We start from the raw sequence: 115,343 nt of genomic DNA, 5'->3' as shown, positions 1-115,343 counted from the left end.
CATAGATACTTTGCAGATCCTCGGCCAGGTTGATGTCTTTGACCATACCGACCTCAAGACCTTGGTAGCGAATGGTGGTCCGGCCTGCGATCAGTCCTTGAGCATCTGAGAAATAGATTTGCACTCGTTGTCCAGCATCTTGAATGGCGGTAAACACCAACCATCCTGCTAACACCATAGTCAGCACAGGTAGCAGCCAGAGCGGTGAGAGGCCCTTATTCCTCTTCACCTTTGGCGAGTAAGATCGTTGCGTCGGGGAGGCATTACTCATTAGTAGACTCTTTCTCTTTATTTGCGTCTGGGTAGTTATCCCAAATTAGCCTAGGGTCCATGCTTTCTGCTGCCAGCATGGTTAGTACCACGACAATACCAAAAGCGACGGCGCCAAAACCTGGGGTAAAGTCGAGAATTTGACCACGATCGACCAGTGTCATCATGATCGAGATAACGAATAGATCCATCATAGACCAGCGGCCAATCCATTTAATGACGAAGTACATAAACATCCGATGGCGGTGATAAATTTTGCGCTTAAACTGAATGGCTAGAAGTAAGTAAGATAGCCCTAAAATCTTAGCCACAGGCACCACAATACTGGCGACAAAAATGATGATAGCGATGCCTGTCATCCCACTATTAATCAGTGAAGCGACACCAGAAAATATCGTATCCTCGAGCCGCTTGCCGTTGGTCAGTAAGATAGAAATAGGAATCAAGTTGGCTGGAAATATGGCGATACTCGCTGCAATCAGATATGCCCAAGTTTTTTGTACCGAGAACGGCTTGCGGTGGTGAATGGGGTTGTGGCAACGCAAACACTGCTCAGCTTCTGGTTGGGAGAGGTGACATTGGTGACAATGCAGATCCTTTCGAGAAGCGGGATAACTACTCTCGGGTGAAAACACTTCCCAGTAGCGACGCACACTTATTCTTGTGAGCAGTAACACGGTACTCACTTGCAGCAACAATAGGCCTATCAGGCCCGGACCAACGAAAATATCTGAGTAGTCTTGCAGCTTGAAGCACGAAATGGCGATGCTGACCAGAAATACATCAATCATCACCCAAGGTTTTATTCGTTGAATCAGTGCCAGCGAGGGTTTTAATATCCGAAATGAGTTCACTTTGAGCGCGATATGAGCACTGACGACCGCGCTGGAGAGAATCAGTGGCGCGAGTGAACTGCAGAAAAAAATCAGTGCCGCCAAAAACAAGAACCCTTCATCGGCCAGAGTCCAAATGCCAGCAGGTAGAGTGGCAGGGATCATCACCCCAAACAGGCGAATGCTGATGAAGTCGAAAAAATGCGAAGGAATAAACAATAGCAAGCAAGTGATGGCTAAGGCGAGATTGCCAGACAGTGACGGATTGCCACCGCGATAAAGCCAAGTATTGCAACGCGGGCAAAAAGCGCTTTTGCCTTGCTCAACATCAATAAGGTCAACCGGTAACTCACAGCCATGGCATAAGCGAACCGAGTTAGTTTGAGAAGGGTGGGCATGCATGTTAGGAGAGCGGCCCATGGCTACTCTCCTGATTGATGACTGGTTTTTTCTGGCTAATGGTGTGACTGCACACTGCCATACAGGGTTTGATATAAGCCTTGTTGTTCAACCAACTCTCCATGCGTGCCTGTTTGAGTAACTTGACCATCTTCTAACACATAAATCAGATCTGCCTGCTTAACGGCCGACAATCGATGCGCAACAATCAACGTGGTGCGGCCATGCAAAAAGTCGGTCAATGCCTTGTGCAGTGCGGCCTCTGTCGCAGTATCGAGCGCTGAGGTTGCTTCATCCAAAATAACAAATTTCGGATTACTCAGAATCATTCTAGCGATCGCCAAACGTTGTCTTTGTCCACCAGACAAACGAATACCGCTGCGGCCGATTTGCGTATCGAGTCCGTCACTCAATTGCTTGATGACGTCTTGCATTTGAGCGATTTCTAGTGCGCGCCACAGTTGCAAGTCATCGTAGTCAGAGCCTAAGGTGAGATTATGCCTCAAAGTGTCATTAAAAAGTATAGGCTGTTGTAATACCACAGCAATTTGCTCTCTAATTGTCGCAAAACTGATATCTTCACAGCGTTCGCCATTAAAGCGAATCGTGCCCGAATCGGCTTGATAAACTCCAATCAGCAATTGAATCAACGTCGATTTACCCCCACCGCTAGCCCCCACCAGAGCAACCTTTTTACCGGCTGGAATGGTTAAGCTGAGGTCACGCAATACCTGCGCTTCAGCGTTGTAAGAAAAGTTAACTTTTTCAACCACGACATCCACTTCTCGGTCATCGCTAAATGGGTTCACTTTACTGACAGGTCGAGCCTCTTCCTCTAAATCAAGTAGGGCGTTGATACGCTTCAACGCGGCTTTCGCACTGTACCAAGAGAACTGAATGCCGAGCAGTTCCTGAACAGGGGACAACATAAACCACAAGTAACCGAAAACCGCGAAGATCTGGCCAATCGTCAAATCACTGAACAGCACCATCAACATCGCGACGGCGCGAAACAGTTCGAAACCGAGCAAAAACAACAGGAATGAAACACGTCCGGCGGCTTCTGATTGCCAAGCGTATTTGTCAGCATCGATGCGAATTTGGTTGGCTTGCTGTTTCAACTCAGAGAGAAATTCACGCTCGCGATTTGCCGCTCGCAGCTGATAGATGCCATCTAAGGTCTCAACCAGTCGGTTTTGAAACCGTTCAAAAGATTGGTTCTCTTTCTTCTTGAGGTGTTTGACCTTGCTACCGAGTTTACGTGAAAAGTAAATCACCACTGGATTCACTAATAAGATAAACAACCCTAAACGCCAATCTAGCCACAGCAGCACCCCTGCCGTTCCGAGAACAGTGAGTAAGCTAATGAGGAACTTACTTAATGTTGAACCGATAAATTGATCGATGGTTTCGATATCAGTGATCAAGTGCGCGTTGACTCCGCCGCTGCCCCGAGTTTCATACTGGCGAATACTGATACGGCCCAGCTTATCAATCATTTTGCTGCGCATTTTATAGGTGATGGTCTTCGAGACCAGTGTGAATTGTCGGCTTTGCAATATGTTCAGTGCTTGGCTTACACTGCGCATGATAATCACCAACACTAGCGTCAAGAAGATATAGCCAGTCGGGGTTTGCATTGATACTGGCAATAAACAATTCATCGCCGCCAACCCTTGTCCCGGTTGATTGAGGAGCACTTCGTCAACCATTAAAGGCATAAGCAGAGGAATGGGTACGCTAATCAGAGTGGCCAGCAGCGCGATAAGATTGGCAAAGATAAGCTTAGATTTGTGCTTTTTTGCTTGAGTTATCAACCAAGAACGGCTAATAGTGTTGGGATTGTCGGTCATTATAATGAGAATGCTTACTATTTGTTGTTTGTGCGCATTTTACGTAGATTCATGATAGAAGTCTCCAGTTTTCAAATGGAAGTAGTATGAAAATAGAACAGTATCAACGCTTAACCAAACAAGTCATCGCATTAATCGAATCTGAGTCTGATCTCATTGCTAACTTATCTAATATAAGTTCTTTATTGAATATGGAATTAGAGGGACTTAACTGGGTGGGTTTTTACCTAATGAAAGAAGGCGAGTTAGTATTGGGCCCGTTCCAAGGTAAACCTGCTTGTGTGCGTATTCCGGTAGGGCGAGGGGTGTGCGGGACTGCGGTGTCGACCAACAGCGTGCAGCGTATCTATGATGTCCATCAGTTTGAAGGTCACATCGCTTGTGATGCAGAAAGCAACTCAGAACTTGTGATTCCGTTCTCGATTGGTGGGGAAGTCGCTGGCGTACTCGATATCGACAGTCCTCATGTTGGGCGATTTAGTGAAATCGATGAGCAGGGGTTAACGTTTTTGATGAGTGAAGTAGAAAAGCTGCTTAATTCACACGCTATCAAGGCATAAATTGATTATTGAGTGTGGTTTTTCGCTTGCAGGTCACTATAATACCTCAAATATTTATACTTAATGCTCGCGGACAAGCCGCAACAACCAGGAATCCTCATGGAAAACACTGAAAAGTTAAAAAACAGCAAAGAAGTTATCGCATACGTTGCTGAATGTTTCCCTAAGTGCTTTACTTTAGAAGGTGAAGCAAAACCACTTAAAATTGGTATTTTTCAAGATCTTGCGGAACGTCTCGCAGATGATCCAAAAGTGAGCAAGACTCAGCTTCGTGCAGCGTTAAGACAGTACACTTCATCATGGCGCTACCTACACGGTGTTAAGCCTGGTGCAGTCCGTGTCGATTTGGATGGTAACCCAGCGGGTGAACTTGACGAAGAACACGTAGAACACGCAAAAACTGCACTTGCAGAGAGCAAAGCTAAGGTACAAGCACGTCGTAAAGAGCAAGCTCAAAAAGCACGTGAAGAAGGCAAAGCAAAAGCGAAGCCTGCGGCGAAGAAGCCTCAAGGCCGTCGCCCACAACAGAACAAAGTACAAAAAGCCAGTAAGCCAGTAGAGACACGCGCTCTGAATGCCGACGAAGTAAAAGTAGGCAATCAAGTTAACGTTAATATGGGCAAAGGAAACATGGCTGCGACTATCGTTGAAATCAATAAGGAAGATGTGCGTGTTCAACTGTCTAACGGCCTACAAATGGTTGTGAAAGCGGAGCACCTGCGCGCATAAAGGAGATACTCCTACGCATGAAATGCCGTTCAAAATTGTCGCTGATTGCTGCTAGCCTCTGGCTAGCAGCGTCTACTGCAAATGCACTAGAAGCAAACATCAGCCTAGAAGACTTACCTGTCCTCGCTCCTGAAGCTCAGCATGAGACCGCAAGCAAACGTGTCACATCTCGCTTTACTCGTTCCCACTACAAACACTTCTCGTTAAACGATCAGTTTTCTCAAGCCATTTTCGACCGCTATGTCGAGATGCTTGATTACAACAAAAACATTTTCACTCAAGCTGATATTGACTCCTTTGCTAAATGGTCGAGTTCGATCGATGAACAGTTAAAATCGGGTGATAATCAGATCGCATTTGATGTGTACAACTTGTCAATGAAACGTCGTTATGAGCGTTTCGAGTATGCATTGCGTCTGCTAGAAACAGAGATGACATTCGATAGCGATGAGTCGATTGAGCTAGATCGTAGCGAAGCCCAGTGGCCGAAAGATACCACAGAGCTCGATGAGTTGTGGCGCAAGCGCGTAAAGTATGACGCACTCAATCTTAAGCTGACGGGCAAAAAGTGGGATGAGATCAAAGAGGTGCTCGGCAAGCGCTATAACAATGCGCTTAAACGCTTGAGCCAAACGCATAGTGAAGATGCGTTTCAGCTCTATATGAACGCATTTGCTCGAGAGGTGGATCCCCACACAAGTTACTTGTCACCTCGCAGTGCTGATCAGTTTCAAACTGAAATGAACCTCTCCCTGGAAGGTATAGGGGCTGTATTGCAAATGACTGAAGACTATACGGTGATCCGTTCTTTAGTCGCTGGTGGTCCTGCATCTAAAAGCAAACAGCTCTCTGAAGGTGACCGCATTATCGGAGTTGGCCAAGATGGCGAAGAGATTGTCGACGTTATCGGCTGGCGCTTAGACGATGTCGTTCAACTGATCAAAGGCCCGAAAGGCACCAAAGTGTTCTTGCAAGTTTTACCCGAAGGTCAAGGTGCCAAATCAGAAGTTATCACTATCGTACGTGATAAGATTCGCCTTGAAGATCGCGCTGTTAAATCCGAAGTGATTGAAAAAGATGGTAAAAAAATTGGTGTACTCGAAGTACCTAGCTTCTATGTTGGCCTAGCAAAAGACACCGATAAGCTTATCACTGAGCTCAAGCAGCATCAGGTTGATGGCATCATTGTTGACCTAAGAAACAACGGTGGCGGAGCACTGACTGAGGCGACGGCTCTATCGGGTTTGTTTATTACTAGTGGGCCGGTTGTTCAAGTGCGTGATAGTTACGGTCGTATCAATGTTAACAGTGATACCGACGGAGAGATTAGCTACGACGGTCCGATGACAGTTTTGGTTAATCGCTACAGTGCTTCGGCCTCGGAGATTTTTGCCGCGGCGATGCAAGACTACGGTCGTGCGTTAGTCGTCGGTGAAAACTCGTTTGGAAAGGGTACCGTTCAGCAGCATCGTTCGTTAAATCACATCTATGATCTGTTCGATAAAGAGCTTGGGTATGTGCAATACACCATTCAAAAATTCTACCGTATTGATGGTGGCAGTACGCAAAATCGTGGAGTCGCACCGGATATTGCATTCCCAACCGCAGTGGAGCCAAGCGAAACTGGGGAAAGTGTTGAAGACAATGCGTTGCCTTGGGACAGTATTGAACCTGCGAAATATGAAGTGTTACAACGTAACTCTGAGCAGGTTAAGCGCTTGACCGAACTGCACCAAAAACGCATTGCCGATGATCTGGAGTTTGGTTTTATCGCGGAAGATATTATTAAATATCGCGCAGAAAAAGACGACAACACCTTGTCTCTCAATGAAGCAACGCGCAAAGCTGAAAGCGAAAAGGCAGATAAGCAACGTCTCGCACGAATCAATGAGCGTCAAAAGGCCAATGGTGAAGAGCCGTTTAAGTCACTTGAGGATGTGCCAAAAGATTATCAAGCACCAGACGCTTACTTAGATGAATCTGTGGCAATCATGATAGATATGTTGAAGTCCTAATCTAATCAATAAGTTAATAAGCGAGCCCAACTGGCTCGCTTTTTTTGTATGAATAATTAATGTGATTTAGATCAATTTCTTCGCGTTTTATTGGTGCTGCGCCTAAGCTTAAAGAAAAGAGTAAGGAGCGCGCTATGAAACTGATGGCCTTGTTATCACTCTTGCTAAGTTTCTCTGTGATGGCTGAATCTGCAAGAGACAATAGCGACTTAACCCAATTTGATCAGCCTTTCCTATTAGGGGATTGGTACCTGGTTAATCCTAATCCCGAGCAATCCCAAGAAAACTTTTTGGCGATAAAGCTCTCACTCGACTCAAACTATAGTTTTAAAATCGACATTCAAAAGCGTGATTATTCCGTTGACCACTGGGAAGGCCTCTATACCGCGAATGAAGATACCATCATACTCGGGCTCAATAGTGATGAGCCGCAAGTGTACCAGTATTCTGCCAACCACAATCTGCTCAATCTTAACGGGGTGACTTTTACTAAAGCCTTGTCGAACGCGTTGGCAGGTATGTGGTCAAGCGACCAAGTGGGCGGGGATGACGTGGCATCCAGCGATGTTGATCAGGTTGATCTGATACTGCAGCCTGACTTTGTGTTTATGTTTAGAGTCAGCAATGACGATGGTGATGAAGCGATACATCGAGGAGTCTATTACACCGAAGGCGAACATTTGGTGCTGCTATACGAAAACGGCGAGCATGAGACCAAATATACCCTGAATCGCGACACCTTAACCTTGGAAATGGAAGAGGGAGCACTGTACGCAGTGTTAAATCGGATTCGGTAATTAACACGAACTTTGCGGATAAATTAGACAAATTATTTGATTTTTTCGCCAACAATAGACAAAAAACGAGGTATTTCTTAGCGGAGCCTCGTTTTTTTACGTACAGAGAGGTAAGCTAACACGCAAATGATGGATGTAAACATCAAACAGCGCGGCGGTCGTCGTGCGATGCCAATCGGGATAAATAGGCGTTCAGATATTTATTCGGATTGGTCTCTTTAATCTCTTATTCGTCAGAAGGATTTAGACATGGCTCAGACTCCACAAGCCAAATATCGCAAAGACTATCAGTCTCCCTCTCATGCGATTACCGATATCGACTTGACCTTCGATCTTTACGACAACGCAACGACGGTCCGTGCGATTTCACAGGTCAAACAGTTAAAAGATTCCAATACACTTAAACTCGACGGCGAAGCGTTAACGTTAAATGCAGTGACTGTTAATGGTGAAGCATGGAGTGACTATCAGCAAGTAGAAGGCGGATTGGAGATTCATCGTCTACCCGCTGAATTTGAACTGACTATCGAGACTTTGATCGATCCAGAAGCGAATACGGCGCTGGAAGGTTTGTATAAGTCGGGCGGAGCATTCTGTACTCAGTGTGAAGCAGAAGGATTTCGTCGCATCACTTATTACTTAGACAGACCAGATGTTCTCGCTAAATACACCACCAAAGTGATTGCAGATAAAGCGCAATATCCCTATCTACTCAGTAACGGTAACCGAATTGCAGAGGGTGAACTCGAGGGCGGCCGTCATTGGGTACAGTGGCAAGATCCACATCCAAAACCTGCTTACCTATTTGCATTAGTCGCCGGTGACTTTGATGTACTGCGCGATAAGTTTGTCACTCGCTCTGGCCGCGATGTAGAGCTAGAAATTTTTGTCGATAAAGGCAACTTGGATCGAGCACCACACGCGATGACCTCTTTGATCAATTCAATGAAGTGGGATGAAGAGCGTTTTGGCCTAGAGTATGACCTCGACATCTATATGATTGTTGCTGTTGATTTCTTTAACATGGGGGCGATGGAGAACAAGGGTCTCAACATCTTTAACTCAAAATACGTACTGGCCAATGAAAAGACCGCTACGGACACTGACTACTTAGGCATTGAAGCGGTGATCGGCCATGAGTATTTCCATAACTGGACTGGCAACCGCGTCACTTGTCGTGACTGGTTTCAGTTGAGCTTAAAAGAAGGTTTGACCGTGTTCCGTGATCAAGAGTTTTCGTCTGATCTTGGCTCTCGCGCGGTAAATCGCATCAATAACGTCAGAATCATTCGTGGTCCGCAGTTTGCCGAAGACGCCAGCCCAATGTCACATCCAATTCGCCCTGATAAAGTCATTGAGATGAATAACTTCTACACTTTGACCGTCTATGAAAAAGGCAGTGAAGTGATTCGAATGATGCACACTCTATTGGGCGAAGAGGGCTTCCAAAAAGGGATGAAGTTGTACTTTGAGCGTCACGACGGTACAGCGGCGACTTGCGAAGATTTTGTCGCTGCGATGGAAGATGCCAGCGGCGTAGATCTCAAGCAGTTCCGCCTTTGGTACAGCCAGTCGGGTACGCCAACTGTGCGTGTGACCAGTGAGTATAACTCAGCAGAGCAAACCTATTCTCTCACCGTTGAGCAGTCTACTGAGCCGACTCAGGATCAGGCAGAGAAACAGCCATTACATATTCCCTTTGATGTAGAACTGTATGCTGCGAACGGTGATATTATCGAGTTACGCCGTAACGGTGAAAAGGTGGGTAATGTACTGGATGTGACTCAAGCTAAGCAGACCTTTGTGTTTGACCATGTTGCCGAGCAGCCAATCCCGTCATTGCTACGTGAATTTTCAGCGCCTGTGAAACTTGAGTATGACTACAGTGATCAAGAGCTGACCTTCCTCATGATTCACGCCCGCAACGAGTTTGCTCGTTGGGATGCGGGACAAATGTTACTGGCCAAGTACATTCGCTTCAATGTAGAGAAAGTGCAAGCTGGTGAAGAGGTGACATTGACTGAAGCGGTCATCGATGCCTTCCGTGGAGTATTACTCTCAGACCAACTTGAGCCAGCGTTTATCGCAGAAATGCTCTCGCTACCAAGCTTCAATGAGGTGTCTGGTTGGTACAAGCAAGTCGATGTAGATGCGGTGGCTAACGTATTGAAAGCACTTAAAGTGATTCTAGCGACTGAGCTTCAAGATGAACTTAGTGCCATCTACCACAGCTCTAAACAGCAAGAGTACTCAATTGAACATGCAGCCATTGGCCAACGTTCATTGCGAAACACGGCGCTCGGCTACCTTGCGTATACCGAACAAGGCAATGAGTTGGTGAGTGCGCAATACGCCGATGCCAACAACATGACCGATACCATAGCGGCGATGAGCGCAGCGAACAGTGCGCAGCTAGAATGCCGTGAAGCGCTGATGCAAGACTACAGTGACAAGTGGAAGCATGACGGTTTGGTGATGGACAAATGGTTTGCACTGCAAGGGACTAACCCTGCTGCTGATGCACTCGAGGTCATTAAACAAACAATGAATCACGAAGCGTTCAGCCTCAAGAACCCTAACCGTACTCGCAGCCTAATCGGTTCTTTCCTCAACATGAACCCGGTACGTTTCCACGCGAAAACGGGTGAAGGCTATCAGTTTGCAGGGGAGATCTTGCGCGAGCTAAATAGCAGCAACCCGCAAGTGGCTTCGCGTTTGATTGATCCACTGCTCAAGTTGCGTAAGTACGACGCTAGTCGTCAAGCTTTGATTAAGCAGGAGCTTGAATCATTAAAAGCGATGGACGACCTGGCCAAAGACTTGTTTGAGAAAGTCACCAAGGCGCTTGAATCTTAGTCCGTGCTCAAAACAGTAGCACTTTATAGTGCTACTGTTTATTTATACAGTTTTTGTTGTTGGCGCAAAATATCGACTCATGTCATCCATTATGAATCAGTACTACTTTACGCTTAATATCTCTTATCAAACTTTTCTGTCTCACTATAATGGCGCAGCTAGCAACATTTTAGTCATAACAGACAATGGCTTACGCCTCCAATTGCCTGCATCTCGTTTCAGGCCTTTTGTTAGTCAAATAGGGCTAAAAGGGCGCTTCAGATTAACAACTGACCATAAAAATAAGTTTCTAAAGTTAGAACTTCTGTGAGCAACTGATTTTATAGAAGTTTAAATAGAACCTTAGTCACATTCTCAAACATTTCACCTCTTACCACTCCTAAAAGAATTAACTATTTATCAATAAAGCTTTTACAATAAAGCGGCATTACCCGTGTTAAGCACTATGCTTACAACATCCCTCAAAAATACATACAATTCTAATTGTGGAGTGTGATTATGACCGCGCGTGAAACATTGATGCCGGTTCTTCTTGAAAAAGTGTACAAGCTTATTCAAGACAAACTCGAGCTTGCTCATCAACCCCTAGTCACTCAACTTGCTCAACATCTCTTTAGCAACATTTCTCAAGACGATCTTATCGAACGTAATGAATCTGACCTTTATGGCGCTGTGGTCTCCCTTTGGCACCATATTAACGAGAAAAATGCTGATGATATTTCTGTAAGAGTTTTTAACCCTACGGTAAGTCGCCAAGGCTGGCAGTCTACCCATACCATCGTTGAAATTGTGGTCCCCGACTGTCCGTTTTTAGTCGATTCAATCAAAATGGCACTGAGTCGTTTAGATCTTTCATCACACCTTATGCTCCACGGACCTACTCAAATTGATCGAACTGATCAGGGTGTTATCACATCTATCAACAATGGTGAAGGTGCGCTTCAATCCTTGTTCCATATCGAAGTAGATAGATTGAGTAGTAAAGACGCGATGAACTCACTTAAGCAAGAGCTGTTGAGTATCCTCAATGATGCGGGCTTAGTCGTTCAAGATTGGTTACTCATGGTCGAGAAGCTTGAGCAGGTGACTTCTCAAGTCGAAGCGCAAAGAGACAATATCGCTATTGAGGGTGATCGTTATGATGAGTCGATCCAATTCTTGCGTTGGCTTGGAGATCATAACTTCACGTTTATGGGTTACAAAGAATACGACCTAGTGAATATTGATGGCGATACTGAGCTAAGGCCAACACCCGATAAAGGTTTAGGTCTGTTTGCTAGTCGCGAGCGTGTACGCACTGTTAAACTCAGTGATTTTCCTGACTCGGCACGCCTAGAGGCCAAGAAGCCTTTCTTGTTGATTGTGACTAAAGGGAATCGTCCTTCTCGTATCCATCGCCCAGCTTATACCGACTACATTGGGATTAAGAAATTCGATGAGAACGGCAAAGTGATCGGTGAACATCGCTTTACTGGTCTTTATACGTCTGCGGTCTATAACCAGAGCGTTGGTAGCATTCCACTTATTCGAGAAAAAGTAGAACGTATTTTAGAGGCGAGCCGCTATCGTGAAGGCTCATATTCTTATAAAGCCCTGCATAATATTTTAGAAAATTATCCGCGCGATGAACTACTACAAGCGAAAGAAGAAGAGCTGCTAGAAGTCGGCATGGGCGTGGTGCAAATGCAAGACCGAGATCTATTGCGTCTGTTTGTTCGCAAAGATCCGTTTGGCCGTTTCTTCAGCTGTATGGTCTACGTCACTAAAGATCGCTACAACACAGAGCTGCGCCGTCAAACTCAGCGTATTTTGAAACAGTATTTTGGCTGCGAACAAGAAGTCGAGTTTACAACTTACTTCTCTGAGAGCCCGTTGGCCCGCACTCATTACATTGTTCGTGTTGATAACAACAATATGGACGTCGACGTTAAAACGATTGAGCAAAACTTAATGGAAGCATCTTCAACTTGGGATGATCGTTTATCAGAAGCGATCGTAGCTAACTTTGGTGAAAGCAAAGGCTTACCACTCTCTAAAGAATATTTGCGTGCCTTCCCAAGATCTTACAAAGAAGATGTGATGCCAGGCTCTGCGGTTGCAGACATTGAACGACTCGAAAAACTGGATGATGACAACAAGCTCGGCATGTTGTTTTACCGTCCGCAAGAGTTAGGCAGTGATTCTAAATCGGTGCGACTCAAACTCTATCACCGTGATGAGCCAATCCACCTGTCTGATGTTATGCCGATGCTCGAGAACTTAGGTCTGCGTGTGATAGGTGAGTCGCCCTATGAAGTGCGTAAAGCTAACGGCCAAGTGTACTGGATCCTTGATTTCTCTATGCTGCATAAGAGCGAGAAGACCGTGGATCTGCGTGAAGCGCGTGATCGTTTCCAACAGGCGTTCGCGGCAATTTGGGCTGGTGAACTTGAGAGCGATGGTTTCAACCGATTAGTGCTTGGCGCTTCTCTCACTGGACGTGAAATCTCGATACTTCGCGCGTACGCACGTTACATGCGTCAAGTTGGCTTCCCATTCAGTCAACAATATATTGAAGAGACGCTCAGCCACTATCCAGATCTAGCAAAAGGGCTGGTGGAGCTGTTTGCTAAGCGCTTTGAACCAAAATACAAAGGCAGCCAGAAAGGACAAACTGAGCTGATTGCTCGTATTACTGAGCAGTTGGATCATGTTGAAAGCTTGGACGATGATCGTATTATCCGCCGCTACATGGAAATGATCACCGCAACCTTACGCACCAACTATTACCAAGTAGACGATGACAAGAACCACAAACCTTGGTTGTCACTGAAGATGAAGCCAAGTGAGATCCCAGAGATCCCACAACCGGTGCCTGCGTTTGAGATCTTTGTCTACGCACCTGATATCGAAGGTGTTCATCTACGTGGTGGCAAAGTTGCAAGGGGTGGTTTGCGTTGGTCAGACCGTCAAGAAGATTTCCGAACTGAAATTCTGGGCCTTGTTAAAGCGCAGCAAGTGAAGAACACGGTAATCGTTCCGGTTGGTGCTAAAGGCGGTTTCGTCTGTAAACGTCAGCACACGTTGAGTGGCCGTGATGAAATCTTTGCTGAAGGCCAACGCTGTTACAAGCGTTTCATTCGCGCGCTACTTGATGTCTCAGATAACATCATCGAAGGTGAAGTCGTTCATCCAAAGAACGTTGTTCGTCATGACGAAGATGATCCGTACTTGGTTGTTGCAGCGGACAAGGGCACCGCGACATTCTCTGACTTAGCTAACTCAGTGTCAGCAGAATACAACTTCTGGCTAGGTGATGCCTTTGCATCCGGTGGCTCGAATGGTTACGACCACAAAGCGATGGGTATCACCGCCAAAGGTGGCTGGGAATCAGTGAAGCGCCACTTCCGCGAAATGGGCATCGATTGTCAAACTACCGATTTCACCGCGATTGGTGTGGGTGACATGGCAGGGGATGTATTTGGTAACGGGATGTTGTTGTCGAAACATATTCGCCTGCAAGCTGCGTTTAACCACATGCACATCTTTATTGATCCAAACCCAGACTCAGCGTCAAGCTGGGAAGAGCGCAACCGACTGTTCAACCTACCTCGTTCAAGCTGGGAGGATTACAACCCTGAGCTCATTTCTCAAGGCGGTGGCATTTTCTCTCGTCGTGCTAAATCAATTAGCTTGACGCCTGAAATTCAGAAAATGTTGCGCACCAAGAAGACCTCGGTTGCACCCAATGAACTGATCAAAATGATCCTGTCGATGAAGGTGGATTTGTTATGGAATGGCGGTATCGGTACGTACGTCAAGGCCTCGACAGAAACCCATACCGATGTTGGCGACCGTGCCAACGATGTATTGCGCATTGATGGTCGAGACTTGAAAGCGAAAGTTGTGGGCGAAGGCGGTAACTTAGGTATGACTCAGTTAGGACGTATTGAATACGCGCTTAACGGTGGTCGTGTCAATACCGACTTTGTTGACAACGTCGGTGGTGTAGATTGTTCCGATAACGAAGTGAACATTAAGATCTTCTTGAACGGATTGGTCGCCAACGGCGATCTTACCGTGAAACAGCGCAACAAGATCTTAGAGTCGATGGAAGATGAAGTGGGCGAGATCGTATTGGATGATGCGTACTGCCAGTCTGAGTCGATTTCCGTGACGGAACAACAAGGCACGTCTCTGGTTAAAGAGCAGATTCGCTTTATCCATACTATGGAAAAGGCCGGTTATCTAGACCGTGCACTCGAATACATTCCTGACGACGAGACTCTCCTTGAGCGTGAAAAGCAAGGCATGGCATTAACCCGCCCAGAACTGTCGGTACTCGTGGCATACGCTAAAATGGTGCTGAAAGAGGAGTTGGTTCATGAAGATATTGCCAATGATGCATTCCACGCACAGCAACTGGTGAATTACTTCCCAACAGAGTTACGCCGTAACTATTCGCAGCAAATGGATAATCATCCACTACGCGCTGAAATTATCGCAACGGCCTTGGCCAACCAAATGGTCAACGAAATGGGATGTAACTTTGTCACCCGTCTGCAAGAAGAGACTGGTGCTAACGTTGTCGATATTGCTAATGCGTATGCGGCATCGCGAGAAATCTTTGGTCTTGGTACTGTGCTTGAAGAGATCCGCAAGCTGGATAACCAAGCGACCACTGAAGCTCAATACGATATGATCTTTTATGTGCGTCGTACATTGCGTCGTTTGTCACGCTGGTTACTGCGCAATCGTAAGGGTAAGCAGTCAGTCCAAGCCTTGATCGAGCTTTATCAAGCGGATGTGGAAATCATTAAAACTCATCTTGATGACATGTTGGTGCCTTCGGAAGTTGAGGAGCACAACGACATGGCTCAAGCATGGATTGAACAGGGCATGAGTGAGCAATTGGCGAACTATGTTGCGCGTCTATCAAGCCTATACTCTGTACTGGATATATCCACAGTGGCCCGTGAAAAAGGCAAAACTGTCGAGCAAACGGCCAAACTGTACTACAACTTGGGCGATCGTTTGTCACTGCACTGGTTCTTGAAACAGATCAATGGTCAGGCAGTCGACAACAACTGGCAAGCTTTGGCTCGAGCAGCATTCCGTGAGGATCTCGATTGGCAACAGCGCCAGTTGACAGGTCAAGTGTTAAGCTGTTCATGCGCACCGGAAGATCTCGATGTCATGAAAGCGTTAGATGAGTGGATTGTTGCCAATGAAGTCTCGCTACATCGTTGGGAAAATATTCTCAATGAGTTCAAGGTAGGTTCGGTCCATGAGTTCGCTAAGTTCTCTGTTGCACTACGCGAGCTGATGTTGCTCAACCTAAACTGTTCAGCCATTGAGTAAACGATTGCTATAATTCGTTGAATTATTCGGTAAAACCATTAATAATACAGCCCCGTTTATACGGGGCTTTTTTCTTTCGGAGGCACAATGCTTTACCGTCTAGCCAGAACTGGCTTTTTCCAACTCGATGCCGAAAAGGCACACGATCTCGCAATCCAAAATTTCAAACGTTTTACGGGAACACCACTCGATCTTTTATATCGTCAACAGTTACCACATCGACCAGTCGAATGTATGGGGCTGACTTTCCGTAATCCAGTGGGTTTGGCTGCAGGATTAGATAAAAACGGTGAGTGCATTGAAGCATTTGACGCGATGGGCTTTGGTTTTGTCGAAGTGGGTACGGTAACACCGCGTCCGCAATCGGGTAATGATAAACCAAGACTATTTCGCCTAGTGGAAGCTGAAGGCATTATTAACCGCATGGGTTTCAATAACTTAGGTGTTGATAACCTAGTCGAAAATGTCAAGAAGGCCAAATACAACTGTGTACTTGGCATTAATATTGGTAAGAACAAAGATACTCCCATTGAAAAGGGCGCAGAAGACTATCTGATCTGTATGGATAAAGTCTATTTGTACGCTGACTACATTGCGGTCAATATTTCTTCACCTAACACGCCTGGATTGAGAAGCCTTCAATACGGGGAAGCCCTTGACGAACTGCTTGGTGAACTAAAACAAAAACAAGCGGAACTTGCTAAGCTACACGATAAATATGTTCCATTGGCATTGAAGATCGCGCCGGATCTTAGTGACGATGAAATTAGCCAAATCTGTCAGTCATTGATCAAAAATAATATTGACGGTGTCATTGCGACCAACACCACATTAGATCGTTCTATTGTTGAAGGCATGAAGCACGCAAATGAGGCGGGTGGGTTAAGCGGTCGACCTGTACAGTCAAGAAGTACAGAAGTGGTTCGACGTTTACATCAAGAGCTTCAAGGTCAAGTGCCGATCATCGGGGTAGGCGGCATCGATTGTTATGTCGCGGCCAAAGAAAAGTTGATGGCAGGTGCTGAACTGGTTCAAGTTTACTCTGGCTTTATCTACAAAGGCCCGGGGTTGGTTAGTGATATTGTCAAAAATATCTAAACTCAAACATAAAGTTTATCAAGGATTTAAGTGACATTGTCACACTATACACCTTGGTTTTAATTTGAGCATTTGAAGAGGAAATGAGAAATCATTTCCTCTTTTTTTTCGTCCAACAGTACATAAAATCGAAATATTGCTTGGCGAGGTAATTAAGCGTTTTACCTAAATTCACCAAAAAATAAGAGATGGAACGATGCTTAAACCCAGTGACAAATGGACTTGGTACTATGATGATTCAGAAGGGCACCTGATGCTCGATCTGGGTGATAACATGGTATTCAAAACCAATCTCGCACGGAAACTGGTCGTTGATTGCGCCATTGGCGTAAACGAGTTTTCAGTAGATGATGCGTCTGCCTATCAAACATACAAAGAGCAGGTCGCTCTACTGGGATTAACCGAGCCAAGACAAGCCGAACTAGCATTATATTGTGTCGCTGCTAAGCGTTTTCACAAACCTGTTCAACCGAAAAGCTGGTTTTTTGACAGCTTGAGTAGCGGCTGTGATACCCCTGAAGAAGGCGATTTGGTTCGCCTATGCAATGACTTCAGCGATGGGTACTTTATGGTGTTAGAAGTGGGAGAGTCTGCCAGCTTGTGCGCGTTTGTCGGATTGGAGGCCTTTCAGCTCAATGGCAGTAAAGCCCTAGCGTTCGGCCAAGCCATAAAAGTAATGCATGACCGTTTCGAGATATGTAACCACCATTTTTCTGTTCAACCCATTGCTCTGGTTGGATAATCCATTTATTTATCGTTCCTTCGTTTCATTTCCTGCCAGCTTATATAGCTGGCTTTTTTTTGCCTATTCTCCACGTGCACTGAGCGATTAAACCTGTGTTTTTGCCCCTCGATTCGTATCTCAATTGTGAGATGTGTTCAAAATTCACTCGTTTAACACGCTCGCAATCAGCCTAAAAACAGGGCGAAGCTCTCTTCATTGTCATCATAATTCCTCATTTCTCTCTATTTTGTAGCAAAATTACACTGTAAATCACCTTCTGGTATAGACCAAATTTGGTGTGAATAAGTATTCACTTCGCTTTTAGGGCCCAATAAATGGTAAAAATTGCGAGCGGACTTACCTAGCTGCGCCCATCAATAAAATCCGTTGAGATTTGGTGGGAAATCGAACAAATGCTGTTTGTTTGACGATGAATTTAGGCTTTGCGCTAACAGTAACTAATCGAGTCAGGTATAATGCGGGGTCATTTTTTAGAGAATCAAAACATCACTATGCATCAATATCTTGCTGTTACTTCGAACGGGCTGGAAAACCTGTTAGTCGACGAGCTCACTAAGCTTGGAATAAACGACGCAAAACCGGTCCAAGCAGGGGTTCGCTTTAAAGCGACGAATGAACAGATTTATCGCGTTTGCTTGTGGAGTCGCTTGGCTTCAAGGTTTGTACGCGTGCTATCGGAATTCACCTGTAACGATGATATGGATCTTTATCTCGCTGCTTCTGCGGTCAACTGGGTGAATCAGTTTGATAGCAGTAAAAAACTGGTGGTTGATTTCAATGGTACCAACCGCGAAATCCGCAACAGCCAGTATGGCGCGATGAAAGTTAAAGATGCGATAGTGGATAGTTTTGAGAAAAAGAACCTGCCAAGACCGTCGATCAGTAAAGATCAAGCGGATCTTCGCGTTCATGTTCGCTTGCATCGTGATAAGGCTATCTTGGGTGTCGACATGGTGGGTGGCGGTCTTCATCAGCGTGGCTATCGCTCAGAATCAGGTCGAGCTCCGTTAAGAGAAACCCTTGCTGCGGCGATTATCCTGCGTAGCGGATGGAGTGCAGAAAAGTCATTGCTTGACCCTATGTGTGGCTCAGGAACGTTATTGATTGAAGCGGCGATGATGGCGGCGAATATGGCACCGGGTGTAAATCGTCCGCAGTGGGGATTTGAGGCGCTTGACGATTTTGAGCCGGAAACTTGGGCTGAAATTAAATCTGAAGCCAGTGTGCAAGCTAGAAGAGGTGTCAAGAAAGTTGACGCTAAGTTCTACGGCTTCGATAATGATGCTCGCGTGCTCAAGACGGCCCGTGATAACGCTCGTCGAGCTGGTGTTGACGGCTTAATTGAGTTTGAACTTGGTGATGCCGCCAAGCTTAAACGCCCAGCCTCATTTGAAAATGGTGTGATAGTGTGTAACCCGCCTTATGGTGAGCGATTGGGTACACATCCAGGTCTGATTGCGCTCTATACTGCGTTTGGTGCCGAGCTCAAGGCCGAGTTTGGGGGTTGCCAAGCGTCGATTTTTTCAAGCTCAGACGAGTTGCTAAGTTGTTTGCGTATGCGTGCAGACAAACAGTTCAAACTGAACAATGGTGCGTTACCGTGTCACCAAAAGAACTACTCGATCAGTGCCCGACAGGCCAACAACTCTGGTGACAGTGTCACTGAGTCATTGGTTGCGCCTGACTTTTCGAATCGACTCAAGAAAAACTTAAGCAAGATTTCAAAATGGGCGCGTAAAGAGCAGTTGGACTGCTACCGTATTTATGATGCGGATTTACCAGAGTACAACGTAGCAATTGACGTTTACCTCGATCATTTAGTGATTCAAGAATACGCAGCACCGAAAAACATCCCAGAAGAGAAGGCGAAGCGACGTTTGACCGATATTATTCGCGCTGCCATTCAGGTTACCGATACAGACGCGAATAAAGTGGTGCTAAAAGTTCGCGAAAAGCAAAAAGGCCGCGCCCAATACCAAAAGTTAGCTCAACAGTCAGAGACGCTCACCATCAACGAATATGGTGTAAAGCTAATTGTGAATCTGCATGATTACCTTGACACCGGTTTGTTCCTCGATCACAAAATCACTCGCCGTAAACTCGGAGAGATGGCTGCAGGAAAAGATTTCCTCAACTTATTTGCTTATACCGGCTCTGCGACAGTTCATGCCGCTTGTGGCGGCGCAAAGTCAACTACGACTGTCGATATGTCTAATACGTATCTCGAGTGGGCAAAAGAAAACATGAAGTTGAATGGCCAAGTGGGCCGACAACATCGTTTCGAGCAAGCGGATTGTCTGCAATGGTTAGAAAAGTCGACCGCCCAGTTTGACTTGATCTTTATCGATCCACCCACATTTTCTAATTCGAAGCGCATGGAGCAGTCTTTCGATGTTCAGCGTGATCATATTCAGTTGATGACTCAGCTTAAACGTCTATTGAGAGCGGGCGGTACCATAGTGTTCTCGAACAATAAGCGTCACTTCAAGATGGATTTAGAGGCACTAGACGATGTTGGTTTGACAGCGAAGAACATTTCTCACCAAACGCTACCCACGGATTTTGCGCGTAACAAGCATATCCACAACTGCTGGGTGATAACACACAAGGAATAACGTTGACGTGATTACGTTATACAGTACAGAAGGGTGCCATCTTTGTGAGATGGCATTTGCCCTGACACAACAACTCCACATTTCAGACCAAGTCGAGATTGTCGATATTGCATTCGACGATGAGTTATTCTCTCGTTACGGTGTCACAATTCCGGTACTTAGATATCAGGGTAACGAGTTAAGTTGGCCGTTTGATTTGGAACAATTACAAATTTGGTTAGAAAATAATGGCATTACTGACAATTAATAGCGGGTTGCTCGCCTATGGTGATCATCCTTTACTCGACAATGCAGATTTCGCTCTTCAAGAAAATGAACGTGTGTGTCTAGTAGGGCGCAATGGCGCAGGCAAATCCACCCTAATGAAAGTACTGGCCGGTGAAGTGGTCATAGATGACGGTAAGCTTACTGTTACCCAAGACGTGGTCGTGTCGCGTCTTGAGCAAGATCCACCGCGCAACCAAGAAGGCACCGTTTTTGATTATGTCTCTGGCGGCCTAGCGGGTATTGGTGAACAGATTAAGATCTATCAAGATCAGCTTGATCTGATTGCGGTTGACCCATCAGAGCAAAATATCAACAAACTGGCGCGTATCCAAGAGCAACTGGAGCATTCTGGTGCCTGGCGTTTTGAAGATCGAATCAAAAACGTACTTGGTGCATTAAAGCTCGAAGGTCACACCAAGTTGACCGATTTGTCCGGTGGTTGGCAGCGTAAAGCGGCGCTAGCGCGCGCGTTGGTTTGCGATCCAGATGTTCTGCTTCTTGATGAGCCGACCAACCACCTTGATGTGACCACTATTGAGTGGCTCGAAACCTTTTTGAAGGATTTTCGTGGGTCTATTATCTTTATTTCTCATGACCGCGCCTTTATTAAATCGATGGCGACTCGGATTGTCGATCTCGACCGCGGTAAACTAGCTTCGTTTCCTGGCGACTACGATAACTATCTCATCGAGAAGGAAGAGATGCTGCGCGTTGAAGAGATGCAGAACGCCGAGTTCGACAAAAAGCTCGCTCAAGAAGAGGTCTGGATTCGTCAAGGTATTAAAGCGCGCCGAACGCGCAACGAAGGGCGTGTCAGAGCACTGAAGAAACTGCGTGAGGAGCGTCAAGATCGCCGCGAAGTGCAGGGTAAAGCCAATATCCAAATCGATGATGCTGCACGCTCAGGTAAGATAGTGTTCGAAGCGCAACATATCAACTACGGCATAGATGGACGCTCAATTGTTAAAGATTTCTCGTTTAACATTATGCGTGGCGACCGTATTGCGCTAATTGGTCCAAATGGCTGTGGTAAGAGTACGTTACTTAAGTTGTTGCTCGGTGAGCTTGAGCCAGAGTCAGGCCGTCTGCACTGTGGAACGAAACTTGAAGTTGCGTATTTCGATCAGTATCGCGAGGTGTTGGATCCTGACAAATCCGTGATTGATAATCTGGCAGACGGCAAACAAGAAGTGATGGTTGGCGGACGTCAACGTCATGCACTCAGTTACCTACAAGATTTTCTGTTTGCACCCAAGCGTGCACGTACACCGGTCAAGGCGCTGTCTGGTGGGGAGAAAAACCGTCTATTGTTGGCGCGTATCTTCTTAAAACCGAACAACTTGTTGGTTCTTGATGAGCCAACCAACGATCTTGATATCGAAACTTTGGAACTTTTAGAAGATTTGCTTGCCAATTATCAGGGCACACTATTGCTCGTGAGTCACGATCGCCAGTTTGTTGATAATACCGTGACAACCAGCTGGATTTTTGAAGGAAACGGTGTGATTGAAGAGTTTGTTGGTGGATATCACGACGCCCAGCAACAAAGGCAGCAAACCCGTAAAGCGCGCCAGGACGAAAAACCAGCGAAAACAGAGAAGCAGGTTGAGCAAACTCCCAAATCTGCTTCGGTAAACAACAAGCCGAAGAAGTTATCTTATAAACTGCAAAGAGAGTTAGAAGGGCTGCCGGCGAAACTTGAGCAGCTAGAAAGCCAGATCGAGCAATTGCAACAACAAGTCAACAGCGCGGAATTTTTCTCCAAACCTGTGGATCAAACACAACCCGTACTAGAGCAACTCGCTGAAACAGAGCAGCAGTTGGAAATTGCTTTTGAGCGCTGGGAAGAGCTTGAAGCGATGCAACAGGAAAGTTAACAGTTAATGAAATCTAATATGTTCAGATTGACCACTTTAGCCGCGACGGTTGCGGCTTCATTCGGCGCGCATGCCGCGCTATACAACGTTTATCTCCAAGCGCCAGAGGGTGCTTCGACTAGCCGCCAGACCTACGGTGTCGCGGTTACGCCAGAAACTAATAAATGTTGGACGAGCGCGTGTTCTGAAAACACATCAAACATGGCGGTCGAAGTTAAGAATTATCGCGAGGGCTTTAAGTATCGTGATGAATCGCCATTCTTCATACCATTTGGCTTTGACTATCTTGATGATGGCGATGATTGGACCGGCTTTCGCAATTACTGCTCGAACTTGCTAGGTTACACACGCGTGTTATGTGATGAATGGGCTACAGCTCAATACACTAACGGCTATGCAATTGAGAAATCGGGCAACTATCAAGGGTCACTGACTTACATCGATACTAATCAGGTTTACGGTGAAAACTCGGTCATCAACAGTTTAACCAAAAGTGGTGTTACCGTTGAAGCTATTGGTAGCCGTCGTACCGGTACAAGCCGCAGTGTGGCATTTAACCAAGCTATATCAGGCGTAGACTTGCCGCTAGCAAGTAACAAGGAGTCGCGCGCTTGGGATAGCGTCGAGTTCGATAACGGAAGTGGCAATGCGACTTATACTGTTGGTAGTGTGTCGACAGCTTATGCTGGTAGCTCGATCTCTAACAACTCAAATGCCGCGATTTGGAAAGACAATGTCCTTGAAGCGACCATTGGCTGGGATGGTGGTGCGGTGAATGGCAATTACCTAGCACAGGGCAGCGCGCGCGATATAACGGTCTTTAACTCTAAACTCTACGCAGTAGGATACAACTCTGCATCAGACGTACGATTTACTGCGAGTGTATTTGAGTCGAGTGACGGTTCAAGCTGGACCAAACGCTCTGTCACAGGCTTTCCGTACGCCTTAACTGAGTATGCCAGCCAAAGTCTACACACTGTCAATGAGAATGGTATTGCCGTCGGCAGCGCCAAATTGAACCAAGCTTTAAACGGTGCTTACGCCAATACTCTGTTCTATGTTGATGATTTGAACAACCCGACATACAAAGCACTTAGTGGCGGAATCTTCTTTAGTGGCGTGAATGGCCAAGTGGGGGCAATCAATAACAGCAATGACTTAGTTGGCACCATTGACTACGAAACCAGTAAGGAGATCAATGGTAGACCGAGAGCCAAAAGGGCGTTTATTGTCAACCTGGGTGCGTCAGCCCATTCTAACAATAATCCAGCGCCACTAGGCGGCCAAGCTCGTTACCTAGATGACTTGACTAGTGGAGATGGTGCGACGCAAAACAATAACCAGTTCCGCATTATTGAGGCGGCTGACATCAATGATGCGGGTGTTATCGCTGCTACGGCTTATTACTGTGCTGGTGGCTATGATAGCGAGGCTGTCAATGCGGCATGTAGCACTGACGCGACATTAGTTGGTGTGAAGTTGGTGCCGATAGCAGGGCAAACCGCAGCGGATATCACACCTCGTCCAGTTGTTCAAAGCACGATTTCTCGCCAGGGCGGTAGTTTAGGACTTATATTATTGACGGTACTGGGTTTTATTGGTTTACGTCGAAAATAGCCTAAATTGTAAACAAGAGCACAGGTTCACAGTTTTGGATCTGTGCTTTTTTATCGCTTGAATTCGGCACTCTTTTGATCGAATCTTAACGTTGAAGTCATTAAAGCTTCACACCTCTTTAGTAGACGATGCGTAGCACGTTAAACTAGTCAAAGAGGATAAGTAGTACGTTAAGCAACATTTTATGTATGAGGACGACACTATGAAGAGACAAAAGCGTGACCGCTTGGAAAGAGCTCAATCTCAAGGTTACAAAGCGGGCCTAAATGGCCGCTCAATGGAAGCATGTCCGTACCAACAGATGGATGCTCGCTCCTACTGGCTTGGTGGTTGGCGCGATGCCAGGGAAGACAAACACTCTGGTCTCTATAAATAACACTCAATCCACATACGATATAGGAACTTAGCCCCGAAAGGGGCTTTTAAATAGCACCGTAATGCACTATAACTAAATTGGCTGAACACAAAAAAGCGACTCGAGTGAGTCGCTTGATACAGATATTAAATTAAAACGCTGATGTGTCCTGGAAAAGGCCAACTTTAAGGTCTTTTGCGACGTAAATCTCTTTTCCGTCTACAAGTACACGGCCATCAGCAAGCCCCATAACCAGTTTGCGGTTAACGACGCGCTTCATGTGGATTTCGTAAGTGACTTTTTTCGCTGTTGGCAGGATTTGTCCAGTGAACTTCACTTCGCCAACACCCAGTGCGCGGCCTTTGCCTTTGCCGCCAACCCAACCAAGGAAGAAACCAACCAATTGCCACATTGCATCAAGACCAAGACAGCCAGGCATTACTGGGTCACCAGGGAAGTGGCAGTCAAAGAACCATAAGTCAGGAGTAATATCGAGCTCTGCGAGGATAAGACCTTTACCGAAATCACCTTCTGTTTCTGACATCTTAGAGATGCGATCCATCATTAGCATATTTGGCGCAGGTAACTGAGGGTATCCAGGACCAAACAGTTCGCCTTGGCTTGAGGCTAGAAGATCTTCGCGGTTATAAGAATCACGTTTGTTTTGCATTATCAATTACTCCAAATTTTGATAGCAGCATGTTAGTGAACAGGTGTACGCTAAACAACTCCGATCAGTCCTATTTTGAACGGATTTTGTTCTACGCGAACCAGTTTTTGATACGTTCCACAATTCCTTGTGGGTGTTCGTGTCTTTCAAAGTTTTCAATACGTTGCGCAATCTTGCTAATCACGCTTTCTTCATCATCGCCTCTAAAGGGTTTACCCATCAATATAGGGACGGCTTCATCGACAGTCGATACAGACCAGATATGAAACTGATTATTTTTGATGCTCTCTACGACGTCTTTGTTCAGTGCCAAGTGCTTTAAATTAGTTTTTGGCAGAATGACACCCTGATTTCCGGTCAGTCCCTGATGTTTACACACATGATAGAAGCCTTCAATTTTTTCATTGAGACCTCCAACCGCTTGTACGCGACCAAACTGGTCAACAGCACCCGTGACAGCGATTTGCTGGTTAATTGGATATTCTGACAAGGCACTAACGAAAGAACATAGCTCAGCTAGGGTAGCACTGTCGCCATCGACTTCACTGTATGATTGTTCAAATACCACCGATGCTGAATAGGGCAAGGGTTCGTCGAGCTGTAAGGCGCTACTGACAAAGGCTTGCATGATCATCATGCCTTTCGCATGTAAATTGCCGCCAAGTTCAGCTTTACGTTCAACGTCAGATATATCCCCATCACCAAAATGAATCACACAGGAAATACGTGCGGGCTCACCGTAAGACATTGGGTGGCCTGGTACATCGATGACGGTCAAACCGTTGACTTGACCAACGCATTCACCGGTGGTTTCGATAATAACTTGACCATCGGTAATATCAGCCAATGCACGTTCGGGCAGATAGGATTCACGGAAGTAACGATTCTCTAGCGCGATCTCAATATCTTGTTCTGATAACACTTTGCCATTTGAACTGAGCTTTGCCTCTTGAAATAGAGCCAGGTACCAAAGCAGTTCAATGGGCATATAGTGCTGGTCTTCAGTATAACGCGCGCCGGCAATCATGAGTCGGTGCAGCGCACCAAAAGAGAGGGTAGGGAGACGATGTGTTTTCACTATCCAAGCTACAAAGCCCAAGTAAGACTCAATATTGTTCGCAGACAACGCGACTTCATTCTCTATTTCACAGAATAGAGCAAGGCCCGAATGAGCTTCAGGTTCAATGTACTCAAAATCCGCCAGTTGATGACGATCGCCAGCAATGACGATTTTTATCGTGTAACGCTTGGTAGGAGGATTGGTTGCAATTCTTTGAGGGTTAGCGTTAATTGGATTGACTTCTTGACCGAGCAACACGGACTTTAGAACTTGCCAACTCGCAGGATTCGCAAGCAGTAGCGTCACGGGAATAACTAAGAAGCCGCCGTCTGCTTTATCAAGTAATCCCGAGCTGGAAGTGACAATGTCACCTCTTTCGTTGCATGTATAAGAGCCAACCAAGGTCGCGATATTAAGTGACTCAGTTGTATAGACTGGCTTATCGCCACTGAAACGACTTAAGCCATCGACGATTAGCTGACGATAGAATGAATTATCAATCGAATTGACAATGAGTAAACGGCTTAAACCTTCAAGGGCGCAAAATGTCGATAGTGCATGTTTGAATCGCGGTTGAATGTCGAAAAAATCGACCGGCTCGAGAGTGTCAAAGCGCTGAATTTGGGCATCGTAGTGAGAGTACTGAGGGGTAACGGCGTGCCAGCTTTCTTGGTTCATTGATATCGTTGTAAGTCCGCAAAATGGAGGTGAATTATATAGAAAAAGCCATCTAGTATATACAGATAATTTATCTAATGATCTGGATCGCTTTTCGATTACAATGGGGATTGTAACTTGACTCAGATAGGGTTACGCTGTCACCTCAAGCGTTAACGGAATGGCCTCATAATGAAATATCAGCAGCTCGAAAACTTGGAATGTGGTTGGAAATGGAACTACCTAGTCAATAAGTGGAAAGCAGGTGAGTCGATCACATGCCACATTGATACAAGTGAGGCAGAAGCTGCTGTCAATGAACTGCGTCAACTAGAGCACCAACCCACCAAGGTGCTAGAGTGGATAGAGCAGCACATGTCGCCAGAATTAGACAACAAGCTCAAACAGGCCATTCGCGCCAAACGCAAACGTCACTTCAATGCTGAGCAAATCCATACCAAGAAAAAGTCTATTGACCTCGATTATCGCGTTTGGGAGAAGCTCTCTTATCGTGCTAACGAGCTAGGTTGTACTTTATCCGATGCGATTGAATACCTGCTATCCGAAGCGTCGCGCAGTGAAAAAGCCAGCAAAGCGGTGAGTAGCCTAAAAGAAGACTTAAGCAAACTGCTTGATTAGTGGGAGAGGTGTTTATGTTGTATGTTGTTTTAATCGCGGCAGCATTGATTTTTTGGTTAGTTGCTGTCGACAGACCAGTTTTGAAAGCGGTTTTTAGCCAGGGCAAACTGACACAAGAAAAAGGGCACTTTCCACCAAGTTTTAAGCACAATGTCCTGGAAATAGCGGAGCGCACGCCTTTCAGTGGCGAGCTAAAAGTCTATCAACAGAGAGCAGGGACTAAGCTGGTATTCTCAAAACAGGTTCCCAAAAAAGTGCAACAACGCATACGCAATGTTTTCCCTCATCAAGGCTTTAAAGCCAAAGGCAAGCACAAGAAATCTTCATAATGATAAGGCCCGAGTATCCACTCGGGCTTTTTTATCACCGACACAAATCGCGCGGCCGTATCATCATTCAGCTTTTCTATTTCTGATCGCTAGCTCGAGTGGCATATCTAGCCGCGATTGCTATAGTCATAAATAGATTAATAAGCCTCATTGTCTATCTTTATATCGCAACGAGCAATGAAGCTTCGCAATGTAACCTATTGTATTTACTCGATTGTTTACTCTAACTGTGTGGGATTATGTCAACTGCGCTCATCACTAATAAGCTTTATAACCGTGAAGCGACCGAACTTGCAGACAAAATAACGCAAAAAACGCGCGCACGTCACGCTAAGTGGCTAGTCAGCCTCAAATACATCCTCGATCAATCTGATGTCGACAACGCCTTTAGTCGACAAAGCGAGTTCTGCGACAGTGTGATCTTAAAGGAAGAGGAGCGTATTACAGAAAATCAGCGATTATTGCTTGAGTGTGAGACCGCCAAAGTTCAGGAGAGACGCAAGGCCGCAGAGGAACGGCAGAAGATCCACATGAATGTAGTTCAAGATATCGCTAAGCATGCGCAGCAATCCATGTTAGGCAAATTGTCTGACATGACGACGATGCAACTGTTTGGACGCTTTCCGGACTTTTCATATTTCGTCAGTGTGGCTTATTCACCATCGCTCAATTTTAGCAAGCTATCCGTTTTAACGACTAACGATAATCAATTAAAAAACAATGTGTTGGCACTTGTTAACAATCCAAAATTTTGCAGCAGGATAGGTAAGTCAGCGCGAAACTTGCAAGATCCTATGGTAGCTATTGGAACTCTAGGTGTTGATAATTGCTCGTTACTGTTTCCGATTTTAATGGTGAAGCCGATCCTGCGTTGGCACGATCCGGTGACCAAGAGCATAGCGCCCAAACTTTGGCAACATCTGATACTCACGGCCAATGTAACTCGGCTTCGATTAGAACAAGCGGGCGTTAAAAACCCTCAGCAAGGCATTTTGCTTGGCGTGTTAAGAACCATGAGCCATTTCGCTATCGTCAATCATTTCAGCCAATTGTTTGAAGATGCGCAAGTGGAAAAGATGCAACAATATAGGGAGCAGAATAGGCGAGAGGAATACTATGCATGTGCTGAAATTACGCCTGATTTGAGTATTTTGCCCAACGTTATTCATGAGTTAGAGGTACAATTGACGCGAAAAGTGGTCGCAGAAGTTGAATGGACGCAATTTACCATACCGATGAAAAATGCATTGCTAGAAGATCTCGACCAAGTCCCAGTTCTCGAACGAAGCCCACAAGGTGCAGCGCTTGCACAGGCGCAAGCTTACGCGATATTTGACACTTTGGATCGCAGCGGTGTGTTTGTCGAAAAACATAAACCGTTTTGGTTTGCTAATGTGCAAATGCCGCCAGAAGCATTACAACAAATCCGCGACAAACATCCGGGTCGCATCGATCTAAGCAAATAGATAAGCCAGGTTGTGGCAGAGACAGACACAAAGGGCTTAGAGCTTCACGTTCATTACGATTCGATAGGATTCTGCGGGAGTCAGTCGGCGTAGACTCGCCAAGGCAAACCACAAACCAAAACACCCATTGAGATTGCATTGGCGGCCACTGTATCAATGGGTTGATTAGTTGCGATACTTACGTAAATGAATGGACTAATCAAACCGGACATTACTAAATTGCACCTACACAGTTGGTGCGCATTATGTATATTATGTTAAATAAGGTGTCGCCAGCTTTAATTTTAGTCCTGTTTGTTGTGCTACCCCAGTGATTTTTCGCGTACGATTAAACATAAGTGGATTTACCATAAAATACCTAATAATCATATTCAGTTAATCAGAGATTACTGAATATGATTATTGCTTAAAACCTCTGTCAAAGATTTTTGGATCTCTATACTGCGAATGGGTTTAGAAACAAATGCGTTCATTCCAGCTTCCATACAGGCTTGTTTATCTTGTGCCAATGCATGAGCTGTTAAAGCAATGATGGGTGTTTGCTGACAAAACTGGCGAATTTTTTGTGTGGCGGTAATGCCATCCATCACTGGCATAGAGATATCCATAAAAACTACATCGACCGCTGCGATATTCTGCTTTAAAAAGTCGACTGACTCCTTACCGTTATTCAATGTTTTCACCTGATGCCCCAAACGCTCCAGTACAAGTTTAATCACCATTTGATTCGTTTCGGTATCTTCAACCACCAGAATGGCCAATCGCTTAGGCGTGCTCATCTTTTTCTCAGTAACAGCCTCAGTTGCGGTTTGTTGTATCGACACTGGCAACTCTACGGTGAATGTTGTGCCGGCCCCCAATACGCTGTTAACAGTTATCGTCCCATCCATCAATGAAACCAATCGTTTAGTGATGGCAAGCCCTAAGCCACTGCCGCCGTATTTTCGTGTAATAGAATCGTCGGCTTGTTTAAACTGATTAAAAATAGTCTTGAGGCGCGAGGCTTCTATGCCAATACCCGTGTCAACGACGGTGATTTGCAATCTGTTTTCAATCAGCTTTGCATTAAGCGCTACTTGGCCATGTTCGGTAAATTTGATGGCATTACCGAGCAAATTAAACACTATTTGCATCACGCGCGCTCGATCAACCCAATAGCAATGGTCGTTGTCGAGCTGAATAGTTAGATCAAGTTGCAACCCTTTATTGATTGCGAGCTCTCGGAAATGTTCGAGTACTTGTGATAACTCACTATTGAGGTTAACCCATTGATATTTTATGGGAAACTCGCCGCTTTCGATTCTGGACAGGTCTAATATGTCGTCAATCAGTACCAACAAAAGCTCTGCAGAGCATTCCATTTTCTCGAGGATTTCGACCTGATCTTTTTGATATGGATACCCCAACAATACGTCGATATAGCCCAGTACGGCGTTAAGCGGCGTACGCAACTCATGGCTCATCATGGCAAGAAAACGCGACTTGGCTTCGTTGGCATTTTCAGCCCTCTGCTGCGCTTTTTTCAGTTGTTTGGTGCGAATCTCAACCAGGCGCTGTAACTGCTCTTTATGCTCAATATCGATAAGAGCACGCTCTAGTAGTGGACGAAAACGTGACAGTGTATCGCTTGATTCAAGGCTAAACTGCCCTGCTCTATTCCCGGTCAGCAGTAGTAGCGAGTCGGATGCAGCGGTCTTGACCCCAGTGATTAACGCACTATTAAGCTGCTTGGCGTGTTGTGAGTTAAGTGTTGAGAACTCTTCGACCGATGCAGGTGCAAACAGGGTAATACACTCCCCGTCGAGTGCGCGAGAGAACTTATCTCCGTTACCCCAATTGGTTTTCTTAAAACTGGCATCTGAGCTCAACACCGTTGTGTATTGCTGCTGCTCTCTGCTTTTGCTGAGTACGATGAATTCGGAAAAGTCGATGTGTAAGCTCAGGACCTTCTGCAGTTCTGTGAAGATTTGTTGTTTATTTGTCGCGCTGGTAATGCTGGAGATTGCCTCTAATATCGCTCGGTTTTCAGCGAGAAGTCTCGCTTCGCGTGCCTGGCTTTGCTTAAGTTCGATAAGCGCTTCGTTTAGTTGCTCTTTTATCTCTAAACTCATGAATGATTAATCCGAATAAAACGCCGCAGAAGAGATCATTAAGTTGCCGTGACCATTGTTACCGTTGATAAATCTGCCTTGCTCACCAAAGGTAAAGGGGCAGATAAATGGGAGTTCTCCCATCTCTTGTTTAATCATGGCATAGACTTTTTCGATGTCGTCATCTAAATAAAGCATTGCTCCGGCGCAAATCACACAAACCGCTCCAGATAATTGGCTATGCTCTATCGCCTGACGTTTTGCTTCTTTTATCACTCGCGCAGGTCTGGCGATTAGTTGCTCTTTGTCGCCAGACATCAAGGTGACCTTCTCGCCTACCTCAATATCAGTAAATAGTAAAATGCCTCGTGAATCGGTGGCTGAAACCGGGTGAGAAAGCTTGAAATAAGGTTGTTCATAGAGTTCACCAGCTACGCGACCCAATGGATAACGAGTCACGAGCTCAAATTTAAACTGCTCAGACACGCGAGTTCCACTGTGTTGAAATATCCAGTCGAGGTAGACATCTTGAGCGGGTCGATTATCTATCTCTAGCAACTCTCTTCCTGATGCCTTAGTAATAGTTCCCATGCACTCGGTTGGCGAATAACCACAACTAAATCCGGTGGAAAGCGGTTTTGAAGCAAATACCAATTGGATTGCAAGGCCTTTATTGGTCGCCCCATCTTCTGTGAATACCGACCACTGGCCTTTAATTGCGTTATCTGCAGCGGTCGCGCCGATAAGGGGTACGGGGGTTTGGAATACGCTGTCGATGGACTTGATCAACGTCTCTTCCATACCTGGTGTACTGTGAACAATGGCAAAACGGGGCACTTCGCCTTCTCGATTGGCTTTGGCCAAGGCCACCTCTATCGCTTTTTGGGTTGCCTCGACAGACTCAGACTGTGTGTCAAACGTCATTAGCGCGGAGCCATAAGCATCAGAGCCACTGTCATAAATCGCCAATACACTCAGCACTGAACCAAAGTGGACGCCTTTCTCTGTCATTACCCCTTTGCAAGTCGAACAACCAATGATCGAGACGTTGGGTAAAGCATGCTTGAACGCTTTTCTGAGCTTATCCGCACCGTAATTTTGGGTGAAGTAGCAAACCAAACTAACCAAGTTAGTGGTAGATAGCTTAGCGACCAGCTCCTCAACGGCAAGCTGTTCGTTTAACTGATGGGTTATGTGAGTTTGAAAATCCATTAACGTCTTGTATTAATAACGACTTTTTTGTTTTGGCCGGCTACGTTAACAGTGAAATGCCACTCTTTTAATGATTCTGGGTAAGAAAATGTCCAAAAGTCGCCTTTTTGAGTCACTTTTATTTGTGATGACGGGACTTCGAGCGAGACATTTGAGGTTTGTGCCTGAAGTTGTCCTTCAGTGCGATTGAACTGCCCGACAAATCGCGACTCGTTTACATAAAAGACACATTCTTGCTCGATAAAACACGAGGCAGATTGCTGTGATGAGTGATCGATAGTTCGCCAAAAAAACGCACTAACCAGTAGGGTTAACATGATGATTATTTGAACAAAACGCCCACGAGTAAGTTTTTCGGCTGCCATTTGAGGGGTTCTCCGTGTAACAAAGTTCAAAGTTTTAAAATAAAAGGCCAAAACCTGACCGACTGTAAGGTTACTACTCTGTCATTGAATTGTTAAATGCAGTATAGTTGGCGGCTGAAAATGCCACTTTTTTTTAAAATCGGCAAGAATTATTAACCGACTGATACGGTTCTGTTTTTCTTTAAGGTTTGGGTGGCATTACGACATGTGTCGTGTTGGAAGTAAAGTGTAGTTAATTAGAAATTGGAAGCATGCAAATGAGCCAAGAAAAGCAGCTTGAACAAAACTACAACTATACAGTCGTTCGTCAGTTTACCTTAGTGACTATTCTCTGGGGTATTGTTGGCATGGCTGTTGGTGTTTTGATTGCCGCTCAATTAGTTTGGCCACAGCTAAACTTTGATACGCCGTGGTTGACGTACAGTCGCTTACGTCCTCTGCATACTAATGCGGTTATTTTTGCGTTTGGTACAAGTGCTCTGTTCGCAACGTCTTATTACGTTGTGCAGCGTACCTGTCAAACACGTCTATTTGGTGGCCCTCTTGTCGCCTTTACCTTCTGGGGTTGGCAAGCCATTATTTTAGCAGCAGCTATCACTCTGCCACTCGGTTTTACATCGGGTAAAGAGTACGCTGAGCTAGAATGGCCTATCGACATTGCCATCGCAGTTGTCTGGGTTTCTTATGCGATCGTGTTCTTCGGAACCTTGATTAAGCGTAAAACCTCACACATCTACGTAGCAAACTGGTTCTTCGGTGCCTTTATCATTACTGTTGCGGTGCTTCATATCGTAAACAGCATGGCTATCCCTGTCTCAATGGGTAAATCGTATTCGATTTATTCTGGTGCAGTCGATGCGATGGTTCAGTGGTGGTACGGTCACAACGCAGTAGGTTTCCTACTGACTGCTGGTTTCCTAGGTATGATGTACTACTTCGTACCTAAGCAAGCTGAACGCCCAGTTTACTCTTACCGTTTATCTATTGTTCACTTCTGGGCTTTAGTGTCTCTTTACATCTGGGCTGGTCCTCACCACCTACACTACACTGCGCTTCCAGACTGGACGCAATCGCTAGGTATGGTAATGTCGCTTGTGCTGTTCGCGCCGTCTTGGGGTGGCATGATCAACGGTATCATGACCCTGTCTGGTGCTTGGCATAAACTTCGCTACGACCCTATCCTACGTTTCCTCATCGTGTCGCTATCGTTCTACGGTATGTCTACGTTTGAAGGTCCAATGATGTCGATTAAGACGGTCAACGCGCTGTCTCACTACACTGACTGGACTATCGGCCACGTACACTCTGGTGCTTTAGGTTGGGTTGCTATGGTGTCGATCGGTTCGGTTTACCACTTGGTGCCTCGTCTGTTCGGTCAAGAGCGTATGTACTCTGTTGGTCTAATCAATACGCACTTCTGGTTGGCAACGATTGGTACGGTTCTTTACATTGTTGCAATGTGGATCTCAGGTGTAATGCAAGGTCTGATGTGGCGTGCAGTTAACTCTGACGGTACGTTGACTTACAGCTTCGTTGAGTCTGTACAAGCGTCTTACCCGTTCTACTTTGTACGTTTCCTAGGTGGTTTCATCTTCCTAGCAGGTATGTTCCTAATGGCATACAACACGTACAAGACGGTCACTGCGCCAAAAGATAGCCTAAAAGCTATCCCTCAGCCGGCATAAGGAGATTTAAAGAATGAGTTCTAATTCTAACAATCGCCACGAAATTGTTGAACGCAATGTCGGTCTGCTAGCGATTCTTATCGTTTTTGCCATCAGCTTGGGTGCGCTCGTAGAGATCACTCCTCTGATTTTCCAAAAACAAACCACTGAGCCAGTAGAGAACTTACGTCCTTACACTGCGCTTGAAATGGAAGGCCGAGACGTCTACATCCGTGAAGGTTGTAACGTATGTCACAGTCAGATGATTCGCCCATTCCGTTCAGAAACTGAGCGTTACGGTCACTATTCTGTTGCTGGCGAAAGCGTTTACGAGCATCCATTCCTTTGGGGTTCTAAACGTACGGGGCCTGACCTTGCTCGAGTGGGTGGTCGTTACTCTGATGAGTGGCACCGTGTTCACCTAATCGATCCTCGCGAGTTGGTTCCTGAGTCAAACATGCCTGGTTTCCCTTGGCTGGCTGACAACGTTCTTGATGGTAAGGACACAGAGAAGAAGCTACGTATTTTCCGTGATCAATTTGGTGTTCCATACACAGATGAACAGATCGCAAACGCGTCAAAAGAAGTAGAAGGTAAAACAGAGATGGATGCCATCATTGCTTATCTTCAGTCTCTTGGTCACGCAATGAAGTAATTAAAGGGGTGACATTATGGATATCGGTACTATTCACAGTATTTGGACCATAGTTCTGTTTGTTAGCTTTCTAGGCGTGGTTTGGTGGGCTTACGGCAAAAGTCGTAAAGCTCGCTTTGATGAAGCCGCAAACCTTGTTTTCGCTGATGAGCAGAAAGCGCCTGAAAAAGAACAAGGAGTGACTAAGCAATGACGACGTTTTGGAGTCTTTGGATAATCATCATCACGGTCGGTACTCTCGTCGGCTGTGCTGCACTTCTGCTTTGGTGCCTTAAAGATAAGATGGGCGTTGAAGAAGGTGCAGACATGGGGCACGAGTACGATGGTATTCGTGAGCTTAATAACCCACTACCTAAGTGGTGGACTTACCTGTTTGTTGGAACCTTTGTATTTGCAGCGATTTACCTAACTCTTTACCCAGGTTTAGGTAGCTTCAAAGGTGTGTTGGGTTGGCAGAGTTCTGACCAAACCGTTCGCTCAGTTGAAGAGTCAAAAGCGTCTATCGCCGCTTCTCAACAGAACAAACATCTGGTTCAGTACGCGAAAGAGCTCGACGATGCAGAAACCTACTTTGGCGAAGCATTCAAAAAGCTTGCTTACGTAGACGGCTCTTCTGAACTGCGCCCTATCCCTGAAATTGCAGCGGACAGCGAAGCAGTGAAAGTCGGCCAACGTCTATTCTTGCAAAACTGTTCTCAGTGTCACGGCTCAGATGCTCGTGGTCAGAAAGGCTTTCCTAACCTGACTGACGATGCATGGCTATACGGCGGCGAGCCGCAAGCTATCGTGACGACAGTAATGCAAGGCCGTATCGGTCAAATGCCATCATGGAAAGACGCTTTGGGTGAGCAAGGTGTACAAGAAGTGGTAAGCTACACGCTTAGCCTTTCTGGTCGCTCTGTGAATGCGCGTGAAGCTGAAGCTGGTAAAGCACGTTTTGTAGTGTGTGCAGCTTGTCACGGCACTGACGGTAAAGGTAACCCAGCGGTGGGAGCTCCCGACCTAACAGATCAATACTGGTTGTTTGGTGGTTCACGTGCAGATGTGACAGAAACAGTCATGAATGGTCGCTCTGGCGTGATGCCTGCTTGGAAAGACATTCTAGGTGAAGACAAGGTACAACTTGTTTCAGCCTATGTTTGGAGTCTAAGTAATTCAGATAATAAGTAACATTTCAATAACGGTCCCTATCTTAGGGACCGTCTTTCCTTTATTGTTAAAGCCCTAATTTCTAAATCTTTTTATTGAGAACTTTTTTATGGTAAAGCCTTGGTATAAGCAGTTTTGGCCGTGGTTCCTAATCATTTTGCCACTGACCGTCGTTGTATGGACAATCATCACAGTAATTGTTTTCTCGCAAAACTCGGTCTCATTGGTGACTGAGGATTACTATAAAAAAGGAAAAGGGATCAACATCGACATCTCAAAACAGAATGTCGCTAAAGAGCTCGGGCTGTCTGCTCAAGCATACTCTCAAGGCAATGATGTTGTGATTCAATTCGAAAAAGGCGAACTGGAACACTTCCCTGCGATTACCGCGATGTTTGCTCACCGTACTCTACCGGATCGTGATTTCAAACAATTACTCACCTCTGACGCAAATGGTCTGTATCGCTTCACGTTGACCGAGGAGCTTCAAGGCCCGTGGTTTATTGAGCTCACACCTCATGATGAAAAATGGCTCGTGCAAGGTCGCGTGACTTTCCCAACCACTACTTCTGTTCCTCTGACAAACTAAACAATTATGTGCAAATCGTGTTATCACTGCGGTGAAGATGTACCAGCCAACACGGATTTTAAGGTTGAGATCCTCGGCGAGTCGAGAGAGATGTGTTGTCCTGGGTGTGAGACGGTCGCGCAAACCATTGTTGATAGTGGGTTAGACTCCTACTATCAATATCGAACTGCGCCGGCCGAAAAAGCCGATCTTGTTCCCGAGCAGCTACAAGCATTGATTCACTACGACAATGACGAGGTACAGTCTGAGTTTGTTCGTAATAGTGAGAATCGAGCTGAGGTGACACTGTCACTAGAGGGCGTATCTTGTGCCGCTTGTGCTTGGTTGATTGAAAAGCAAGTATCCAATAAGACTGGCGTCGCATCGATAAGAGTCAACACCACGACCAACCGTGCCCTACTTGCTTGGGATAAGACCCAAGTGAGGCTAAGTGAACTGCTTTCATTGATCCATCAACTTGGATATAAAGCCGCGCCCTTTGAAGCGGATAAGCAAGAAGCCGCTTATCATCAGCAAATGAAGCAGTATTTGTATCGGCTTGGGATCGCTGGTTTAGCCACCATGCAGGTCATGATGTTGGCCGTGGCACTCTATCTAGAAGTATTTGGCGACTTAGAGCCTGAGTTCAAAAACTATTTTCGATGGGTAAGTTTGATTTTTGCTACCCCTGTGATGCTTTACTCCGCCCTGCCGTTCTACATTAACGCATGGAGAAGCATTCGAGGGCGAACGCTAGGTATGGATGTGCCGGTGTCGATCGCGATGATTTTTGCTTATGTCGCGAGCTTAGTCGCTACGGTAACAGAGCAAGGCGAAGTTTTCTTCGAGTCGATTTCGATGTTTGCCTTCTTCCTATTAGTCGGTCGATTCTTGGAGATGCGCGCGCGGCGTAAAGCGGCGGCAGCGAGTGGCAATCTGCTCAAACTCATCCCTGCCATTGCTAACAAATTAAACGGCGAGCAAATCCCGGTTAAAACACTAAAAGTCGGCGATCAGATTCGAGTGCTTCCTGGGGAGCACATTCCAGCCGACGGCAAGATTATCTCTGGCCGCGTGCACATTGATGAATCTATGTTAACCGGTGAGTCTCTTCCTGTTGTTAAACAGGTGGACGATCACGTCTATGCTGGCACGCTCAACGGTGAAGAATCCTTTGAACTTGAAGTGACTTCATCTAAAGCCGACTCGATGATCTCAAATATCGTGCGTCTTCAGGATGAAGCTCAGCTTACTAAACCAAAGATTGCCGAAATAGCCGATATTGTTGCGCGTTACTTTGTTGCGATAATTCTTATCATTGCTGCTGGCACTTGGTTTTTCTGGCACTCCAGCCGACCGGATGACGCCTTCTGGATTATGCTGTCGGTGCTGGTCGCGACGTGTCCTTGTGCGCTGTCATTGGCCACGCCCACCGCGCTCACTTGTGCGACGTCTCGTATGGGCAATCTCGGTATCTTGCTACGTAAAAGCCATGTCTTTGAGACCTTATGTCAGGTCAATCATTTAATCGTCGATAAAACCGGGACTTTGACTCATGGCGATATCGAAATTAATCAAGTCGAGCTGTTTGGTGATCTGGATAAAGAGCTGGTGCTCGCGATTGCTGCGTCACTCGAGTCCCATGCCAACCACCCTATTGCCCGTGCTTTTAAACATCATTCAGACGTCAATGTTCGCGTTGAACAGGTAGAAAACATCATTGGCTCGGGTATTAAAGGCGTTTACAACGGCGTCGACGTTAAGATTGGCAGTGCTCAGTTTGTATTGGGTGACAGTAAAGTCGCACAAGCGAACTCAGTATACCTTTCTATTGATGACGTTCATGTCGCTACCTTTAGCTATCGAGATCCGATTCGCACTGAAGCAAAAGCATTTATTGAGAAGTTCCAGCGCTCAGGTGTGAAAGTCACGCTGCTTACTGGTGATACCGACGAAAACGCTCAACTCGTCGCGAAAAAAATTGGTATCGACAATGTGGTTTCTGGAGCGAAACCGCAAGACAAGCTTGAGTATCTCAACAATGTCGATGGTCGAGATATCACTATGATGATTGGTGATGGCATTAATGATGCGCCGACACTCGCAGGTGCGCATCTCTCTGTTGCTATGGGCGGCGGCGCCGATGTAGCGAAAGCCTCAGCCGATATGGTACTGCTTGGCGATCGATTGGATCGTATCTTAGAAGCAAGAGAACTTGCACTACAGACACGGAAAATTATTCGAGAAAACCTCGCCTGGTCACTGGGCTATAATGTGCTGATTTTACCCCTGGCTGTGATGGGTTTTGTTGCTCCCTATTTTGCTGTCCTTGGTATGTCTGCAAGCTCAATTATTGTAGTATCGAACTCTCTGCGTCTGCTGAAAGAAAAAGGTAAGTAAATGGAAAGCCTTTACATCCTAATCCCTATCGCCATCGTTTTGGTCTGTGTGGCCGTTGCCGTGTTCCTTTGGGCGGTCAAAAGCGAACAGTTCGAGGATCTCGAACGTCAAGGACACAACATCTTGTTTGACGAAGACGACCATAAGAAGCAGCCACCAAAATGACCCCAGATTGGATTGGCGCTTTTCTGATTGGATTGGTTGGAGCTGGCCACTGCATGGGCATGTGTGGTGGTATCGCCTCTATGTTGTCAATGGGCCAAGCAAAGCCTTCTACTTTGACCCCACTGTTTTACAACCTTGGTCGCTTGGCCAGTTACACTCTGTTTGGCGCGATCATTGGCGGTACCATCTCAACCATTTCTCAAGTCAGCCATGTGAACGATGTATTGATTTGGTTACGGTTAGCTGCTGCCGCTTTTATGATTATGCTCGCTTGCTACATAGGTCGATGGTGGCAAGGTTTGCTTTATGTCGAAAAACTCGGGCAATCGCTGTGGCGATTCATCTCTCCTGCGGCTAAGTCTTTGCTGCCGCTTCGATCTCCCATCTATGCTATTCCTTTTGGTTTTGTTTGGGGATGGCTGCCGTGTGGTCTGGTTTATTCTACCTTAACTTGGGCCGCCGTTTCGGGCAGTGCGGTCAATGGAGCGTTAGTCATGTTGGCATTTGGTCTGGGTACATTGCCGGCGATGTTGCTCGTCGGGCACACTGCTACATTATTAAATAAGCTGCAATCTTCTAATACATTTCGACACATAGTCGCGGTAACAATCCTGACTTATGGGCTCTATACTGGCTACGGCGCACTCAAGTTGCTATCAACAAACTTGTAGTTAACTGTTTTAGCGAGTCTTTTTGCACTACCCTTTACGCTTAATGGGTGCTAAAATATTGATGTATATCAAATAGTGAAAGGTTGTTATGATTTCTGAAAAGCCTGCAACAAAGCGAATTCAGTCCGGTGGTTGTGCTATTCACTGCCAAGACTGCAGCATCAGTCAGCTTTGTATCCCGTTTACACTCAACGAGTCTGAGCTTGATCAGCTAGACCAAATCATTGAGCGTAAAAAGCCAATCCAGAAAGGACAAGAGTTGTTTAAAGCCGGAGATGAACTCAAATCTCTGTATGCAATTCGTTCAGGCACAATCAAAAGCTACACCATTACCGAGCAAGGCGACGAACAAATCACAGCCTTTCATCTCGCCGGTGACTTGGTGGGTTTTGATGCGATTACCGGTGACCAGCATCCAAGTTTCGCTCAAGCACTTGAAACCTCGATGGTGTGTGAAATTCCTTACGAAATTCTCGATGACCTATCGGGTAAGATGCCGAAGCTTCGCCAGCAAATCATGCGTTTGATGAGTAATGAAATCAAAGGCGATCAGGAAATGATCCTATTGCTGTCAAAGAAGAATGCTGAAGAGCGTTTAGCGGCGTTCTTGTACAACCTCTCTACTCGTTTCTCTCAACGTGGCTTTAGCCCTCGTGAGTTTCGTCTAACCATGACTCGTGGTGATATTGGTAACTACTTGGGTTTGACCGTTGAGACTATCTCACGCTTGTTAGGCCGCTTCCAAAAGTCCGAAATCCTCAGTGTTAAAGGCAAGTACATCACTATTCTTGACCATGATGCACTGATGGAGCTAGCCGGCGTTTCATCAGAATCATAATACCTTTCAATGATGTAGCTCGGTTTTCAATTGAAATAGAGCTACATCATACTTCTCTGTTTATCCTGCAATTTTTACTAATACTCTCGTCTTAACTAAGCTACATTAATCATATAACCCTCCTCATCTCTAAGGAGAATATATGAGTATCTATAACAAGATTTTGGTCGTAGCTGACATCAATAAAGACGAGCAACCTGCATTAGCCCGCGCCATTCAATTGGCCGAGAAAAGCCGTTCTCCAAGTCGGGTCACCTTCTTTCTTTCTATTTATGATTTCTCCTATGATATGACCTCTATGCTCTCTGTCGATGAGCGAGACGCAATGCGTCGTGGGGTTATCCATCAGCGTGAGCAGTGGATGCGCAAGATCGCTAAAAGCTACGTCAGCGACGCGATTGAGTTTGATGTGCGTGTGGTGTGGCACAACCGCCCTTATGAAGCGATCATCGCAGAAGTCTTTTCTGGCGAGCACGATATTGTGATCAAAGGGACACGTAAGCACGATGTACTTGAATCGGTGATTTTCACCCCTACAGATTGGCATTTACTCCGCAAGTGTCCATGCCCAGTATTGTTGGTTAAAAATGAACAGTGGCCCGATGATGCGAGTATTCTTGCTTCAGTACATGTGGGTTCCGAAAATGACACTCACCTTGGCCTCAATGATTCGATGGTTGAACAGCTCAACAGCCTGACCGAACGTTTAGGTGCCAAACCCTACTTGGTCAACGCCTACCCTGTTACGCCCGCGAATATCACCATTGAACTTCCTGAGTTCGACCCAGCCACTTATACCGATGCAGTGCGAGGGCATCACCTCACCGCGATGAAAGCGCTACGTCAGAAACATGGCTATGATGAGGAGCAAACAGTGGTGGAACAAGGTTTGCCTGAAGACGTGATTCCTGACGTCGCAGATAAGCTCAATGCAGCAATGGTGATTATAGGCACTACAGGTCGTACCGGGCTGTCTGCCGTGTTTATCGGCAATACCGCTGAACACGTGATCGATAAAATCAACTGTGATGTACTGGCGTTAAAACCGCAAGGCTACATCAGCCCACTCGATCCAAAGACAGCGATTTAAAGTTTGATTAGATAAGAAAAAGGAAGATAGTCACTATCTTCCTTTTTTAGTTCAATTGGTATTAAACATTGGTGACGTCGATAAACATCGACTCATCAATGTTGGTTGACGAAACCGTCGCTTCGCTAAATTGGTATTCTTCTCTATTGCCGTCTCGATCCAGTGGTAGGTTAACGAAATCAAACAAGTTCTTATCCGCAAGCTGGCTAGGACTTACATTCTGGATAGACTTAAAGATAGCCTCAACCCGACCTGGTGTTTTCTTATCCCATTCGATTAGCATCGCTTTAATTGATTGACGCTGAAGGTTTTCTTGTGAGCCACACAAGTTGCACGGAATAATTGGAAATTGCTTGTGCTCCGCGTATTTCACCAAATCTTTTTCGCGACAGTAAGTTAATGGGCGAATAACTACATTGCGACCATCATCTGAACGCAGTTTAGGTGGCATTGCCTTCAAGCGTGAACCATGGAACATGTTCAAAAACATGGTTTCAACAATATCATCCATATGATGGCCCAGCGCCAACTTAGTCGCGCCAATCTTCTCAGCAAATGAGTAAAGTGTGCCACGACGCAAGCGTGAACAAAGGCCACAAGTGGTTTTTCCCTCAGGGATCTTCTCTTTGACCACCGAATAGGTATCTTTGTCGACGATATAGTAAGGAATGTTCAGCGTTTCGAAATAGTCTGGCAAGATGTGCTCAGGGAAGCCTGGCTGTTTCTGATCTAAGTTCACCGCGACGACATCAAACTTAATTGGAGCGGCTTTTTGTAGATTCAATAGGATATCCAACATCGCAAAGGAGTCTTTCCCCCCGCTGATACAGGCCATTACAACATCACCCTCTTCAATCATGTTGTAATCTGCGATAGCGTTGCCAACATTTCTTCTCAAACGCTTTTGAAGTTTGTTGAATTCGAGGGTTTCTTTTCTTGTATCTACTTGTGTCATTACGTGCTCTCACAATGTTGGTATCACCAACAGTAGGACATCCTAGTTAATGTGTTTCTTTGGGGCGTGGATTATACGAGCTTTTTGGCGAGGATTAAATGTTTGCACGTCGATCTCGGGGAAAAATGAGTTTACCTGTCTAGCATCGAGTGTTTTTGTCGTTCAAATAATAAAAAGGCCGCCTGATGCGACCTCTTCTCTGTGGGCTGACCCTAATTCGCTTTAGGCAAGTACGGGAGCACTCTAGCAGTTTCCGCTGGCAGAGTCATAGTTCCTCCCTCACCGATTTCTTCAAGTGCAACTTGCACTTTGCCATCGATGATGGGTTTGCGGGTACCGTTTGAGAAAACGATTTCGGAGTTAAGATCCTGAGCAAACTCCAAGGTCACCCCTTCAACATCTGGAGTAAACCAACTAGCGAACACCCCCCCTAACTGCTCTAGAATAGCTTGCATTTGCGGAAGTAAAACTTTGACTTGATCATAGCTAACCTCGCCAGACATCGGCTGTTTGGTCATCACCACCATAGAAAAGTCGCAGCGTTGGTCCATCGGCGTGCGAACAAACACCAGTGGGTTGGCTGAGCGCAGGTTATTGTCTAGTGGAACCAAGACTTCCCGATGAGGTGAAACGCTCAGCTCTTCATAATGCTCTTCTTTTTCCATCCAGGCTTTTTCTATCTCACACAGTTGTTTCGTGTCTGCGTTTAAAAAGAAGAAACCGACTTTAACATCGTCATGCCCCTCTTTCGCATTCTGCTTCATATGAGAGAATAACTTCGAGTAGGTAAACATGTATTCTTGAGCGTGCACAGGCAGGGCTGCGGCTGTAGCGAGCGCGGCGGTTAATAGGGCTAACGTTACTTTTTTCATTGATATCTTTCTTATTGATTTGCCAAGGGAGTTTCCCAGAACGACTCATTGTGCCTGATCATCGCTTGGAGATCATTGACATAGGCCTCACCACGTTCAGAGTACTTGAGTAATCCTTCGGTTAATGCCATCGCCGCATCGATATCGGTCAGGCTTTGACCAGCTAAATGGCGCTCATAGCGGATTTGACGCAAATCCTGATAGGCAGTGTTGCGGTTTACGTTCATAAAGTAGCCGTGGATGGATTGTTGTACCGAACGAAACTTAGCCACCTCATGGGTCATGCCTTCGCTTCTTTGTAGTGGAACCAGGCCACATCCGGCTGAGTAACACCACTGGCCGAAATAGTTATTGGCTTGTGTGGCAAAACGCGATGTGCCCCATGCCGACTCATTAGCGCCTTGGACTAGTACCAGCGCTTCAGGGAGCACATCAACACGATGTAACATCTCATCAAGCCATGATTCGTTGACACCTTGCGAAGGGAGTTCGAGGCTGTAAAGTTGCCCCAAACGTTTCGCATCTTGAAGCTCGCTTTTGGATAATTTTTTCTCAACAAAGTTTGCCTGGATGGCTTCCAAACGTTGGCGCTCTTTTTGGATACGTTTGTTCTCCAACGCTATGCCTGGCCTTAAGTAATCGAAGAAAGTTTGTTTTTTCTGTGTTACATCGGATATCGAAGCAAAATCCGGGGCATCCCCCACTTTTCGCGCTTGTGTCTGTGAGACCGAGAGCTCGTTGACAACCTGTTGGGTATTTTTCTCATAGCTATAAAAACTACAGCCGGCAATAATGCCAGCTGTAGCGATAGCCAAAAATTCACTTTTACGCATTGAACACTTGTGAATCGTCATCACTATTATCATCTTTATCTTGAGGTTGATCGGAAGCCACTATCTTTAGTTTGATACCAAACATGTTGCGATAAATGACGCCTTTCACGTGGAAGAAAAACGGCAGAACAATAATCAGGCCAATGCCATAGAACATCATGCCAACAACAAACATGATAGAAATCAGCAGGTAAATTCCCGCGAGAACTAAGATTTTCTTGTTGACTGCGCGCAGCGACAGTAGCAGCGATTGCATGGGTGGAACCTGCTTCTCACAGATCAGCAAAATCGAGTTACTAAACGCTAAAGACAAGTACAGCGACAAGAACGGGAAAATCATCCCTGCTACGCCTTGAAGCATAAGGCTAAATAGAGTCGCTAAAATCACCGGCACAGTATATTGCAGCCCTTTTGCGATGTGTCTTGGTTTGGTCGCTAAACCGGCAGCATGACTCATCGCCATTAAACTGATTCCCGCATAAATCGGCGCACTGATCACTTCATAGCTAAAGTTGGCGACCATGATGGCAGTAAAAATGCTGGGGTCAAAGGCTTCAGGGTTAGTAAAAGCGTCAATGATAATGCCTGGATTACCCAACTGCAGCTTCAAAGCAATGTAAAAAATAGCCAACTGCAAAACGATCAAAATTACGATCGAAGGTGAAAAAGAGAGAAAGTTTTTGGCAGTATGCTGCCATGCCTCTCGTAATACGTCTCCTGCTTTGAGCTCGTAGTCTCCAGAAAGCGCTCTGTCGATGCTCCCACCTAAATTGAAATCTTTTTCAATGTCATTATTCATTCTTGAGTCCAATACCTAATGAACCGGGCCACTAAGCTAATCTGTTGATTAAAATACGCCTTATTATACTGCAAGCGTTCAAAGTCTAAAAACGGATCTCAAACATCCACTTGCTTTCTTGTCTGATTGGTTGATACTTAACCACAATGCGCGTCGGTAAGTCTCTCTATCTCAATGAGAAATCGACAAATTGTTTCGTTAGACAAGCAGGTATCCGCTAGTAAAGTCAGTATGGTAAGAAATCTTTACTTTTACCTGCAAAATTTTTTCTATTTCAAGTTGAGAAAATGCTTTAATTTCACACTATTGGTGATTATGATGCGCGCCTCGAAATCATGTAACGATACATCGTTTATAACGAAGCCCAAATGGGAGAAATACAGACGTTGAACGCGACCAATAATGCAGGACAACCAGTGGTGCGCCTTACTGGTATTAGTAAAAGCTTCGATGGTAAGCAAATCATCGGTAATTTAAATTTGGATGTGAACCATGGCGAGTTCTTGACGATTCTTGGCCCATCGGGTTGTGGTAAAACCACAGTGCTCAGAATGATCGCAGGATTTGAAACCGCTGACACGGGCGAGATCATCCTTGATACACAAAATGTTACTCAGCTCCCTGCAGAACAGCGTCACGTTAATACGGTATTCCAGAGTTACGCCCTCTTCCCTCATATGACGGTTTTCGACAATGTCGCTTTTGGCTTACGCATGCAAAAAGTCAATTCAAGCGATATTGAACCAAGAGTGATGGAAGCATTGCGCATGGTACGCTTAGATAGTATGGCGATGCGCAAGCCGCATCAACTGTCCGGCGGTCAGCAACAGCGTATTGCCATTGCTCGCGCCGTGGTTAATAAGCCTAAAGTCTTGCTACTTGATGAGTCGCTCTCTGCGCTCGACTATAAGCTGCGCAAACAGATGCAAATCGAGCTTAAGCAGCTGCAGCGTCAGCTAGGCATTACCTTTATTTTTGTGACCCACGACCAAGAAGAGGCTTTGTCTATGTCGGATCGCATCATCGTGATGCGAGACGGTGTGATTGAGCAAGACGGCTCGCCACGAGAGATTTATGAAGAGCCTAAAAACCTGTTTGTGGCTAAGTTCATCGGTGAGATCAACGTGTTCAACGCCACCATGATCGAACGTATTGATGACAAGCGTATCCGCGCCAACATCGAAGGTGTCGACTCGATTGTGTACTGCGATAAATCGGCCAATCATGGCGACAAACTGCAAGTACTGCTTCGCCCAGAAGACTTACGCATTGAAGAAATCAAAGAGTCTGAACAAAAAGGCATCGTCGGTCACGTGACCGAACGAACCTATAAGGGAATGACGCTGGATTCAGTTATTGAACTCGAATCAGGTATGCGTGTGATGGTCAGTGAGTTTTTCAATGAAGACGATCCAGACGTCGATCACTCTTTAGGCCAAAAAGTGGCGATTACTTGGGTTGAAAGCTGGGAGGTCGTCCTCAATGAAAGCCAAGACGATTAGTCTACAAAACGCGATCATCACTCTGATTGTCGGCTGGCTAACACTGTTCGTGTTGGTGCCTAACCTGATGATTATTGGTACCAGTTTCCTAACCCGAGACGAAGCCAATCTGATTGAGTTGACGTTTACCCTCGATAACTATGTGCGCCTGTTGGATCCTCTGTATGCCAAAGTGCTGCTGCACTCTTTTTATATGGCGATCATTGCCACGCTCATCTGCTTGATTGTGGGGTATCCATTTGCCTATATTGTGGCAAAAATGCCGCACAAATGGCGCCCGATTATGTTGTTTTTAGTGATTGTTCCTTTCTGGACCAACTCGCTTATTCGCACTTACGGGTTAAAAATTGTTTTAGGTACTCAAGGTATTCTTAACAAGTCTCTTATGGCATTAGAGATCATCGATAAGCCGATCCGCCTGATGTACACAGAGACCGCCGTCATGATTGGTTTGGTCTATATTTTGTTGCCGTTTATGATTCTGCCGCTCTACTCTGCGATTGAAAAACTGGATCACACCTATATCGAAGCGGCGAAAGATCTGGGCGCAAATAAATTTCAAACCTTTACCAAGGTGATTTTACCTCTGACCACCCCTGGTATCATCGGTGGATGCCTGTTGGTGCTGCTGCCCGCACTCGGTATGTTCTATATTTCCGACTTACTTGGCGGAGCTAAGAACCTGTTGATTGGTAACGTGATCAAAAGTCAGGTACTCAATGCGCGGGATTGGCCATTTGGCGCCGCAACCAGCATCGCCCTTACCATAGCGATGGCGGTCATGCTTTACGCCTACTATCGAGCGGGCAAACTATTGAATAAGAAAGTGGAGCTAGACTGATGGGACGTACAGTTAGATTTAGCTTTATGGCATTGGTATACGCATTCTTGTACCTGCCAATCATCGTACTCATCGTCAACTCATTCAACGCCAATAAATTTGGCATGAAATGGGATGGCTTTACCACCAAATGGTACGAGACCTTAGTCAACAATGACAGCTTGATGCAAGCTGCCTGGCACTCGATCAATGTTGCCGTCTTCTCTGCGACAGCAGCGACCATCATCGGCAGCTTGACGGCGGTTGCTCTGTTTCGCTACTCCTTTAAGGGAAAAAGTGCTGTTAATGGTATGCTGTTTGTGGTGATGATGTCGCCTGATATTGTGATGGCGATTTCACTGCTCGCACTGTTTTTAGTGTTAGGGGCGCAGCTTGGATTTTTGACCCTATTGATTGCTCACATCACTTTTTGTTTGCCATTTGTGGTGGTCACTGTGTATAGCCGCTTAAATGGCTTTGATGTGAAAATGCTTGAGGCGGCAAAAGATCTTGGTGCCGGCGAGTGGGTTATTTTGAAACAGATCATTTTGCCATTGGCAAAGCCTGCCGTTGCGGCTGGTTGGCTGCTCAGCTTCACCTTGTCGTTGGACGATGTCATTATCAGCTCCTTCGTTACAGGTCCAACCTACGAGATCTTACCCCTTAAGATCTACTCTATGGTTAAGGTGGGAATATCTCCTGAAGTGAATGCTTTAGCAACGGTCATGTTGGTGGTCTCTCTGGTACTGGTAATTGCTTCACAATTGCTAGCAAAAGAGAAAGTGAAGTAACACACGATTCTAATTTCACTAAGCAGAATGGCTTGGCGCCATTCTGTTTTTCTATCTAAGGCCGAATAATCACATGATTAAAAGGCCACGTTTGGTTTGGAGCTAACGTAAATGAAAAAATGGGCTACTTTATTAGCTGGTAGTGCATGTGCGCTGTCCCTGTGGTCACACGCAGTCGCGGCGGACGAAAACAAAGAATTGGTATTCATGAACTGGGGGCCGTACATCAACTCTAGCCTTCTAGAGCAGTTTACCGAGGAAACGGGGATCAAGGTTATCTATTCCACTTATGAATCGAACGAGACCTTGTATGCCAAGCTAAAGACACACAATCAAGGCTACGATCTGGTCGTCCCATCGACGTATTTCGTTGCTAAGATGCGTGACGAAGGAATGCTACAAAAGATTGATAAATCAAAGCTATCCAACTTTGACAATCTAGACCGTAATTACCTAGATAAGCCATTCGATCCTAACAATGACTACTCTATTCCGCACGTTGTGGCGATCACTGGTTTAGCCGTCAACGCCGACATGTATGACCCAAATGACTTCCAAAGTTGGGCAGATTTGTGGAATCCAGAACTTGAAGGTCAGTTGATGTTGATGGATGACACGCGTGAAGTATTCCACATCGCTTTGCGCAAACTGGGTTACTCGGGCAACTCAACTGATCCACAACAAATTGACCAAGCGTACGCTGAGCTACAAAAGCTAATGCCGAACGTTTTGTTGTTCAACTCAGACAATCCAGGTGCGCCATACATGTCTGGTGAAGTCGGCGTCGGTATGCTTTGGAACGGCAGCGCAGCAGCGGCACAAAACGAAGGTATGAACCTAAAGTTGGTGTTTCCGAAAGAAGGTGGCATTGGCTGGGTCGATAACTTTGCGATTGCCTCTGGGGCTAAAAACGTAGACGCGGCACATAAGATGATTGATTTCTTGTTGCGTCCAGAGATTGCCGAACAGATTTCGCGCGATACCGGTTATTTAACCGCCGTGGCAAAGTCTAACGAGAAGTTTAAAGACATTGAGCCACTTTTCCCTTCTCAACAAGACTTAGACCGTGTTGAATGGCAAGATGCCGTGGGTGATTTGACTACTAAATATGAAGAGTACTTCTTGAAGCTAAAAGCCGGTCAATAAACCGAAGTTAAGCAAAAATAGGCAGCGTTGGCTGCCTATTTTCGTTTTTGACTGATATACTTAGCGGTTGCTAGGTTTGTCGATACGACAAGCAGGTTTAATCATCAGTTTCCATAATATTCGGCATATCTGGGGCCACCCTATGTTGAAGGAACACAGATAAAGACGGAAAACAAATGAAAAGTAAATTCTACGCAAGTGCGCTATGCGCAGCGACGCTATTCACGACGCCTGCGATGGCGGCTGATCAAGAACTCTACTTCTACAACTGGTCTGAATACATTCCAAACGAAGTTCTTGAAGACTTTACGAAAGAGACTGGAATCAAAGTCATTTACTCTACTTATGAGTCTAACGAAAGCATGTACGCTAAGTTGAAGACTCAAGGTTCTGGCTACGACCTTGTTGTACCGTCGACATACTTTGTGTCTAAAATGCGCAAAGAAGGCATGTTGCAGCAAATCGACAAATCAAAGCTATCTCACTTCGACGACTTGGACCCTAATTTCCTTAACAAACCTTTCGATCCAAGCAACAGCTACTCTATCCCTTACATTTGGGGCGCGACAGGGATTGGCATTAACTCAGATATGTTAGATAAATCATCTGTCACTAAATGGGATGACTTCTGGGATAGCAAGTGGGAAGGCCAACTGATGCTAATGGATGACTCACGTGAAGTGTTCCACATTGCATTGACCAAATTGGGCTACTCGCCAAACACGACCAACCCAGATGAAATCAAAGCCGCTTATGAAGAGCTGAAGAAACTGATGCCAAACGTGTTGGTGTTTAACTCAGACTTCCCTGCAAACCCATACCTAGCAGGTGAAGTGTCACTGGGCATGCTTTGGAACGGTTCTGCCTACATGGCTCGTGAAGAAGGCGCATCAATCGACATCATTTGGCCAGAGAAAGGCACCATTTTTTGGATGGACAGCTTGGCAATCCCTGCGGGTGCGAAAAACCTAGAAGCGGCGCACAAAATGATCGACTTCCTACTTCGTCCTGAAAATGCAGCCAAGATTGCGGTAGAGATTGGTTACCCTACTCCTGTCGCGACTGCTCATGCACTACTACCAGAAGAGTTTGCCAATGACACCAGTATCTTCCCGCCTCAAGAGGTGATGGACAGCGGTACATGGCAAGATGAAGTTGGCGAAGCAAGCGTTCTCTACGACGAGTACTTCCAGAAACTCAAAGTAGATAATTAAACGCTTTGATTTTTAAGCGATATACTTAAAGAGCGGCATCTAGCCGCTCTCTTTGTATCTAGGGAGTACTGCTCACGTTAGCTAAGGATATGCGATGAAGTCAAAATATATGATTGTACTTGTCATATTGTGCTTGCTGTTTGTGCTCTCTACGCTGATCGCGTTTCTTACCCACGCTGAGCTGATCGATTCTCGCTACGATGTGTGGTTCGAGAGCAATACCTTGTTCGTCCTCATCTTCATCTTTTTTATCTCGCGCAACACCATTCTCGACAACATCTATATCAAGTACGGCTTTCTGATCCTGATTTTGAATCAAACCTATGATGTGCTCACTGAAGTGAAAGTGCTTGATCAGATTTCAGACCGTCATGAGTTGTTGGATACCATGATTGAAGACGGCAGCCTTCAAATCGCCTATTTGCTGATCGCCTTTGGCATCACCAACTTGCTTAAACGAATCAATGAGCGAGCCTCTATCGATGAGTTGACAGGGCTGTATAACCGCAAAAAACTCTCAGACATTAAACTGGACCGCTTTGACCTCATTTATCTAGACTTAGACGGTCTTAAAGTCGTCAATGATACCCAAGGACATGCTGTCGGCGATCTATTGTTGATCGAGTTCTCAAGTGCCATATCCCAGGTAAAAAATAGTGGCGAGCAAGCCTTCAGGGTGGGTGGTGACGAATTTGTGATTGTAACTGCAAGCGGACACGGCAAAGCCTTTATTGAAAAACTAAACCACTATCTGCAAGGCAAAGAGATTCTCTTTAGCTACGGTATCGAAACTACGAGCAACAAAGAACTCGCCGTTGCTTTGGAAAAGACAGATCAGGCGATGTATGCGATGAAAAAGGCTCAACGCAAGCATTGAGCGCTATCTAACCTAGATTAGGCGTGTTTGATGTTTGGTTGCTGCAGTGCCAGAATTTCATCCACTAACTTTGGTACTTCAACACTGGCTTTTCCGTAGCGTTTTTCTTCGAACTCACTTTCAACCGCACTCGGCTCTAGGTTGATTTCAATCGTGTGCGCGCCATGCATTCTTGCGTCGTGTACGAATCCGGCAGCCGGATAGACAACCCCAGAGGTACCAATTGATACAAACAAATCTGCTTCTTCGAGCGAGGCGTAAATGTCGCCCATTCTCAACGGCATTTCACCAAACCAAACGACGTGCGGGCGCATTTGTGAAGGGATTTGGCAGCAGTGACAGAGATCGCCGGTCTTAAGCTCCCCTTTCTCTTCCACAACCTGGTTAGAAACACTACAGCGAGCCTTGAGCAGTTCACCATGCATATGGATGACATTAGTGTTTCCGCCGCGCTCGTGCAGGTTGTCAATATTTTGGGTAATGATGGTGACTTTACCATCGAGCAGCTGTTCTAGTTTTCCCAACGCCACATGCGCAGGGTTAGGTTCGATATGGTCCTCTTGCAAGCTAATGCGACGTTTATTGTAAAAGTCCTGCACTAAGTCCGGATCACGTTCAAATCCTTCAGGCGTGGCGACATCTTCAATACGGTGATTTTCCCACAGTCCATCTTGAGCACGAAAAGTTTGAATCCCTGACTCGGCTGAAATGCCTGCGCCGGTTAATATCACGACATTACGATACGGAAAGTTCATACTGCATCCTTGTTAGTATCCATATTGTCAGCTTAGCACTGCCGCCCATATAGCCCTAGTACCTTGCGTTAGACCATGGTCGAAAGAACACTCAATTTACGTAAGTTTTGTGAGGTTAAACAAAAAAGGCGGCATCGCAGCCGCCCTCTTAACCTATTCATAGGTTAATCTTCATTCGTGGATGAGATTTTGTGAATAGCGAGATCCGCACCGTTGAACTCATCCTCTTCACTGAGCCTTAAACCGTACACTTTGTCGATAATACCATAGACGATCAACGCGCCGATCAAAGCGATGACAACGCCTGCTAATGTGCCAAGGATTTGCACGCTTAAGCTCACGCCGCCAAGTCCGCCCATTGCGGATTGACCAAAGATACCTGCAGCAATGCCGCCCCAAGCGCCGCACACGCCATGTAATGGCCACACACCCAAAACATCATCAATCTTGGTTTTGTTTTGTAGGTAAGTGAACAGGTAGACAAACAAGGCGCCGGCAATCGAACCTGTGACCAACGCGCCAATCGGATGCATCAAGTCAGAACCAGCACACACCGCCACAAGGCCCGCGAGTGGTCCATTATGAATAAAGCCCGGGTCATTTTTGCCTGCGATGAGCGCTGCTACGATACCACCGACCATGGCCATTAGTGAGTTCATCGCGACTAGACCACTAATTCCGTTCAGTGTTTGCGCAGACATCACATTAAATCCAAACCATCCGACACATAAGATCCAGGCACCAAGTGCCAAGAATGGAATGTTGGAAGGAGCAAAGTTGGTATGCTTACCCGCGCGAATCCGGCCTTTACGCATGCCCAAGAATAGCACTGCGACCAAGGCTATCCACCCGCCGACGCCATGAACGACGACAGAGCCAGCAAAGTCATGAAATCCATAGCCAAACTGAGTTTCGAACCAGGCTTGTAGACCGAAGTTACCATTCCAAATCATGCCCTCAAACAGAGGGTAAACGAAGCCGACGGTTAAAAAAGTGGCAACCAAAATAGGATAGAAACGCGCGCGCTCGGCAATACCGCCAGAAACGATGGCTGGAATCGCGGCAGCAAAGGTTAACAAGAAAAAGAATTTGACCAACTCATAGCCATTACCCTGTGACAGTGTCTGCGCGTCGGCGAAAAAATTGGCACCATAGGCTACCCAGTAGCCAATAAAGAAATATGCGAGGGCTGATATACCAAAATCCGCAAGAATTTTTACCAAAGCGTTGACTTGGTTTTTGTGTCTAACCGTTCCGACTTCTAGGAAGGCAAAACCCGCGTGCATTAAGAACACCATTATGGCACCGAGTAAAAGAAATAGTGTGTCAGAACTTTGCGTCAGGGTTTGTACTGCTCCATGTACCTGACTGGCTGTTACGCTCATCGGTATCGTCTCCATCTTGATTGTTGCGCACTTTTTATGTGCAGCAGGGTGTTTTTCTCACCAGTTTGGTGAATTAATTCAGAGCAAGGGTGTGGCAAGTAGTGTGCCATTTGCTAGTAGGTGCAGGAGAGTAATATAAGATGTTGATATATCTATCTAAATAGTTGTAGGAACTATTATTGATGGGATTAATTCGAGCTTAACTAGCTATAGATTGCACTAATGTGGTGAGGTTGCACCAAATGCATGCGCTCAGCGATGGTGCACAAAAAAGCCCTGCATCAATATTTGCAGGGCTGTCGAGATTACAAATTGGGGCCTTTTGAGAAGCTAAATGGTTGGTTGTCCCGTAGCCGAGTCATGCCTTGAAACATTCTAATAAACCAGACCACAATCGCGACTATGCCAAATGCAAAGCCCACATAGGGTATGTAGTATGCCACCTGATCAATAAGTTGGCTGTTGTACCAGTAGTCATTGACACCCGATAACACACCGTTAGATGTGGCGACGGTAATGATTAGCACCACAAAATAGGTCAAGTTCAAGAAGAAGGTACGAATTAAACCATAGTAATGAGAATCCAATACCTCGCCGTCTTCGCCTTTGTCCAATCGATATCCGGCGTAAACAATAGCAATCACCCCAGAAATTAAACAGGTAAAAGGAGTGAAACAGCTAAGGATATACGCAACCCAAATCCCTTTATGAGGTTTGTTCATCAGCAGCGACTCCTTCTACGCGTCGAACAGGCTTAACTGCTTGCTCTTGTTTCTCTTGTTCCATCACTTCGTGATACCAAAGATCATGGTGCTCTTTTGCCCAGGTTTCATCAACCTCACCTGTGACCATTCCCTCTAATGCGCCTTCCATACCGAATAAGCCGATATATATATGGAAAACGAAGCCACAGATGAGGATCAAGGCCGCAATCATGTGCACCAGATTCGACATTTCCATATCACGGCGCGTTTGACCAAAGATTGGAAAGTCAAGCACCAGTCCGCTCAGAGCAACCACACTACCGACCACGATCAGCATCCAGAACAGCGCTTTTTCGCCTGCATTGGAAAACTCTGCTGAAGGATGAGAGCCTTTATGTTTGCCCACCATGCCACCAAGCTTCATAAACCAATGCAAATCCACTTTTCTAAAGATGGATTTGCGCCACCATTTCACTAGCACACACAGCAACAATACATAGAAGATCGGCCCAATGTAATTGTGGTACTGCTTAGCGAGCATAATGATGAAGCCCCATAGATCGGCAGGGATATAAGGTTTAAGAAAGTGTTTTCCATACACCAACATCAAACCACTAAATGCCAGGGTCAAGAAAGTGAATGCCATACTCCAGTGAAGAGCACGATCGAGTCTCGACCAGCGTTTGATCTTACGCCCTGTCCTTGGTGCGCTGAGCATGATTGGGCCGATGACGATATACATCATGGTGACCAGTGCGATACTGCCAAATATGGCCACAGCGCCTGCAGGAGACATCCACTTTTCTTTCAAGATGTACCAAGCTTGTCCGGGCGTACTGATCAGCGTTCCATGTTCAGGAAACTGAGAGGTGGTATACCCTTGCTCCCCTTGACGTACTTGACGCCAAAAATCAGCGCCCGCCAGTTGGGTCATTTCGCGTTGTGCAACTTGAGACTCGCTTTGCTCAGCGTATGCGGGCAACGACCAAGCAAAAGACAATGCTGCCAACAGCGACAGCATTGCAAGAGGTGCACGTTTAAGTAGTGAAAACATGACTCTCTCCAGGATTAGCTTTTGGTAGCGTCGTAAGACAAGTCGTTACCATCGGTCCAACCAGCACCTTTCGCTCCGCGTTCGACCACACGTTGACGGAAAATATCAGAGACTTTCTCTGCATCGCCCGCCAATAAGGCTTTGGTTGAACACAGTGACGCGCACATTGGCAGCTTGCCTTCAGCGATACGGTTAGCACCGTACTTCTGACGTTCTTCGACAGAGCCAGCTTCAGTTTCAGGGCCACCGGCACAGAAAGTACACTTATCCATCTTGCCACGCTCACCAAAGGCTTCCTGTTTTGGAAACTGAGGGGCGCCAAACGGACACGCAAACAGACAGTAGCCACAACCGATACACAGATCTTTGTTGTGCAGCACGATGCCATCTTCTGTGTGCTCAAAGCAATCTGCTGGACATACCGCCATACAAGGGGCATCTGTACAGTGCATACAAGCTACAGAAATCGAGTTTTCTCCTGGCTCACCATCGTTGAGTGTCACAACGCGTCGGCGTTGAATACCCCACTCCAGCGCGTCATCGTTTTCGTTCTTACATGCAGTGACACAGCCGTTACACTCGATGCAGCGTTTGGTGTCACAAAGGAATTTCATTTTAGCCATCTGTTGACTCCTTACGCTTTGCGAATGTTACATAGGGTGACTTTGGTTTCTTGCATCTGCGTGACTGGGTCGTAACCGTAGGTCGTGGCAATGTTCGCCGACTCACCAATCACATAGGGATCGGTTCCTTCTGGGTATCGAGAGCGCAGATCTTCCCCTTGGAACTTACCGCCGAAGTGGAAAGGTATAAACGCCATGCCCGGCTTAACTCGGCGAGTCACCATAGCCTTAACATGGATTCGCCCTTTTTCGGCACCTTCAACCCAAACCATATCGCCGTCTCTGAAACCAAGATCGTTGGCATCTTTCGGATGAACTTCAACAAACATCTCTTGTTGAAGCTCCGCTAGCCAAGGGTTTGAGCGAGTTTCATCACCACCACCTTCGTACTCAACTAAACGGCCTGAGGTCAGGATGATCGGGTATTCACCCGAGACATCTTTGTCTTGAATCGACTTATACATGGTCGGCAAGCGATAAATAGACTCACTGTCATCCCATGTTGGGTAATCGGCAACCAAGTCACGTCGCGGCGTATAGAGCGGCTCACGATGGAGTGGTACGCGATCGGGGAACGTCCAGACCACCGCGCGCGCTTTGGCATTACCAAATGGAATACATCCGTGCTTGATCGCCACTCGTTGAATCCCGCCTGATAAATCTGTTTTCCAGTTTTTACCTTCTGCAGCGGCTTGTTCTTCTGCGGTGAGGTCATCCCACCAACCCAGCGCTTTAAGCAGCTTGTCGTTAAACTCTGGATAACCATCTTCTAGCTCACACCCTTTCGAGTAGCTGTCCTCTGCAAGCAGATTTTTGCCTTCAAACTCAACGCCAAAACGAGCACGGAAGTTGCCGCCACCTTGAGCAACAGGTTTAGAGGTATCATAGAGGATGTGCGTGCCTGGATGCTTCATTTCTGGAGTGCCCCAACACGGCCAAGGCAAGCCATAGGTCTCGCCGTGCGCAGCCCCACCCTCCGCTTCTAGCGAGGTTTTATGGAACGTATGCCAGTTTTGCTGATGCGTTTTGAGTCGTTCAGGACTTTGACCTGTGTAGCCTATGGTCCACATACCACGGTTAAACTCCCGGGTAATGTCTTCAATTAGAGGCTGATTGTTTTCTACCTTGATGTTTTTAAACAGTTGATCAGCAAAACCCAGTTTCTTGGTCAACAAGTACATGATTTCGTGGTCGGGCTTAGATTCAAATAGTGGATCAACGACCTTGTCGCGCCACTGAATTGAACGGTTTGATGCCGTCACACTGCCATAGGTTTCAAACTGAGTGGTCGCTGGCAGTAGATAAACACCATCAGTGCGGTCATTCATGACTGCCGCCACTGTTGGGTATGGATCAACAATGACCATCATGTCGAGCTTTTGCATCGCTTTACGCATCTCTACCCCACGGGTTTGTGAGTTCACTGCGTGTCCCCAGTAGAACATGGCGCGAATGTTGTCGTTTTGCTCAATGTTGTCTTTGTTTTCAAGTACGCCATCGATCCAACGTGAGACTGGGATTCCCATGTTGTTCATTGGCTTTTTGCCTCGGTACTCGTTTTGATCAAACTGACCTTTGACCCATTCGTAGTCCAGATCCCACACTTTCGACCAGTGCTTCCAAGCACCATCAGAGAGACCGTAATAACCAGGTAGGGTATGAGAAAGCACGCCTAAATCCGTCGCACCTTGTACATTGTCGTGACCACGGAAAATGTTGGCACCACCGCCCGACTTGCCCATGTTGCCGAGCGCCAATTCGAGTACACAGTAAGCGCGAGTATTGTTGTTACCTGTGGTGTGCTGAGTTCCTCCCATACACCAAACCACACAACCTGGGCGGTTTTCGGCCAGAAGTTTGGCCGTTTTGTACACGTCTGCTTCAGAAACACCGCTAACGCGCTCTACTTCAGCTGGCGTCCACTTGGCGACTTCCTCACGGATTTCATCCATACCAAACACGCGTTGATGAATAAACTCTTTGTCTTCCCATTGGTTAGCAAAGACATGCCACAAAATACCCCAAATAAAGGCCACATCTGAGCCCGGACGAAGAGAAACATAATGATCAGATTTGGCGGCCGTACGCGTGCGACGAGGATCGGCAACCACGATCTTACAATTGTTCTTTTCTTTTGCGATCAAGATGTGCTGCATCGCGACTGGGTGCGCTTCTGCTGGGTTCGATCCAATAAACAGCATCGACTTACAATTGTGCATGTCATTGAACGAGTTGGTCATCGCACCATAACCCCACGTATTCGCAACACCCGCCACCGTTGTTGAGTGACAGATACGCGCTTGGTGATCGACGTTGTTGGTACCAAACAGTGACGCCATTTTACGGAACATATACGCTTGTTCATTATTGTGCTTGGCGCTGCCTAACCAATAAACTGAATCGGGACCAGACTCTTTGCGGATGTCTAATACTTTGTCGCCAATCTCTTCGATGGCTTGATCCCAAGAGAGCTTCTTCCATTTGCCGTTTTCAAGCTTCATCGGGTATTTGAGGCGTCGTTCGCCATGGCCATGTTCACGCAGCGCAGCGCCTTTAGCACAGTGTCCACCAGCGTTAAATGGGTGGTCAAACGCTGGCTCTTGTCCAGTCCAAACGCCATTTTGCACTTCGGCGTAAATCCCACAACCGACAGAACAGTGTGAACAGATTGTGCGTTTGACTTCGGTTTTGGCGTTAGAGTCTACCGCTTTGGCTTGGGCTTTTTTGATCATCCCTGGGGCAAATAAGCTCGCCCCCACTACCGCACCGCCGGCAGCCAGTGAACTGTTTTTCATAAAGGTACGGCGCGAAACGCCTAACTGATTTTGCTCTTTAATGACGCTGTCGGAGCGTTTAACTAATTTCATCGTTTAGCTCCTATAGCGTTTCGTAGTAATCACGGATATGTTGCGTTTCGTGGTAGCCGGTTTTCTTTACTTCTTGCTGCGGGCTGATTGTTTCTGCAGCAGTGGCCGCTTTCGTCGTACCCGCGACAACCGCACCCGCGACAGCGGCTGTGGTTATTCCTTTGAGCAGGTCTCTTCGACCCTGGTTCAACTCTTTGTTCTCTTTCATTATTGCTTCCTTACCTTTGGCGTAGGTACTGTTCTCAATGTGACGCTTAAGACTGAGGTTGCTCATATTCAGTCACGTTCTTTACATCAATTTTTGCTCTGTTTTTACTGCTTGTTGGTTTCTCACTAAAGCGCACTTGCTCTATGGTGAAAAATGCGAGGCACAACTGCGCGACCGCTTGATAAAAATTCGCGTGCTGCGCCTGAACAATTTGTTTAATCAGGGATTCGAACCAAGGGGCGATGTGACGGTTAAAGAATCGCTGCTGAGTTTGCTCTGCTTCGTTGGTTAGCGCCGCCATCACTTCACATAATGCACTGATATGATCTTCTGGCTCTTTCACACTAGGCGCGCGTTCAAATCCCAGTAGTTCTAGATCGTGGCGAATATCGGCAAGGGGCTTCTCCATCAATGAGCCAGTGAGATGCCATGAAGCGAATGGCATCACCTCACCTCGCCCGATGCCTATAAACAGCTCTTGGTATTCGTCTGCAAGCGATGCGGATTGGCTTTCTCGAGCGGCGCGTGAAAGTTGCAGCCATGCGTGCTTCATAGCACTATCGGAAGACTCCGTTTCCAGAGATGACAGAAAGGCGAGCATCTCATCGCTCGGGGCTTGACGGAAAAGCGCTGCCAACACCAAGTAAATATCGCTACGAATGGATTGATAATCTTGTTCCATTGCTCACATCCTGTCTTAGTAGTTGAGTTGTTTGGTTGGGTCGTCGGCCATCGCTTCAAACATATCCACGACTCGGCAGTCTTCACACATCGCAATACGGTTGAGCGCCGTATCATCAGCAAAATGCGAGTGACCGCGTAACTTATTCTGCAGCATGTCTATCATCGACTGAGGGGCAAAAGGCTTGTGGCAACGCACGCACTCGGCCGCCTTCTCTTGGTGAATCACTTGTGCTTGCTGACGGGCTTGTTGATCCCAATTGATCCTTGGCGTCATGGTCAAGACTTGTTCTGGGCAGGCTTTGACACACAGACCACACTGAACACAATCTTGCTCGACGAATTTGAGCGATGGCGACGCGCCATCCGTATGCAAAGCGCGCGTCGGACAGACAGCAACACAACTCATGCACAGGGTGCAGTCGCTGCTTTGGCACGAAATGTTTCCGTATGGTGCACCTGCGGGCAGTTCAACGATGTTGTCGACGGGAATTCGCGACTGCGCCAGCGCATCCAATGCAGTAAATAGGCGCTGACGTTTGTTACCTTCTAGCTCACCCAAAGCGAGATCAAATGAGTCATGACATAGGGTTGGCGTGCCCTCTCGAAGCGACTCAAGGTAAAGGATGTCGATCGTCTCTTTAGCGATACCCAGTTGCTCAAGTAGTGTTTGAGCGATGGATACTTCACTGTTGAGAATACGTAAGATGGTCGCTGGCATATGGCGGCTCGCTGCAAACAAAACCTGTGTCGCGCCATTAGCCAGAGCTGCGAACCAAGAATCAATGCCAACAGAGGGTAACTCTTCGACAACGATGGGGATGACATTGTCTGGCAATGCTTGCAGCGCCATGACGTTATAAGACTCGTGACGAGAGCTGCAGATTAAGATGATCGGTTCCAACCCACCCTGAGATTCATAGTTGGCTAACGTCCGCTCTATAAACTTTTGCGTTTCTTGTGGGTTAGGTAAAGCGTAATGAATCGCTTCTGTCGGGCAGGCCGTGGCACAAGTCCCCACCCCCTGACACAAATATGGATTGATCTCGATTTTATGTCCGGTTTTGTCGCTACCTTCACTCGACAACGCTCCAGCAGGGCAAGCGTCAACGCATCGTTCACATCCTTTGACACCACGAGAACTGTGCGCACAAAGATCCGTATCTAGTCGAAAGAACTTTGGCTTATCAAAGGTCCCCATCAAGGTCGGTATTTCTTCAAGCGCATCAGCGAGCTTGGGGTGACCGCGCCCAACCGGATAGTAACCAGGTACGGGCACTTCTTCAGTCATGCAGCTATTTAGGCAGAGGTCGAGAACGACATCAAAACAGTCATGGTTGATGGCGATGCTGGCTAGGTTGACCTCGACCCCTTTATTATCAGTGAGCACTTTAAAAGCACCGAGAAAGCCACTGATCTCGACGGTGTTGGCAAAGAAAAGACGACTATGTTCACCGGGTTCACCATCGGTTGAGAGCAAGGTGAGACTGCTCATCTGCTCAAGCTGTTGGGCGGCGCTTTCAATGATTGAGGTGGGACCGACGATCAGCGTATGCCCACCACTTTCATAACTGACTGTAGGGGGAATGAGGTTAGTTAACTCAACCGTATGCTCAAACGCATACCAGCGTGCTTTACCATTGGTTGTGGCGGATTGTTTTAGTTGTTGTTTCAGCATTGCTCAGTTCCAGTTAGAACGGAATATTCACCTAGGCGAGTAATAGCAAGTGCTGTACCAACTTTTTACTAGTTATAAATCAGTAAATTAGTTCTTTTTGTGCAAATATCTCAGCGTAAAAAAAACGGGTGAGACAAATTGTCTCACCCGTTATATTCACACTTGGTCAAAATGTACCTATTTTTTGTGTGGTATATTTTGTCCCATTGTTTGATCGGGCTTGTCGGCTTGTGCTCGTTCATTTGGCGTTTGTTCATCCATTTCTGCGCAATCGACCTCGGTGTCAGCGGTTTCGCTGTCCAACTCTTCAGCAACGGGTTGTGAATCTTGTTGATTCATCCAATCGCGCAGTTTTTCTGCCACTTCACTGGATAGAGACTTGACCGCTTTATAGTCATGGTCGTAATCATTCAAACCATCGATTTCGCTAAACTGACCAGAGAGAAACAGTTTTCGCAATGCGGCTTTTTTTACGCTCGCCTCAGCTTCAGACACCAATAGCGAAGCAACGGACGATGATTCATCACTCGCTTGTTTAACTTGAGTCTCACAAGGGCTTGCTTCGCCCCCCTGCTCGGCACAGTCTTGTGGTGTCTCTTCAATTTCTTGATGAGAATGCTGCTCAAGCTTACGTTGTGACCAACGATTTAAGAAATTAGTTGCCACTGGCTCTACCCGCCCCTTTACGTTTCTTGCGTCGCTGTTCTAACAACTCGCCATGTCGACCAATAAAAGCTTCTATCCATGCTTGTACCGCAAGAGGCATATCGTTAGAAAGCACCAGATAGTCCCCATCCATGTATTGCCCTGCGACACTTTGCGACGCGGTAATGGTGACAATACTTGGTTTTTCATCGGAGTCGACATTGTCTAACACCACAAACAGCTTCGGCTGTTTGGAACTGAGATTAAAGCGATAGTCGGTACGTTCATCTCGATGTAACTGCAACACACAAACGTTGTCAGTGGGTTGAGCGGGTTTTAAGTCAAACCCGACCAACTGCCATTGTGTGGTCGTCCATAAACCTGTCGCAATCTCATGGGCGATAAGTTGGCACTCCACTGACCATAACTCTTCACTCTTGTGCAGTTGTTCGGTCACAGATTGTTGTTTTGCCATGGTTTATTCCATTGTTAATATGTGTTTAGATGGTTCATGCGCTGCACTTAGCAAACTGTTTAAGCAGCATAACAAAGCAAATTTTGTACCCAGTGTGCTGTCATCATTCTAAAAACGCCGTTAGCATTAAGTTGAGTACTCCTTTCAACCTAGCCTAACCGTCGATTCAAAATTGAGAATGTGTGCAATCTATAACCTAATCGCAGTTAGGAACACAATTTGCTTGCAAGTCGCACTCCTTGAACAATTGAATAGGAACCGCCGTGGTTAAGCCTACTATTATCAAAACCAGTGAAAATCCGCTGCAAACCATAGAAGTCGACGTCTTCGATGAATATGGCGAACGTTTAACCAAGCAAATCGCCTGCGAACGCCCACTCACTGTCATGTTGAACTGGAAAGAGGTGGTGACGCTGATGACGCTGGGCTCTAGACCAGAATCTCTGGTATTGGGCTATTTAAAAAACCAAAGCTTCCTGAGTGACCCCAATGCCCTAGAATCTGTGATTATCGATTGGGAAACGCACAGCGCCGCGGTGATTACCAAAGAAGACGTCCAGAAGGTGGAAAGCGCGCTTAAGAAGAAGACCGTCACTTCCGGGTGCGGTCAAGGCACCATGTACGGCAATGTCATGAAGCAACTTGAAGGCTATCAAGTGCCGCAAGTCACTCTCAAGCAGTCTGAAATCTATTCCGCTCTCGAAGCCTTGACCCACTACAATGATACCTACAAAAAAGCCGGTGCCGTTCATGGCTGTGCCGTGTGTCAGCAAGAGCAAGTACTCTCATTTGTGGAAGATGTCGGTCGCCACAATGCCGTGGACACGCTGGCCGGTGAAATGTGGCTTAATCAAGAGTCGGGATCGGATAAGATCTTTTACACTACTGGTCGCCTAACCTCCGAAATGGTCATTAAAGTGGCGCAAATGGGCATCCCTGTGTTGCTCTCTCGTTCTGGCGTTACCCAGATGGGGTTAGAGCTGGCAGAGCGCTTTGGCATTATCACCATCGCGAGAGCAAAAGGATTGCGCTTTCAAGTTTTTACTGGTGCCGACAGAATTAAGTTTGATGTAAAGGGCCAGCAGTAGATAGATAGTGAAATGTGGCTATGCGCAAAAGCTTGTATTCAAATAGCAAAAGAGCCTCCATCTGGAGGCTCTGAACATTTAAATGGCGGCGGGTTTAGCCTTCAATACCGCGAGCTTTAAGGAACTCTGCGTAAGTCCCTTTGAAGTCGGTGATTTGATTGTTCTTTATCTCAATGATGCGAGTTGCTAACGAGTCAACGAAAACACGGTCATGCGAAACAAAGAATAGCGTCCCTTTGTACTGTTCAAGCGCATTGTTCAGCGACTCGATCGATTCCATATCCATGTGGTTGGTTGGCTCATCCATCAGCAGCATATTGGGTTTATGCATCATGATTTTGCCAAGTAGCATCCGCCCTTGCTCACCACCAGACAGCACTTTGACTGACTTTTTGATGTCATCCTGAGAGAACAGCATCCGACCAAGGAAACTGCGCACGACTTGCTCATCATCGCCCTCTTGGCGCCACTGCCCCATCCATTCCATTAGGTTGAGATCTTCCGCAAAGTCGGCGGCATGATCTTGAGCGTAGTAACCGATGTTGGCGTTTTCTGACCATTTAAACTCACCAGTGCGTGGTTTTAGTACACCGGCCAATGTGTTTAATAAGGTTGTTTTACCGACACCGTTTTCGCCAATAATGGCGACGCGTTCACCGACTTCAAAAATCGCGTTGAAGTTGCTAAATAAGTCTTCTTCAAAGCCTTGACTCAAGTTTTCAACGATTAGCGCGTTACGGAACAGTTCTTTAGACTGTTCAAAACGAATGAACGGGTTCTGACGACTTGAGGCTTTCACCTCTTCCAATTGAATCTTATCGATTTGCTTGGCACGAGACGTCGCTTGTTTTGCCTTAGACGCGTTTGCAGAGAAGCGTGCTACGAAGGTTTGCAGTTCAGCGATTTGTGCTTTTTTCTTGGCATTGTCTGACAGTAGACGCTCGCGAGCCTGAGACGCTGCTGTCATGTATTCGTCGTAGTTACCTGGATACACGCGCAGCTCACCGTAGTCTAAGTCAGCCATATGCGTACACACTGAGTTTAGGAAGTGACGGTCGTGCGAGATGATGATCATGGTACAGTTGCGTTGGTTCAGCGTCTCTTCTAACCAACGGATGGTATCCATATCCAAGTTGTTGGTTGGCTCGTCGAGTAACATGATGTGTGGGTCGGCAAACAGAACTTGGGCAAGAAGCACACGAAGCTTCCAACCTGGTGCGACTTCACTCATTAAGCCATAATGCTGCTCTTCAGGAATGCCGACCGCAAGCAGGAGTTCTCCGGCTTTGGCATCGGCCATGTAACCGTCCATCTCCGCGAACTGAACTTCTAAATCCGCAACCAGCATGCCCTCTTCTTCACTCATTTCTGCCAATGAGTAAATGCGATCACGCTCTTGTTTCACTTTCCACAGTTCTTTATACCCCATGATGACGGTATCAATCACGGTGTACTCTTCGTAGGCGAATTGGTCCTGATTCAGCTTAGCGACACGTTCGTTAGGATCGTAACTGACGTTACCCCCAGTCGGCTCAAGTTCTCCGCTCAGGATCTTCATGAAGGTTGATTTACCACAACCATTCGCACCAATCAGACCGTAGCGGTTACCTTCACCGAATTTAACCGAAATGTTCTCAAACAGCGGCTTGGCGCCGAACTGTTGCGTGATGTTGTTTGTGGAAATCAATGTCATTACCTATTAAAAATGAAAAACGGCGCCACACTACTGATTCATGTCGCCAACTGCAAGTATTGTTTTACTTTGTCGATCGGTTTGTAGGTTAAATGACACCGCAGAATTTTGAACTGTGAGTTACCAACACTAAGCTAAATGTTGGTAATTTTTAGCTCCGATTCATTTCTAACGGGTAGATAGATATAAAACGTCGACCCTTTGCCCCATTCTGATTCCACTTTCATTTCGCCCCCTGTTTGGCTCAAGATACTTTGTGAAACCGAGAGCCCAAGTCCAGTACCGTCTCTTTTGGTGGTATAAAAAGGCGAAAAGATACGCTTCAAATTCTCGGGTTTGATTCCACATCCCTGATCGCGAACACTGATGATCGCCCCTCGGCAGTTACCCCCATCCATCCAGTCGGTGGTAGTAATGGTGAGCCTTCCTTTTCCTTCCATCGCATGGATACCGTTCATCTGTAAATTAACCAGTATTTGCAACAGTTGATGTCGATTGACTTCGACACAACTTTTCGCGTTCAGATCGGTGACGAATTCCACATCACGCTTTTTCGAACCGGTTTTTACTAGGGTGATACTCTCTTCGACAATAGGGTTCACATGCTGCCAGGTGATCTCATCTTGTACACCCCCTTGTCGACTGTACTGCAGTAGACTGCGCGTTATATTGCGAATCCGATCAATCTGAGCATGGATAGCTTCTATCTCTTCAGAGACGCGCTGCGAGTCTTCTGCCAGTTCAAACTGAATAAGTTCAATGTTGCCAAGGATGACGGCGGTCGGATTGTTGATTTCATGGGCGATGCCTGCGGTGAGTTCCCCAAGTGCGGCCAGCTTTTCGTTCACCACAAGTTTATCGCGGGTCTGATTGAGCAATTGAATGTGCAGTTCGAGCTGCTCGGTTTTCTCTTTTAAGCTCGCGGTGCGCTCGTGTACTTTGCGTTCGAGTTGTCCAGCGGCAACCTCAAGTTCACTCTTTTGCTGCTTAAGTAGGTCGAGCATGTTGTCAAACTGCTTAGCCAGTTGAGCGAGTTCGTGGTTTTCATCCAGTCCTAACGGGCCAATCCGGGTGTCTTTGCCCAATTGGATCATCTTAACCACTCGGTGGATGCGCTCGACGGGTAGAAATAGGTCGCGAGAACCCCGATAGACAATCAGACTGGAGAGTAGCAACAACATGACGGTGGTAATGGATATCTCAGCTATGTTGGTCATGTAAGTAGCTAAAAACGGCCACATCAAATATCCGGTATAAAGCATCCCGATGACATTATTGTACTGATCGTACAGCGGCTGGTAGGCCGTGATGTACCAAGCATCGTAAACGAAGGCTAAGTTAACCCACTCCTGCCCCTCAATAAGTACCACTTGTTTGACTTCATCCGATACCCGTGTACCAATCGCGCGTCCCAGCCGATCATCGCTATCTAGCGGTACATTGGTGCTGACCCTCAGGTCATCTAAAAATACGGTCAATGTTCCTACTGGGCGTAACGTATCTTGCTTAGAGGGGTAGATAAGATCGCGAATGGTATCGACTAAGCCAGTGCTGTTATTGAGCAATAGCCCGCCGTCAAGAAAGCCAATAATGTCGAGATTTGGGTTGTAGATAGGTATCACTGTGCGGCTGACCAATCCGCGACTTTCTACCGCTTGGCTGTTTAAGATTGGCGTTTGCGCCCGTTTCACTAAGTCGTCGCCGAGCTCAGCTAGCTGTTGCTGCGAGAGCACATCAAAAAAGGATTCGCGTCGTGTCAGATCCATAAAGCGAAACTTGCTCTCGACGCTGTCTACCCGGTGAAAACGTAAGAAATCGAGCTTATACGCCTTACGCTGCTCCGACACCCAATACTGAAGTTCAGTCTCTTCGATATTAGGATCGCGCACACGCTGAATAAACTCATAAGAGCGTGCGAATGACTTAACGTGGTTGGCTTGTTTCTCTTGAATCAGCTCAATACTGTTTTCAGCCACACCAAGTCTCTCGGAAACATCGACCAATGCACTTTGCCAAGTGTAATGAATCGACCAGTAGATGGTGATTCCAATCAGCGCGATCAGCGTCAACAGGATCGGTGCAGAGGTCAAAATGATCAAACGATAGCGCACCATGGTTTTAAAGCGATAACGCCACTTTGACCAAAGCGTCGCGCTAATCGGCATAGCTCGACTCCTCACTCTCCCACTCTTTAAACTTGCGCTCTAAGGTTTTTCTTGCCACGCCAAGATCGCGTGCCGCCGCTGACTTGTTGCCATCATGGTAATCAACCAGTTGCTGAATGTGCGCTTTCTCAACATCTTTCAAACACCAGCTGTTGGGATAGCCTTGACCCTGCGTACTGCTCGAAGTCAGCTCGATCAATTCTGCGCCATTTGACACTGTCATCGTCACCGATGGTTTAAGTGTCTCTCCGTGTATCTCACGCCAGTAATGCGCTGGCGGCTTACCGAGCAAGATACAACGTTCAATGAGGTTTTTGAGCTCGCGGATGTTTCCCGGCCAGTCATACTCATTCATGGCCAAAATGTCCTCATGAGCCCATTTAGGATCAGGCATACCGAGTTCCGCCGACAACATCTTGGTAAAAAATGGCACCAGCTCGATTAAGTCTGCCTTTCGTTCGCGTAACGGCGCGACATCGATTTTAAGTACATTCAACCGATAATAGAGATCTTGTCTGAAATGCCCTTTTGCTACCTCTTGTTGCAGATTGCGGTTAGTCGCCGCGACCACTCGCACGTCAACGGTGACTTCTTTTTCCGAGCCCACCGGGCGAATGGTACGCTGCTCTAACACACGCAACAGCGCAGACTGCATAGTCAGTGGCATTTCACCAATTTCGTCTAGAAACAGCGTGCCTCCATTCGCGACTCTAAATAGGCCTTCACGGCTCTTCTTTGCGCCAGTAAACGCACCAGCGTTGTGCCCAAACAGTTCACTTTCTAGAAGATCCGGCGCAATCGCGCCACAGTTGATTGGGACAAATGGGCCACTGCGTTGACTCGCTTCATGCACCCCGCGCGCTACCAGTTCTTTACCAGTTCCCGACTCCCCCTCGATCAACACCGACGCTCGTGACGGCGCAAACTGACTGATCAACTGCTTGAGCTGCTTGGTTTTGTCGGAGCCACCGACGATATCTGTCGTAATATGGCGCTTAAAGTCATGGCGTAGCGCATATTGATGGCGCTGCTCGAGCCTTTTATCCATACATCGCTGCACCGCTTGCAGCATCTGCTCTAGGTTGAAAGGTTTGAGAATAAAGTCCGACGCGCCAAGCTTAAGGGCTGAAATGGCGGTTTCCAAATCTGCGTAGCCGGTCATAAAGATCACATCGGCTTTTCTCTCCGGATCGGTAAAAGCTTCTTCCCACTCTATCCCGGAGCGACCTGGCAAGTTGATATCGAGCACAATCAAATCATAGTGATGCTCTGTGCGCAACGACTCCGCTTGTTCAATAGAGCCAACACAGTCGACTTTAGCAAACCATTTGCTCAATGCTTTGTTGAGGATGGTTTGCATACCTAGTTCATCATCGACGACGAGAACAGAGAAGGCTTGATATTGAGACGCTTTGTTTGGATCGAAGGAAGGAGGCATATTACTCAGTTCAACTAGTTGCAATTAGGACAGAGTGTACCAAGTTTCTTATCAACAAACTGAATAAAAGTGGGACATTTTGTCCCTCGTCATGATTTATGTACCTAAGCTACTGATATTACGTTCGAAAATGCTCACAGATTTCTGGCATCAAGCTTGCTTAATATGCGTGCCGATTTATAAATAAGTCGCCAGTGTCGAAAGCCGTAAGATAAACGGCGGTTTTTGTAGTCCCAAAATGGAATTATAACTATATGAAAGCAATCAAAATCACTCTTGCAACAGCGTCACTCGCCCTCATCAGTTACTCTGTGTTCGCCGCAGGCGAAAAACCCCATGTTCGCTTGGCAACAACCACGAGCACCTACCACTCAGGTTTGCTTGAATACTTGTTGCCAAAGTTTGAACAAGAGACCGGCTACCAAGTTGATGTGATCGCAGCAGGAACGGGAAAATCGCTGAAAATGGGAGAAAACGGCGATGTTGATTTGGTCATGACCCATGCCCCAAAAGCGGAAGCTAAGTTTGTCGAGCAAGGTTTTGGCGTATTGCCGCGTAAACTGATGTACAACGATTTCGTTATCGTTGGTCCTCAATCTGACCCAGCTAAGGTAACAGAACAAAAAGATGTCGCTGAGGTCTTTAAGTCAATTGCGAACCAAAATGCCACCTTCGTCTCTCGTGGTGATGATTCCGGTACTCACAAAAAAGAGAAAGGCATTTGGCAGCAAGCCGATATGGAACCTAACTTTGGTGGTTACCGCAGTGTTGGTCAAGGTATGGGCCCCACACTCAACATGGCCAATGAAATGCAGGGGTATACCATGACCGACCGCGGAACTTGGTTGGCCTACACCAATAAGTTGGATCTCAAAGTGCTGTTTCAAGGCGATAAGAATCTGTTCAACCCGTATCAAGTGATCTTGGTTAACCCTGAGCGCTATCCAGGTATCAACTATCAAGGTGCAAAAGCATTCAGTGATTGGCTGGTCAATCCCAAAGGCCAAGCTCTGATCAATAGCTTTAAACTCAATGGCACTCAGCTGTTTGTTGCCAATGCAGACCAACAATAATTGTCTATGAGTTTGTGGCAAACCACACTGGATGCACTCGCGCTCTTGGTCAGTTTTGACCAAGAGCTGTGGGAGATCGTGGCCGTCTCTTTTAGCGTCTCTTTATCTGCAATCTCCATAGTCCTGTTCCCAGCGATCATGTTTTCTTTTTTGCTTGCCTATACCGAGTTTCGAGGTAAGTGGCTATTCCTATCGTTGATCAACACTTTGCAAGCAATACCCACAGTGGTGATCGGCTTGATTCTGTACATGCTTTTGTCCCGTTCAGGACCGCTGGGTGATTGGCAAATGCTGTTTACTCAAAAAGCGATGATCTTTGGACAAATGTTGATTGGCTTTCCAGTTCTTGTCTCTATGATGCATGGGGCGTTGCAATCGAGTGACCGACGCGCAGTCGAAACGGCCATCACACTGGGTGTGAGTGTGCCGAGAATTATCGCCACTATGATTTGGGAAACACGATTTCCTCTGCTCGCCGCCGCTATCGCTGCCTTTTCGAGAATTGTGACAGAGGTCGGTTGTTCCACTATGGTCGGTGGCAACATTATGGGCATTACTCGCAACATCCCCACCGCCATTGCGATGGAAAGCCATAAAGGGGCGTTTGCTCAAGGTGTGGCGCTAGGGATTGTTCTACTCACACTGGCACTGCTGCTCAATTTTCTACTGACCAGTATGCGCGGCAAAGGGTATTTAAGGACTTAGTATTATGACGATAAAAATGACTGCTCAGCAGTTGTCTATGCGCTTTAAACAACGAGTTCTATTTCACATCCCAACCCTAACGATTGGGCCCAACGACGCTATTTACCTAAAAGGTGATAACGGAGTGGGCAAAACAACATTACTTAAAATTCTTTCAGGTCTGATCAAACCGACCACAGGACGTGTCCACGCCGCCAATGATAGCTTGTTACAACGCTGGTTTACCCGAAGTGGCCGCAATCAAGTGATCTATCTGCACCAATCACCCTATTTATTCGATGGCAGTGTTTATCAGAACGTCGCTTACGGTATTCGTTATCAAAAAGAGTCTGCAAAAGATAAGCGAGCGCAAGTCATTACGGCTTTGCGTATGGTAGGCTTAGAAACCCTCGCTGACGAACATATTTCTGTGTTGTCAGGAGGAGAAAAACAGCGGGTAGCGATGGCGCGTGCTTGGATATTGAAACCATCGATTTTGTTGATGGATGAACCCAGTGCCTCACTTGATCAAGAATCGATTGAACGCCTAGTGGTGATGGCTCAAGACTTGCTGAATCGAGGTTCAAGTTTGGTCATTACCAGCCATCAAACCAACGCTTTAACCGATTTATGTCGTAAACAGTGGTGGATAAAAGAGACTACGTTGGTTGAATCACCACTACTACAAGTTATTACCGATAAAGAGATAAAGAGTCGTTATGCTTCTTCCAACGCAAACTAGTTGGGTTATTTTAGCGGGTGGTCAAGCCAGCCGTATGGGTGGCAATGATAAGGGGTTAATATTGTTAAATGGTAAACCCCTTATTCAACATGTGATTGACCGACTTGCCCCGCAAACTTCTCAGATTTTAATCAACGCCAACCGCCACCAGTCGCAGTACGCGCAATATGGCCAGGTATTTGGTGATGAGTTTAAGCAGTACCCTGGCCCATTGGGAGGCATTCACGCGGGATTGCTCCATGCCCCCACCGATTGGGTCGGTTTTGTCCCTTGTGATAGTCCACAAATCAACACCGATTTGGTTGCTCGCTTCTGCTCAGAGGTCACAGCGCAAACTGATATCTTAGTGGCGCACGATGGTGACTATCAACAACCGGTTTTTACCCTCTACCACAAGCGAGTATTGCCTAAACTGACTGCATTTCTCGAGCGAGGCGATCGCAAGATCATTTTGCTCTACAAAGAGTGCCACACACGCTACGTCGATTTTAGTGACTCACCACAGTGCTTCGTTAATCTCAACACCCCTGAAGAACTGGCCCAATTTGGAACGCTTAGCTGATGAACAATTCCCTCCCTATCCCACTGTTGGGTTTTGCTGCCTATTCTGGTACTGGAAAAACCACCTTACTCGAAGCCTTGTTACCTAAACTGACTGACGTTGGCCTAAGGGTCGGTGTACTCAAGCATGCGCATCACAACTTTGACGTCGATAAACCAGGCAAAGATAGTTACCGACTGCGCAAAGCTGGGGCCAGTCAGATGTTGATTTCATCAAGAAACCGTTTTGCGTTGATGACCGAAACGCCGGAGCAAGAGTCCAGTTTCGAGTACCTGCTGTCTCGCTTTGACTGCGATAACTTGGACGTCATTTTGGTCGAAGGTTGCAAAAACATTGCTTTCCCTAAGATTGAACTTCATCGAGAAGCCGTCGGCAAACCTTGGCTCTACCCAAACGACAGCAACATCATTGCGATTGCGGCGGATAACATAGTGCCAGACTCAAACTTGCCGCAGATGGACATCAATGACTTATCGGCGATCGCAGATTTCGTGGTGTCGTATATCCAAAGCTACAGCGTTGCTTCAAGCAAAAGCAACGCCAATGCTAGTTGCGATACGCTCTCTCCTGCTTTTTTATCGGTGACTCAAGGACAAGAAAAGATTCTCTCTTCAGTGGAAGTTGTGACAGAGAAAGAACTTTGCTGTTTGGCTGATGGTTACGGACGCGTGTTATCGCAGCCGGTAATCTCGCCAGTCAACGTGCCGCAATATACAAATTCAGCCATGGATGGCTACGCGATTCGCAGTGACGATCTCAGAGCCAATCACTATCAAGTTATGGCCGATGTGTTCGCGGGCCACGCCTATCAAAAATCGCTAGAGAAAGGTCAAGCGGTAAAAATCATGACCGGTGCACCTATGCCGCAAGGCGCTGACACGGTTGTGATGCGCGAACAAGCGACACAAGATAGTGACAGCGTCACCTTTGGTGAGGCTTCGATCAAGGCCGGGCAAAATGTTCGCCAAGCGGGTGAAGATCTTGCGCTCGGTGCGGAGGTCTTTGGTAGCGGTCAACGTATCTCCTCTGCTGAGATGGGCATGATGGCCTCACTTGGTTTAGCGCAATGCGAAGTCTATCGAAAACTAAAAGTCGCCATCTACTCTACCGGCGATGAAGTGCAAGCGCCAGGAACGCCGCAAAAAGACCACTCTATTTACGACTCCAATCGTTTTACCTTAATGGGGATGCTGCAAAAGCTGGGTTGCGAGATCATCGATTTAGGTATCATTGATGATGACCAAGCAAGGATGATGGAAGCGCTAGAGCAAGCGTCGCAGCAAGCTGACGTCGTCATTACTTCAGGAGGCGTATCAGTGGGGGATGCGGATTATATAAAGCTTGCGTTGGACAAGTTAGGCCAAATAGATTTTTGGCGAATTAATATGCGCCCGGGTCGCCCACTCGCTTTTGGACATCTCAATCGCAAACCCTTCTTTGGTCTACCTGGTAACCCTGTAGCGGTGATGGTCTCGTTCATCAACTTTGTCGAACCAGCGCTGCGTAAGATGCAAGGTGAAATGGGCTGGCAACCTTTAAAAGTCAATGCCACGGCGACTGAAGAACTTAGATCACGACAAGGTCGTACTGAGTTTAGTCGTGGTGTCTACCAAATTGATGCTCATGGTCAGCTATCGGTGAAAACAACCGGACACCAAGGTTCTGGGATTTTGCGCTCAATGAGCGAGGCTAACTGCCTAATTGAAATTTCTCCCGCTATTGATAGTGTAAAGGTCGGTGAAAGCGTGACAATCATCCCGCTTCAAGGCAGAATCTAGGCCTTGCAAAATGAGGCCAGCATTGCTGGCCTATTGATGATATCTAGGACACCATTATGTCGCGCACAATACTTTATACCTATAAAGACGAAGAGAAGACCCTGACCTTTTCGTACCAGCAATATCGCACCATTCATGAAGCGGTTGCTGATGCTGAAGGGATAGATCTCTCAGAATATTTGAAAATGGAGCAGCAGATTGAAGCCATCTCTGATACTAAAGCGGTGCGCAACTATCGCGATAACCATTTCAAGAAACTGGGCTTTGGTAAAATCACCTTAAAGCAAAAAGAGAACCGCGGCGTCGGCCACAAAAATAACTAGTCAGTGATGAGGGCTATTTAGTCGCCCTCCCTGTTAACAACTTTATATATTTCAATCACAAATCCTCCCCAATCCCATATACAAACCTCACTATCTGTGTGACTATGAGCTACACTTTTTCTCGTATCATGCAATCTAGGAATTCGCTGCGTAATGGAATCGCTAATTAAAAAAGTGATTGATTCAAAAGATGAAATGGAGCTTTATCAGCGTTGCTTGAACGAAGTCTATTTACGTTACAAGCCTGACCATTGCCTTATCGCTGAGTACAACTTAGCGCAACGAACTGCCACAACTCGCTGTTATCTCGCCCAAGGTAAGCTTGCGGATAATATTAGTTATTCGTTAGGCGGTACACCATGCGAAGCGGTATTAGACAGCGCCGATATGTGTGTTTACCCCGAGGGTATTCAAGAGCAGTTTCCAGAGGATGATATCCTCCAAGTCATTGATGCACATAGCTACTTAGGAATACCGATTCAATCTAGAAGCCAAACCACCATCGGCGTTATTGCGTTGATGTACAACCACCCATTGCCTGAGGTTGACTTTGATACTAACTGGTTTGAAACCCTAGGCTTTTTGATTGGTAAAACGATACTGCAGCAACGACTCGGTAAACAAAAAGACGATCTTTTGAGCCAGTTCCAGCGCTCTGAACAGCTCACCCATAGTGGCTCTTGGACTTGGAGTATTGCAGAAAATCATTTTACCTATTCCAGTCACTTAGCCAAAATGTTGTCCGCGCCTCACACCACTTCTCTCTCGTTTGACCAGTTTTTTGGCCGTTACGTGTTCAATCAGCCTGAGCAATTTGTCAAATTTAAAGCCAGCCTCAGTCTTGCATCCCAAACCGAGCATTTTACTGTCTACAAAGAACATAATCCTTGTCAACTGCAGCTAGAAATCAACTATTCCAGACAGTTTGATCAGCAAGGAAACTTAGCCGAAGTCACCGGCCACGTTAAAAATGTCACTCATGTTTCAGATCTAGAGGCCGAGTTTGACCTTGCGCAGCGGGTGATTGAACTATCGCCGAATGGAGTGCTGATCACTGATAAAAATAACCGCGTCATCAATTGTAACTCCAAAGTGGTGAACATCAGCGGCTATAGCGCCGAAGAGCTAGAAGGACGCAACCCATCCATTCTCGCCTCCAACATTCACGATGCAGATTTCTATCGCGCCATGTGGCAGACCGTACATGAAAATGGATTCTGGCAAGGTGAGATATGGAATCAGAGCAAAAGTGGTGCTATCTACCCTGAGCATTTATCTATTTATCAGTTACGCAATCGTTTGGGTGAGGTGCAAAACTACATTGGCATCTTTGAAGACTTGAGCCTGCAAAAATCGATTGAGAATGAGTTAAACCGCTATAAAGAGCAATCTGACTTCACTGGATTAATGAAGCGTGAAAAATTCATCAACGCGCTAGAAACGGTGAGCAAGCCTGTGGTCATTATCGTTGATATCAAACGCTTCTCTTCGTTTAACAATATTTACGGCGAGTCATTTGGTAACAAACTGCTGATTTATGTTGGTCAGTTAATCCACAGCCATTTTAGTAGTGACTCCATCAATATTTGCCGCTATGGCGCTGACCAATTCGCGCTAAGTGTCGATAAAAACGCTTCGGTTAATATTGACGACTTAGTCTCTCAGATACGCTCCGTGATTGAAACACCGTTTAAAATAGATACTCACGCGATTGAACTGGCCGTGAACATCGGCATATCGAGTATTAAGGATGTCATCGACACCCACCCTCTCAATCAAGCCTACTATGCGCTGATTGAAGCTAAAAATGCTCCGCTCACCACCACCATCGAGTATTCAGTTCCTTTGGAACACAAGATTGCTCGTCGTCATGATTTGAGCCGCAAACTCAAGAAAGCGATTGACGAAAAGCGAATCGATGTCGCCTATCAAACTATTTACGATCTTGATACCAACTCCATTGTTGAGATGGAAGCATTAGCGCGTTGGAGTGAAGACAACGAAGTTATTCCTCCTTTTGAGTTCATCTCTATTGCTGAGGAGTTTGGCTATATCTTTCAGCTTGGTCAGGTTATGCTTGAGAAGGTGTGCCAAGACATCATCAAACTTAAGCAGCTTGGCTTTGATAACATCCCTGTTAACGTCAACCGGTCTATTGACGAACTGAGTCAAGAGAGCCATAGCCATTGCTCGATCACTGAAATCATTGATAAGTACGGGCTAAGCTACAAAGATATTGTGGTCGAAGTCACCGAATCTATCCCGTTAGAAGACAAGCCCCAAGTGCAGGAATTATTGCGCATTTTACGTAAGCAAGGGGTAAAAGTGGCGTTGGATGATTTTGGTACGGGCTACGCGTCGTTTTCAAACTTGATGAAAAACACCGTCGATATTCTTAAGATCGATCGTTCGTTTGTGATGGATATCGAGCAGAACCGAAACAATGTAGTGTTGATTCAATCAGTAACCTTGCTCGCAGAACAACTGGGCGTTGCTGTGATTGCCGAAGGTGTTGAGACTCAGGGACAGTTGGATATTTTACGTGGCTTGAACTGTCGTTATATTCAAGGTTATTTATTGAGTAAACCCAAATCGATAGATGCGGTGATTGGCGAGCTGAAAAACAGCATAAAGATTCAATAAGCTATAACCTAAGACCTGAAAAAAAAACGGGAACTGAACAAAACAAAACGGGAGCTGAACGCTCCCGTCATTATTTGACGTTCTTATTATTTGATGTTCAAGAATGCAGCGCCGCGAACACCACCCGAATCACCATGTTTGGCTTTGATGATCTTCGGACACTTAGCGACAGAAAGAAGATATTTTGGAATGCGCTTTGGCATCTCTTCATAGATAAGCTCAAAGTTAGACAATCCGCCACCGAGCGCGACAACGTGAGGATCGTTGGCGGTAAAAATGTTGGCAAAACAGATCGCAAGCAGTTCCATGAATCGTTCAACATGCTCACACGCTTTCTCTTCTCCAGCTTGGTAAGCCTGGATAATATCGATCGCCTTTTTCTCTTCACCGAAGTAATGTGCATAAATTAGCTCAAAACCACGACCAGATAAATAGCTGTCTAAACAGCCCTTTTTACCACAGCCGCAGCCAAGTAGTGGCGCATTATCACCAAGATGGAACCATGCATCGATTGGCAAGCGCATATGGCCGAGTTCACCGGCAACGTGATTACGCCCAGAGAAAACCGCGCCGTCGTAAACCAATCCACCGCCAAAACCTGTGCCTAAGATCAAGCCCATCACCGATGGTTCATCTTTTAGCTCGTCGTCCCAGGCTTCAGAGAGCGCAAAACAGTTGGCGTCGTTTTCAATTTTGACACGACGGCCGATTTTCGCTTCTAGGTCTGCACGTAGTGGTTTACCCTTTGCGGCAGGTACGTTAACCGTAAGTACCGTCGCGTCATCCGCATCTTCCATTCCTGGTAGACCAAGACCGATTTTACCTTCACAGGTAAATTGCTGGTCGTACTTGCTCACTAAGCCGGCAATGGTGTCAACTAACTGCGCATAGTCATCGGTTGGCGTTGGCACACGCTCGGTCGCGACTCGCTCTAATTTGTCGTTAAATGCTCCAAACTCAATTTTAGTGCCACCAACGTCAAAGCCGTAGTACATCTCATCTCTCCCCAAAACATAATAAAATCGTTAACCGATTCATTATCCATATAGCTACGCCTACAAACTGTGACTTAGGACTAATTTAGCCTTGAGATGGTCGTAATTGGACACTCCTTGCGCATACAGGCATCAATTACTAGAGCGACTTCGCGTTTCTGTAGCCTCAATGAAAGCTTGCAAAACTGGACGTTGCTGATCTGACTTTGATCGGCTCTTACTGTGTAAATAGCTCTCTTTAAACACGTCAAACCATGCCGCTAATGTCGCAGACAAGTGCTGCTCACCCATCTGGTCGAACACTAAGGCGGCAACTTCTGCTGTAGCAAGGTGCTGTGCATTATCTGAACGCCGCATGACATAACGTGACACAGACTCAGGCTCGACAGACAAAACTGGCAAACCATCAAGATAGGGTGACTTGCGAAAGATCCGCCGCGCTTCACGCCAACTGCCATCAATAAAAATGAGCAGTGGCTTTTTACCCTGTGGGCCAATCGAATCCACTGGTATCAAACGTTGCTCATCTTCAACATACTCGTCGGGGAAGATAACAATGGGTTGGTAGCTCGGGTTCGACACTAGCGCCAGCATTTCAGGGTCAGGCTCGGTACGATGCCATTGGAACGCATACCCTTCTTTAACCGTATCTAAGATGAGTCGACCAGTATTGCTTGGTTTGAATACTTCGTTGTCTGAGAGTAACAACATCACCGCAATATCACTGTCGATGTCTGGCTGATAGTCACACAAGCAATTTGACTTAGCGACTTGGCAGTAAAGGCAGCGCTCGACTTTACTGCCTCGGGCAATAAAAGGCTTCGTTGACTGAGCAAGGCGGTGTTGATACAGGCGGTGAAAAGCGTGGATTCTCATAATGGAAGCGTTTAATGTTAAGGGCGGTCAGTTTACTTAGCCCGATACGTGTTGCAAGGATAATATCATGCAAAATGCCGAGATGATTCGGATTGGATTTTTCATCACTACCTTACTGTTATGTGCGGTATGGGAATGGCGCGCGCCGCGGAAAGCGTTGACGCAGAAAAAGTGGTTTCGCTGGCTCAATAATCTTGGTTTGATTGCCTTTAACTCGCTATGTCTGACGCTACTGATGCCGATTGTCGCCCTCGGGGCGGCCTATTATGCAGAGCAACATACGATTGGACTGTTTAACCACTGGCCACTTCCCACTTGGTTTGAAGTGTTGCTGGCAGTTGTAGTGCTCGACCTTATTATCTATCTGCAACACCTAGTTTTTCATCGCGTACCTTGGCTTTGGCGTTTACACCGTATGCATCACGCCGATCAAGACATTGATGTGACTACGGGAACACGGTTTCATCCGATTGAGATCTTGCTGTCGATGTGGATTAAAATTGGTGTTGCTCTGCTGCTTGGGGTTTCACCACTGGCGATTGTGGTGTTCGAGATCGTGTTGAATGTCAGTGCCATGTTTAACCATAGCAACGGTTATCTCCCCTTAGTTTTAGATAAGCCTCTGCGCAAACTGATTGTCACGCCGGATATGCACCGCGTCCATCACTCAGTCATACCGCGTGAAACTCACTCCAACTTTGGCTTTTTCTTATCCGTTTGGGACCGGCTATTTGGTACCTATCGTTCACAGCCTGAACTGGGCCATCAATCGATCAAGATTGGCATTCCCCTTTTCCAGCGCCGCAACGAACAAAGGTTGGATAAGATGCTTACCCAACCTTTTCGTCAAGACTGAAGCGCGTGAGAGCTTACAGTGCGTACTTGTGTAACATGGCTTGTTGATCGCCTGCAATAGTGGCGACTTGGTGTGAGTTTTCAACCATCGACTCAAGTTGTCGCTTGGTTTGCTGGCCTTGATCAGACACGCGGGTAATCGACTCACTGACATGAGCGGTGGCACTTTGCTGTTGCTCTGTGGCCACGGATACTTGTTCAACGCGAGTACGGATGTGTGTGACGGCGGTTTCAATATCGGCAAAGGTCGATTTCACCATGTCGCTCGATTCAAGCGCATTGCTCATTTCTTGTCTCGACTCAGCCACCGCGACTCGGCTTCGCTCAGCGGCCGCAACCAGCTGATTCATTCGGTCGCGAATGCTGCTGGTTTGGCTCGACGTGTCACTGGCCAACTTGCGTACTTCATCGGCAACCACCGCAAACCCGCGTCCCTGCTCTCCGGCGCGCGCAGCCTCAATCGCGGCATTGAGCGCTAGCAGGTTGGTGTTCTCGGCAATACCCGAAATCAAATCCACCATTTCTCGGATTTGTTTGACTCGCTTATCCAGCTCAACCATCGAGGTTTCGTTTGCATCCAAAGTTTGCTCTAGCCTTTGCAAGCGCATACGATTTTCTTCAATCGCCTCTACTCCGCTGCTCGAGTGCTCCGTCGCCAGTTTGGACTCTTGATACGACTCTTGAGTGATGTTGGCTATTTCGCTGATCGATGCTTCCAATTGATTGATGGTCGCTACCATGCTGGTCAAGGATTCATTTTGCTGACTCAAACTCTGATTGGAACGTTCTGCAGCATCGTGGCTGACTTCTGCGGTTTGATACAAGGTTTCGCAATTTCTGGTGACGGTCGCAATCGATTCGTGCGTCGATACAATCACTTGGTTGAGTTTACTCGCGATCTCTTTCATCTCGAGCGGACCACGCATCTGCACCGAGAAAGTAAAGTCGTGCTGGGTCAATCTATCTAAACTGCTGAGAATATTTTTCAGGCCGTGATGGATCCACCGACGTAACGTCAACCAAGAAATCACCACCAGTGAAACAATCACTATCCCACTCACCATCAGTGTTGATGTGACAGAGCCCATGGTGGCTTCGACCACTTGCTGGCTTTGATCAATCAGTAATTGTGCTTGCGATGAAATCTGATTGAGCTGAGCAATGGTTTGGTTAGCGATATCAACAACGTGGTCGATTTCCGCAGATTGCTGGTTGACTAGCTCAAGCTTAGCCAGGATTTGATCAACCATGCCCCCTGACTCGAACCCCACTTCGACCATCTGATACGCAGAGGTTAAGCTGGTAAAGTCTTCGACATCAGGGTGCCACTCTTTGAAGTCATCATAGGCTAAACTAACCCCAGCAAGACGATTTTTCATCTCGCGGTACTCTTGCTGAGCTTTGTCTAAATCTCCGAGCATCATCAGCTCGATAAATGCACTCTCCAACGAGCTCACATTGGCAATAAAACGGTTCGCTGCATCCGCTGATTCCGGATTATCGCCACTAAGAAAAGAGCTAATTCGACTCATCTCCGGTCCAACAGAGCCGAGCCCGTAGCGAAATCCATCCAGCTCTTGATTGATTTTCGCTTGACGAGATAGCAAGTTTCGTTGAGTGGCGATCACTTCTGTGCTGAGGACATTTAGTGTCTCAATCAACTGTGTCATCGATTGTGTCTGCTCACTGCTAATCCCTTGCTGATAGTCACTCGCAATGCTAAGTACTTGTTGTGAATACTGATTAGTTTCGGATATCAGAGCCTCTATCCGCACGGATAGTTCTTCTAGGGCTGGTCCTTCGCGTGTTTGAGTGGCGTAACTCAGTTGCTTAACTTGGTCAAGGATCGATTGGGTGAGCTTGGCATTGGTCATCGCCAGTGGCAGAGCTCGCTGTGATAAGTCGGAAAATTGTTGACCTATGCGGTCTAGCCCTTTAATACTGGTGGCTGAGAGGAGAATGACCAGTATAGTGAAAGTCACAAACACGGTACTGATGGTTTGAATCAATGAGAGTTTAAATTTGCCTTTGTTCAGCGTATCCATGCGGGGATCGGTTCCTACTGCTTGGTGTTGATTGCTGGCATCATATGGCGAATTTGTTACGGTTAGATTTCATGGAAAGGATTTATGAACCCGAGACTATCTTGTGCGAGTTACTTCAAAGTGGCTATGCTAACCGCTCTGTTAGTGGGCTGTAGCTCGCAGCCCAATCGCGAGCTCAGTCAAACCGCGTCGACACCACTTTCTGTTGAACAGCAGCAACTCAAGCACTCGTTGATGAAGGTTTACGCCCAATGGGAAGGGGCCCCCTACCGACTTGGCGGCACGTCCTTGAATGGCGTCGACTGCTCGGCATTTGTTCAAGCCACCTACCAGCAAGCATTAGGCTATCAGTTACCGCGCACCACCAAAGATCAAGTTAAGGTTGGAAAAGAGATTAGCTATCAGCAAGCAAACGTCGGTGATTTGGTGTTCTTCAAGACGTCACCAAAAGTGCGACACGTTGGCGTGTATCTCGGGAACAAGCAATTTATGCACGCTTCGACGTCAAAAGGAGTGATTATTTCTAGGCTAGACAACCCTTACTGGGCTTCTAAGTATTGGCATGTAAGGCGAGTGAGTCCCTCGCCTGAAATCTGAGATTAGGCTATCAATCGTATTTAGCGACCGCAGAATCGAATAAATTTTTCACCAGCGCGATGTATTCGTCTAAAAAGCGAATTTGCTCGTTAGTCGCAGGTTTACCCCATACACCGGCCAACACTTCTCCCAAATCTTCTACGACAGAATCGGCCTCTTTGAGTAACTGAAAACGCACGCTAGAGTGAAGCTCAGGATTTTGCTCAAAAATTGCCATGATATTGCTCGCAACCATATCAGTCACGACATCTTCAACGCTTTCAGTACCAATATCTCCCTCATCTGAGGCGAAGACATCCAAGTTGAAAGCTAAGTGCTCAATAAGAGCTAGATAACCATCGGTTTCAACAACCACAGTTTTTCTCCATTTCATTCGTGCCGTCGAGTTACAACTTTAATACTAAGACATATCAAGGAGTTTACACAACCTAACTCGGTACAGTTGCTGATAAAATCGACGTTTTCGACTAATGCTCACCTACAAAACCTAACACAAGTTAGCGGGAAAAGTTTGAAAGCTTCTCAAAATTATCAAGTTGACTGGCGCATCCGCCAACTAAGATGCGATCCAGCGACCTAAGTCACAGTTTAAAAGTGTAACCTAGCATTTCAGTTAAACGATTGAATTTTTTGCACTATGAATCATTATCTCTGTCAACGATCATCTACACTGACAGTAACCTAACCGGATGATGGAATGAATTATGTGGCAAGCCATTACAAAGCAGCTTTCTGACACTCTGTTGTTCTCTTTCCAAATTAACGAAAAAGAAAAAGTCGACGGTGGGGACATCAGCGAATGCTATATGATCTCCGACGGTCAACAGCGCTACTTTGTTAAAGTGAACAACCGCGCGTTTATCAATAAGTTTGAGATTGAGGCTGAAAACATCCGCATATTGCGTGAGAGTAATACCGTGTTTGTGCCCGAGCTAATCTTAACTGGCACATCGAAAGACCATTCATTTATCATTCTCAACTACTTGCCTACCAAGCCACTGGATGACAACAAAAACAGCTATGCGTTTGGCCAGCAACTTGCTCGACTGCATATGTGGGGAGAGCAAAAAGAGTATGGCTTTGATCAAGACAATTACATCGGCGCTACCCTTCAGCCTAATAAATGGGACAAAAAATGGTCACGGTTTTTCGCTGAACAACGTATTGGCTGGCAACTGCAACTGATGCGTGAAAAAGGCGTTCATCTGGTGGATATCGATGAGTTCACCCAAGTTGTTCACGACCGCCTAGCAACTCACCAACCCAAACCCTCACTGCTGCATGGCGATTTGTGGCATGGCAACGTTGCTAACTCGGTGGTTGGCCCAATCTGCTACGACCCAGCATGTTATTGGGGAGATAGAGAGTGTGACATTGCAATGACGGAACTGTTTGAAGGTTTTCAGCCAGAGTTTTATCAAGGGTATGAAAGCATCATGCCGTTGGAGTTCTCATACAGTGAACGCAAAGACATCTACAACCTTTATCACTTACTCAATCACTACAACCAATTTGGTGGTCACTACTTGGAGCAAGCAGACAAAATGATCAAACGGATCCTGTCCTACTAATTGGAATATTATTGTTGCGTAACAATGATTTACATTATCTTACATAGTGAGTGTCAACTTAATTAAACCAGAATGGTGATGTTCGCCAACACCTCGGATTAATTTCCTTACTTAAATCATGTTTTATACTTAATTCATGCCTAACAGTAACTTCTACATTTAGTATTACAGATGAAGCGTGCTTCAGTGAAAGGCTGCTGACCTTCCCTACTGTTTGTTGAAGATGTAAAGGACAGAATTATGAAAAACTACACCGAAAAGATGGTTGCTTGTCCGCACTGCGGTCACACGATTGGTATTACGCTCGATGCATCAAATGGCAGTCAAAATTTTTATGACGACTGCCCTGCTTGCTGCAATGCGATTCACTTGAGCATGAACGTTGACGAGCAACGAGACACGATTGAACTTTTTGTAGACGCAGACGACGAGCAAATTTTCTAGTCTGCGCCCGCAGTATAACTATTGAGCGCGCTGAGCTAACACGCGCTCAACGGTATCGACTATGGCTTGAGTTTGAGGGTCGACCTCAACATTTATCTTATCGCCCGGAACGCGCTGACCAAACAAGGTTCTGTTCAACGTCTCTGGGATCAAATGGACACAAAACTGATTGTCGCGTACTTCGCCGATTGTTAGTGAGCAACCGTCTAAACCAATGTAGCCTTTGGCCAACACGTACTTCATCACATCCGGCGGTAATTCGAACCAAACCGTGCGGTTGTTTGGCGAGTCCACTACCTCGGTGACCTCTGCCACTACAGCAATGTGTCCTGACATAGAGTGGCCGCCAATTTCATCACCAAACTTCGCGGCCCTTTCGATGTTGACACTGTCCCCAACCGACAACTGCCCTAAGTTAGTCAAAGCCAGTGTGGCCTGCATCAAGTCAAAGTCTACTCGCTCTCCGTCAATGCGGGTGACGGTCAAACAGCATCCGTTGTGCGCTACCGATGCGCCAATGGCAAGCCCTTCCCTCTGCTCTGGATCGAACTTAAGTGTATGCGTTTGAAATTTCTCTTTTTTCTCAATGGCGACAACTTGTGCCATGCCTTGAACAATACCGGTAAACATTCGCTGCTTCCTGTCAGTTTTTCATGGTGTTTAGTGTGACATTTCTTTATTATGCGACACAATGTTTTTCTCAGCTGGCCTAACTGTTCGCGTTTGGTTTGCTGATGATATCTATCGTCTAGTCGTCATATCGGAGTCACCCACTTGCAACATTATAAGAACGAAGCAGCCCAATTGATCAAACTTGCTACTCCAGTATTGATCGCATCGGTGGCGCAGACCGGGATGGGGTTTGTTGATACCGTCATGGCGGGCGGGGTCAGTGCAACTGATATGGCCGCGGTGTCGATTGCTTCAAGTATTTGGTTACCAACCATTTTATTCGGTATTGGCTTGCTAATGGCACTGGTTCCTGTTGTTGCTCAACTTAATGGCGCAGGGCGACAGCACAAAGTGCCGTTCGAAATTCAACAGGGCATCGCTATGGCACTGCTGCTCTCAGTGCCCACCTGTTTGGTGTTGATGCAAACAGAAAATATCCTCAATATCATGGATGTTGAAGCGGTGATGGCACAAAAAACCATTGGCTATATGGATGCGGTGATGTTTGCAGTACCCGCATTTTTGTTGTTCCAAGCGCTACGCAGTTTGACCGATGGCATGTCACTAACGAAACCAGCGATGATCATCGGTTTTATCGGATTATTGCTCAATATTCCACTGAACTGGATGTTCGTTTACGGCAAGTTTGGTGCGCCAGCCCTTGGTGGTGTTGGCTGTGGGGTCGCGACGGCGATTGTTTATTGGATAATGTTTGCTTTGTTGCTGTTCTACGTCATCACCTCGCAACGCCTTGCAAAAGTGAACCTATTTGAGCGGTGGCACAAGCCGGATGTGAAAGCACAGATCAAGCTGTTTAGACTTGGTTTCCCTGTCGCAGCAGCCCTGTTCTTTGAAGTCACCTTGTTCGCTGTGGTCGCGCTATTGGTTGCCCCGCTCGGCCCATTGGTGGTTGCAGCGCATCAGGTCGCGATTAACTTCTCTTCATTGGTGTTTATGCTTCCGATGAGTATTGGGGCAGCGACCAGTATTCGAGTCGGTCACAAGCTGGGGGAATCGAGCGTGCATGGCGCGACGGTCGCTTCAAGGGTTGGCTTGCTGGTCGCCATCATCTTGTCGTTGTTTACCGCCCTATTGACTTTGCTGTTTCGGGAGCAAGTATCGCTGCTTTACACCGACAATCGAGCGGTAATTGAGCTGGCGATGCAACTTTTGGTTTTGGCCGCTGTTTATCAAGTTACTGATGCGATTCAAGTGGTTGCTGCGGGCGCGCTTCGCGGCTACAAAGATATGGCCGCAATCTTTAATCGTACCTTTATCGCCTATTGGATTTTGGGTCTACCCATGGGATACATACTGGCAATGACAGATTGGATTGTTGAGCCTATGGGCGCCCATGGCTTTTGGTTCGGCTTTATTATCGGTTTGTCTTCGGCGGCGATGCTGCTTGGCCTACGTTTAAAATGGCTGCATAAACAGAGCGACGAGCAACAACTTTTGCTCGCAACCAAATAGCGTTAAGGCCAGCTTTGCTGGCCTTTTTAATGTCGGTTACTCGGTGTTGAGTTGCCTTTGTCGAATATAACGTGCAAATCGAGGAATACCGCTATTGGTCAGCCCGTTATATCGAAACTGAATCCGCGTACCCAATGGCGGCGGCGACTGCCGTAGCGCATCCGATAAACCACTGCCGATATAAAACTCCAGACCGCTGGGTAACTTCACTAACAATGAACCCACTTGTCCCTTGTATTTCCCGCTGCCCGTTTTATAGCCAATCACCGTCGCCTCCGCATCTTGATACTGTTTTAGCTTTAATAAACTGTCACTACGGCCAGCAGAATACTCTCGCCCGATTTCGCGAAGCATTAACCCCTCGCCCCCTTGTTCTGTAACCCTAGCTAATTGCTGCAATAAGTCCGACTCTGATTCGATCGCGCTCTGCGTCAAGTAGTCCACATGTAGATGGGATGTGCGCTCTACATAAGCCTTTATCTTGGCATAGCGCTCAAGGTAACTTCCTGCTCCACCTGGCAAGTCAAACACCATTAAGCGTATCTTTCGCCAGGCTGAGTCACTGGGCTGCTGATCAAGCACTGTGGTTTGAACCAAGGTGAACTCGCCTCGCCCGGCCCAAAGCTCTCCCTCTAGCGGGAAATCAGGCAAGGGTGCGACAAACCAGTCTGGCGCGATAATCTCTTTTCCACCTCGAGTAGTCAGCTTGTGCCCGTCCCATATTGCTCTTATCCCGTCTAACTTTTCACTGACCCAGTAACGAGTCAGATCAATATCGGAGGTATAGCTTTTAGCCAGCGTCAGTTGCGAAAACTTTGGTTGATGGTCGACGCTTTGCTCCATCGCTTGCGCCGTGAGTGTCAGCATCGCTACGGCAAGATAGGAAAGGCGAATCTGCATAGTCTTTGTCCTGTTATTCAATCTACAGCTATTGATCCACACTCACTCCTAGCGCGCGAACTCATAGGGCGATTAAAACGACGCTAACCTGAAAAAATAACTAGCAGCAAACATAGATATTACAACCAATTGTGTCCTGGTTCCTCGAACAAAGCGGGCTTCTCATTATGAGAAATCGCTTTTCTCAATATGAGAAACTCCCAAGCTACCAAATTAAAGTATTGATTTAATTAAATATTATATTTGGCATGCTCTCTGCTACCTAGTAGACAAACCTAACAGGAGAAGCCGTCATGGAACTACGTAAAATTCAAGCAAGCGACAACAACATCACTCTTTTCATCAATGGCAATCTAGACGCCGATGGCAGTCGATTTGCTCAACCCCATATCGATGATGTCATCGCTCAAGAGTCGGCCAGAGACATCGAAATCGACTTTAGCCAAGTGCAATTTCTCGATTCTTCTGGTGTGGGTGCTATCGTTTATTTGTATAAGCGACTGGTTGAACGTCAGCGCACTATGCGCATCGAGAATGTGTCTGGGCAACCGCTAGAAATCATCAACCTACTGCGTATCAACCAAGCGATACCAGTCAATTCGCAAACTCACTAAAACAACAATAATGATAAAGGACGTTGGCATGAAATGGACTCTAAAACAATTTCTACCGATAGCGCTGGTCGCATCCATTGTTGGGTGCACCAGTCATGCTGAGCCAGGTCGAGGTGGATTGGCCGAAGACTATATCCAGTCAAGTTTTACTCCTATCATGCCTGACGAACCCCTTGGCCCCGAGCACGGACTACGCTTCGATTGGCAACTGGCCAAGCTTCATCTCGATGCGCTGATCCGCGAAGGCGCGAGATGGTGTTTCCCAGCCGCTGTGGTTCAAGCGATAGAAAAGCAAAACCGAATCGCTCGGGAACTTGAAGGTGGTTTACTGCTCGATGCCGCCAACGACCTTGTCATCCAGCGCAAGCGTTTGAATGAGCTCGAGTTACAACTTGATTACGTGACCTCTCAAGCCAAATGTGCCCCGCCAATGGACGAAAATGCGTTTCAGCAGCGCCTGGCCGTTATCGACCAGCTTTACAGCCTATTGAATGTCGACAACCAATTTGCGTTTAACTCAACCGAAGTCAATCCCAAGTATATGGGTCAATTAGCCCGAGCGGCGAATATCCTAGCAGATAACCCAAACTTAAACCTCGCGGTAACCGGACATGCAGACTCGGTCGGCACCGCACCCTACAACACCGACTTAGCCATGGGCCGCGCCAAGCAGGTCAAACGCTACCTGACCATTTTTGGCCTCGCGCCCAATCGTATCGAGACGTTGTCAGTCGGAGACTCTGTTCCGCTGTATGAAGGTGACTCTGAAGGTACCCGCTTAACCAATCGCCGCGTCAGCATTGAAGTGCTCGATACCAGTGAAGGCCAAGAGCCTCAAATAAAAGGAGGCTATTATGAAATGGATTAACTTTTTCGTTGCGCTATTACTGGCATCATCTTTGGCAGTCGCCAGTGAAGAACGGGTTCAGATTGGTGATTTAGTCCAAGTGAATTTGCTCGGCGAATCAAGCTTGAACAAAGGCTTTCAGGTCGACAAACGCGGCAGAATCACCCTACCCGAAATTGGCGCCCTGTATGTCGCAGGCTATAGCGAGCAGCAACTCGAAACGGCGGTCAAAGAGTCATTAGCCAATGTGTACCGCGACCTATCCTCTGCGTCCGTCTACATTGCCGAGCAACAGATTCTCGTGTCGGTGCAAGGCTATGTGAGCGCGCCTGGAGAGTATACGCTTGCGAAAAGCGCCGATATTCAAATGGCGATTCACGCTGCGGGCGGTCTGCGCTCCGGTGCCCAGCTCAACAACTTGTTTATTAAACGTGGCAAAGAGAAAATTACGTTCAACTACAAGGCATTCCTTGATACCGGTGATGAAAGCCTGCTACCTAGCCTACGTTCGCTCGACACCATCTTCGTTCCCGCCTCGCCTTTAGTGGGCAACATAGAACAAGAGTTCGATGCCAGTAAATTAGCCGATGCCGGTGACAGTGGTGATGGCCGAACCGCAATTAAAGTATTTGGAGAGGTGAACGCGCCAGGTTCATTTAGCTATAAGCCAAACAGCGATCTGGTGGATGTGATCATGCGCGCCGGTGGTGTGACACGTTACGCGTCAGTGGAGCAGATTCGCATCATCTCTAATAATCAGCCAGAGCTTTTCAACCTAAAAACCTACTTAGACAGCGGCGATGTCTCTTTGCTGCCAACATTGACCCCAGGCACAACAATATTTGTGCCCAAGCAAGAAGACGAAATCAAAGCAGGCGCGAATGTGGTTTACATCATGGGCGAAGTGGCTCGACCCGGTGCCTATGAAGGTAAGAAAAATGCCTCATTCATGGACATTCTCGCCAATTCAGGCGGCCCAACCCGGTACGCAGAGTCGCGTCAAATTCGCATCATCAAAGCCAGCGGCCAAATCGTTAAGTTTGACCTAACCGCGTTTACCGAAGGGTTAACACGCCAAGGCCCGCCCGCAATCGCCGCCGGTGACGCCATTTTCGTTCCTGAAAAGACCGATATGAATGAGAAATCTTGGTTAAAGATCTCACCTGACCGTGCGGTCAGCATTATTGGCGAAGTGGTGCGTCCGGGGCGTGTGGAATGGTCAGATGAAATGGATCTGATGGATCTTTTGGCACATGTGGGCGGCCCGACGTTAAGAGCCGACACCACTAAAATAGAAGTGGTCACCGCTGGTAACCAAGTCCACAGTTTTAACCTAGATACCTTCATCCTCTCTGGCGCGCCGAGCTCAGAGCTTCCCCCTGTCACTGCAGGCTCGATTATCCGTGTGCATGATTTGCCACAAGACCCGTCTGACAATAAATCGCAATGGGTGCGCCAAAGCTCAGACGCGTCAATCTATGTCTTTGGTCAAGTGAATGCGCCCGGTCGATATCGTTTTACCGAAGACATGCACTTCTTGGACATTTTGTCCGCTGCCGATGGGCCGACTAAAGACGCCGACATTCATAATATTCGCATTACCCACCGAGACAAGGCGTACGCAAAAGTCAGCAAGCTCAACCTATCGCTCTATTTTGAAACCGGCGATGAGAGCCTACTGCCTAAAGTGACCATGGGTGACACCATTTATATTCCTGAGAAAGACAAGATTTGGCTTGATCGCTCCAAAGAGTCGACTGTTAGAGTACTCGGCGCCGTGAATAGCCCTGGCCGCTACGTGTTCGATGACAACATGACTGTACTTGACCTACTGGCTGAAGCAGGAGGCCCGTCAGAGCGCGCCTATCTCGAGAAGATCTCCATCGTCAACATGTCATGTTGCCAAGGACAAGCGCGCACATTTGATTTGGTCTCGTTCAGTAAAACCGCCAACATCTATCAACTGCCGGTGCTAAGAGCGGGCGACACCATCTATGTGCCCGATCGCAATGACAGTTTCTTAGAAAAAGCGCGCACCAGTTTGGAAGACATCTTGCGCCTAACCACCACCATCGTATTGATAGGAGCGCTATAATGACGATTCCAGCGACTCACACTGAGATTGAGCAGATCTATCTCGCGGCAGAGATGAATCAATGTCGATCCCTATGTATCACCGCCTGTCATTCAGGTGACGGTGTCACGTCAATTGTTTCTGCCCTTGCCGAGCGCTACCTGTTGGCTGGTCACAAAACCTTAGTGGTTGATCTCAACACCTTTCACCCGGCGTTTGAGTCGATTGATATCACCCCATATGAAAGCTCGAATCAACAACAGGTCGGCCACCTGATTGAGCATACCGTTACTCACCAACTGTTTACTGGACTCACCGTACCCAACAAACAGTCTGCGCTGCTTGCCTACAAAGACCCGAGTCAACTAAGCCAAATCGTGACCAGTTGGCTGACACAGTTTGACCGAGTTATTTGCGATACCTCACCGATATTGCAAGTTAATCGCAGCAATATTCCCGCTCAGGTCGTAGCCAGTGCCTGTGACCAGACCGCTCTGGTCGTTATGGGAGGAAAAACGTCTTGTGGACAGCTTGAAAAAGCGATGCAAATGCTAACCAGTGAGCGGATATCATTACTCGGCTCTGTACTCAACTTACAGCAGCAAGCGACGCTGGCAGAAGAAATGGTACGAGAACTCAACCGCTTACGTTTTATTCCCAAGTCATGGCGGGCATCTTGGGCTCAGAAGATTCTCACTAATGAGTTTCTCGCTCAGTCCGCATAGGAGGGTTTATGAAGGCTATTGTTATCGGTTGTCTCTTTCTGGTATTCCTACCTAACGCGATAGCGCAATCTCTGGTGTTTGGTGTCGTGCCCCAACAATCGGCCAGTCGACTTGCGCAGCAATGGAGTCCCATTATGGCGCACTTGAGCGCAGTCTCCGGGCTTGAAATCGAGTTCCAAACCGCCGCCGACATTCCCACGTTTGAACAGCGATTGGCCAATGGGGAGTACGACATTGCTTACATGAACCCTTATCACTATACCGTGTTCAGTCGCTCACTAGGGTATCGAGCCATGGCTAAAGCACGAGACAAGCAGATCAAAGGCATCCTAGTAACTCAGCGTAGCAATCCGGTAGCGTCTATCCTAGCGCTGAATAATCAGACTCTTGCCTTTCCCTCTCCTGCCGCCTTTGCTGCAACTATTTTAAATCAGAGCGATTTGACCAAAGCCGGTGTCAGCTTTGAATCTGAGTATGTTTCTTCGCACGATTCAGTCTACCTCTCTGTAGCGAAAGGTTTCTATCCAGCGGGCGGCGGTGTCATGCGTACCTTCAATGCGCTGCCTGAGGTGGTTAAATCTCAACTCACCGTACTGCATACAACTGAAGGTTTTACGCCGCACGCCATCGCCTACCACCCTCGCCTCAGTCAACAGCAGGTAGAGCTGCTGGCTAAGGCTTTAAGCGAACTCGAAAGCAGCGTGCAAGGTCAATCGCTCCTTGAGCAGCTAAAAATCAAAGGCTTTCAATCCGCACAGGATCAAGACTGGGATGACGTTCGCCAGCTAGACATTCGCATACTCACCCCGTAGGAGGACGCCATGACGCTTCGCACGAAAACCATACTCGGCATTGCACTGATTGAAATCGGTGTTTTGATTGTGCTGGTTTTCAGCGCGATGAGTTTTATGTCTGAATCGAATGAAAAACAGCTGCTGCAACGGGTTCAATCCAGCGCTGTTATGTTCAACCATGCGGCCAAAGATGCCGTTCTTTCTACCGATCTCGCCACACTTGAAGATCTGGTTAATGAATTTATAACCCTCGAAGATGTGGCCTATGTAAGAGTGGTTCGCAATGGAAAAGAGATGGCCGCCGCTGGTGAACCTGTTTTATTGAACAAAACGTTCGTCTCAGACGCTAGTTTGGGTTCGGTGAACGATGGCATATTTGATCTGACCACCAACATCACTAGCAATGGGAAAAACTTTGCCCGGATCGATATGGGGTTTGAAACCTCGCAAATTAAAACTATGTTGGCCGAAGCGCAAAAAGCCATTATCGTCATCGCCACAATCGAGGTAGTGTTAGTGGCATTGGTGTCTTTCGTTCTTGGTACCTACTTAACCCGAAGCCTAACTCGTCTCACCAGCGCGGTCAAAACCCTCGGCGAGCAAGGGCCGGGGTTTCAAATGAAACAGCACAGTAAAGATGAGCTTGGACAAGTCTCGAAAGCGTTTGACGAGATGTCGGCCAAGTTGGAAAAAGACTACCACCAGTTGATGCAAGCGCGCCAAGGAGCCGAGCAAGCCAACGACTCGAAAAGTCGCTTTCTCGCATCGATGTCACACGAAATTCGTACCCCAATGAATGGCGTGTTGGGCATTCTCAATATTCTGGAAGAGACCGAGCTCAGCGCCGAGCAGCGAAAGCTGGTCTCAACCGCCACCGAATCCGGCCACTTTTTGTTGTCGGTCATCAACGACATCCTCGACTTTACGCGAATGGAATCCAACACGCTCATTCTTGAAGACAAGCCGTTCGACTTTCGCCACTGCGTGGAAAGTGTCGTTGACTCTTTCTCTCCCGCAGCAGTGAGCCAAAACCTCATCCTTCATTGCTACTTCGAAGGCAATGTACCGAGCAAAGTGCGTGGTGACCAAAATCGCGTTAAGCAAATTCTGCTCAATTTACTCGGCAATGCCTTTAAGTTCACCCAAGAGGGTAGCGTCACTATCAAAATCACCAGCGAGCCGTTAAGCCAAGACAAGGTGCGGCTTCAGTTTGATATCCAAGACACAGGGATCGGTATCGATAGAAACGCGCTAGAGTACCTGTTTGACGAATTTACTATGGTTGACCAAACCTACTCGCGCAGTAAAGAAGGCTCTGGCTTAGGATTAGCCATTTGTCGCCGACTGTGCCACTTAATGGATGGTGATATCACTGTGGTTAGCGAGCCTGATGTCGGTAGCACCTTCTCTTTTCATATTTGTTTGCCCTTATGCGACGACTTAAAAACCACCCCTGCCGCGGCAGATGCACGGCATTTGTTGTGTGCAGATGCACGAATTTTGGTCGCCGAAGACAATCGCGCCAATCAGTTGGTGATTCAGGAGATGTTCAAACGCTTGGGGTTGGAAATCGACATTGCCCAAAACGGACTCGAAGTACTGGAAATGGTGCAGAGCTATCAATATGACCTGATTTTTATGGACATCTCTATGCCCAAAATGGACGGTATGAAAGCAACCGAAGCGATTCGCGCCCTTGAAGACCCAAACACCGCCAACCTACCCATTATCGCCCTCACTGCTCACTCGCTGGCTGGAGATAGAGAAAAGTTTCTCGCCTCTGGAATGAATGATTATTTGTCCAAACCTTTGAGACTGTCACAACTAGTTGAAAAAATTAATCTATTCTTAAATGAACAGTGCTCGACAACGGATCCAGACTTCGACCAAATGGGAACATCAAATAAGCAATTTGTCTCTTATAATGAAAATCAGGGACAAGCTCAGCAACCGACAGAAGGAGTGGGCATGGATTTAGTCGATGAGACCATACTTCAGCAGATGATAGAAGATACCAGCGCAGAGATCATGCCGATGCTGATCGACCACTATTTACAAGAATCGCAGCAACGGCTTGAGAAAATAGCCGACGCCATCGACGCACAAGACAAAGAGACTTTGGAGTTCGAGGCGCACACCTTAGGCAGCTCTTCGTTGGCGCTTGGTAATCGTTCATTATCGCTACTCGCCCGTAAAATAGAGCACCTGTGCTTAGAGGGCAAAGAAACGCAAGCGTATCAGTTAAAACAAGAGCTAGAGCAGACCGCGTCCCGCTCACTTGAAGCACTAGAATTACGCAAGCAACAAGGATTTAGCGAGCCATCACAACTATAAAAAGCGCAGACAGAGGACGTTTGTCATGAAAGCAAAAGTATTATTGATTGAAGATTCAACTTCATTGGCCATTTTGTACAAGCAGTACGTTAAAGACGAGCCTTATGACTTGTTTCACGTCGAAACCGGTCGAGAGGCGATCGCGTTTATTGAACGTAATATTCCCCAACTGGTGATCCTTGATTTAAAACTTCCCGACATGGACGGCGAACAGATCCTAGACTGGATCAACGAAAACCAAGTCCCGACCTCAGTGGTCATTGCCACCGCTCATGGCTCAGTGGATCTCGCCGTCAACCTAGTGCAAAAAGGCGCTAAAGACTTCCTCGAAAAGCCTATCAATGCGGATCGGCTAAAAACCTCCATCGCACTGCATCTGCAACAAGTGAAACTAGAGAGCTTAGTTGAAAACATCGAATCAAAATTCGACCGTAATCGCTTCCACGGTTTTATCGGCTCGAGTTTACCTATGCAAGGGGTATACAAAATTATCGATGCTGTCGCCCCAACCTCAGCGAGCGTATTTATCGTTGGAGAGAGTGGTACAGGTAAAGAGGTCTGCGCAGAGGCGATTCATCGCGAAAGCAAACGCGGCGACAAACCGTTTATCGCGATTAACTGCGGTGCGATCCCCAAAGATCTGATGGAGAGCGAGATTTTTGGCCACGTAAAAGGCGCATTTACTGGCGCCACGACCGACCGCAAGGGCGCCGCTTCAATGGCCAGCGGTGGCACACTTTTTCTTGATGAGCTGTGTGAAATGGAACTCGAAATGCAGAAGAAGCTGCTGCGTTTCTTACAAACTGGCACCTTTACCCCGCTTGGTGCCAACAAAGAGCTCAAAGTGGATGTGCGGATAATCTGCGCCACCAACCGCGATCCATTAGTTGAAGTTGAAGCGGGCCGCTTTCGTGAAGATCTCTATTATCGCGTTCATGTGGTGCCAATTGAAATGCCGCCGTTACGTGAGCGCGGCAATGACATTCTTACCCTAGCGACGCATTTCTTAAAAGTGTACGCCAAAGAGGATGGCAAACGCTTCGCTGCAGTTCATCGTGACGCCGAGTCGACGCTGAAACGGTATAACTGGCCCGGAAACGTTCGACAGCTACAAAATATCATTCGAAATATTGTTGTGCTTAACGACGATACGCATTTGCGTTTGGAACATCTGCCGCAGCAAGTCACCCACAGTAAAAAAGCCAAACCAGCCGTTCCCCCCAGCAGCGCAGCAGCGCCCAGCGCTACGATCCCGACGCCAATATCTGACACAGAAAACCCGGCCACAGTTGGCTCTGCCTCAGATAGCAATCAACAAGGTAACGTCACTATAAGACCAATGTGGCAAATTGAACGTGAAGCGATTCAGCAAGCTATCGATTACTGCGATGGCAATGTACTCAACGCTGCGGTATTGCTCGAGCTCAGCCCTTCAACTGTGTATCGCAAAAAACAAGCCTGGGAAGCGGAAGATGAGCAGCAACTCGTCTGACTCAGTTTGGCTACTGATAGACAGCCTGACTTTTGGCGGAATCGAAAGCCATCTGCTTGAGCTGGCGGTGGGGCTAAAATCGCTGCATATAGACGTGACAGTGTTACTTTTACGCCGCTACCCCACACCAAGCTTGTTAGAGGATAAGCTTCAGCAAGCGCACATAAAGGTAGAGTATCTCGATACTGAGCGACACTATCTCAAGCAGTTGGTCAGCAAAGTAAACCGCAGCAAACCGGCGTTGCTGCATTGTCATGGCTACAAAGCCAGTTTAGTCGGTAAACTGGTACGGCTACTCACCGGCGTACGGCAAATCAGCACGTATCATGCGGGTGAAACGCCTAAAGGTAAGGTTTGGCTGTATGATTTCATTGATCGTTACAGTGCGTGGATTTCGTGCTGTTCAATTGTCGTGAGTCATCAAATAGCCGCCAAGATCCCGAGTAGAACCAAACTGTTCAATAATTTTGTTGATATCCCCGAGCAAACACAGGCACAAGGGACTCAAATTGCTTTTGTTGGCCGGCTCAGTCATGAGAAAGCCCCCGATCGATTGCTACAACTTGCGCAGCTTAACCCGTCGTTAAGCTTTGATGTCTATGGCTCTGGCCCTATGCAGGAGACACTCTCAAAACAAAAGATTCACAACGTACGCTTTCATGGTCATCAGACTGATATGGCATCAGTTTGGCCAAAAGTGGGCGTGTTGATCATCTGTTCGCGCTACGAAGGTTTGCCCCTTACCGCGCTCGAAGCAATGGCTAGAGGCATACCGGTGATTAGCTTAGCTGTCGGTAATCTCGCTCATTTGATTCAGCATCAGGTTAACGGCTTCATTGGCGATACGCTTGATCAGATTCACCACGATTTAAACCACTATCTTACCCTTTCACCGGCCGAGCAGCTCACGCTGCAACGAAACGCCAGAGCCACCATTCTCACCCATTACTCCCCCCAATCGGTGTTGCCTAAACTGCTCGATTCCTACTTTCCCAACCGTTCTCAATGTGATTGTCAAATTGAGAAATAGTCGCTGACACTTTTACTCGCCACATAAAACCTCAATATAAACAGATAGTTAAACTCAACCTCAAGTTGGCACCCTGCTTGCGTTACCTCTAGCATATCCAAACCATTACCCGCCATCGGCTAGAGAGGCACAGCATGACCAAACGCATTCTTTTCGTTCATTATGGAGATAACTGGATCCGAGGCAGTGAAAAATGCTTGCTGGATTTAATTCAGTACGTTTCCCGTCATCAGTATCAACCTGTGGTTTGGACTAACAACCGCGAGTTGGCTTCGGTACTGGCAGAGATGGGTGTTGCTCACAAACTCGATGATTTTCCCATCCTGCTTGGCTGGAAGGCGCCAAAACTTAACGTATCAGCCTGGTACGATTTGGTCGCAACTGGCCGCGCCTTGATAGAGCAAAATCAGATTGATTTGGTACACATTAATAGTGGTGCACCTTGTCAGTGGATGATTGCAGCGGCCAAGCTCAGCGGAGTACCCGCGGTGACCCAACTGCACTGCCCGTACCCTGCTCGTGACCGACTTACTCTGGGTATGCATCTATCACCTCATGTTATCGCCGTCAGCCATCACGTTGCCAAACCTATGCTAGAAGATGGTTTTCCTGCCAGTAAGATGTCGGTCATCCACAACGGCATTGACACTGACGCTTTAGAAGCACAACCTCGCATCGACGTGAAAGCGCAACTCGGCATCCCAGAGCAGGACTTCGTTTTTGCTACTGTAGGTTCGCTCATTCACCGCAAAGGGGTGGACCGCATTCTCACTGCGATGAGACACATCGCGTTTGAATACCGCAATGTTAGTCTGGTGGTGATTGGTGATGGACCGCTTCGCCAAACGCTAGAGCGCCAAGCTGAATACCTGCATCTTACAGACCGGATTTACTTTGCGGGTGAGCAGCGCCAAGTCATCAGTTGGCTTAAAGGGTGTGATGGCTTTATCAGCGCCGCACGCAGTGAAGCGTTTGGGCTGGTTATTGCCGAAGCAGCATTAGCCAAAGTGCCTATTATTGCTCCGTTTGAAGGCGGGATCCCTGAGTTCATTCAACACGGTGAAACAGGCATCCTCTACCCGAACAAAGGGGTTAATCCTCTGGCTAAAGCGATGCGTATATTAGTTAACAATCGAGCTCTGTGTGAAAAGTATGCCACCAACGCTTATCGCCACATTAAAGCTCAACATGACCTCTCTATTAGCTGCGAACGCATTGAAGCCGTTTACCAAAGCCTACTCGCCAGTCCATCAAAACCTCGTTCGATCGTGAGTACTTTTTCACCTATCAAAACCTATCTTTCTCGTCGTATGACTATGGGGGCGGAACATGGCTAAACCACCCATCACAGTGATCTTCGACCCTATTCCATTCAAAGGTGGCTCAAAAGTGGCCACCAGTGATGCGCTTAACTGCACCGACGCAAGTAACCATCAATACTTGGTGCTCACTGTCGACAAATCGTTCTGGCAACAAACTGCGTTTTACCAACAGCACAATGTCACTTGCCAGTATGTCAGGCCTGTGCGATGGCTCATCCATCGTCATCATGGTGTCGGCTACTGGTTAAACCAATGCTATTTCGCCCTGTGCCTTTTGAGGGTGCTGCTGTTTAACAATGTGGTGAGATGTATTGGTGCCTCTGGCCCAGGAATAGATATGCCGCTCTATCTAGTCGGTAAACTATTGGGGACAGAGGTGGTGCAGTTCGTTCATGGCAACGTTGGTTTATCACGCTCTATAGGTTACTGTTTAACCCAAGCCGCTCATGTGTTTTATCTTGACTCAGCGCGCTCGAGTCTTCGTTGTGCGCTTGAGTGCTACTTAGGCTCGGTGACTTCGCTTGATGACACCGAAGCTCTGGCAGAGAGCTACCTAGCGGCGCCTCACTATCAAAGCTTTGTAAACGGCATTCCTGCATCTCGCTGGCCAACCCGATGCCAATCTTTACTGCCTATCTGCTTTTGGGCCGCTTCCTTGTTGAAATGGAAAGGGTTAGATCTGCTTCTCGACGCGGCCAAGCTTTGTCATCATCACCAGCCAATGCCTTTCACCGTTTGCTATATCCGTCCGCAACAAACCTGCCTACCGATCAGTCATGCGCCGGTCGACTATCCTCACATCCAATGGTGTGAGGACCCGAATAACCTGGATCAATTACGCAGTGAAGCCAGCATTTTTGTTTCAACCAGTCACAGCGAGCCTTTCGGCCTTTCTATTTTAGAAGCACTAGCGGCTGGCATGTGCGTCATCGTGCCGCAAGACGGGTCGTATTGGGATAAGAGACTTACCCACAATCAAGACTGCATTAAGTATCAACCCAACGATGCAGATAGCTTGGCTAACGCCCTACTCTATGCCTGCAATGACAGCGAGATCATGCAGCGCTGTCAATCGAATGCGATTTTGGTCGCTAACCAATATCGTGCTGAAGCGTGCTATGCACCTATCGTCAACGTGCTAAACGCCAATAAAACGCTGATTGCACACAGTGTGCAATCGTAACGGGAGGAGATATGGGCATCACGCAGTTAAAACACATCAGCCTATACGCCGTTAGCTTGGTGCTGGTCAAGGGCGTCTCCCTTATCACGTTGCCGCTGATGACTCATTTCCTCACTCCGGAGCAGGTCGGGCAACTGGAACTGCTCGGCATCACTACCGTGTTTTTGAGTTTGCTGGTTGGTCTCTCCATGCATGAGAACTTGTACCGATTCATTGGTACCCTTGATGGTGAAGAACAGCGCAGAGAAAAGGCAGCAGAGTTATACAGTTTGTCATTGACCCTTTCTTTGCTGCTGAGCGCTAGCCTTTACTTTGCGTATCAACTATTCGCACCGTCCTCGCTCCCGGTTGAGCCAAAACAAGGGCTGTTGATGGCACTAGTGCTGTGTTTTGAAGCGCCGCTCGCTATCGGCCTCGCCTGGCTGAGGCTACACAATCAAGCGCAACTGTTTTTCAAACTCTGTATGGCGACTGTCACTGCGCAAGTTGCTTTACTGCTGCTGGTACTGTTTATCCGCCCGGATGTAACGACTCTCTTTGCTGTCAATGTGTTGTGCACCTTTGGCCAGTTTTTATTCCTCCATCACTACCTCGGTTTTCACTACCGCCTGCCAACATTCAAGCAGTGCCAACATTATCTCTACTACTCGGCGCCGTTAATGTTATCTGGGGTCGTAGCTTTTGGTCTCAGCGGCGCGGAGCGCTGGATAATTGCTGGGATAACCGATTTGGCGACGTTAGGGCTGTACGCAATCGCCGCTAAATTTGCGCTCGCGGTGGGCATCGCGCTACAGCCTTTTCATATGTGGTGGATGCCGAAACGTTTTGAGGCGATGGAAAAGAGCGGGCGAGACTATGTGGCCAACACCACAACGCAAGGCGCGGTGCTGCTGTGCATTTTGGCGTTAGTGATTGGTTGGTTAAGTCAGTTGTTTATCGCTTGGGTAATGCCACACGCCTATCAGGCCGCGATTCCCTTTATTGGTGTCACCATAATCATGATGATTTTCAAGGAAATGGTCGAACTGGTTAACTTTGGTCTCCTGTATCAGCGCAAAACCAATCAGCTGCTGCTCATCAATCTGTTCTCAACCACACTGGCTTTCGGCGTGTGTTTTGCCGCCCAAAACTACGGCACCTACGCGGTTTTGCTAGCGTTAATGACAGGCCAGATAAGTCGTTTTGTATTGGTGCTCTATCAAAGCCAAGCATTGGCTCCACTCAACTATCCAGTGGTTCGCCTCACTGGGCTACTGTTACTGACTTGTCTGTTTATCGTCACCAGTCAGTATTCGCTTAAGCCGCAATGGTCGATGTTAATGCTAGGATTAGAACTCTGTGCGTTGCTCGCCTATGCCGCGCGAGTGGAGTTAATCCATGTCGAACGTGTCCGTTCATTGATTGTTGAGCTGCACGGCTCACTAGGTAAAGCGTCATGATTGCCCGCGCTCACACTAAAGCCACGATGTGGATGGGGCTGCTCTCTTTCTCCGTTGCCGCACTATGGTATTGGCTGCCGCATCCGGCGTTAGTGATCGTGCTCTGTTTCGCCCCACTTGGCGCACTGTTTGTTCTCAACCAGACTTTTTGGCTGGTTAGTCTGTTTGTGCTGTTTTCGTTCTTTCGTATTCATGAGGCCATTCCAGCGCTTTACTCGCTCAAGATCCCTCTATTGCTCTCGTTGGGCGCGCTGTCAGCCCTTTTATGGCATGTACTGATAAGTCGCCAATTGACCCCATTTTGGCACCCAAGTTTAACCTGGTTGACGCTATTTTGGGGCTTGGTTGTGATTGGCGCGGTGCTCTCCTCGAACCCAGGCCTTGCGATCACCTATTTTAAAAACATTTACTGGAAGATCATTGTGATGACCCTCGCCATCGCGTGGCTGGTCGACAGTCAAATCGCCGTGAGACGCATTGCTACTTTGATTATTCTTGCCGGATCTCTCATTGCGGTGGTCGCCCTGTATAACTCGGCAGCAGGCATTGGTTTGGTCGAGGGAACTCGAGTGACCATTGGCCGCGCGCTTGGCTCGGTGTTGGGCGATCCTAACGATCTTTCATTGGTATTGATGTTCCCACTCGCTTTTGCGATTAGTTTTGCCACCACCAAACACATTGGTTTCTCTCGCGTGCTCGGCATGATTGGCCTTGTGCTGGCGATGTCTGCTGTGATTGCGACGCAAAGTCGCGGTGGTTTACTGGGCTCGGTGGCGGTATTTGGCATCTTTGGTTTACGTTTAATCCGCTCTAAATCGTTACTGATTTTGATTGGTGTCATCGGGTTAGCTGTGCTGTTTGCGGTCGCGGGTATCTCAGATCGCCAATCCGGGGGGTCAGCAGAAGAAGGGATTGACGCCTCAGCAATGGGACGACTTTACGCTTGGGAGGCCGCATTCAAAATGGCGCTCGACAACCCGTTAACCGGCGTCGGTCTGAATAATTTTTACGCCAACTACTTTTTCTATAGCCCGCACTGGGACGGATTAAACCACGCCGTACACAGCACTTGGTTTGGTGTGCTGGCTGAAACCGGCTTTTTGGGGCTACTGGTGTTTATCGCGATCATCGTGTCTCTGGTCAAAACTAGCCGCGAAAGTCTCACTATTCTCTCCCAGCATGCTCATCAGGTATCCCCTTATCTGTACGCTACATCACTGGCGGTGTATGCGGGTATTATCGGTACCATAGTGTCTGGAACCTTCCTCACCCAAGGCTTTACCTGGCCCATCTACATTCTTGCTTCGCTGTGTATTGCTATCTCTCGTCTTACTCAAAACTATTCTCATATTGAGAAACCCAGCAAGCAGGATATATAAGCATCTGAATTTATTGATTTTATATTTTGGCACATTCCATGAAACAGAGCAGGTACGGTTCTTTTTTTCGGAGTGCACCTATGTTGGCACAACAGATCAATCACTTTAAGGTTTGGCTGCAACATCACGACAAACCGGCTTATCGCAAATTGTTTCTCATTTTGAAAACGGTACGCGCCAGTGATCTCCCTACCCCAGCGCTAGTCAATAAACTTATCTATGTGAGCTATAAAACCATCACCTCGCTCGTAAGCACAATCGCTCGACTGGTGATATACACGCCAGCATTTAAAGGCCGAACTCAAGACTGCGGCAAGGGTTTATACCTGTTTGGCGGCGTCCCCTTTGTTTCTGGCCCACTGTCGATTTCAGTTGGCAATCACTGCCGTATATCAGGCCAAACCACGTTTAGCGGCCGGCCACAATCTGGCGATCCGCAATTGATCATTGGTAGCAACGTCGATATCGGTTGGCAAAGCACCATCGCAGTCGGCACCCGTGTAGTGATTAATGACAACGTAAGAATCGCTGGCCGAGCTTTCCTGTTTGGCTATTCTGGGCACGCTTTCGATGCCAAGCAGCGCGCCCAAGGGTTTGGTGACAATGACGAAGATGTGGGCCAAATCGTGTTAGAGCGTGATGTATGGCTGGGGACCAATGTGACGGTGTGTCCCAATGTCACTATCGGTCAAGGCACCATAGTCGGCACTGGAAGTGTGGTCACTAAAAGTCTTCCGCCCTTTGTCGTCGCGGCTGGTAATCCCGCCCGTGTGATCCGACATCTAGCACAAGGAGAATCTCATGCGTGATTTAATTGTTTTTGGTGAAGACTTTGGCGGTCTGCCTTCGAGTACTCAACACTTGATCACCCGCTTAGCCAAGCAGCGCAAGGTTCTGTGGGTCAACTCGATTGGGTTAAGACAGCCCAAGCTCAACCGTCACGACCTCCGCCGCGCAGCACTTAAGTTACTTGGTCGCGGTAAAAGCGGTTATCGTTCGAGCAAGGTGCCCCCGCACAATATCACCATCGCCAACATCAAAACCTTGCCAGCGCCGCGCTCACCGTTAGCGCGTTCATTCGCCAAATGGATAATGTGCCTGCAGCTTAAGCCGATGATTGAGGGTTTGGGCCTCAATGATCCCATTTTATGGACCTCACTGCCGACCGCGGCAGATCTTTGTGGTCATTTGGGCGAATCTGCGGTGGTCTACTATTGCGGTGATGACTTCTCTGCTCTTGCAGGTGTTGATCACTCGATTGTTCAGCAACACGAGAACAAGCTCGCGCAACAGGCCGATCTGATTTTCGCCGCGAGTTCAGCGCTTCTGGCTAAGTTCCCGTCGTCTAAGGGGCACTACCTTCCCCATGGCGTGGATACTCAGCTTTTTAGCACTCCATGTCAGCGTGCCAGCGACCTCCCCAGTGCCAGTCGAAAAATCGCGGGCTTTTATGGCAGCCTTTCTAGCTGGTTGGATTATCCTTTAATCCATCAGGTGTGCGCCGATAACCCCGAGTGGGATTTCGTCTTCATCGGGCCTATTGAGCTTAATCACAACCCGCTACCCAAGTTGATTAACGTGCACTATTTGGGTATGCGTCCCCACGCTCAGTTGCCGAGCTATAGCCAACACTGGGACGTGAGCTTGCTTCCTTTTGTCAACAACGAACAAATCGCCTCATGCAGCCCACTTAAGCTACTGGAGTATCTCGCCGCTGGTAGCGCAGTCATTGGTACTCCATTTCCTGCACTGACCCCTTATCGACATTCAGTCAGCGTGGTCAACAACGCTGATGAATTTTCCGCCGCACTCAAGCAGATCGCTATCAGTGGTAATACTCACCCCGCAGCAGACATTAGTGCCTACAGTTGGGATGCCCGCTCAACCCAACTGACTAGCTTATTGGAGTCATTATGAATCAGTTGAAACTGCGTTTGATCGTGATACTCAATGCCGCATGGCGACAACGCTATGTGATCGTCGTACCTGTGTTGATCCTACCCTTTGTCGGCTTATTGATTGGCAAAGTGGCGCCGACCACTTATGTATCGCATACCTCGATGTTGATTCAGGAAACCGCGAAAATGAACCCATTCCTAGAAGACATCGCGGTATCCACCATGCTCAAAGAGCGCCTCAATGCGCTCAGCACATTGCTAAAAAGTCGCCATGTATTGAGTGCGGTGGCCAAAGAACACAATTTGATTCACGATGATATGTCGCCTGAAGACAAAGACTATGTCATCAATAAGCTCTCCAGCAGTTTAACCATCACTCAACCTGGTAAAGACTTTTTGCAAATCTCGTTATCGGCACCCAGACCCGATGGGATGAAGCAGATGCTAGAGTCGATCAGCGAACATTTTATCGAGCAACTGCTCGCGCCAGAGCGTTCGTCGATCCAAGATTCATCAGAATTTCTAGCGATTCATATAGAGAAACGCCGCCAAGAGTTAGATATCGCGGAAAATGAATTAGCGGATTTCAAAAACCGATTTGCCTCTGTTACCCCCGAAATGCAGTCGCAAGCCCTCGGCCGCTTGGCCTCATTGAAGCAAAGCTATGCTGAGAAGAAAGCGGAACTGGCCGGGGTTGAACGCAGTTTGGGGTCACTCGACCAGCAATTGTCGAAAACCAACCCTGTGGTAGGCAAAATTGAAGACCAAATCATCGATATTCGTAGTGAGTTAACCTTACTTAAAGCCAAATACACCGACCAACACAGCCTAGTTCAAGGTAAAGAGCGCGAGCTTCGTCGTTTAGAGAACGAACGCAAACTGCTGCTCAGTAGTGACCAACCCGATATCAGTAGTGATCAGTTATGGGGAATTGCCACCAGCAACCAACTGCGCGACATTGGCGATGTGCAGCCGTTACTGGTCACTCAATTGCAAAGCTTACAAATTGTTCGCAGCCGCTATGAGTCGTTAACTGAAGAAACCAAAAGCTTACAATCTATGATTGAAACGCTCGAGCGTGAGGCCAATCAATTTGGTGACAACGCCAAAACCATGCATCGCTTGGTGCGGAATGCTGAGATTAAACGTCAGCTCTATGATGAGTTAATTCAGCGCTATGAAATGGCACAGCTTACTGGCTCTTTAGGTGTGTTCGAGCAAAACAAACGAGTAAAGATCATCGACTTGCCTTATACACCTAGTCGGCCCGCCAACCTACCATTGCTGGTATTTATTATTGCCGGGATTGTTGCAGGGCTAGGCTTGGGGGCGGGTGTCGCTACCTTAATTGAACTCTTTGATTCATCCGTGCGTCGCCGCGATGAAATTGAAGCCATTACTGGTGCTCCGGTTATCACTCATATTCCCAATGTCAAACCGCGCTTCACAATTGAAAATCAGATTGACTAGCAAGATGAAAAACCGCGCCAAAAGCAACATAACTAACTGATAATAATAGAAATAATTTCTGGCACGCTCCATGCAATCTTATCAATAGTTTTGATAACAGTTATGAGGCGTCGCTATGACTCTACCCACTAAATTGATCGTCCATGTCGTACAGCATTTAGCCCCAGGCGGGCTCGAATCATTGGCGCTGGACATGCTGTCTTTTTCGTCGTCTCGACAGCGCACCCTACTGATTAGTCTTGAGGGCAACAAGCACCAAGCACTAAAACAGTGGCCAAGGCTTGAGCAGTACCGCGACAAAATCCTGTTTCTTGATAAGCCCTCTGGCGTCAGTGTCAAAGCCTTGCTTCAGCTTTATCGCCTGTTTCGCGTTCTCAAACCTGATGTGGTTCACACCCACCACATTGGCCCGATTTTATATGCTGGCTGTGCGGCTCGGTTAGCTCAGGTCAAGACCTGTATTCATACTGAGCATGATGCATGGCACTTTGGCAACCCAAGTCATCGCCACATTCAATCTCTTGCTGTTCATATCGCTCGCCCCAAATGGGTTGCCGATGCAGAACTGGTTCGACAGCAGATTCATCAGCATTTCTCTCACCCTGTCACTGTGATCAAAAACGGTGTCGATTGTGAGAAATTCAAGCCTGGCTCCAAGTTGCTTGCTCGACAAACCTTGGGTCTTGCAACCGAGGTGACGCTGATTGGCTGCGCGGGCCGACTTGAGCATGTCAAAGGCCACGATGTTCTGCTTCGCGCTTTAGCCCTGCTACCGGAAGATGTGCATTTGGCTTTGGCGGGTACGGGCTCTCAGCGCGCAGCATTGGAGGCACTGGCATGTGAGCTCAATATCCAACATCGAGTCACCTTTTTAGGGCTGGTGACTGAAATGGTGCGTTTTTATCAATCACTCGACCTGTTCTGTCTACCGTCGCGCAGTGAAGGTTTCCCGCTTTCGACTTTAGAAGCTCAAGCGTGTGACACTGTCACTGTTGCTACTCAAGTCGGCGCCAGCGAAGAAACCATCTGCCCTTGCACCGGTTCAGTGGTCGAAGCCGACAACCCAAGCGGATTGGCTGCGATGATCAGCGACAAGCTTAGCGCCGAGCAAACCGTGTCACCACGCCAATTCGTCCTGCAACACAATGATATTCGCACCATGATCCAAGCTTATGAGTCATTGACGACGGAGAAACACGCATGACTGAGGTTATTCTAATCACGACGTTTGTACTAAGCGCATTCTTGGTTTGTTATCACCATGTCGCTTATCCCATGCTGCTGGCTTGGTATTCAAAAAAAACGCCCAACCAATCAGTTGAGTCGGTTGCTCGCGGCTACAAACCAGACAATCAGGATAAGCAGTGTCTGTCGGTGACTATATTGGTTCCAGCGTATAACGAGCAGCTATGGATAGCGGAAAAGATACGCAACTTAGCGTGCTTAGACTACCCGCGAGACAAGTTCAAAGTCATTATTGTTTGCGACGGATGCACTGACAAAACCGTTGAGATTGCCGAACAAACGATTCAAGAAGCGATCTGTAGCGACACTCACTTTGAGATTCTTGCGTTTGAATGCAATCAAGGCAAAGTCGCCATCTTGAACCAGCATATTGCTAGCATAGATACCGACATCGCCGCTCTCAGTGATGTGTCGGCCTTGATATCTGTCGACGCTTTGTGGCTTGCCAATCAACATTTTCACAACCCTAAAGTCGGTGTCGTCAATGGCCATTATCAACTGTTTGCGACGAATAATGAGGGAGAGAATCGCTACTGGCAGTATCAAAGCCAGGTCAAAATGAATGAATCCAAACTCGGCTCAACCTTAGGCGCGCACGGGGCTTTCTACTTGTTCCGCACCGCATTGTTCGAGCCGATGGACAGCAACACCATCAATGATGACTTCATTATTCCGATGCAAATCGTTCGCCGAGGCTACCTAGCCACCCACGAACCTCGGATTATGGCGTTAGAGATGGAGGCAACCAACACTGCCAGCGATTATCAGCGTAGATTGCGCATTTCTGCGGGCAACATGCAGCAAGCCATTTTGCTGTTTGATATGTTTTTACCCAAGTACCGCGGCGTCGCCTTTGCTTTCTTTTCGGGTAAAGGGCTACGCTTACTGACCCCTTATTTGCTGCTGGTATGCTTGTTTACCTCTGCCCTGCTAGCTAACTACCCACTATTCACACTGGCTCTGATAAGCCAACTGGCTATCTATGCACTTGCACTATTACGCCATCACTTCCCAAGCGTCTTTCGCCACAAGATTTGCACTTTAGTGCATTACATTGTCGCCGGACATTGGGCCAATTTGATCGGCGGACTTCGTTATTTACTTGGACTGGAATCAGGAAAATGGTCTCGTGTAGACCAATAAGGAACGATTATGAGCAACGTATCAACACACTACTCAATCTGGCTTGCTAAACGTTTATTCGACTTGTTTGGCGCATTATTCGCTCTACTGCTTTTTAGCCCACTCATGCCGTTTATTGCCCTAGCGATTAAGGTATCCTCGCCTGGCCCTGTGTTTTACAAACAGTTAAGAGTCGGTAAATCGACTCCGGACAAAATGATGTTTTTCGAGATCATTAAGTTTCGCACCATGTACCAAGATGCAGAGCAGCGTACTGGCGCGGTTTGGGCCACAGAGAACGACCCGCGTATAACACCGGTGGGCAGATTCTTGCGTAAGACTCGCCTTGATGAAATCCCGCAACTGTTCAACGTGGTAAAGGGAGACATGTCGTTGATTGGTCCGCGACCAGAGCGCCCAAGCTTTTACCACAAACTTGAAACGGCGATTCCTTACTTTGCTGATCGTACCTATGGTGTGATGCCAGGGATTACCGGCCTTGCTCAAGTCAACCAAGGGTACGATACCTGTATTGATGATGTGCGCCGTAAAGTAGGCTTTGACCACAGCTATGCATTATCGCTCTGTTCGTTACGTTCGTGGCTGAGCATGGATTTAAGCATTATCACCAAAACCATCATCGTGATGTTTGATGGCCGTGGTCGCTAAAAATAGTGAGAGATATCTATGTGATTTAATGCACGTTTTTTATTCTAGCGTGAATAAAACAGCAACAATTCGCTTAGATAAAGAGCAAACGAGTTCAAATCGATAAAAATGGGCTTGCACGAACGAATAAGTCTCGGTAACATCCATCTCGTTCTTAAGGAATGGGTCCGTAGCTCAGTTGGTTAGAGTACTACCTTGACATGGTAGGGGTCGGCGATTCGAGTTCGCCCGGACCCACCACTCCTTACTGCATACAAATGCAAAAAGAGTACAATCTGGATCCGTAGCTCAGTTGGTTAGAGTACCGCCTTGACATGGCGGGGGTCGGCGATTCGAGTTCGCCCGGATCCACCATATTCGTTCTTATAGAACAAGCACAAAGCCCGCTAACTTGCGGGCTTTGTTGTTTCTAGCAGCCTAACTTTGGTATTCATTAAATCCTAGACCTTCACCCTACTCCGTTATTGTTAAGTGCATTTTCATTCAGGTTTATTCACCATCGCAAATTCACCAAACACGCAAAAATCACGCGGTGACCATCTGGTGTCCAAATAAAATTTTTTTGGTAACCAAAGCGGTGTCCAAAGTGCAAAATTAACGCGAACAATTGGTGTCCATGAAAAATATGAGTCAATCCACTCTTTGCAATTAGTGAGACAAGACTTTGGCTTTATTGTTGTGCAAAAAGAACACCCTCTTCTAAAAGCATGACATCAAGGACGGATCCTAACACTTCTGATTCTTAGTTAGCATGTGAATATTGACCAATGAATATAAATGCGCAGATGTGAATAGAATCGTTGAAATTTACCCCGCATACAGTGCGAATCTTTTGCACATCGTGAGTTTTAATGCCAAACAATGACTCATTATGAAATGTCTAACATAAGGGTGGTTACCGCGCTCACCGTGCTAAGGTGGTGACAGTGACTAAAGCTTGAGATGTATTGATATTAAATAGACCGTTCCCGCTCGCGAATTTTTCTGTGCGCCCAACCTGAAAGGCGCGGTGCATTCAGCGTTAAAATGCCTATTGCAACGCCAACGACTAAGATTGCCAATATTACAAGTGTACTAGTCATCATGTCCTCATTCACTACTTATATTTAGTATCCTCAACCGGCTCTTTGCTGGTCTACTTTCGCACACAACCTGTTAGGCTGTTTAGATAATATAGCAAAGTCAGCTAGACTGCCGTTAGAACGAAGACAAGGAATCAACTTAGGGGAAGACATGAGTTGTTGCAGATTCTACAACAACTGAGCTTGATCGTTGCTCAGGCAACTATTGCAAAATTGGGTACTAAAGTTTGTCCAACAGCCTATTGGACAAATTGTACTTATGAAGGTTTGCACTTATCTAAACACATTTAGCGGCAAATGTGTGTTTGCCGTGAACGGTGCTGGCACACTTCTGGACATAAATGAGTTACCGAGGTTGCTAATTTAGTAATATACGAATAATTATAGGTATTGGAAAATCGCTTGGAGGGGGCCATTTCCTAGTGTGACTTTATATATCATAATCGAACAGCTTTGTTAGCAGTCAGTCTAGTTGCTTAACATAGGAAACAACTAGACACGATAATATCTATACCTGTTGGTTCGTAGGTGGCTATCTACCTTTCACTTGAATCAACAAACAAATTAGGATTAAACCGATGCCACTCCATCCAAGCATTGGTATCGACTCGCCAACCACCACCACTGCCAAAGCTGCTGCTACAACAGGTTCAAAAAGTGTAATCAAACTTGCACTACTGGCGGTTACAAACCTTAGGCCAAATCCATAAGCAATATAACCCAACCCCATTGGAATCAACGCCATATAGCCAACTACCAGAATATTGGTTGTTGATGCAAAAAGATTATCTCCAGTAACCAAAAGTGTTGGGAGCAAAATTAACGAACCAAAACCAAAAATACTGCCTAAAGCCGATTGGGATTGGACACCCTGTTCAATCAGTGTCTTAGCAACCCACGAATAGACGGCATAACACAAACCCGCAATAAAACCCAACAAGATGCCAATCAGTCTCAAGTTATCAACTGTATGGGTTGCAGGTGACTCAGAGAAAACCAACAACATGATGCCTGCAATTCCGACAGAGAAGCTTAGCAACCATTTTTTCGTGATTTTTTTACCTTTGCTAAATAGACACTCAAGTATGACCGCAAAAAACGGTGTTGTGGCAATAGAAATCACGGTACCAATTGCGACTCCAGCCAGCCTCATCGAGGAATAAAATGCTAATGGATAGGCAGCCAAAGCGATTGCGCTAATCGCTAATTTTCTCTTGTGAATAAGAATCTTTTTGAAATCATTTAGCAATTGTTTGCGAGATAGTGCGGCTTGAAAAAGCCCACCAACACCCATTGAAAAAGCGCCTATTGCTAGAGAGCTAATATCTGGCGCTAAACTAGCAACTGTACCTGTAGTACCCCATAAGACTGAGGCAAACAGTATCGAGAAAATGCCAAGCTGATAGGAAGTATAGCGACTGTACAACATAAATAAATCTACCGAAAAACTCATAACGAGACAGAGATTTTAGGTGATTAATCACATCATGTTTTTGCTAAAAGGACGCAATAGTTGCTTAAATAGACGAACTCAAGAGCGTGAGAACTCCCTTGGAGACATTCCATAGTGGGCGGAAAAGCGTCGGCTAAAAGCTGAAAGGTCGCTGTATCCTACTCGCTCAGCTACCCACTGCACAGGTAAGTCAGTATGGGTTAGCAGTGCCTTAGCCTTCTCCATACGTTGCTCAGTGATGTATTTGAGTACACTCATCCCTATGTTTTCTTTGAAGAGCTTCTTGAACTGAGTTGGACTAAGATACGCAATCTTAGCAAGCGACTGAATGGTAAGAGGCTCGGCTAACCGTTCACTGATCATCACCTGCACTGCTTGAATCCGTGGATCGTTAGTTCGAGACAACTCTTGCTGTCCCAGCAATAAGGTGAAGATACTTACCATAGATGCTTCAATTGCACTATCCACCTGATGTTCAAGTTGCTTTTCAACAAAGTGAATAAAGCTCAACAGAGGGGGGGAGGTCGAAAAAACAGCTAGTTCCTCACTGATCAAATGAGAAGGCAGTTCATCAAGATCAGCTACAATGAATCGTGCTGCTTCATCAGCATTAAATCCATGTGCTACACCTTTTGGGATCACCACGCATTCACCGATACTCACCTTACCCAAGAAACCATCCATATCAATATGAATATTACCTTGAATAGGCAGTACCAGTTGATGATAGCTATCGTGAACATGGCGACTAAAGCGCTTTGTGTAAGTGCGAATACTTAAACTAGTTTTCATGTCAACAACAAGTTAGCAAAAGACAATAACAGGTATTTCCAGCAACTTTCACTCATTACAAAAATTAGGTCAAGCAGATGGTTCACGTAGCTCACAATGGGGCAAAAACAAGTCAGCACAAAACTTGCCGACTTAAGGACATAAGATGCATCATAGCAGTCAGCAAAGTAGTAGCGAGTTCGCCGCTATGCGCCGTTTAGCTAATGGATGGCAAGGAGTTCCTTGAATTACTCGCAGACAGTGAGAACAAGCTGGCCCCTTCCCGAGAAACGGGCCAACTTCAAAAAGTGGATTAGTCATTGAACTGAACAGAAATCGGGTCAATATTCAGTTTAACGTTTTCAAAACTGTAGACGTCTGCTGTGATGTCTTGACTCCAATACCCTTCAGATTGTTCATCCTGACTGAAGGTAAGTTTAATTCCTTGATTCTCTCCATCTAGAACCCAAGATACTGCTTGTGTTGCGCTTTTATTGTCCAATATGTTAAATCCAATGAACTCGTCTAAGTTCCGATTCGAACTCATGATGCCGCTGACTGACGCATCGGGTACATCAAAATACTCATGACCAACGGTTTTGTAACTCTTGGGCCGAGGGATATAAGTATGTGAAGATAGATTGTACTCATCGCCAGGCTGTAAATAGCTTAAACGAACATTTGACGCTCTGAGTGGATACTGTTTTTTTGTGTGTTTCGCCGAACTGACATTGATGACTGTAACCCCACCTCGTCCAACAACCGTTGCAATGTCATTTTTTACAACCATCGCTGTACCTTCGTCTATTCCATAACCTGGCTGACTATCCGCTTTTTCCAGTAACGAGACTATCAAGCGGCCTAAGCGAGCTTTCCGGTCAAAGTGCTGGTCGATAGTTCCGTAAGTAAAAAAGTTAGCACCTCTTCGAGTGACGACAGGTCCATATTCTTGCTCATCCATGCTCGTATAGTCCCGCTTAGAGCCTTGGAATAACGCACCTGTGCTGTTTCCGCCAGCGATCATTGTTTTTGACATAATCGCTGCACCCGCACTGGTTCCCCCTATAACGCCTCCGTTATGGAACACTTCTCGAATTGAGCCAAGGACTTTCGTATCCGATCCATCTTTATTGAGTAGCACTTGAGTGATTAAGGTTTGATCACCTCCGACAAACCATATAGCGTTCAATTTCTTAACGTCATCTGCCAACTGTGTATCGTTGCCATTGGTTAGCCATGTGGATTCATCTGTATCTTTTGTTTTCTTGTCATCTTTTACCGCAAGCGGTAGCAGTACGACATCATTATTACTGACACCAAATTGAGAAAAGATTTCTTGTAGCTTAAGAAATTTTTTGTTTATTGAGCCTGTCGCTGCGGGCACAACACCGATTCTCACCTGGTCGTTATCGACCGAGTTCACAAATGCTTCATAAACGTCCATTGTCGCTGAAGATAGCGCTCCTCCAGCGATAACTAGCGTCCCCTGCTGTTCTTCCGCAGTGACAGGGAGTGCTAATATCGAAGCGAGAGCCAAAGTGATTACATGTTGTTTCATTGAAAGTTCCTTTTCATGAGATGAGGAAGAAAAAAGGCAGCCATCGCCAACTCAACAATGACTGCCAATGGGCTATGACATTGACCCAGAAATAAACAGAATGATGCTAGTAATGACGAATACCGTCCCAATAAATGGCATTACCCACTTAAAGAAACGTCCATAAGGGATTCTTGCTAACGCTAAACCAGCAATAAGATGACTCGATGTTGGTGCGAACATATTTATCCACCCCGTAGCAGATTGATATGCAGTAATCACCAAATCACGCCCCACGTTTGAGAAATCAGCAAGCGGCCCCATTAGTGGCATTGAAACGGTTGCAAGCCCTGAGGTAGAAGGGATGAAAAAGCTGAGGACAATATGGACATAATAAGTCACAACAACAAATACGCCGGACGGTAGACCACTAACAAGCCCTTCTGCCCAATGCAAAATGGTATCAATAATCGCACCATCACCCATGACAACATAGATGCCACGCGCGACTGCAACGACCAATGCAACCCCAATTAAATCTCTAGCGCCATCAAGGAAAGTCTTTATAAAATCACTCTCAGGCATACGATTAATCAATGCCACTAAGATCGCTGCGGAGAAAAACAGGGTTGACAGCTCATCGAACCACCACCAAAGCGTCGGCATAGCATTGATGCCCATATCTTCCCAGGGCACAACACCGTATACCATCACCATGAATGTGCCGAAAAAGACGGCCATAGTCATTTTTCTAGCCGGGGTAAACTCTAACGCTTGGACTTCATTGGTTAGGTCATCATCAAACTCAACACCATTCAGTGCTGACTTTTCGGGATCTGCTTTTGAGCGAGCGGCATAGCGCATGACGAATACAACTGCAACGACAAAGAAGATCGCAAGCATGATAAGTCTTAGAATGATCCCGTCCCCAATTTGGAGCCCTGTAAATCGAGAGGCAATACCGGTCGCAAATGGGTTCACAGTAGAGGCCAGCACCCCGACTCCCGATCCCAGTAATATAACGCCAGCTGTAACCATACGGTCATAACCTGCCGCTGCCATAACGGGTAAAATCAATGCCCAAAATGCAACGGTTTCCTCAGCCATACCATATGTTGAGCCCCCAATCGCAAAAAGAAACATCAATATGGGGATGAGCAGTTGCTCTCGCCCCTCAAACTGATTGACGACGGCAGAGACCCCAGCGTCCATTGCGCCTGTTTTCATTGTGACAGCCAAAAAACCACCGATGACCAGAACAAACAATGCAACATCCGCTGCCTTATGGAAGCCTTTGATTGGCGCCATAAGAACATCAATGGCACCTTGAGGTGATGACTCTAACTCGGTGTATGTGCCAGGAATAGGAAGGAGTCGCTCTCCTCCTCCATAACTTAATGCTTCTTGTGCCGTGACAAGCTGTTGTGTATCGGCAGTTTTATAATCGT

Annotated in this window: 100 protein-coding genes and 2 tRNA genes (2 of these 102 cut by a window edge); 66 read left to right on the top strand and 36 right to left on the bottom strand. The window is 46.9% G+C overall.

Annotated features, from left to right (window positions below; all coding sequences use genetic code 11):
- The 3 genes in view from MTO69_RS07090 to MTO69_RS07080 are tightly spaced (at most 35 nt apart) and all read right to left on the bottom strand, a layout consistent with a single transcriptional unit that may run on beyond the window.
- Window positions 1–271, bottom strand: the 5' end (the start) of a protein-coding gene (locus tag MTO69_RS07090; protein ID WP_248327813.1) for a PqiB family protein. The gene continues 2,363 nt to the left of window position 1, outside the view; 271 of the gene's 2,634 nt are visible here — the first part of the coding sequence; its start codon is at window positions 269–271; the stop codon falls past the left edge of the window.
- Window positions 264–1,523, bottom strand: a complete 1,260-nt coding sequence (locus tag MTO69_RS07085) for a paraquat-inducible protein A (protein ID WP_248327811.1) — start codon at window positions 1,521–1,523, stop codon at window positions 264–266. The genes MTO69_RS07090 and MTO69_RS07085 overlap by 8 nt, the downstream gene beginning before the upstream one ends.
- A 35-nt stretch (window positions 1,524–1,558) precedes the next feature.
- Window positions 1,559–3,355 (bottom strand): ABC transporter ATP-binding protein, encoded by a 1,797-nt coding sequence (locus MTO69_RS07080; protein WP_248327809.1) that lies wholly within the window; start codon window positions 3,353–3,355, stop codon window positions 1,559–1,561.
- A gap of 86 nt (window positions 3,356–3,441) precedes the next feature.
- Between MTO69_RS07080 and MTO69_RS07075 the strand changes: the two genes are divergently transcribed.
- The 14 genes from MTO69_RS07075 to rmf all read left to right on the top strand — a co-directional run bounded on the left by MTO69_RS07075 (window position 3,442) and on the right by rmf (window position 24,247).
- Window positions 3,442–3,915, top strand: a complete 474-nt coding sequence (locus MTO69_RS07075) for a GAF domain-containing protein (RefSeq protein WP_248327807.1) — start codon at window positions 3,442–3,444, stop codon at window positions 3,913–3,915.
- Between the two features lie 99 nt (window positions 3,916–4,014).
- Window positions 4,015–4,644, top strand: coding sequence for an RNA chaperone ProQ (proQ, locus tag MTO69_RS07070; protein ID WP_248327805.1), 630 nt, complete (start codon window positions 4,015–4,017; stop codon window positions 4,642–4,644).
- 17 nt (window positions 4,645–4,661) lie between these two features.
- On the top strand, window positions 4,662–6,659 hold the full coding sequence (gene prc, locus MTO69_RS07065; protein ID WP_248327803.1) for a carboxy terminal-processing peptidase: 1,998 nt from the start codon (window positions 4,662–4,664) through the stop codon (window positions 6,657–6,659).
- Between the two features lie 134 nt (window positions 6,660–6,793).
- Window positions 6,794–7,456 carry a hypothetical protein gene (locus MTO69_RS07060; protein WP_248327801.1) on the top strand — a complete coding sequence of 221 codons (663 nt, stop codon included), beginning with the start codon at window positions 6,794–6,796 and terminating at the stop codon, window positions 7,454–7,456.
- A gap of 249 nt (window positions 7,457–7,705) precedes the next feature.
- Window positions 7,706–10,312 carry an aminopeptidase N gene (gene pepN / locus MTO69_RS07055; protein WP_248327799.1) on the top strand — a complete coding sequence of 869 codons (2,607 nt, stop codon included), beginning with the start codon at window positions 7,706–7,708 and terminating at the stop codon, window positions 10,310–10,312.
- A 91-nt stretch (window positions 10,313–10,403) separates the two neighbouring features.
- Complete coding sequence (locus tag MTO69_RS07050; RefSeq protein WP_248327797.1) at window positions 10,404–10,622, top strand: DUF2835 domain-containing protein; 219 nt, start codon at window positions 10,404–10,406, stop codon at window positions 10,620–10,622.
- A gap of 188 nt (window positions 10,623–10,810) precedes the next feature.
- Window positions 10,811–15,652 (top strand): NAD-glutamate dehydrogenase, encoded by a 4,842-nt coding sequence (locus MTO69_RS07045; RefSeq protein ID WP_248327795.1) that lies wholly within the window; start codon window positions 10,811–10,813, stop codon window positions 15,650–15,652.
- An 87-nt stretch (window positions 15,653–15,739) separates the two neighbouring features.
- On the top strand, window positions 15,740–16,750 hold the full coding sequence (pyrD, locus tag MTO69_RS07040) for a quinone-dependent dihydroorotate dehydrogenase (RefSeq protein ID WP_248327793.1): 1,011 nt from the start codon (window positions 15,740–15,742) through the stop codon (window positions 16,748–16,750).
- 196 nt (window positions 16,751–16,946) lie between these two features.
- On the top strand, window positions 16,947–17,492 hold the full coding sequence (locus tag MTO69_RS07035) for a cell division protein ZapC (RefSeq protein ID WP_248327791.1): 546 nt from the start codon (window positions 16,947–16,949) through the stop codon (window positions 17,490–17,492).
- Between the two features lie 494 nt (window positions 17,493–17,986).
- Window positions 17,987–20,110 (top strand): bifunctional 23S rRNA (guanine(2069)-N(7))-methyltransferase RlmK/23S rRNA (guanine(2445)-N(2))-methyltransferase RlmL, encoded by a 2,124-nt coding sequence (gene rlmKL, locus MTO69_RS07030; RefSeq protein WP_248334434.1) that lies wholly within the window; start codon window positions 17,987–17,989, stop codon window positions 20,108–20,110.
- A gap of 7 nt (window positions 20,111–20,117) precedes the next feature.
- Window positions 20,118–20,357 carry a glutaredoxin family protein gene (locus MTO69_RS07025; RefSeq protein WP_248327789.1) on the top strand — a complete coding sequence of 80 codons (240 nt, stop codon included), beginning with the start codon at window positions 20,118–20,120 and terminating at the stop codon, window positions 20,355–20,357.
- On the top strand, window positions 20,338–22,254 hold the full coding sequence (locus tag MTO69_RS07020; protein ID WP_248327787.1) for an ABC transporter ATP-binding protein: 1,917 nt from the start codon (window positions 20,338–20,340) through the stop codon (window positions 22,252–22,254). Before MTO69_RS07025 ends, MTO69_RS07020 begins: the two co-directional genes overlap by 20 nt.
- An 18-nt stretch (window positions 22,255–22,272) precedes the next feature.
- Complete coding sequence (locus MTO69_RS07015) at window positions 22,273–23,871, top strand: DUF3466 family protein (RefSeq protein WP_248327785.1); 1,599 nt, start codon at window positions 22,273–22,275, stop codon at window positions 23,869–23,871.
- 202 nt (window positions 23,872–24,073) lie between these two features.
- Complete coding sequence (gene rmf, locus MTO69_RS07010) at window positions 24,074–24,247, top strand: ribosome modulation factor (protein WP_004414030.1); 174 nt, start codon at window positions 24,074–24,076, stop codon at window positions 24,245–24,247.
- Window positions 24,248–24,377: 130 nt separating this feature from the next.
- On the opposite strand, the gene fabA is transcribed toward rmf, so the two are convergent.
- Together fabA and MTO69_RS07000 are read right to left on the bottom strand one after the other, a co-directional pair.
- Window positions 24,378–24,896 carry a bifunctional 3-hydroxydecanoyl-ACP dehydratase/trans-2-decenoyl-ACP isomerase gene (fabA, locus tag MTO69_RS07005; protein WP_248327783.1) on the bottom strand — a complete coding sequence of 173 codons (519 nt, stop codon included), beginning with the start codon at window positions 24,894–24,896 and terminating at the stop codon, window positions 24,378–24,380.
- Between the two features lie 91 nt (window positions 24,897–24,987).
- Window positions 24,988–26,634: a S16 family serine protease gene (locus MTO69_RS07000; protein ID WP_248327781.1), complete on the bottom strand. Its 1,647-nt coding sequence runs from the start codon at window positions 26,632–26,634 to the stop codon at window positions 24,988–24,990.
- Between the two features lie 171 nt (window positions 26,635–26,805).
- On the opposite strand from MTO69_RS07000, the gene matP reads away from it, so the two are divergent.
- From matP to MTO69_RS06985, 3 genes are all read left to right on the top strand, one after another.
- Complete coding sequence (matP, locus tag MTO69_RS06995) at window positions 26,806–27,252, top strand: macrodomain Ter protein MatP (protein ID WP_248327779.1); 447 nt, start codon at window positions 26,806–26,808, stop codon at window positions 27,250–27,252.
- 14 nt (window positions 27,253–27,266) lie between these two features.
- The gene (locus MTO69_RS06990) at window positions 27,267–27,581 is read left to right on the top strand and encodes a DUF3634 family protein (protein WP_248327777.1); all 315 of its coding nucleotides are present in this window, start codon (window positions 27,267–27,269) and stop codon (window positions 27,579–27,581) included.
- A gap of 239 nt (window positions 27,582–27,820) precedes the next feature.
- Window positions 27,821–29,047, top strand: coding sequence for an HDOD domain-containing protein (locus MTO69_RS06985; RefSeq protein WP_248327775.1), 1,227 nt, complete (start codon window positions 27,821–27,823; stop codon window positions 29,045–29,047).
- 386 nt (window positions 29,048–29,433) lie between these two features.
- On the opposite strand, the gene MTO69_RS06980 is transcribed toward MTO69_RS06985, so the two are convergent.
- Genes MTO69_RS06980 through MTO69_RS06970 form a run of 3 tightly spaced genes read right to left on the bottom strand, consistent with a single transcriptional unit; the run spans window position 29,434 to window position 32,714 of the window.
- Window positions 29,434–31,158: an ATP-binding protein gene (locus MTO69_RS06980; protein WP_248327774.1), complete on the bottom strand. Its 1,725-nt coding sequence runs from the start codon at window positions 31,156–31,158 to the stop codon at window positions 29,434–29,436.
- A gap of 6 nt (window positions 31,159–31,164) precedes the next feature.
- Window positions 31,165–32,349, bottom strand: coding sequence for an FIST signal transduction protein (locus MTO69_RS06975; protein ID WP_248327772.1), 1,185 nt, complete (start codon window positions 32,347–32,349; stop codon window positions 31,165–31,167).
- Window positions 32,349–32,714 carry a hypothetical protein gene (locus MTO69_RS06970; RefSeq protein ID WP_248327770.1) on the bottom strand — a complete coding sequence of 122 codons (366 nt, stop codon included), beginning with the start codon at window positions 32,712–32,714 and terminating at the stop codon, window positions 32,349–32,351. Before MTO69_RS06970 ends, MTO69_RS06975 begins: the two co-directional genes overlap by 1 nt.
- Before the next feature lie 257 nt (window positions 32,715–32,971).
- Here MTO69_RS06970 and ccoN point away from each other — a divergent pair, with 257 nt between their 5' ends.
- The 10 genes from ccoN (at window position 32,972) to uspE (ending at window position 41,914) form a co-directional block, all read left to right on the top strand.
- Window positions 32,972–34,399 carry a cytochrome-c oxidase, cbb3-type subunit I gene (ccoN, locus tag MTO69_RS06965; RefSeq protein WP_176287821.1) on the top strand — a complete coding sequence of 476 codons (1,428 nt, stop codon included), beginning with the start codon at window positions 32,972–32,974 and terminating at the stop codon, window positions 34,397–34,399.
- 13 nt (window positions 34,400–34,412) lie between these two features.
- The gene (gene ccoO, locus MTO69_RS06960; RefSeq protein ID WP_248327768.1) at window positions 34,413–35,033 is read left to right on the top strand and encodes a cytochrome-c oxidase, cbb3-type subunit II; all 621 of its coding nucleotides are present in this window, start codon (window positions 34,413–34,415) and stop codon (window positions 35,031–35,033) included.
- A gap of 16 nt (window positions 35,034–35,049) precedes the next feature.
- Window positions 35,050–35,226 carry a cbb3-type cytochrome oxidase subunit 3 gene (locus MTO69_RS06955; protein WP_004745916.1) on the top strand — a complete coding sequence of 59 codons (177 nt, stop codon included), beginning with the start codon at window positions 35,050–35,052 and terminating at the stop codon, window positions 35,224–35,226.
- A complete protein-coding gene (gene ccoP, locus MTO69_RS06950) occupies window positions 35,223–36,203 on the top strand; it encodes a cytochrome-c oxidase, cbb3-type subunit III (protein ID WP_248327766.1) in 981 nt (326 codons plus the stop codon). Before MTO69_RS06955 ends, ccoP begins: the two co-directional genes overlap by 4 nt.
- Window positions 36,204–36,291: 88 nt before the next feature.
- Window positions 36,292–36,771, top strand: a complete 480-nt coding sequence (locus MTO69_RS06945) for a FixH family protein (protein WP_248327764.1) — start codon at window positions 36,292–36,294, stop codon at window positions 36,769–36,771.
- Between the two features lie 6 nt (window positions 36,772–36,777).
- Window positions 36,778–39,150 (top strand): heavy metal translocating P-type ATPase, encoded by a 2,373-nt coding sequence (locus MTO69_RS06940; protein ID WP_248327762.1) that lies wholly within the window; start codon window positions 36,778–36,780, stop codon window positions 39,148–39,150.
- Window positions 39,151–39,315: a cbb3-type cytochrome oxidase assembly protein CcoS gene (ccoS, locus tag MTO69_RS06935; RefSeq protein ID WP_248327760.1), complete on the top strand. Its 165-nt coding sequence runs from the start codon at window positions 39,151–39,153 to the stop codon at window positions 39,313–39,315.
- Window positions 39,312–39,986: a sulfite exporter TauE/SafE family protein gene (locus tag MTO69_RS06930; protein ID WP_248327758.1), complete on the top strand. Its 675-nt coding sequence runs from the start codon at window positions 39,312–39,314 to the stop codon at window positions 39,984–39,986. The genes ccoS and MTO69_RS06930 overlap by 4 nt, the downstream gene beginning before the upstream one ends.
- Before the next feature lie 88 nt (window positions 39,987–40,074).
- Window positions 40,075–40,824 carry an FNR family transcription factor gene (locus MTO69_RS06925; protein WP_248327756.1) on the top strand — a complete coding sequence of 250 codons (750 nt, stop codon included), beginning with the start codon at window positions 40,075–40,077 and terminating at the stop codon, window positions 40,822–40,824.
- Window positions 40,825–40,966: 142 nt separating this feature from the next.
- Complete coding sequence (uspE, locus tag MTO69_RS06920) at window positions 40,967–41,914, top strand: universal stress protein UspE (protein ID WP_248327754.1); 948 nt, start codon at window positions 40,967–40,969, stop codon at window positions 41,912–41,914.
- 61 nt (window positions 41,915–41,975) lie between these two features.
- Here the strand turns inward: uspE and ttcA are convergent, their stop codons facing one another.
- The 4 genes from ttcA to MTO69_RS06900 form a co-directional block, all read right to left on the bottom strand.
- A complete protein-coding gene (gene ttcA, locus MTO69_RS06915) occupies window positions 41,976–42,869 on the bottom strand; it encodes a tRNA 2-thiocytidine(32) synthetase TtcA (RefSeq protein WP_248327752.1) in 894 nt (297 codons plus the stop codon).
- Between the two features lie 212 nt (window positions 42,870–43,081).
- Window positions 43,082–43,741 carry a DUF2987 domain-containing protein gene (locus MTO69_RS06910; RefSeq protein ID WP_248327750.1) on the bottom strand — a complete coding sequence of 220 codons (660 nt, stop codon included), beginning with the start codon at window positions 43,739–43,741 and terminating at the stop codon, window positions 43,082–43,084.
- Window positions 43,742–43,752: 11 nt separating this feature from the next.
- A complete protein-coding gene (locus tag MTO69_RS06905; RefSeq protein ID WP_248327748.1) occupies window positions 43,753–44,574 on the bottom strand; it encodes a glucosaminidase domain-containing protein in 822 nt (273 codons plus the stop codon).
- Window positions 44,567–45,373 (bottom strand): hypothetical protein, encoded by an 807-nt coding sequence (locus MTO69_RS06900; protein ID WP_248327746.1) that lies wholly within the window; start codon window positions 45,371–45,373, stop codon window positions 44,567–44,569. The genes MTO69_RS06905 and MTO69_RS06900 overlap by 8 nt, the downstream gene beginning before the upstream one ends.
- Before the next feature lie 368 nt (window positions 45,374–45,741).
- Here MTO69_RS06900 and potA point away from each other — a divergent pair, with 368 nt between their 5' ends.
- From potA to MTO69_RS06870, 6 genes are all read left to right on the top strand, one after another.
- The gene (gene potA, locus MTO69_RS06895; protein WP_248327744.1) at window positions 45,742–46,875 is read left to right on the top strand and encodes a spermidine/putrescine ABC transporter ATP-binding protein PotA; all 1,134 of its coding nucleotides are present in this window, start codon (window positions 45,742–45,744) and stop codon (window positions 46,873–46,875) included.
- The gene (gene potB, locus MTO69_RS06890; RefSeq protein ID WP_248327742.1) at window positions 46,856–47,716 is read left to right on the top strand and encodes a spermidine/putrescine ABC transporter permease PotB; all 861 of its coding nucleotides are present in this window, start codon (window positions 46,856–46,858) and stop codon (window positions 47,714–47,716) included. The genes potA and potB overlap by 20 nt, the downstream gene beginning before the upstream one ends.
- The gene (potC, locus tag MTO69_RS06885; RefSeq protein WP_248327740.1) at window positions 47,716–48,486 is read left to right on the top strand and encodes a spermidine/putrescine ABC transporter permease PotC; all 771 of its coding nucleotides are present in this window, start codon (window positions 47,716–47,718) and stop codon (window positions 48,484–48,486) included. Before potB ends, potC begins: the two co-directional genes overlap by 1 nt.
- Before the next feature lie 111 nt (window positions 48,487–48,597).
- Window positions 48,598–49,632, top strand: coding sequence for an extracellular solute-binding protein (locus tag MTO69_RS06880; RefSeq protein WP_248327738.1), 1,035 nt, complete (start codon window positions 48,598–48,600; stop codon window positions 49,630–49,632).
- 176 nt (window positions 49,633–49,808) lie between these two features.
- Complete coding sequence (locus MTO69_RS06875; RefSeq protein ID WP_248327736.1) at window positions 49,809–50,846, top strand: extracellular solute-binding protein; 1,038 nt, start codon at window positions 49,809–49,811, stop codon at window positions 50,844–50,846.
- Window positions 50,847–50,940: 94 nt separating this feature from the next.
- On the top strand, window positions 50,941–51,723 hold the full coding sequence (locus MTO69_RS06870; RefSeq protein WP_248327735.1) for a GGDEF domain-containing protein: 783 nt from the start codon (window positions 50,941–50,943) through the stop codon (window positions 51,721–51,723).
- Window positions 51,724–51,740: 17 nt separating this feature from the next.
- Here MTO69_RS06870 and cobB read toward each other — a convergent pair whose 3' ends face one another.
- From cobB to MTO69_RS06815, 11 genes are all read right to left on the bottom strand, one after another.
- Window positions 51,741–52,478 (bottom strand): Sir2 family NAD+-dependent deacetylase, encoded by a 738-nt coding sequence (gene cobB, locus MTO69_RS06865; protein WP_248327733.1) that lies wholly within the window; start codon window positions 52,476–52,478, stop codon window positions 51,741–51,743.
- 164 nt (window positions 52,479–52,642) lie between these two features.
- Window positions 52,643–53,863: an ammonium transporter gene (locus MTO69_RS06860; RefSeq protein ID WP_248327731.1), complete on the bottom strand. Its 1,221-nt coding sequence runs from the start codon at window positions 53,861–53,863 to the stop codon at window positions 52,643–52,645.
- Window positions 53,864–54,168: 305 nt separating this feature from the next.
- Complete coding sequence (locus MTO69_RS06855) at window positions 54,169–54,585, bottom strand: hypothetical protein (RefSeq protein WP_248327729.1); 417 nt, start codon at window positions 54,583–54,585, stop codon at window positions 54,169–54,171.
- A complete protein-coding gene (locus tag MTO69_RS06850) occupies window positions 54,569–55,621 on the bottom strand; it encodes a formate dehydrogenase subunit gamma (protein WP_248327727.1) in 1,053 nt (350 codons plus the stop codon). The genes MTO69_RS06855 and MTO69_RS06850 overlap by 17 nt, the downstream gene beginning before the upstream one ends.
- Before the next feature lie 14 nt (window positions 55,622–55,635).
- Window positions 55,636–56,244: a formate dehydrogenase FDH3 subunit beta gene (fdh3B, locus tag MTO69_RS06845; RefSeq protein ID WP_248327726.1), complete on the bottom strand. Its 609-nt coding sequence runs from the start codon at window positions 56,242–56,244 to the stop codon at window positions 55,636–55,638.
- Window positions 56,245–56,255: 11 nt separating this feature from the next.
- Window positions 56,256–59,111, bottom strand: coding sequence for a formate dehydrogenase subunit alpha (locus tag MTO69_RS06840; protein WP_248327724.1), 2,856 nt, complete (start codon window positions 59,109–59,111; stop codon window positions 56,256–56,258).
- Between the two features lie 10 nt (window positions 59,112–59,121).
- Window positions 59,122–59,319, bottom strand: coding sequence for a transcriptional initiation protein Tat (locus tag MTO69_RS06835; RefSeq protein ID WP_248334433.1), 198 nt, complete (start codon window positions 59,317–59,319; stop codon window positions 59,122–59,124).
- 46 nt (window positions 59,320–59,365) lie between these two features.
- On the bottom strand, window positions 59,366–60,001 hold the full coding sequence (locus tag MTO69_RS06830; protein ID WP_248327722.1) for a TorD/DmsD family molecular chaperone: 636 nt from the start codon (window positions 59,999–60,001) through the stop codon (window positions 59,366–59,368).
- A gap of 15 nt (window positions 60,002–60,016) precedes the next feature.
- Entirely contained in the window at window positions 60,017–61,678 is a 1,662-nt protein-coding gene (locus MTO69_RS06825) for a 4Fe-4S dicluster domain-containing protein (RefSeq protein ID WP_248327720.1), read from the bottom strand.
- A gap of 177 nt (window positions 61,679–61,855) precedes the next feature.
- Window positions 61,856–62,344, bottom strand: coding sequence for a DUF3306 domain-containing protein (locus MTO69_RS06820; protein ID WP_248327718.1), 489 nt, complete (start codon window positions 62,342–62,344; stop codon window positions 61,856–61,858).
- Window positions 62,334–62,798 (bottom strand): DUF3305 domain-containing protein, encoded by a 465-nt coding sequence (locus tag MTO69_RS06815; RefSeq protein ID WP_248327716.1) that lies wholly within the window; start codon window positions 62,796–62,798, stop codon window positions 62,334–62,336. The genes MTO69_RS06820 and MTO69_RS06815 overlap by 11 nt, the downstream gene beginning before the upstream one ends.
- A 263-nt stretch (window positions 62,799–63,061) precedes the next feature.
- Between MTO69_RS06815 and MTO69_RS06810 the strand changes: the two genes are divergently transcribed.
- Window positions 63,062–63,886: a formate dehydrogenase accessory sulfurtransferase FdhD gene (locus MTO69_RS06810; RefSeq protein WP_248327714.1), complete on the top strand. Its 825-nt coding sequence runs from the start codon at window positions 63,062–63,064 to the stop codon at window positions 63,884–63,886.
- A 94-nt stretch (window positions 63,887–63,980) separates the two neighbouring features.
- Here MTO69_RS06810 and MTO69_RS06805 read toward each other — a convergent pair whose 3' ends face one another.
- From MTO69_RS06805 to MTO69_RS06795, 3 genes are all read right to left on the bottom strand, one after another.
- Window positions 63,981–65,573 (bottom strand): ABC-F family ATPase, encoded by a 1,593-nt coding sequence (locus MTO69_RS06805; RefSeq protein ID WP_248327712.1) that lies wholly within the window; start codon window positions 65,571–65,573, stop codon window positions 63,981–63,983.
- A gap of 140 nt (window positions 65,574–65,713) precedes the next feature.
- Window positions 65,714–67,744 carry a sensor histidine kinase gene (locus MTO69_RS06800; protein WP_248327710.1) on the bottom strand — a complete coding sequence of 677 codons (2,031 nt, stop codon included), beginning with the start codon at window positions 67,742–67,744 and terminating at the stop codon, window positions 65,714–65,716.
- The gene (locus MTO69_RS06795) at window positions 67,734–69,182 is read right to left on the bottom strand and encodes a sigma-54-dependent transcriptional regulator (RefSeq protein WP_248327708.1); all 1,449 of its coding nucleotides are present in this window, start codon (window positions 69,180–69,182) and stop codon (window positions 67,734–67,736) included. The genes MTO69_RS06800 and MTO69_RS06795 overlap by 11 nt, the downstream gene beginning before the upstream one ends.
- A gap of 254 nt (window positions 69,183–69,436) precedes the next feature.
- On the opposite strand from MTO69_RS06795, the gene MTO69_RS06790 reads away from it, so the two are divergent.
- The 7 genes from MTO69_RS06790 (at window position 69,437) to MTO69_RS06760 (ending at window position 76,987) form a co-directional block, all read left to right on the top strand.
- On the top strand, window positions 69,437–70,255 hold the full coding sequence (locus MTO69_RS06790; protein ID WP_248327706.1) for a substrate-binding domain-containing protein: 819 nt from the start codon (window positions 69,437–69,439) through the stop codon (window positions 70,253–70,255).
- Window positions 70,256–70,261: 6 nt separating this feature from the next.
- On the top strand, window positions 70,262–70,960 hold the full coding sequence (locus MTO69_RS06785) for an ABC transporter permease (RefSeq protein ID WP_248334202.1): 699 nt from the start codon (window positions 70,262–70,264) through the stop codon (window positions 70,958–70,960).
- A 4-nt stretch (window positions 70,961–70,964) separates the two neighbouring features.
- A complete protein-coding gene (locus tag MTO69_RS06780; protein ID WP_248334193.1) occupies window positions 70,965–71,681 on the top strand; it encodes an energy-coupling factor ABC transporter ATP-binding protein in 717 nt (238 codons plus the stop codon).
- Complete coding sequence (gene mobA / locus MTO69_RS06775) at window positions 71,659–72,243, top strand: molybdenum cofactor guanylyltransferase MobA (protein ID WP_248334178.1); 585 nt, start codon at window positions 71,659–71,661, stop codon at window positions 72,241–72,243. The genes MTO69_RS06780 and mobA overlap by 23 nt, the downstream gene beginning before the upstream one ends.
- On the top strand, window positions 72,243–74,021 hold the full coding sequence (locus MTO69_RS06770) for a bifunctional molybdopterin-guanine dinucleotide biosynthesis adaptor protein MobB/molybdopterin molybdotransferase MoeA (RefSeq protein ID WP_248334170.1): 1,779 nt from the start codon (window positions 72,243–72,245) through the stop codon (window positions 74,019–74,021). Before mobA ends, MTO69_RS06770 begins: the two co-directional genes overlap by 1 nt.
- A gap of 56 nt (window positions 74,022–74,077) precedes the next feature.
- The gene (locus MTO69_RS06765) at window positions 74,078–74,344 is read left to right on the top strand and encodes a DUF2960 domain-containing protein (RefSeq protein WP_248334163.1); all 267 of its coding nucleotides are present in this window, start codon (window positions 74,078–74,080) and stop codon (window positions 74,342–74,344) included.
- Between the two features lie 153 nt (window positions 74,345–74,497).
- Window positions 74,498–76,987 (top strand): bifunctional diguanylate cyclase/phosphodiesterase, encoded by a 2,490-nt coding sequence (locus MTO69_RS06760; protein WP_248334161.1) that lies wholly within the window; start codon window positions 74,498–74,500, stop codon window positions 76,985–76,987.
- 86 nt (window positions 76,988–77,073) lie between these two features.
- Here the strand turns inward: MTO69_RS06760 and nagK are convergent, their stop codons facing one another.
- Window positions 77,074–77,982 (bottom strand): N-acetylglucosamine kinase, encoded by a 909-nt coding sequence (gene nagK, locus MTO69_RS06755; protein WP_248334152.1) that lies wholly within the window; start codon window positions 77,980–77,982, stop codon window positions 77,074–77,076.
- 132 nt (window positions 77,983–78,114) lie between these two features.
- Entirely contained in the window at window positions 78,115–78,858 is a 744-nt protein-coding gene (locus tag MTO69_RS06750) for a tRNA-uridine aminocarboxypropyltransferase (protein ID WP_248334145.1), read from the bottom strand.
- 67 nt (window positions 78,859–78,925) lie between these two features.
- Here MTO69_RS06750 and MTO69_RS06745 point away from each other — a divergent pair, with 67 nt between their 5' ends.
- Window positions 78,926–79,714 carry a sterol desaturase family protein gene (locus tag MTO69_RS06745; RefSeq protein WP_248334136.1) on the top strand — a complete coding sequence of 263 codons (789 nt, stop codon included), beginning with the start codon at window positions 78,926–78,928 and terminating at the stop codon, window positions 79,712–79,714.
- A 13-nt stretch (window positions 79,715–79,727) separates the two neighbouring features.
- Here the strand turns inward: MTO69_RS06745 and MTO69_RS06740 are convergent, their stop codons facing one another.
- On the bottom strand, window positions 79,728–81,758 hold the full coding sequence (locus MTO69_RS06740; RefSeq protein ID WP_248334125.1) for a methyl-accepting chemotaxis protein: 2,031 nt from the start codon (window positions 81,756–81,758) through the stop codon (window positions 79,728–79,730).
- 84 nt (window positions 81,759–81,842) lie between these two features.
- Between MTO69_RS06740 and MTO69_RS06735 the strand changes: the two genes are divergently transcribed.
- Window positions 81,843–82,355 carry an NlpC/P60 family protein gene (locus MTO69_RS06735; RefSeq protein WP_432715648.1) on the top strand — a complete coding sequence of 171 codons (513 nt, stop codon included), beginning with the start codon at window positions 81,843–81,845 and terminating at the stop codon, window positions 82,353–82,355.
- A gap of 10 nt (window positions 82,356–82,365) precedes the next feature.
- Here the strand turns inward: MTO69_RS06735 and MTO69_RS06730 are convergent, their stop codons facing one another.
- Entirely contained in the window at window positions 82,366–82,710 is a 345-nt protein-coding gene (locus MTO69_RS06730) for a DUF3802 family protein (protein ID WP_248334431.1), read from the bottom strand.
- Window positions 82,711–83,059: 349 nt separating this feature from the next.
- Between MTO69_RS06730 and MTO69_RS06725 the strand changes: the two genes are divergently transcribed.
- Together MTO69_RS06725 and MTO69_RS06720 are read left to right on the top strand one after the other, a co-directional pair.
- Entirely contained in the window at window positions 83,060–83,926 is an 867-nt protein-coding gene (locus MTO69_RS06725; protein ID WP_248334108.1) for a fructosamine kinase family protein, read from the top strand.
- 240 nt (window positions 83,927–84,166) lie between these two features.
- Window positions 84,167–84,370 carry a CPXCG motif-containing cysteine-rich protein gene (locus tag MTO69_RS06720; RefSeq protein ID WP_248334100.1) on the top strand — a complete coding sequence of 68 codons (204 nt, stop codon included), beginning with the start codon at window positions 84,167–84,169 and terminating at the stop codon, window positions 84,368–84,370.
- Window positions 84,371–84,388: 18 nt separating this feature from the next.
- Here the strand turns inward: MTO69_RS06720 and MTO69_RS06715 are convergent, their stop codons facing one another.
- Window positions 84,389–85,000, bottom strand: a complete 612-nt coding sequence (locus MTO69_RS06715; protein WP_248334087.1) for a riboflavin synthase subunit alpha — start codon at window positions 84,998–85,000, stop codon at window positions 84,389–84,391.
- A 144-nt stretch (window positions 85,001–85,144) separates the two neighbouring features.
- Here MTO69_RS06715 and MTO69_RS06710 point away from each other — a divergent pair, with 144 nt between their 5' ends.
- Window positions 85,145–86,515 carry an MATE family efflux transporter gene (locus MTO69_RS06710; RefSeq protein WP_248334083.1) on the top strand — a complete coding sequence of 457 codons (1,371 nt, stop codon included), beginning with the start codon at window positions 85,145–85,147 and terminating at the stop codon, window positions 86,513–86,515.
- A gap of 36 nt (window positions 86,516–86,551) precedes the next feature.
- Here the strand turns inward: MTO69_RS06710 and MTO69_RS06705 are convergent, their stop codons facing one another.
- Window positions 86,552–87,415 (bottom strand): DNA ligase, encoded by an 864-nt coding sequence (locus MTO69_RS06705; RefSeq protein WP_248334075.1) that lies wholly within the window; start codon window positions 87,413–87,415, stop codon window positions 86,552–86,554.
- A gap of 293 nt (window positions 87,416–87,708) precedes the next feature.
- Here MTO69_RS06705 and MTO69_RS06700 point away from each other — a divergent pair, with 293 nt between their 5' ends.
- From MTO69_RS06700 to MTO69_RS06605, 20 genes are all read left to right on the top strand, one after another.
- Window positions 87,709–88,029, top strand: coding sequence for an STAS domain-containing protein (locus tag MTO69_RS06700; protein ID WP_248334062.1), 321 nt, complete (start codon window positions 87,709–87,711; stop codon window positions 88,027–88,029).
- A gap of 28 nt (window positions 88,030–88,057) precedes the next feature.
- A complete protein-coding gene (locus MTO69_RS06695) occupies window positions 88,058–88,897 on the top strand; it encodes an OmpA family protein (RefSeq protein ID WP_248334032.1) in 840 nt (279 codons plus the stop codon).
- Complete coding sequence (locus MTO69_RS06690; RefSeq protein ID WP_248334012.1) at window positions 88,884–90,971, top strand: SLBB domain-containing protein; 2,088 nt, start codon at window positions 88,884–88,886, stop codon at window positions 90,969–90,971. Before MTO69_RS06695 ends, MTO69_RS06690 begins: the two co-directional genes overlap by 14 nt.
- Window positions 90,971–91,675: a chromosome partitioning protein ParA gene (locus MTO69_RS06685; RefSeq protein ID WP_248333998.1), complete on the top strand. Its 705-nt coding sequence runs from the start codon at window positions 90,971–90,973 to the stop codon at window positions 91,673–91,675. The genes MTO69_RS06690 and MTO69_RS06685 overlap by 1 nt, the downstream gene beginning before the upstream one ends.
- Before the next feature lie 8 nt (window positions 91,676–91,683).
- A complete protein-coding gene (locus tag MTO69_RS06680; protein ID WP_248333995.1) occupies window positions 91,684–92,487 on the top strand; it encodes a phosphate/phosphite/phosphonate ABC transporter substrate-binding protein in 804 nt (267 codons plus the stop codon).
- A gap of 9 nt (window positions 92,488–92,496) precedes the next feature.
- Window positions 92,497–94,803 (top strand): HAMP domain-containing hybrid sensor histidine kinase/response regulator, encoded by a 2,307-nt coding sequence (locus MTO69_RS06675; RefSeq protein WP_248333987.1) that lies wholly within the window; start codon window positions 92,497–92,499, stop codon window positions 94,801–94,803.
- Between the two features lie 25 nt (window positions 94,804–94,828).
- Window positions 94,829–96,295 (top strand): sigma-54-dependent transcriptional regulator, encoded by a 1,467-nt coding sequence (locus tag MTO69_RS06670; RefSeq protein ID WP_248333984.1) that lies wholly within the window; start codon window positions 94,829–94,831, stop codon window positions 96,293–96,295.
- Complete coding sequence (locus MTO69_RS06665; RefSeq protein WP_248333971.1) at window positions 96,276–97,325, top strand: glycosyltransferase family 4 protein; 1,050 nt, start codon at window positions 96,276–96,278, stop codon at window positions 97,323–97,325. The genes MTO69_RS06670 and MTO69_RS06665 overlap by 20 nt, the downstream gene beginning before the upstream one ends.
- 134 nt (window positions 97,326–97,459) lie before the next feature.
- Entirely contained in the window at window positions 97,460–98,662 is a 1,203-nt protein-coding gene (locus tag MTO69_RS06660) for a glycosyltransferase (RefSeq protein ID WP_248333962.1), read from the top strand.
- A complete protein-coding gene (locus tag MTO69_RS06655) occupies window positions 98,655–99,830 on the top strand; it encodes a glycosyltransferase (protein ID WP_248333953.1) in 1,176 nt (391 codons plus the stop codon). The genes MTO69_RS06660 and MTO69_RS06655 overlap by 8 nt, the downstream gene beginning before the upstream one ends.
- An 11-nt stretch (window positions 99,831–99,841) precedes the next feature.
- Entirely contained in the window at window positions 99,842–101,269 is a 1,428-nt protein-coding gene (locus MTO69_RS06650) for a lipopolysaccharide biosynthesis protein (RefSeq protein WP_248333947.1), read from the top strand.
- A 26-nt stretch (window positions 101,270–101,295) separates the two neighbouring features.
- Window positions 101,296–102,648: an O-antigen ligase family protein gene (locus MTO69_RS06645; RefSeq protein ID WP_432715655.1), complete on the top strand. Its 1,353-nt coding sequence runs from the start codon at window positions 101,296–101,298 to the stop codon at window positions 102,646–102,648.
- 80 nt (window positions 102,649–102,728) lie between these two features.
- Complete coding sequence (locus MTO69_RS06640) at window positions 102,729–103,457, top strand: acyltransferase (RefSeq protein ID WP_248333938.1); 729 nt, start codon at window positions 102,729–102,731, stop codon at window positions 103,455–103,457.
- Complete coding sequence (locus tag MTO69_RS06635; RefSeq protein WP_248333932.1) at window positions 103,450–104,565, top strand: glycosyltransferase; 1,116 nt, start codon at window positions 103,450–103,452, stop codon at window positions 104,563–104,565. Before MTO69_RS06640 ends, MTO69_RS06635 begins: the two co-directional genes overlap by 8 nt.
- Window positions 104,562–106,016 carry a GumC family protein gene (locus tag MTO69_RS06630; protein ID WP_248333916.1) on the top strand — a complete coding sequence of 485 codons (1,455 nt, stop codon included), beginning with the start codon at window positions 104,562–104,564 and terminating at the stop codon, window positions 106,014–106,016. Before MTO69_RS06635 ends, MTO69_RS06630 begins: the two co-directional genes overlap by 4 nt.
- A gap of 115 nt (window positions 106,017–106,131) precedes the next feature.
- Entirely contained in the window at window positions 106,132–107,220 is a 1,089-nt protein-coding gene (locus MTO69_RS06625) for a glycosyltransferase (RefSeq protein WP_248333909.1), read from the top strand.
- Window positions 107,217–108,404, top strand: a complete 1,188-nt coding sequence (locus MTO69_RS06620; protein ID WP_248333905.1) for a glycosyltransferase family 2 protein — start codon at window positions 107,217–107,219, stop codon at window positions 108,402–108,404. The genes MTO69_RS06625 and MTO69_RS06620 overlap by 4 nt, the downstream gene beginning before the upstream one ends.
- A gap of 9 nt (window positions 108,405–108,413) precedes the next feature.
- Window positions 108,414–109,052, top strand: coding sequence for a sugar transferase (locus MTO69_RS06615; RefSeq protein WP_248333902.1), 639 nt, complete (start codon window positions 108,414–108,416; stop codon window positions 109,050–109,052).
- 163 nt (window positions 109,053–109,215) lie between these two features.
- Window positions 109,216–109,292: transfer RNA gene (locus tag MTO69_RS06610), tRNA-Val, on the top strand.
- A 37-nt stretch (window positions 109,293–109,329) separates the two neighbouring features.
- Window positions 109,330–109,406: transfer RNA gene (locus MTO69_RS06605), tRNA-Val, on the top strand.
- A 1,260-nt stretch (window positions 109,407–110,666) separates the two neighbouring features.
- Here the strand turns inward: MTO69_RS06605 and MTO69_RS06600 are convergent.
- The 4 genes from MTO69_RS06600 to MTO69_RS06585 all read right to left on the bottom strand — a co-directional run.
- A complete protein-coding gene (locus tag MTO69_RS06600; RefSeq protein WP_248333892.1) occupies window positions 110,667–111,563 on the bottom strand; it encodes a DMT family transporter in 897 nt (298 codons plus the stop codon).
- Window positions 111,564–111,665: 102 nt separating this feature from the next.
- Complete coding sequence (locus MTO69_RS06595; protein ID WP_248333886.1) at window positions 111,666–112,379, bottom strand: helix-turn-helix domain-containing protein; 714 nt, start codon at window positions 112,377–112,379, stop codon at window positions 111,666–111,668.
- Window positions 112,380–112,671: 292 nt separating this feature from the next.
- On the bottom strand, window positions 112,672–113,916 hold the full coding sequence (locus MTO69_RS06590) for a cyanophycinase (protein ID WP_248333876.1): 1,245 nt from the start codon (window positions 113,914–113,916) through the stop codon (window positions 112,672–112,674).
- A 72-nt stretch (window positions 113,917–113,988) separates the two neighbouring features.
- A protein-coding gene (locus tag MTO69_RS06585; RefSeq protein ID WP_248333867.1) for a YfcC family protein crosses the window boundary here: on the bottom strand, window positions 113,989–115,343 show its 3' portion. The gene runs 124 nt beyond the window's last position; the window shows 1,355 of its 1,479 coding nt (coding positions 125–1,479); the start codon falls outside the window, past its right edge; its stop codon occupies window positions 113,989–113,991.

The organism is Vibrio sinaloensis (assembly GCF_023195835.1).
GTDB lineage: Bacteria > Pseudomonadota > Gammaproteobacteria > Enterobacterales > Vibrionaceae > Vibrio > Vibrio sinaloensis_C.
This window is presented reverse-complemented; position numbering and strand designations above follow the sequence as displayed.

Bases quoted from the DNA above. Each gene is read 5' to 3' on its own strand.
- MTO69_RS06925 (WP_248327756.1), top strand. From the start codon at position 40,075: ATGATTTCTGAAAAGCCTGCAACAAAGCGAATTCAGTCCGGTGGTTGT.
- MTO69_RS06620 (WP_248333905.1), top strand. From the start codon at position 107,217: ATGACTGAGGTTATTCTAATCACGACGTTTGTACTAAGCGCATTCTTG.
- cobB (WP_248327733.1), bottom strand. From the start codon at position 52,478: ATGAACTTTCCGTATCGTAATGTCGTGATATTAACCGGCGCAGGCATT.
- nagK (WP_248334152.1), bottom strand. From the start codon at position 77,982: ATGTACTACGGCTTTGACGTTGGTGGCACTAAAATTGAGTTTGGAGCA.
- MTO69_RS06600 (WP_248333892.1), bottom strand. From the start codon at position 111,563: ATGTTGTACAGTCGCTATACTTCCTATCAGCTTGGCATTTTCTCGATA.
- MTO69_RS07020 (WP_248327787.1), top strand. From the start codon at position 20,338: ATGGCATTACTGACAATTAATAGCGGGTTGCTCGCCTATGGTGATCAT.
- MTO69_RS06780 (WP_248334193.1), top strand. From the start codon at position 70,965: ATGACGATAAAAATGACTGCTCAGCAGTTGTCTATGCGCTTTAAACAA.
- ccoS (WP_248327760.1), top strand. From the start codon at position 39,151: ATGGAAAGCCTTTACATCCTAATCCCTATCGCCATCGTTTTGGTCTGT.
- MTO69_RS06765 (WP_248334163.1), top strand. From the start codon at position 74,078: ATGTCGCGCACAATACTTTATACCTATAAAGACGAAGAGAAGACCCTG.
- MTO69_RS07050 (WP_248327797.1), top strand. From the start codon at position 10,404: ATGAATCAGTACTACTTTACGCTTAATATCTCTTATCAAACTTTTCTG.
- MTO69_RS06900 (WP_248327746.1), bottom strand. From the start codon at position 45,373: ATGAATAATGACATTGAAAAAGATTTCAATTTAGGTGGGAGCATCGAC.
- MTO69_RS06740 (WP_248334125.1), bottom strand. From the start codon at position 81,758: ATGGATACGCTGAACAAAGGCAAATTTAAACTCTCATTGATTCAAACC.
- MTO69_RS06840 (WP_248327724.1), bottom strand. From the start codon at position 59,111: ATGAAATTAGTTAAACGCTCCGACAGCGTCATTAAAGAGCAAAATCAG.
- MTO69_RS06855 (WP_248327729.1), bottom strand. From the start codon at position 54,585: ATGAACAAACCTCATAAAGGGATTTGGGTTGCGTATATCCTTAGCTGT.
- MTO69_RS06870 (WP_248327735.1), top strand. From the start codon at position 50,941: ATGAAGTCAAAATATATGATTGTACTTGTCATATTGTGCTTGCTGTTT.
- potB (WP_248327742.1), top strand. From the start codon at position 46,856: ATGAAAGCCAAGACGATTAGTCTACAAAACGCGATCATCACTCTGATT.
- MTO69_RS06695 (WP_248334032.1), top strand. From the start codon at position 88,058: ATGAAATGGACTCTAAAACAATTTCTACCGATAGCGCTGGTCGCATCC.
- MTO69_RS07085 (WP_248327811.1), bottom strand. From the start codon at position 1,523: ATGGGCCGCTCTCCTAACATGCATGCCCACCCTTCTCAAACTAACTCG.
- potC (WP_248327740.1), top strand. From the start codon at position 47,716: ATGGGACGTACAGTTAGATTTAGCTTTATGGCATTGGTATACGCATTC.
- MTO69_RS07015 (WP_248327785.1), top strand. From the start codon at position 22,273: ATGTTCAGATTGACCACTTTAGCCGCGACGGTTGCGGCTTCATTCGGC.
- MTO69_RS06990 (WP_248327777.1), top strand. From the start codon at position 27,267: ATGTTGTATGTTGTTTTAATCGCGGCAGCATTGATTTTTTGGTTAGTT.
- MTO69_RS06955 (WP_004745916.1), top strand. From the start codon at position 35,050: ATGGATATCGGTACTATTCACAGTATTTGGACCATAGTTCTGTTTGTT.
- MTO69_RS07045 (WP_248327795.1), top strand. From the start codon at position 10,811: ATGACCGCGCGTGAAACATTGATGCCGGTTCTTCTTGAAAAAGTGTAC.
- MTO69_RS06905 (WP_248327748.1), bottom strand. From the start codon at position 44,574: ATGCGTAAAAGTGAATTTTTGGCTATCGCTACAGCTGGCATTATTGCC.
- MTO69_RS06910 (WP_248327750.1), bottom strand. From the start codon at position 43,741: ATGAAAAAAGTAACGTTAGCCCTATTAACCGCCGCGCTCGCTACAGCC.
- MTO69_RS07035 (WP_248327791.1), top strand. From the start codon at position 16,947: ATGCTTAAACCCAGTGACAAATGGACTTGGTACTATGATGATTCAGAA.
- ccoO (WP_248327768.1), top strand. From the start codon at position 34,413: ATGAGTTCTAATTCTAACAATCGCCACGAAATTGTTGAACGCAATGTC.
- MTO69_RS06655 (WP_248333953.1), top strand. From the start codon at position 98,655: ATGGCTAAACCACCCATCACAGTGATCTTCGACCCTATTCCATTCAAA.
- MTO69_RS06595 (WP_248333886.1), bottom strand. From the start codon at position 112,379: ATGAAAACTAGTTTAAGTATTCGCACTTACACAAAGCGCTTTAGTCGC.
- MTO69_RS06675 (WP_248333987.1), top strand. From the start codon at position 92,497: ATGACGCTTCGCACGAAAACCATACTCGGCATTGCACTGATTGAAATC.
- MTO69_RS06750 (WP_248334145.1), bottom strand. From the start codon at position 78,858: ATGAGAATCCACGCTTTTCACCGCCTGTATCAACACCGCCTTGCTCAG.
- MTO69_RS06650 (WP_248333947.1), top strand. From the start codon at position 99,842: ATGGGCATCACGCAGTTAAAACACATCAGCCTATACGCCGTTAGCTTG.
- MTO69_RS06735 (WP_432715648.1), top strand. From the start codon at position 81,843: ATGAACCCGAGACTATCTTGTGCGAGTTACTTCAAAGTGGCTATGCTA.
- MTO69_RS06705 (WP_248334075.1), bottom strand. From the start codon at position 87,415: ATGCAGATTCGCCTTTCCTATCTTGCCGTAGCGATGCTGACACTCACG.
- ccoN (WP_176287821.1), top strand. From the start codon at position 32,972: ATGAGCCAAGAAAAGCAGCTTGAACAAAACTACAACTATACAGTCGTT.
- MTO69_RS07075 (WP_248327807.1), top strand. From the start codon at position 3,442: ATGAAAATAGAACAGTATCAACGCTTAACCAAACAAGTCATCGCATTA.
- MTO69_RS06670 (WP_248333984.1), top strand. From the start codon at position 94,829: ATGAAAGCAAAAGTATTATTGATTGAAGATTCAACTTCATTGGCCATT.
- MTO69_RS07080 (WP_248327809.1), bottom strand. From the start codon at position 3,355: ATGACCGACAATCCCAACACTATTAGCCGTTCTTGGTTGATAACTCAA.
- pyrD (WP_248327793.1), top strand. From the start codon at position 15,740: ATGCTTTACCGTCTAGCCAGAACTGGCTTTTTCCAACTCGATGCCGAA.
- MTO69_RS06625 (WP_248333909.1), top strand. From the start codon at position 106,132: ATGACTCTACCCACTAAATTGATCGTCCATGTCGTACAGCATTTAGCC.
- matP (WP_248327779.1), top strand. From the start codon at position 26,806: ATGAAATATCAGCAGCTCGAAAACTTGGAATGTGGTTGGAAATGGAAC.
- MTO69_RS06660 (WP_248333962.1), top strand. From the start codon at position 97,460: ATGACCAAACGCATTCTTTTCGTTCATTATGGAGATAACTGGATCCGA.
- MTO69_RS06970 (WP_248327770.1), bottom strand. From the start codon at position 32,714: ATGGCAGCCGAAAAACTTACTCGTGGGCGTTTTGTTCAAATAATCATC.
- MTO69_RS06700 (WP_248334062.1), top strand. From the start codon at position 87,709: ATGGAACTACGTAAAATTCAAGCAAGCGACAACAACATCACTCTTTTC.
- MTO69_RS06800 (WP_248327710.1), bottom strand. From the start codon at position 67,744: ATGCCGATTAGCGCGACGCTTTGGTCAAAGTGGCGTTATCGCTTTAAA.
- MTO69_RS06980 (WP_248327774.1), bottom strand. From the start codon at position 31,158: ATGAGTTTAGAGATAAAAGAGCAACTAAACGAAGCGCTTATCGAACTT.
- MTO69_RS06745 (WP_248334136.1), top strand. From the start codon at position 78,926: ATGCAAAATGCCGAGATGATTCGGATTGGATTTTTCATCACTACCTTA.
- MTO69_RS06720 (WP_248334100.1), top strand. From the start codon at position 84,167: ATGAAAAACTACACCGAAAAGATGGTTGCTTGTCCGCACTGCGGTCAC.
- MTO69_RS06880 (WP_248327738.1), top strand. From the start codon at position 48,598: ATGAAAAAATGGGCTACTTTATTAGCTGGTAGTGCATGTGCGCTGTCC.
- fdh3B (WP_248327726.1), bottom strand. From the start codon at position 56,244: ATGGCTAAAATGAAATTCCTTTGTGACACCAAACGCTGCATCGAGTGT.
- prc (WP_248327803.1), top strand. From the start codon at position 4,662: ATGAAATGCCGTTCAAAATTGTCGCTGATTGCTGCTAGCCTCTGGCTA.
- rlmKL (WP_248334434.1), top strand. From the start codon at position 17,987: ATGCATCAATATCTTGCTGTTACTTCGAACGGGCTGGAAAACCTGTTA.
- MTO69_RS06790 (WP_248327706.1), top strand. From the start codon at position 69,437: ATGAAAGCAATCAAAATCACTCTTGCAACAGCGTCACTCGCCCTCATC.
- ccoP (WP_248327766.1), top strand. From the start codon at position 35,223: ATGACGACGTTTTGGAGTCTTTGGATAATCATCATCACGGTCGGTACT.
- MTO69_RS06795 (WP_248327708.1), bottom strand. From the start codon at position 69,182: ATGCCTCCTTCCTTCGATCCAAACAAAGCGTCTCAATATCAAGCCTTC.
- MTO69_RS06940 (WP_248327762.1), top strand. From the start codon at position 36,778: ATGTGCAAATCGTGTTATCACTGCGGTGAAGATGTACCAGCCAACACG.
- mobA (WP_248334178.1), top strand. From the start codon at position 71,659: ATGCTTCTTCCAACGCAAACTAGTTGGGTTATTTTAGCGGGTGGTCAA.
- proQ (WP_248327805.1), top strand. From the start codon at position 4,015: ATGGAAAACACTGAAAAGTTAAAAAACAGCAAAGAAGTTATCGCATAC.
- potA (WP_248327744.1), top strand. From the start codon at position 45,742: ATGGGAGAAATACAGACGTTGAACGCGACCAATAATGCAGGACAACCA.
- MTO69_RS06985 (WP_248327775.1), top strand. From the start codon at position 27,821: ATGTCAACTGCGCTCATCACTAATAAGCTTTATAACCGTGAAGCGACC.
- MTO69_RS06665 (WP_248333971.1), top strand. From the start codon at position 96,276: ATGAGCAGCAACTCGTCTGACTCAGTTTGGCTACTGATAGACAGCCTG.
- MTO69_RS07000 (WP_248327781.1), bottom strand. From the start codon at position 26,634: ATGAACCAAGAAAGCTGGCACGCCGTTACCCCTCAGTACTCTCACTAC.
- MTO69_RS06945 (WP_248327764.1), top strand. From the start codon at position 36,292: ATGGTAAAGCCTTGGTATAAGCAGTTTTGGCCGTGGTTCCTAATCATT.
- MTO69_RS06860 (WP_248327731.1), bottom strand. From the start codon at position 53,863: ATGAGCGTAACAGCCAGTCAGGTACATGGAGCAGTACAAACCCTGACG.
- MTO69_RS07060 (WP_248327801.1), top strand. From the start codon at position 6,794: ATGAAACTGATGGCCTTGTTATCACTCTTGCTAAGTTTCTCTGTGATG.
- MTO69_RS06640 (WP_248333938.1), top strand. From the start codon at position 102,729: ATGTTGGCACAACAGATCAATCACTTTAAGGTTTGGCTGCAACATCAC.
- fabA (WP_248327783.1), bottom strand. From the start codon at position 24,896: ATGCAAAACAAACGTGATTCTTATAACCGCGAAGATCTTCTAGCCTCA.
- MTO69_RS06680 (WP_248333995.1), top strand. From the start codon at position 91,684: ATGAAGGCTATTGTTATCGGTTGTCTCTTTCTGGTATTCCTACCTAAC.
- MTO69_RS06615 (WP_248333902.1), top strand. From the start codon at position 108,414: ATGAGCAACGTATCAACACACTACTCAATCTGGCTTGCTAAACGTTTA.
- MTO69_RS06715 (WP_248334087.1), bottom strand. From the start codon at position 85,000: ATGTTTACCGGTATTGTTCAAGGCATGGCACAAGTTGTCGCCATTGAG.
- MTO69_RS06760 (WP_248334161.1), top strand. From the start codon at position 74,498: ATGGAATCGCTAATTAAAAAAGTGATTGATTCAAAAGATGAAATGGAG.
- pepN (WP_248327799.1), top strand. From the start codon at position 7,706: ATGGCTCAGACTCCACAAGCCAAATATCGCAAAGACTATCAGTCTCCC.
- MTO69_RS06590 (WP_248333876.1), bottom strand. From the start codon at position 113,916: ATGAAACAACATGTAATCACTTTGGCTCTCGCTTCGATATTAGCACTC.
- MTO69_RS06785 (WP_248334202.1), top strand. From the start codon at position 70,262: ATGAGTTTGTGGCAAACCACACTGGATGCACTCGCGCTCTTGGTCAGT.
- uspE (WP_248327754.1), top strand. From the start codon at position 40,967: ATGAGTATCTATAACAAGATTTTGGTCGTAGCTGACATCAATAAAGAC.
- MTO69_RS06830 (WP_248327722.1), bottom strand. From the start codon at position 60,001: ATGGAACAAGATTATCAATCCATTCGTAGCGATATTTACTTGGTGTTG.
- MTO69_RS06770 (WP_248334170.1), top strand. From the start codon at position 72,243: ATGAACAATTCCCTCCCTATCCCACTGTTGGGTTTTGCTGCCTATTCT.
- MTO69_RS06835 (WP_248334433.1), bottom strand. From the start codon at position 59,319: ATGAAAGAGAACAAAGAGTTGAACCAGGGTCGAAGAGACCTGCTCAAA.
- MTO69_RS06635 (WP_248333932.1), top strand. From the start codon at position 103,450: ATGCGTGATTTAATTGTTTTTGGTGAAGACTTTGGCGGTCTGCCTTCG.
- MTO69_RS06685 (WP_248333998.1), top strand. From the start codon at position 90,971: ATGACGATTCCAGCGACTCACACTGAGATTGAGCAGATCTATCTCGCG.
- MTO69_RS06975 (WP_248327772.1), bottom strand. From the start codon at position 32,349: ATGGATTTTCAAACTCACATAACCCATCAGTTAAACGAACAGCTTGCC.
- MTO69_RS06725 (WP_248334108.1), top strand. From the start codon at position 83,060: ATGTGGCAAGCCATTACAAAGCAGCTTTCTGACACTCTGTTGTTCTCT.
- MTO69_RS06875 (WP_248327736.1), top strand. From the start codon at position 49,809: ATGAAAAGTAAATTCTACGCAAGTGCGCTATGCGCAGCGACGCTATTC.
- MTO69_RS06825 (WP_248327720.1), bottom strand. From the start codon at position 61,678: ATGCTGAAACAACAACTAAAACAATCCGCCACAACCAATGGTAAAGCA.
- ttcA (WP_248327752.1), bottom strand. From the start codon at position 42,869: ATGACACAAGTAGATACAAGAAAAGAAACCCTCGAATTCAACAAACTT.
- MTO69_RS06630 (WP_248333916.1), top strand. From the start codon at position 104,562: ATGAATCAGTTGAAACTGCGTTTGATCGTGATACTCAATGCCGCATGG.
- MTO69_RS06645 (WP_432715655.1), top strand. From the start codon at position 101,296: ATGTGGATGGGGCTGCTCTCTTTCTCCGTTGCCGCACTATGGTATTGG.
- rmf (WP_004414030.1), top strand. From the start codon at position 24,074: ATGAAGAGACAAAAGCGTGACCGCTTGGAAAGAGCTCAATCTCAAGGT.
- MTO69_RS06690 (WP_248334012.1), top strand. From the start codon at position 88,884: ATGAAATGGATTAACTTTTTCGTTGCGCTATTACTGGCATCATCTTTG.
- MTO69_RS06815 (WP_248327716.1), bottom strand. From the start codon at position 62,798: ATGGCAAAACAACAATCTGTGACCGAACAACTGCACAAGAGTGAAGAG.
- MTO69_RS06930 (WP_248327758.1), top strand. From the start codon at position 39,312: ATGACCCCAGATTGGATTGGCGCTTTTCTGATTGGATTGGTTGGAGCT.
- MTO69_RS06850 (WP_248327727.1), bottom strand. From the start codon at position 55,621: ATGTTTTCACTACTTAAACGTGCACCTCTTGCAATGCTGTCGCTGTTG.